Raw genomic sequence first — 100,910 nt, forward strand, 5'->3', positions numbered from 1 at the left:
GTTAAGAATCCATGTCACTTTGAGTGCCCACACAGATTGTCTGATAAATTGTTAAAGAGCAGTGCAACGCGGCTTTCGCTCACCGTTGCGAGGTCCCGTATATTACGTTTTCCTCATTCAGAGTCAAGCGATTATTTTTGCTTTTCTCTGCCGGCGTTCATCTCTGAACCCCGCTAACCCGGCGGCCTGTAAGCCGTTGTTCCGTGTCAGTGGAGGCGCATTATAGGGAGTTCTCAGACGTTGACAACCCCTCTTTTAAAAAAAACTTTCAACCGTCTCTTTTTTGCTCAAAACCGTGCTACAGCGCCAGTTTTTCGAGCGTTTCAAAGCCATAACGGCGTAAAACGGGTAAAAGTTGCTCAGTCTCTTTCGTGATGGCCATACAAAACGCGATATTCGCATCGGTAGATTTCGCATCCGGCGCTTCATGCTCCAGCAGCCAGGCCGTACGACGGGCGATAGCCGCGCCGGAATCCACCAGGCGCGTCCCCTCCGGCAACACCTCTAATAGCTCTTCCTGTAATAGCGGGAAATGGGTGCAGCCCAGCACAACGGTATCCGGAGGTTCGGGCATCCGCAGCCACGGACGAAGAATACGACGCAGCTCGTCGAGTGATACCGCTTTTCCATGCAGCTTCGCTTCAGCCATCTCCACCAGCTCAGCCGAACCCAGCATCGCAATCTGGCATTCGTTGGCAAAACGGTCGATCAGCTCGCGGGTATAAGGACGCTTTACCGTGCCTCGCGTTGCCAGCAAACCCACAATACCGTTCGCCGTCAGGCGCGCGGCAGGCTTTATCGCAGGAACAACGCCCACAACCGGGAACTGGAATTTTTCACGCAGGGCGGGAAGAGAAACGGTGCTCGCCGTATTACAGGCGATGACGGCCAGCGCAAGGGGATAGCGCTTTTGTACCGCGGTGACGATTTCAACCACACGCTCAACAATAAAATCTTCGCTCTTTTCCCCATACGGGAAAGCGACGTTATCGAAGGCGTAGATGTAATGGAGATCCGGCAGGAGATGCCGAATCTCATCATAGACCGAAAGCCCACCGACGCCGGAATCAAACACCAGCACGGTGGGACGCGGATTAGAAGGTGTAGCTGCCAGACAAGGTGTATTCCCGTCCTGCAGTTTGGTAGCCATAAACTGTCTCGTAATCTTTATCGAACAGGTTGGCTATTTTACCACGAACTGTGAGATGTGAGGTGACAGGATACGAAACTGCGACATCCCACAGGCTGACACCGCCCATTTTTACTTTCTCAGACGGATAAGCACCAAAGTCAGTGTCGTAACGCGTACCGAGATAGTGATAAGTCAGGCTCCAGTCGAAATCATAGATCTGCGTGTCGAGCTGATATTTCACCTGCTGCTTAGCACGACGGTCCAGAAGTTCGTTGGTTGCGGCATTGCGGGCATCCACATAGTCGTAGCCTACGGTATGCGTCAACGGACCCGTATCAAACGATGCTGTCGCTTCCACACCTTTAATGCGCGCTTTACCGACGTTGTAATATTGCTGAAGGTTATTATCGAAGTCGATGAGATTATCGACGTCATTACGGTAGCCGGAGACGCGCCAGCTCACGCCGGCCGTCAGGCCTTCAAACGCACCTTCCCACTGCTTGCTCTCTTCGGGATCAAGATGGTCATTGCCATAGAAACCATAGAGTTGACCCAGATTCGGTGCTTTATAGGCCGTACCATAAGAAGCAACGAAGCGGTAACCCTCCACGAACTCCCAGGCTGCACTACTTTGCCAGGTGCCATGGCGACCGAACTGAGAGTTGTCATCGCTGCGAACCGCTCCTTCCAGAGTGAAGTCACCAAACTGCTGCAACCCGGTCAGGTAAACGCCGGTGTTACGCAGGTCGTAGCCGTTGGTCACGTAGTTTGTACCCGGCTCGGTGCTCTGCTTCTGCCAGTCAACGCCCGCGCCAATGTTCCCATGGCCAACGTCAACGGAGTTCAGCCACTGGACGTTGTACTGTTTGATTTCATCCAGGGTGGCTGTCGAATCATAGCGGCCTAAATTTGGGTCGTAGTTATAGTCCTTGCTGTGGCTATAACTGGTGAGCAGCTGTGAATGGAAGATGTCATCGTTGAAGCGCAATCCTGCATCCCAGGTCTGACTATAGAGCTGGCGGGTATCGACCAGTACGTCAGGGGTAAATGAACTGTAGTAACCGTCGTAGGCAGTACGGTTGCTGTAGCCAAAGCCGCGAACAAATCCGCTCCACTGCTCCGAGAATGCGTGATCCACTGCACCATAGAGCGTTTTATTCATAAAGCCGTCGCGATCGGTCTGGGCAAGGCCACCATTGTTGCCATCCGCAACCACATCAAACCCTTTGGTATAGGTGTAATCACCCGCAAGCGTGACGCGCGTGCTGTCGCCCAATGTTTGCTGAGTACTGCCGCCATAATTCTGGTAACCATGCGACCCTACACCTGCATTCAGCGTGGTACCGTCCTTCGCGCGAGTGGTAATAATGTTTACGACTCCGCCGATCGCGTCCGAGCCGTATACCGCCGAACGCGGTCCACGAACATATTCGATACGCTGCACCAGGGAGATCGGGAACTGGCTGAGATCGGACGACCCCGTAACGCCCGCCTGGTTAAGGCGGATCCCATCAACAAGGATCAGGACGTGGCTGGAGTTGGTGCCACGTATAAAGAGAGAAGAGAGTTGCCCCATCCCGCCATTTTGCGCCGTATCCACGCCGGGCAGGCGACGCATAACATCCAGGACTGAGGTTGATTGCCAACGGTCAATATCGGCACGCGTAACAACGGAGGTTGCAGCCAGAATAGTTTTTTCAGGTTGTTCAAAACGATTTGCCGTCACCACCAACGAGTCAGCGCTATCCTGCGCCCAGCCCGAAAATGCCGTGACGGACAACGCCGTCAACAGCGATACTTTTTTAATCATTGTTAAAGCATCCACAATATAAGAAGGATGCCGCAGGCCTCATCGATAGCACGCGATGATGAAACCAAATGCGACGTGATCCCGGCAGGTCTTCGGGCTAGGTGGCTATATAAGGATGAAGACTTCCCATTTTCACAGTGTCTACAACGCTCATCCCGCCAGACTTTACCGCTGCGCGTCAGCTCCAGATTTACACTGGATTCCCTTTTCACTCTCAGGAGACCGGAAACAGAATGCTACAATTAGACACGTATGGATGTCCAGACAGCTATTGCCCATTAAATCTGGACATCCCCTGAACAATGCCTACAATCCCCGCGTAATTCTTTATCACTCAGGACGCATCATGACCCCAGAACACCTCCCGACAGAACAGTACGACGCGCAGCTGGCAGAGAAAGTCGTCCGCCTGCAAAGTATGATGACGCCTTTCAACGCGCCCGTTCCCGAGGTGTTCCGCTCTCCCGTCAGCCATTACCGCATGCGCGCCGAGTTCCGCATCTGGCACGACGGTGACGACCTGTACCACATCATTTTCGATCAGCAGACGAAATCCCGTATTCGCGTGGACAGCTTTCCGGCGGCGAGCGAGCTCATTAACCAGTTGATGACGCTGATAATGGACGGCGTGCGCAACAATCCTGTACTGCGTAACAAGCTGTTCCAGATTGACTACCTGACCACGCAAAGCAATCAGGCGATTGTCTCCCTGCTGTACCACAAAGCGCTCAATGACGAGTGGCGCGAGCAGGCAGAAGCGCTGCGCGATGCGCTGCGCGCGCAGAACATCAACGTTCACCTGATTGGCCGCGCGACAAAAACCAAAATCATGCTGGATCAGGACTACATCGACGAGCGCCTGCCGGTGGCAGGTAAAGAGATGGTGTATCGTCAGGTCGAGAATAGCTTTACACAGCCGAACGCTGCGATGAACGTGCAGATGCTCGAGTGGGCGCTGAAGGCGACGGAAGGGTCAACGGGCGATCTGCTTGAGCTCTACTGCGGTAACGGCAACTTCTCGCTGGCGCTGGCGCGTAACTTCGATCGCGTTCTGGCAACGGAAATCGCCAAGCCGTCGGTGGCTGCCGCCCAGTACAACATTGCCGCTAACCATATCGATAACGTGCAGATCGTTCGTATGGCCGCAGAAGAGTTCACGCAGGCCATGAACGGCGTACGCCAGTTTAACCGCCTGGAAGGGATCGATCTCAAGAGCTACCAGTGTGAGACAATTTTTGTCGACCCGCCGCGCAGTGGCCTGGACAGCGAAACCGAGAAGATGGTGCAGGCGTACCCGCGTATTTTGTACATCTCCTGTAATCCGGAGACGCTGTGCAAGAACCTCGAAACATTAGGCCAGACGCACAAGGTTGAACGTCTGGCGCTGTTCGATCAGTTCCCGTATACGCACCATATGGAGTGTGGCGTTTTACTTACCGCACGGTGATCTGTAGGCCGGATAAGCGTAGCGCCATCCGGCGTTTTTGGCAGGTGGCGCTTCGCTTACCTGCCCTACAAATAATTCATTACTCTGGTAACTGGCTTTTACGGCTACGCATGCGCGAGCCAATCCAGAACACCAGCGCCACAGACAGTACCGCAGGGAAGAAGTTAGAGCCGATATCCGGATACTCCGCGCGAACCACGGTGCTATACAGCAATACGCCCAGAATAAAGCAGGCAGCGGCCAGCCCCGGTAACCCCACCGGCATGGTGCGGTTCAGGTAACGTTGATGCAGGCAGTAAACCGTCAGCACCAGCGCAATAAGCGGGAAAATCGAAAATGGAACGATTGAGCTAAAAATAGCGGCAAACGTACCATTAATGGATAAGCCAGCGATCAATGCCAGCAACAGCGTCCCTTTATCCTGACCTGACTGTTTCATTACTCACCTTCACTCTTCGGTTTGATGTGCCAGTTTCTCTTGTTCACGGCGATACCAGTAGTACGCGCCTTTGGAGATCATCCTGAGCTGCAATACCAGCCGCTCTTCGAGCTGCTTGCGTTGTTCAATGCTGACATCCAGCGCTTCGGCACCCGCGCTGAAAACAATCGTCACCATCGCCTCGGCCTGTGCTTCAGTAAACGCACGCGGCATATGGTTTTCGAGTTCAAGATAGTCGGCAAGTTCCGCGATGAAGTGCTGAATTTCACGCGCGACGGCGGCACGAAACGCCGCCGATGTGCCCGAACGCTCGCGCAGAAGCAGACGAAACGCGTTGGGGTTATTGCCGATAAATTCCATAAAGGTCGATACGGAGGTGCGGATCACGCTGCCCCCTTTGGCGATACGCTGACGCGCCTGGCGCATCAGCTGGCGCAGCATCAGACCGCTCTCGTCGACCATGGTCAGGCCCAGTTCATCCACATCACGGAAGTGACGATAGAAGGACGTTGGCGCAATCCCGGCCTCGCGTGCGACTTCGCGCAGGCTCAAACTGGCAAAACTCCGCTCAGCACTCAGTTGACTGAATGCGGCTTCCACCAGCGAACGCCGGGTTTTCTCTTTTTGTTGTGCTCTTACGCCCATCACGATAGTTGAATCCTTCCAAAGGCCTGATGGCACTATACCAGAGAATAAAATTAATCTGTTTGCCAGGCTTTGTGAATGATTGTTTACGTGCGGTTTGTGCTCCACTGCCCGAAAAAAGCACAACGATAATTGGGTTACTCTGGCAATGATGTTATGATTCTGTTGCTTTTATGTATAAGAACAGGTAAGCCTTACCATGCCACATTCCTACGATTACGACGCAATAGTTATTGGTTCCGGCCCCGGCGGCGAAGGTGCTGCTATGGGTCTGGTGAAACAGGGAGCCAGAGTAGCGGTCATCGAGCGCTACCATAATGTCGGCGGCGGTTGCACCCACTGGGGCACCATCCCTTCGAAAGCCCTCCGCCACGCCGTTAGCCGCATTATCGAATTTAACCAGAACCCTCTTTACAGCGACCACTCCCGACTTCTTCGTTCATCCTTTGCTGACATCCTGAATCACGCGGATACCGTTATTAACCAGCAGACACGCATGCGTCAGGGATTTTATGAGCGTAACCACTGTGAAATTTTGCAGGGCAACGCGCATTTTGTGGATGAACACACCCTGGCACTCGAATGCCACGACGGGTCGGTTGAAACCATCACGGCTGAAAAATTTGTGATTGCCTGCGGTTCACGCCCGTACCATCCGGCCGACGTGGACTTCTCGCATCCGCGCGTCTACGACAGCGACTCGATTCTGAGCCTGCACCATGAACCCCGCCACGTCATTATCTATGGCGCAGGGGTCATTGGTTGCGAATATGCGTCGATCTTCCGCGGAATGGACGTCAAAGTTGACCTGATCAACACCCGTGACCGCCTGCTGGCGTTCCTCGATCAGGAGATGTCGGACTCCCTTTCCTACCACTTCTGGAACAGCGGCGTGGTGATTCGCCACAACGAAGAGTACGAGAAGATTGAGGGCTGTGACGACGGGGTGATCATGCACCTGAAGTCCGGCAAGAAGCTGAAAGCGGACTGCCTGCTGTACGCCAACGGCCGTACCGGCAACACTGATTCTCTGAAGCTGGAAAATATCGGGCTTGAGACCGACAGCCGCGGTCAGCTGAAGGTCAACAGCATGTATCAGACCGCCCTGCCGCACGTTTACGCGGTCGGCGACGTGATTGGCTACCCAAGCCTGGCCTCAGCCGCTTACGACCAGGGACGCATTGCCGCACAGGCGCTGGTAAAAGGCGAAGCGACGGCGCACCTGATCGAAGATATTCCGACGGGTATCTATACCATCCCGGAAATCAGTTCAGTCGGCAAAACCGAGCAGCAGCTGACGTCAATGAAGGTGCCTTACGAGGTGGGTCGCGCGCAGTTTAAACATCTGGCGCGGGCGCAAATCGTGGGGATGAGCGTGGGAACGCTGAAGATCCTGTTCCATCGCGAAACGAAAGAGATCCTCGGCATTCACTGCTTTGGTGAACGCGCGGCGGAAATCATTCATATCGGCCAGGCGATAATGGAGCAGAAAGGCGGTGGTAACACCATTGAGTACTTCGTTAACACCACCTTTAACTACCCGACCATGGCGGAAGCCTATCGGGTAGCCGCGCTGAACGGCTTAAACCGCCTGTTTTAACGCGCTGTCGAAATGGCCATCCATCGAACCACGGATGGCCTCTGCCAGCTGCTCATAGCGGCTGCGCAGCGGTGAACCCGGACGATACACCAGGCCGATAGTGCGACGCGGCTCCGGCTTAATGCACGGCAGATAAACCACGCCATCACGTTTACGCTCGCGCGGCACGGCCAGCGCAGGCAGCAGCGTAATACCGCTTCCCGCCGCGACCATATTACGCAGCGTTTCCAGGCTGGTTGCGCGGAAATGGGTATCTTCATCCGCACCCGCTTCAAAGCAAAAGCCCATCGCCTGATCGCGCAGGCAGTGGCCATCTTCCAGCATCAGCAGCTTTTCACCGGCCAGATCGGCCATCGGCACGCGATCGCGGTTCGCCCACGGGTGATCTTCATAGATCGCCAGCATCATCGGCTCATCGAACAGCGGCACTTCAATAAAGGCTTCACTCTCTTTCACCAGCGCCAGAATGGCGCAGTCGAGCTTGCCGCTGTCTAACTGCGCCAGCACTGATGGGTTTGCGCTTCATGCAGGTACATTTCGAGTTTCGGGAACGTCTGGTGCAGCATCGGAATGATGTGCGGCAACAGGTACGGGCCAACGGTTGGGATCAGGCCAATATGCAGCGGGCCGGACATCGCCTCCCCCTGCTGGCTTGCCATTTCCTTGAGCACTTTGACCTCGCGCAGCACGGTGCGCGCCTGATCCACCAGCAGCAGACCTGCCTGTGTGAACAGAACCTTACGACTGGTGCGCTCCAGCAGCATCACGCCCAGCTCGTCTTCCAGCTTGCGGATCTGACCGCTCAGCGTGGGCTGGCTGACGTGGCAGGAATCTGCCGCGCGGCGAAAGTGACGATGCTCGGCTAACGCTACCAGGTATTCAAGATCACGAATATTCATTATTCATCCTCCGTCGCCACGATAGTTCATGGCGATAGATAGCATAGCAACGAACGATTATCCCTATCAAGCATTCTGTTGAATAATACACCACATAGACGAGGCGGCGCGTGTTTGACCCTTGACGTCCCCGCACCGTCAGCGAGTTTCTCTCAAAACTCGAACAACTAAAGCCAACGTGAACTTTTGCGGACCCCGTGGTCCGCTTTTTTTTTGCGTAAAAAAACCCGCAGATAAAAGCAAAATGGCAACCGAAGCTGCCATTTTTCGTGTTTACCCCTTTTCCCCGTGACATTTTCATAAGCATCTCTTATCTGGCGCAATGCGAATTAAATTTCGTAAATTGCCCGCATTTATTCGTTTGCTGAACCGTTTTCGCAGCAATTGACGACGGGGGTTTTACGTGGCTTTATAAGGGGAGATGACAAAATAATGTCCAGAAAATTTTCGCCTGGGCATAAACAAAAATGATGGGGTGACTGGGTTTTTATGAACGAACAATATTCCGCGTTGCGTAGTAATGTCAGTATGCTCGGCAAAGTGCTTGGAGATACCATCAAAGACGCGTTGGGGGAGAACATCCTTGACCGCGTTGAAACCATCCGCAAGCTGTCTAAATCTTCCCGTGCCGGTAACGAGGCCAGTCGTCAGGAGCTGCTCACCACCTTGCAGAACCTCTCTAACGATGAGCTGCTGCCCGTTGCACGCGCATTCAGCCAGTTTCTGAACCTGGCTAACACCGCTGAGCAATACCACAGCATTTCGCCAAACGGCGAAGCGGCAAGCAACCCGGAAGTCATTGCCCGCACCCTGCGTAAACTGAAAGACCAGCCAGACCTCAGCGAAGCCACCATTAAAAAAGCGGTGGAGTCACTTTCGCTGGAGCTGGTGCTGACCGCACACCCCACTGAAATTACCCGTCGCACCCTGATCCACAAAATGGTGGAAGTGAACAACTGTCTGAAGCAGTTGGATAACAAAGACATTGCCGACTACGAACGTAACCAGCTGATGCGCCGTCTGCGCCAGCTGATTGCCCAGTCCTGGCACACCGATGAAATTCGTAAGCATCGCCCAAGCCCGGTCGACGAAGCCAAATGGGGCTTTGCGGTAGTGGAAAACAGTCTGTGGGAAGGGGTGCCTAACTACCTGCGCGAGCTGAACGAACAGCTGGAAGAGAACCTCGGCTACCGCCTGCCGGTCGACTTCGTTCCGGTCCGCTTCACCTCCTGGATGGGTGGCGACCGCGACGGCAACCCGAACGTGACCGCAGAAATTACCCGTCACGTCCTGCTGCTGAGCCGCTGGAAAGCGACCGACCTGTTCCTGAAAGATATTCAGGTGCTGATCTCCGAGCTTTCGATGGTTGAAGCGACGCCGGAACTGCGCGCGCTGGCCGGAGAAGAAGGTGCCAGCGAGCCGTACCGTTTCCTGATGAAGAAACTGCGTGGTCAGCTGATGGCCACTCAGACCTGGCTGGAAGCGCGTCTGAAAGGTCAGCGCCTGCCAAAACCAGAAGGTCTGCTCAGCCAGAACGAACAGCTCTGGGAGCCGCTGTATGCCTGTTATAAATCACTGCAGGCCTGCGGGATGGGCATCATCGCTAACGGCGAACTGCTCGACACCCTGCGCCGCGTGAAGTGTTTCGGCGTGCCGCTGGTGCGTATCGACGTACGTCAGGAAAGTACCCGTCATACCGAAGCGCTGGGCGAGCTGACCCGCTATCTCGGCATCGGCGACTATGAAAGCTGGTCCGAAGCCGACAAACAGGCCTTCCTGATCCGCGAGCTGAACTCGAAGCGCCCTCTGCTGCCGCGCAACTGGGAGCCAAGCAACGAAACCCGCGAAGTACTCAACACCTGTAAAGCGATCGTGGACGCGCCGAAAGGATCGGTGGCCGCCTATGTGATCTCCATGGCGAAGACCCCGTCAGACGTGCTGGGCGTTCACCTTCTGCTGAAAGAAGCGGGAATCGACTACGCTCTGCCGGTCGCCCCGCTGTTTGAGACCCTCGACGACCTGAACAACGCCAACGACGTCATGACCCAGCTGCTGAATATCGACTGGTACCGCGGCTTTATTCAGGGCAAACAGATGGTGATGATTGGCTATTCTGACTCCGCGAAAGACGCGGGCGTGATGGCGGCATCCTGGGCGCAGTATCAGGCGCAGGACGCACTGATCAAAACCTGCGAGAAAGCCGGTATTGAACTGACCCTGTTCCACGGACGCGGTGGCTCGATTGGCCGTGGCGGCGCGCCTGCACACGCAGCGCTGCTGTCGCAGCCGCCGGGAAGCCTGAAAGGCGGCCTGCGCGTCACAGAGCAGGGCGAGATGATCCGCTTCAAGTACGGTCTGCCGGAAGTGACCATCAGCAGCCTGTCGCTCTACACCAGCGCTATCCTGGAAGCAAACCTGCTGCCGCCGCCGGAGCCGAAAGCATCCTGGTGCCATATCATGGACGAGCTGTCTGATATCTCCTGCGATCTGTACCGCGGCTACGTGCGTGAAAACAAAGATTTCGTCCCTTACTTCCGCTCGGCCACGCCTGAGCAGGAGCTGGGTAAACTGCCGCTGGGCTCACGTCCTGCGAAGCGTCGCCCGACCGGTGGCGTAGAGTCTCTGCGCGCGATCCCGTGGATCTTCGCCTGGACACAGAACCGTTTGATGCTGCCCGCCTGGCTGGGTGCCGGTGCCGCGCTGCAAAAAGTGGTGGAAGACGGTAAACAGAACGAACTGGAAACCATGTGCCGCGACTGGCCGTTCTTCTCTACCCGTCTGGGCATGCTGGAGATGGTCTTCTCGAAAGCCGACCTGTGGCTGGCGGAATACTACGACCAGCGTCTGGTGAAACCAGAGCTGTGGGCGCTGGGTAAAGAGCTACGCGAACTGCTGGAAGGCGACATCAAAGTGGTGCTGGACATCGCCAACGACTCACATCTGATGGCGGACCTGCCGTGGATTGCCGAGTCTATTCAGCTGCGTAACATCTACACCGACCCGCTGAACGTCCTGCAGGCAGAGCTGCTGCACCGTTCGCGTCTGGCGGAAGAAGAAGGTAAAGAGCCGGATCCGCGCGTTGAACAGGCGCTGATGGTGACGATTGCGGGTGTTGCTGCGGGTATGCGTAACACCGGCTAATACGCTATGCCTGGCGGCGCCGCGCTTGCCCGGACCTATGATTGATAGGCCGGGTAAGCGTTAGCGCCACCCGGCACATTTCGGTAGTCTTCTCATGCATTTCGATATCACCCAAATTTTGGCAGACCTGGTGAACCGCACGCTACCGCTGGGTCAGATTCATTTCTCAGCGCTGTCTGAACAATACACCCGAACATCTCCCTGCCTCGTCATTACCCTTGATACCCTCTGTGAGGCGATATTTTCATCCTTTGGACACTTAACGCAGCCATCGCCTGACGCCCTGAGCATACATTTCGGTAAGCAGCTGCTGACTATCGAGTTACAGCATGACAATACGCTTGTGCAGCAGCTCCAGGTTGCCCGCCGCGGTCCGCGAACGGGTGCTTTTCTTCTGCAGACGCTAACCGAATTACAGATGCAGCCGGATGAGCAAGAGACCGCGATACTGGTGGTATTAAGCCTGCTCAGCCACTGCCGGGATCTGCTTGGCAGCGATATCCACACCGCCAGCCGCAGCCGCGCCCTGTTTGAGGCCATTCGCCGCTTCATTGAAGAACATCATGCTTCGGCGTTAACCCGTGAATCCGTCGCGCAGGCGTTCTACGTCTCGCCGAACTACCTTTCCCACCTCTTTCAGAAGATTGGCAACGTGGGGTTCAACGAATACCTGACCCAAACGCGACTCGAACACGCGCGCCAGCTGCTGAAAGGCTACGATCTTAAAATCAAAGATATCGCCGCAAGCTGCGGGTTTACAGACAGCAATTACTTCTGCCGTCTCTTTCGCAAGCACACCGAGCGTTCCCCTTCCGAATATCGTCGCCAGTATCACAGCGAGCTGATCGCCAAAAAATAGCATTGTGATCGCTCTCGCACTTCGCTAAGGACATTACATTTGTCCAGTATTTGGCAAAATTGGCCTGTATCCGCTCTGCCTGCCCGCGTCTTATCCTTTATTCAACCTTTCTGACTTAAGGAAAAATAATGGAACTGTACCTGGATACCGCCAACGTGGCGGAAGTTGAACGCCTGGCGCGTGTTTTCCCCATTGCGGGCGTTACCACCAACCCGAGCATCGTTGCCGCCAGCCGTGAATCCATCTGGAACGTGCTGCCGCGTCTGCAAAAAGCCATCGGACCGGAAGGCACGCTGTTTGCTCAAACCATGAGCCGCGATGCCGAAGGCATGGTGGCGGAGGCCAAACGCCTGAGTAACGCCGTCCCTGACATCGTGGTGAAAATCCCGGTGACGGCTCAGGGGCTCATCGCGATTAAGGCATTGAAAAAAGAGGGGATAACCACGCTGGGAACCGCCGTTTACGGCGCGGCACAGGGCCTGCTCGCCGCGCTGGCAGGCGCGAAATATGTCGCGCCGTATGTAAACCGCGTTGACGCTCAGGGCGGTGACGGCATTCGCATGGTCCAGGAGCTGCAATCCCTGCTGGAAATACACGCGCCGGAAAGCAAAGTGCTGGCCGCCAGCTTCAAAACGCCGCGGCAGGCGCTGGACTGCCTGCTGGCGGGATGCGAAGCAATCACGCTTCCCTTAGACGTAGCGCAACAAATGCTCGGCACGCCAGCGGTAGAGTCAGCCATAGAGAAGTTCGAGCAGGACTGGAAAAACGCGTTTGGTAACCTCAACCTCTAAGGGAGAACTGTTATGGACCGTATCATTCAATCGCCGGGAAAATATATCCAGGGCGCTGATGTGCTTACCCGTCTCGGCGACTATCTGAAACCCCTGGCCAATCGCTGGCTGGTTGTCGGCGATAAATTTGTGCTGGGTTTTGCCGAAGAGACCCTGCGTCAGAGTTTTAAAAAAGCCGAACTGCATGCCGAAATCGCGCCGTTTGGCGGCGAATGTTCACAAAATGAAATCGACCGACTGAAAAAACTGGCCGACAGCGCCGACTGTCTGGCGGTGTTGGGTATCGGCGGCGGTAAAACGCTCGATACCGCCAAAGCGCTGGCCCATTTTATGGATGTGCCGGTCGCTATTGCCCCGACAATTGCCTCCACCGATGCGCCGTGCAGCGCCCTTTCCGTCATTTACACTGACAGCGGTGAGTTCGATCGCTACCTGATGCTGCCGCACAACCCGAACATGGTTATCGTCGATACCAAAGTGGTAGCGGGCGCGCCAGCACGCCTGCTGGCCGCGGGGATTGGCGATGCGCTGGCGACGTGGTTTGAAGCACGCGCCTGCTCGCGCAGCGGCGCGACCACCATGGCGGGCGGCAAATGTACGCAGGCAGCACTCGCGCTGGCCGAGCTGTGCTACAACACGCTGGTTCAAGAGGGTGAAAAAGCGATGCTGGCGGCAGAACAGCATGTGGTTACACCGGCGCTGGAACGCATTATCGAAGCCAATACCTATCTCAGCGGCATAGGCTTTGAAAGCGGCGGGCTGGCGGCAGCACACGCTATTCATAACGGAATGACGGCGGTACCGGACGCGCACCACTTCTATCACGGCGAAAAAGTGGCGTTTGGTACGCTGACGCAGCTGGTACTGGAAAACGCGCCGGTAGAAGAAATAGAGACCGTCGCCGCGCTTTGTCACAGCGTTGGGCTGCCTATCACCCTGGCGCAGCTGAACATCAAAGAGGATATTCCGGCCAAAATGCGTCTGATCGCGGAAGCCTCCTGTGCCGAAGGGGAAACGATCCACAACATGCCCGGCGGCGTAACGCCGGATCAGGTATATGCGGCACTGTTGGTGGCCGACCAGTATGGGCAGCGGTTCCTGCAGGAGTGGGAGTAAATAGCGTGAATAAAAATCCCCGCATCAGCGGGGATTTTTTTGTCCGTAAGCCGGGTAAGCGTCAGCGCCACCCGGCACAACGATTACTGCAGGTCAAACCGGTCCAGATCCATCACCTTCGCCCATGCGGCAACGAAGTCGCGAACAAACTTCTCATGCGCATCATCACTGGCATAAACCTCTGCCAGCGCGCGCAGGACGGCGTTAGAACCGAAGACCAGATCGGCGCGGGTGGCGGTGTATTTCACTTCACCGCTGGCGCGATCGCTTCCGGCAAACAGTTCATTAGATTCGTCGGTCGCCTTCCACTGGGTGTTCATGTCCAGTAGGTTCACGAAGAAATCGTTGCTCAGCACGCCCTCGCGGTCGGTGAACACGCCATTCTTGCTGCCATCAAAGTTTGCGCCCAGCACGCGCAGGCCACCGATCAGCACCGTCAGCTCAGGCGCGGTCAGCGTCAGCTGCTGGGCTTTGTCGATCAGCAGTGACTCAGTGGTGGACACATCCACCTGCGCACGGTAGTTGCGGAAGCCGTCGGCAATCGGTTCGAGCAGGTTAAACATCTCGATATCCGTCTGATCCTGACGCGCATCGACGCGGCCCGGCGTGAACGGAACGTTGACGTAAACGCCTGCCGCTTTCGCCGCCTGCTCAACGCCCACCACACCCGCCAGCACGATGATATCGGCCAGAGAGGCTTTGTTGGTGGTGCGCTGGATAGCTTCCAGAGCCGGCAACGCGCGAACCGCTGCGGCGTTCACATCCCAGTCGCGCTGAGGGGCCAGCGCCAGACGCGCGCCGTTGGCGCCGCCGCGCTTGTCGCCGCCGCGGAAGGTCGACGCTGACGCCCAGGCAACGGAAACCAGTTCGCTCACGGAGAGGCCAGAGGCAGCGATTTCCGCCTTCAGGCTTTCAATGTCTTCTTTCGACGGATTGAACACCGCCTGCGGCAGCGGGTCCTGCCAGATCAGATCTTCTTTCGGCACTTCCGGGCCAAGGTAACGCGATTTTGGCCCCATATCGCGGTGGGTCAGCTTGTACCACGCGCGCGCGAAGGCTTCGTTGAAGGCCTGCGGATCGTTCAGGAAGCGGCGGGAAATTTTCTCGAATTCCGGATCAAAACGCAGCGTCAGGTCGGTGACCAGCATGGTAGGTTTGCGTTTTTTCGACGGGTCGAACGGGTCAGGCATGATTTCCGGCGCATCCACGGCTTCAAACTGAATCGCACCCGCCGGGCTGCGGGTCTGCACCCATTCGTATTTGAACAGGTTCTCGAAGAAGTAGTTGCTCCACTGGGTCGGGGTTTGCGACCAGATAACTTCCAGACCGGAGGTAATGGCATCTGCGCCTATTCCCGTGCCGTGCGTGCTGGCCCAGCCCAGGCCCTGCGCTTCAATCGGCGAAGCTTCCGGGTCGGTGCCGACGTGCGTGGCTTCACCCGCGCCGTGGGTTTTGCCGAGGGTGTGGCCGCCCGCGATCAGCGCAACGGTCTCTTCGTCGTTCATCCCCATGTTGCCGAAGGTGGCACGAATGGCCGCCGCAGCAGACAGAGGTTCACCGCTGGCGTTTGGCCCTTCCGGGTTCACATAAATCAGGCCCATTTCGGTGGCGGCCAGCGGTCGCTTCGCCAGCGCCTCCGGGTCACGGTGGGTTAGCCAGGCTTTTTCATCACCCCAGTTCACGTCCAGGTCTGGTTCCCAGACGTCTTCACGCCCGGCACCGAAACCAAACGTACGGAAGCCGGAGTTCTCCAGCGCCACGTTACCCGCGAGGATAAACAGGTCGGCCCAGGAAATTTTTTGTCCGTATTTTTGCTTGATTGGCCACAGCAGACGGCGCGCCTTATCCAGGCTAACGTTATCCGGCCAGGAGTTCAGCGGCGCAAAGCGCTGTTGACCGCGGCCTGCGCCACCGCGCCCGTCAACGGAGCGATAGGTACCCGCGCCGTGCCAGGCCATACGGATAAACAGGCCCGCATAGCTGCCCCAGTCGGCAGGCCACCACGGTTGAGAGTCGGTTAAAAGGGCTTTGAGGTCGCCTTTAAGGGCGGAGTAATCAAGTTTGCTGAATTCTTTGCGGTAGTCGAAGTCTTCACCCAGCGGGTTAGAACGATTGGAATGTTGGTTAAGAAGATCGATGCGGAGTTGTTTTGGCCACCAGTCGCGGCTGCCTGTACCTGCTCCCGCGCTGTGATCGACGCCGCCCTGGTGGAACGGGCATTTGCCGACCGATGCCGCTTTATTGGTCTCGTCTGACGTGCTCATCGCTATGCTCCCTTTGACAGTGTTACCGTTACGATATACACCACTAGCAATAAGTTATAGTTGAATTAATCCACAGATTCGATAGCTAATACCTTTTAACTATTCGCATAACTAAAAAGCCCTCGTAATACGAGGGCTTTGTGCTTATTACGCCGGACGAACACCCAGCGTATGGCAAATGGCGTAGCTCATCTCCGCGCGGTTCAGCGTATAGAAGTGGAAATCTTTCACCCCTTCACGGCTTAAAATTTTCACCATGTCCATCGCGATATTGGCCCCCACCAGCTTGCGGGTTTCCGGGTCGTCGTCCAGCCCTTCGTACATTTTGGACATCCACAGCGGAATGCGAACATTGGTCATATCAGCGAATTTCTTCGCCTGTTTGAAGTTAGAAACCGGCAGAATACCCGGGATAATTTCAACGTCGATGCCCGCGGAGACGCAGCGGTCACGGAAACGCAGGTAGCTTTCCACATCAAAGAAGAACTGGGTAATGGCGCGGTTCGCGCCGGCGTCCACTTTACGCTTAAGGTTCAGCAGATCGGCCTGGGCACTTTTCGCTTCCGGATGCACCTCAGGATAAGCGGCAACGGAGATATCAAAGTCAGCCACCTCTTTCAGCAGCGCGACCAGATCGGCGGCATACATGTCCGGCTTACCGCTGCCCGGCGGCAGGTCACCGCGCAGAGCGACGATATGACGAATGCCGTTATTCCAGTAATCCTGGGCGATAGCCCGCAGCTCGTCGCGGGTGGCGTCGATACAGGTGAGGTGCGGAGCCGCTTCCAGACCGGTACGATCTTTAATGCCTTTAATGATGCTGTGCGTACGGTCACGCTCGCCGGAGTTCGCACCGTAAGTCACGGAGACAAACTTCGGTTTCAGGCTGCTGAGACGATCGATAGAGCTCCACAGGGTTTGCTCCATTTCACTGGTGCGCGGCGGGAAAAATTCAAAAGAGACGTTAATCTGGCCGTTTACTTCGGCCAGGCTCTGATTCAGTGCTTCCCGCTGGTTGGCGTGAAAAAAGCTCATACCTTACCTCTATCAATCGCATGTCGTTTTTTGTTGAGTTGTGAACTTCTATACGTTTAGACGTCCAGATGTAAAAATGACGGAAAAGCGAAGGGACGTCAACATAAATAATCAACAATAACGGTGAGGTTTGCTCAGGAAAGATGAAGAAAGTTCATGATGAGTGGTAGGGAGTGAGGCATCGCCTCCCCGGGACCGTACACCCCTTTGGGTAAAGGGGAAAAAACCGCATCGCGCAGTCCTCTCCCCTATGGGATGTACGGTGCGGTTTTAATGCCAGCAGAAGTGATGCACAACCTGGGTAATCAGTTCGCGGGTTGGCTTGATGAAGCGGGTTTCCAGATATTCATCCGGCTGGTGCGCCTGGTTGATGGAGCCGGGGCCCAGGACCAGCGTAGGGCAAAGCGTCTGAATAAACGGCGCTTCGGTGCAGTAGTTCACCACGTCGGTTTTCTCACCGAGCAGCTTTTCCACCACCTCAACCAGCTGATGGTCCGGCGGGCATTCGTAACCCGGGATCGGCGGATGCAGTTCGGAGACCGTCAGGCGGCCCGGCCAGCGCTCGCTCACCGGAGCCAGAGCTTCATTCAGCAGGCCGTCGAGATCGCTCAGGGTCATGCCCGGCAGCGGGCGGATGTCCATATGCAGTTCGCAGCAGGCGCAGATGCGGTTCGAGGCATCGCCGCCGTGCAGGCTGCCGAGGTTCAGGGTCGGATACGGCACGGTGAACGCCTCATAGTGGTAGCGCTCTTTCAGATCGTCGCGCAGGGTCATGATTCGGCCGATGGCGTCATGCATCAGTTCGATGGCGTTCACCCCGCGCGCCGGATCGCTGGAGTGGCCGGACTGGCCCAGCACGCGCACGGCGGTAGAAATATGGCCTTTGTGCGCGCGGATCGGCTGCAGAGACGTCGGCTCGCCAATGATCGCGCAGTCCGGGCGAATCGACGTATTTTCAGAGAAGTAGCGCGCGCCCGCCATGCTGGTTTCTTCATCGGCGGTCGCCAGAATGTAGAGCGGTTTTTTCAGCTTCGTCACGTCCACGTCACGCAGCGCGTCGAGGATAAAGGCGAAGAAGCCTTTCATGTCGGCGGTGCCCAGACCATAGAGCTTGTTGTCGTGCTCGGTCAGGGTGAACGGATCGCGCGTCCAGCGGCCATCGTCAAACGGCACCGTATCGGTATGACCGGCCAGCAGCAGGCCGCCCGCACCGGTTCCGGTGCTGGCGAGCAGGTTAAATTTGTGGCGGGTTCCGGGGACGGGCTGAACCTCAACGTTAAACCCAAGATCGCTAAACCAACCCGCCAGCAGATTGATTAAAGACTCATTGCTCTGATCCAGCGCTTCTTCCGTTGCGCTGATGGACGGTGTGGCAATCAGGGCGCGGTAGATCTCGATAAATGGCGGTAAGTTCATTTTCATTGTTGACACACCTTAGGTCGTGATAGTATCAATATTCATGCAATAAATGTGAATAAAAATACACTAACGTTGAGCATAAAGGAACCCGATGTTGAATACGCTGATTGTAGGCGCTAGCGGTTATGCGGGCGCAGAGCTTGTAAGCTACGTGAATCGCCATCCACATATGACCATAACCGCTTTGACCGTGTCAGCGCAAAGCAATGATGCAGGAAAGTTAATTTCCGATTTGCATCCGCAGCTTAAGGGCATTGTCGATCTGCCGCTGCAGCCCATGTCTGACATCAGCGAGTTTACCGACGGCGTCGACGTGGTGTTTTTAGCCACCGCGCACGAGGTCAGCCACGACCTGGCGCCGCAGTTCCTGGCGGCCGGCTGCGTGGTCTTCGACCTTTCCGGCGCGTTCCGCGTGAACGACGGCGCGTTTTATGAAAAATATTACGGTTTCACCCATCAGCATCCGGATCTGCTTGAAAAAGCGGTGTACGGCCTGGCGGAGTGGAGCGCAGATAAACTGAAAGAAGCGGACCTCATTGCCGTTCCGGGCTGCTACCCGACGGCGGCGCAGCTTTCCCTGAAGCCGCTGATCGACGCAGGTCTGCTGGATCTGAGCCAGTGGCCGGTGATCAACGCCACCAGCGGCGTGAGCGGTGCAGGACGCAAGGCCGCTATTTCCAATAGCTTCTGCGAAGTGAGTCTTCAGCCGTATGGCGTGTTTAATCACCGTCATCACCCTGAAATCACGACGCATCTGGGCGCGGACGTTATTTTCACCCCGCACCTGGGCAGCTTCCCGCGCGGGATCCTCGAAACCATTACCTGCCGCCTGAAACCCGGCGTGACCAAAGAGCAGGTGATCGAGGCCTTCACCCAGGCGTATGCGGATAAACCGCTGGTGCGACTTTACGATAAAGGCGTGCCGGCGCTGAAAAACGTGGTTGGTCTGCCGTTCTGCGACATCGGCTTTGCCGTGCAGGGCGAGCATCTCATCGTTGTTGCCGCGGAAGATAACTTACTCAAAGGCGCTGCCGCACAGGCAATGCAGTGTGCAAATATTCGTTTCGGTTTCCCGGAAACGCAGGCTCTTATTTAAGGTGTGATGATGAACCCATTAATTATCAAACTCGGTGGTGTGCTGCTGGACAGCGAAGAAGCGCTGGAGCGTCTGTTTACCGCGCTGGTGAACTATCGCGAATCACACCAGCGTCCGCTGGTGATTGTCCACGGCGGCGGTTGCGTGGTGGATGAACTGATGAAAGGGCTCAACCTGCCGGTGAAAAAGAAGAACGGCCTGCGCGTGACGCCTGCTGACCAGATTGACATCATTACCGGTGCGCTGGCGGGTACGGCGAACAAAACGCTGCTGGCGTGGGCGAAGAAACACCACATCGCATCCGTCGGCCTCTATCTGGGCGATGGCGACAGCGTAAAAGTGACCCAGCTCGACGAAGAGCTCGGCCACGTTGGACTGGCGCAGCCAGGTTCGCCTAAGCTGATTAACACGCTGCTGGAAGGGGGGTTCCTGCCGGTGGTGAGCTCTATCGGCGTGACCGAAGAGGGCGAGCTGATGAACGTCAACGCTGACCAGGCGGCGACGGCACTGGCGGCAACGCTGGGCGCGGATCTGATCCTGCTCTCCGACGTGAGCGGCATTCTGGACGGCAAAGGCCAGCGCATTGCGGAAATGACGGCTGAGAAAGCCGAGCAGCTGATTGCCCAGGGCATTATTACCGACGGCATGATCGTCAAAGTGAACGCCGCGCTGGATGCCGCACGCACGCTGGGCCGTCCGGTGGATATCGCCTCCTGGCGTCACGCGGAACAACTGCCGGCGCTGTTTAACGGCACGCCGATTGGCACGCGTATTTTAGCGTAAGTTTTTATTGAATGACCGTAGGCCGGGTAAGCGAAGCGCCACCCGGCAGAACTAACGAATAAAGGAATCATGTTATGGCACTTTGGGGTGGGCGTTTTACACAGGCAGCGGATCAGCGGTTCAAACAGTTCAACGACTCTTTGCGCTTCGACTACCGCCTGGCCGAACAGGATATTGTCGGCTCTGTGGCCTGGTCCAAAGCGCTGGTGACGGTGGGCGTACTGACCGCAGACGAACAATTACAGCTGGAAGAAGCGCTGAACAATCTGCTGGAAGAGGTGCGTCTTAACCCGCAGCAGATCCTCGAAAGCGATGCTGAAGATATTCACAGCTGGGTGGAAGGCAAACTTATCGACAAAGTCGGCCAGCTGGGTAAAAAGCTGCATACCGGCCGCAGTCGTAACGACCAGGTCGCCACCGATCTGAAGCTGTGGTGCAAAGATACCGTTGGCGATCTGCTGGCGGCTAACCGTCAGCTGCAGAGCGCGCTGGTGGAGACCGCGCAGAACAACCAGGACGCGGTGATGCCGGGTTATACCCACCTGCAGCGCGCCCAGCCGGTGACCTTCGCACACTGGTGTCTGGCCTACGTCGAGATGCTGGCGCGTGACGAAAGCCGTCTGCAGGATACCCTGAAACGTCTGGACGTCAGCCCGCTGGGCAGCGGCGCGCTGGCCGGTACGGCGTATGAAATCGACCGTGAGCAGCTGGCAGGCTGGCTGGGCTTTGCCTCCGCCACCCGTAACAGCCTGGACAGCGTGTCCGACCGCGACCACGTGCTGGAGTTGCTATCCAATGCGTCTATCGGAATGGTGCACCTGTCGCGCTTTGCCGAAGACCTGATCTTCTTTAACTCTGGCGAAGCGGGCTTTGTTGAGCTGTCCGACCGCGTGACCTCAGGCTCCTCCCTGATGCCACAGAAGAAAAACCCGGACGCGCTGGAGCTGATCCGCGGCAAGTGTGGCCGCGTGCAGGGCGCGCTGACCGGCATGATGATGACCCTGAAAGGGCTGCCGCTGGCGTATAACAAAGACATGCAGGAAGACAAAGAAGGGCTGTTCGACGCGCTCGACACCTGGCTGGACTGTCTGCATATGGGCGCGCTGGTGCTGGACGGCATTCAGGTGAAACGTCCGCGCTGCCAGGAAGCGGCTCAGCAGGGCTATGCGAACTCTACCGAACTGGCGGATTATCTGGTGGCGAAAGGCGTACCGTTCCGTGAAGCGCACCACATTGTGGGTGAAGCGGTGGTGGAAGCCATTCGTCAGGGTAAACCACTGGAAAATCTGGCGCTGGCCGACCTGCAGAAGTTCAGCGCGGTTATCGGGGATGATGTGTATCCGATCCTTGCGCTGCAGTCTTGCCTGGATAAACGTGCCGCGAAAGGCGGCGTGTCGCCGAAGCAGGTGGCGCAGGCGATCGCGGATGCGAAAAACCGGTTGGTTTAATCTGACCTGACAGGTACCCTCTCCCACCGTGCGGGGAGAGGGCCAGGGTGAGGAGTTACAGCAGCTTAGCCAGACGGTTGATGTCGGACTGAATGGCTCCAGCGGTGACATCGCGCCCCGCGCCCGGACCGCGGATCACCAGCGGGTTATCGCGATACCAGCGGCTTTCGATGGCGAAGACGTTATCGCACGGCAGCAGCGCCGCCAGCGGATGTTCAGGACGCACCGCCTCGACGCCGACTCGCGCTTTTCCGTTGGCCTCGAAACGCGCCACGTAGCGCAGCACCAGCCCCATCTCGTTCGCCGCCTCCAGACGCTGTACCATCTGCTCGTTAAGCTCTTCACCATTTTCAAAGAAATGATCCACAGAACCTTCTTCACAGCCGGCAGGCACCAGCGATTCGACGCGTACGGCATCCGGTTCGATGTCGTAACCGGCCTCACGCGCCAGGATCACCAGCTTACGCATCACGTCTTTGCCGGAAAGGTCAACGCGCGGATCGGGCTCGGTTAAGCCCTGCTGCCACGCCTGATCCACCAGGTCGGTGAAGGGTACGGTGCCGTCAAACTGCAGAAACAGCCAGGAGAGCGTGCCGGAGAAGATACCGCTCAGCGCCAGAATGCTGTCGCCGCTTTCAATCAGGTCACGCACGGTGTGGTTAACCGGCAGGCCAGCCCCAACGGTGGCGTTATAAAGCCAGTGGCGCCCCGTTTTTTCAAACGCGTCGTGGATCTGGCGGTATTTATCAGTGCTGCTCGCCCCCGCCAGCTTGTTCGCACTGATGACGTGGAAACCGTGGCTGGCGAAATCAAGGTACTGATCCGCAAGCTGTTCGCTGGCGGTAACGTCCAGCACCACCAGATCGTCATACGGGTGTGCGCGCATCCAGAGGAACAGCGACTCTTCATCCTGCTCTACGGCTTCATCATTAAAGAAGGCAAGCGCGCGGCTGGCATCCAGCCCTTCGTAGTTCAGCAGGCTGCGGCGGCTGTCCACCACGCCCGCGAGAATGAATTCGAATCCGGTACGCGCCGAGAGCGTCACCTGTTCGCGGGCAAACAGTTCCAGCCAGCGGGAACCGATGTTGCCTTTCCCGAACAGCACCAGGCCGATGCGCTTTTCCGCGCGGAACAGGGAGGTGTGCAGACCCTGAATCAGGCTCTCGGTTGGCCCTTTGCGCAGGACGGCGACCAGGCTGATGCCCTCCTCCGACTGCCAGGTGAATTCCACCGGCTGGCCTTTCAGCTGCTGCCAGAAGCGGTGGCAGTGCAGCGGGTTACGGGTGACGCCCGCGCCCACCATCGCCACCAGCGCCAGCCCCTGACGCAGGCGAAGCTCGCCAGGCAGGCCCGCTTCATCCAGAATTTTCAGCGCGCTGTCCGCCACTTCAGCGGTATAGCAGAACTGCAGCAGCTGGCGATCGTTATGCACGCCAACGGCCAGCGGACGCACCTGGGCGCGTTTCAGGATCGTGTCGATATCTTTATGCGCCAGCTTGAAGTCCTGGCCCGCAGGCACCTGGAACTCAATCAGGCAGATGTCGTCGTGGCTGGTGACAATACGCGCCCCGGTACCGGACGCCAGCACGCGCTCAATGCGCGTGGAGCCTTGATCCGGGGTGTAACTGCAGCGCAGCTGGAGGTCGATATCGCTGCCGGAAACCGGCTGCAGCGTGCGCGCGTGCAGTACCGGCGCGGCCAGACGCGCCAGCTCGCTGGCTTCGTCGAGACGCAGCAGCGGCAGCAGGCAGGCATCTTTCACTTTACGCGGGTCCGCGCTGTACACACCGGCCACGTCGCTCCAGATGGTGACGCGGGACACGCCCGCCAGGGCACCAATCTGCGTTGCCGAGTAGTCCGAACCGTTACGGCCCAGCAGCACGGTTTCGCCCGCGTTGCTGCGGCTGATAAAGCCGGTGACGACAATACGTTTGCCCGGGTGCTGCACCAGCAGCTGTTGCAGCAGCGGGTAGGACAACCCTTCATCCACCTGCGGCTGCGCGGCGCGTTCGGCGCGCAGGAAATCACGCGCGTCGAGCCAGGCCGCTTCCACGCCCAGGTGTTGCAGCACGGCGGCCATCAGGCGCGCGGACCACACTTCACCGTGGCCCACCACTTCGGCATACACCGCGTCGGTAATTCCGCTGTCCAGCAGGGCAGCCAGACGCTCAAGGTCATGCGTAAAGGCGCTGATCAGCCCGTCCGCCACGTCCGCAGGCAGCAGGCCGGCAATCAGCTCGCTCTGGTAACGGCGTAAGGACTGTTGCACCTGATGCGCAGAAAGGCGATCGGTCTGGCTCAGTTTCAGCCAGCTAATCAACTGGTTGGTGGTGCTGCCCGCCGCCGAGACAACCATCATGTCACCCGGCTGTGAATATTCCGTCATGATGCCTGCAACGCGCAGGTAACATTTCACATCAGCAAGACTACTACCACCAAACTTGTGCAGTTGACGACCCTTCGCCCCTGCCTGCGCTATCACACTCATGATTACCCCTTGGCTGCGATCCGGAAGGCATTTTCCAGATCGGCAATTAAATCTTCAGAATCTTCAATGCCGGTTGAGATACGCAGCAGCGTCTCAGAAATTCCGGCGGCGGCACGAGCTTCCGGTGCCATACCTGCGTGCGTCATGGTCGCGGCGTGGGAGATCAAGCTTTCAACCCCACCTAAGGATTCCGCCAGCGTAAACAATGACAGCCCGCTCAGGAAGCGACGCAGCGTTTGCTCGTCACCGTCCAGTTCAAAACTTAACATCGCGCCAAACCCTTTCTGCTGACGCGCGGCAATCTCGTGCCCCTGATTTTCCGGCAGCGACGGGTGATAAAGCTTTTTCACCAGCGGCTGGGTTTTCAGGAAATCGACAATCGCCTGAGCATTGCGCTGCGCCACGTCCATGCGCGGCGACAGCGTGCGGATGCCGCGCAACAGCAGATAGCTGTCGAAGGCCCCCGCGGTGACGCCAATATTATTGGCCCACCATGCCAGTTCGGTGACAACGTCGGGATCTTTGGCAATCACCACGCCCGCCACCACATCAGAATGGCCGTTCAGATATTTAGTGCATGAATGCAATACCAGATCGGCACCCAGTGCGAGTGGGTTCTGAAGGGCCGGACTGAGGAACGTATTATCCACTACACTTATCGCTCCCGCATCCCTTGCGAGCTGACAAATTTTCGCAATATCGACAACGCGCAACAATGGATTGCTTGGGCTTTCCACCAGAACCAGCTTCGGTTTCTCTGCCAGGGCCTGTTTCAGCGCCTGTTCATCGTTTTGATCGACAAACAGGACGCGATAGCAGCCGCGTTTCGCCAGGCTGTCAAACAGGCGATAGCTGCCGCCGTAGCAGTCGTGCGGTGCAACCAGCAGGTCACCTGGTTTCAGGAACACCGTGGTCACCAGGTGAATGGCGGACATCCCCGTATTGGTTAATACTGCACCTGCGCCACCTTCCAGCTCGGCCAGCGCGCGCTGGGTCACGTCACGCGTAGGGTTGCCACGACGCGAATAATCATGCGCGCGGGGTTCATTAAATCCGGTGAAGTTATAGGTACTGGAAAGATGAATCGGCGGGACAACGCAGCCGTACTGCTCGTCATCATTTAATCCGCTACGCACTGCAATAGTGGCCTGTTTACGCGTCATGGTGAGGGCTTCCTGGCGAATGAGGTGAAAAGTCAGGCACCAGAGTAAACATTGAAAGTATGGACGTCAATACATCTGGACATCTAAACTTCTTTGCGTATAGATTGAGCAATGCGCAAATAGCCGTTAAAATTATATGCTTTAGTGCACGCTGCAGCGGCAATATCCGTGCCACGGTATCGTCTCTACGGTAAACTAGACAAGATTGCGGTTCAAAACGGGTGGTTACAGGTTTTGCACCTTTAAATAAATGACTGAGAGGATTAAAGGTATCTCATGGCTGAATGGAGCGGCGAATATATCAGCCCATACGCTGAGCACGGTAAGAAGAGTGAGCAAGTAAAGAAAATTACGGTTTCCATTCCTCTGAAGGTGTTGAAGATCCTCACCGATGAACGTACGCGTCGTCAGGTGAACAACCTGCGCCACGCGACCAACAGCGAACTGCTGTGCGAAGCGTTTCTGCATGCGTTTACCGGTCAACCGTTGCCGAACGATGAAGATCTGCGCAAAGAGCGTAGTGATGAAATCCCGGAAGAGGCGAAGGTGATCATGCGTGAACTGGGTATTGACCCGGATACGTGGGAATACTGAGAAGCGGATACAAAAAAGGCACCTTGCGGTGCCTTTTTTCGGGAAACTTATTTAGCGCCCGGGATGCTGAAACGCTTGTTGAAGCGGTCAACACGGCCACCGGTTGCAACGTCACGCTGCTTACCAGTGTAGAACGGGTGGCATTTGCCGCACACGTCCAGGTTCAGATCGTGACCCACGGTAGAGCGGATCTGGATAGAGTTACCGCAAGAACAGTTTGCAGTAATCATTTCGTATTTCGGGTGAATATCTTTTTTCATGGGAGAACCTCAGTTAAGGCCGCGTCGCTCTTCCAGCCCTAACGCCAGACACCACGCGATGTTGATTGTAAGTTCTTTGGCGTAAAGTACACCAAAGGCGGCGAATCATACAGAATTTGACCAACGTATGCAAACTGATCCGCACGCCGCTTTTACTAATGTGTATACTAACGCGCCACTTTTCAAGTCAGGAAGATTCGATGCCCGTCGCTCACGTTGCCCTGCCCGTTCCGCTCCCCCGCACCTTTGACTACCTGCTGCCCGACAGCATGAGCGCCAAAGCGGGCTGCCGCGTGACCGTGCCGTTTGGCAAACAGCAGCGCGTGGGGATCGTCGTCTCCGTCAGCGATAAAAGCGAATTACCGCTTAACGAGCTGAAGTCGGTCGTTGAGGTGCTGGACAGCGAGCCGGTTTACTCCACCAGCACCTGGCGACTGCTGCTGTGGGCGGCGGATTATTATCATCACCCGATTGGCGACGTGCTGTTCCACGCCCTGCCAATCATGCTGCGCCAGGGCAAAAGCGCCAGCCATGCGCCGATGTGGTACTGGTTTGCCACCGAGCAGGGCCAGGCGGTGGACATCAACAGCCTGAAGCGATCGCAGAAACAGCAGCAGGCGCTGGCGGCGCTGCGTCAGGGAAAAATCTGGCGACATCAGGTCGACGAGCTTGAGATCAGCGAAACGGCGCTACAGGCCTTAAGAAAGAAAGGGCTGAGCGAACTGGCCAGCGAAGCCCCCGCTCTTTATGACTGGCGGGAGAGTTTCTCCGTTTCAGGGGATCGCCTGCGTCTGAATACCGAGCAGGCCACCGCCGTGGGCGCGATTCATAGCGCCTCCGATCATTTCTCTGCCTGGCTGCTGGCAGGGGTGACGGGTTCCGGCAAAACGGAAGTCTACCTGAGCGTGCTGGAAAACGTGCTCGCGCAGGGCAAACAGGCGCTGGTGATGGTGCCGGAAATTGGCCTGACGCCGCAAACCATCGCCCGATTCCGCGAGCGCTTTAACGCGCCGGTTGAGGTGCTGCACTCCGGCCTGAACGACAGCGAACGCCTCAGCGCCTGGCTGAAAGCCAAAAACGGCGAAGCGGCGATTGTGATCGGCACCCGCTCGTCGCTGTTTACGCCGTTTAAAAATCTTGGCGTTATCGTGATCGACGAAGAACACGACAGCTCCTATAAACAGCAGGAAGGCTGGCGCTATCACGCCCGCGATCTGGCGGTCTATCGCGCGCACAGCGAGCAAATTCCCATTATTCTCGGCTCCGCCACGCCGGCGCTCGAAACGCTGCACAACGTGCGCCAGCGTAAGTACCACATGCTGCGCCTGACGCGTCGGGCGGGGAATGCCCGTCCGGCCATTCAGCACGTGCTGGATCTGAAAGGTCAGCAGGTTCAGGCCGGGCTTGCGCCTGCATTGATTACCCGCATGCGCCAGCACCTGCAGGCGGGGAACCAGGTGATCCTGTTTCTGAACCGCCGCGGATTCGCCCCCGCCCTGCTGTGCCACGACTGCGGCTGGATTGCCGAGTGTCCGCGCTGCGACCACTACTATACCTTCCACCAGGCCCAGCGGCATTTGCGCTGCCACCACTGCGACAGCCAGCGCCCGGTGCCGCGCCAGTGCCCGTCGTGTGGTTCCACGCATATTGTGCCGGTCGGTCTGGGGACGGAACAGCTGGAACAGGCGCTTGGCCCCTTCTTCCCGGACGTGCCTATTTCGCGTATCGACCGGGACACCACCAGCCGCAAGGGCGCGCTGGAACAGCAGCTGGCGGAAGTGCATCGCGGCGGCGCGCGCATCCTGATTGGTACGCAGATGCTGGCCAAAGGCCACCACTTCCCGGACGTGACGCTGGTTGCCCTGCTGGACGTAGACGGCGCGCTGTTTTCGGCTGATTTCCGCTCAGCCGAGCGCTTCGCCCAGCTTTATACCCAGGTGGCAGGGCGTGCCGGTCGCGCCGGTAAACAGGGCGAAGTGGTGCTGCAAACGCACCATCCTGAGCACCCGCTGCTGCAAACCCTGCTGCATAAAGGCTATGACGCCTTTGCCGAGCAGGCGCTTGCCGAACGCCAGACCATGCAGCTGCCGCCGTGGACCAGCCACGTCATCATCCGCGCGAAGATCACAACAACCAGCAGGCGCCGCTTTTCCTGCAGCAGCTGAGAAACCTCCTGCAGGCCAGCCCGCTGGTGGATAATCAGCTGTGGATCCTGGGCCCTGTGCCGGCACTCGCACCAAAGCGCGGCGGACGTTTCCGCTGGCAAATCTTACTTCAGCACCCCTCACGCGTTCGCCTGCAGCATATCGTCAGCGGCACGCTGGCGCTCATCAACACGCTGCCGGAAGCGCGAAAAGTGAAGTGGGTACTGGACGTCGATCCCATCGAAGGCTGAAGACGGATCGAAAAATTTAACGCTCCTCACACTTTTTATGAAAATTCTGTAACCGATTCCATTAACTATCTGTAAAAATGGTGATGTCAGAAGTTCGGTGTTCAGGCGAGGAGAAGACGTTGAAGTCCAGGAAAGAGGTTGCACCGGCGACCATGAAAGACGTTGCCCAGAAAGCACAAGTCTCTACGGCAACGGTATCCCGCGCATTAATGAACCCGGATAAAGTCTCCCAGGCGACCCGTAACCGGGTAGAGCAGGCTGCGCTTGAAGTGGGTTATTTCCCACAGGCGATGGGGCGTAACGTTAAACGCAATGAGTCGCGCACCATTCTGGTGATTGTGCCGGATATCTGCGACCCCTTCTTCAGCGAGATTATCCGCGGTATTGAAGTCACCGCAGCGGAACAGGGTTACCTGGTGCTGATTGGCGACTGCGCTCACCAGAACCAGCAGGAAAAAACCTTCATCGATCTCATTATTACCAAGCAGATCGACGGCATGCTGCTGCTTGGCTCTCGTCTGCCGTTTGATGCCAGCATTGAAGAGCAGCGTAATTTACCGCCGATGGTGATGGCCAACGAGTTTGCGCCGGAGCTGGAGCTGCCGACGGTGCACATTGATAACCTCACCGCCGCGTTCAACGCCGTAAACTATCTCCAGGAACTGGGGCACAAGCGCATTGGCTGTATTGCCGGGCCTGAAGAGATGCCGCTGTGTCACTATCGCTTACAGGGCTACGTTCAGGCGCTGCGCCGTACCGGCGTCACCGTCGATCCGCACTACATTGCGCGCGGTGATTTTACCTTCACCGCAGGTGGACAAGCGCTTGAGAAACTTCTGGACTTGCCTGAACCGCCAACCGCCGTATTTTGTCACAGCGACGTGATGGCGCTGGGCGCATTGTCGTACGCCAAACGCCGCGGCCTTCGCATACCGAAAGATTTATCGATCATCGGATTCGACAATATTTCGCTTTCAGAATTTTGCGATCCGCCGCTCTCAACGGTCGCTCAGCCGCGCTACCAAATCGGCCGCGAAGCGATGCTCCTTCTGCTTGATCAGCTTCACGGTCAAACAGTTAGCAGCGGCTCGCGGTTGCTGGACTGTGAACTGATTGTCCGCGGCACTACCCAGGCATTGACTTAAAGTAAACGTCTTTCGGATACCCTTATCTGGTCAAAGCGCCGCCGCTTAAGTAACATGGCGGACTGACGAACGAATAAATACAGCGAAACGATAGTGGCACAACGAGATTATGTACGTCGCGGCCAGCCGGCACCTTCGCGACGCAAAAAGAGTAGCTCAAGGAAAAAGCAACGTAACCTGCCTGCTGTCTCGCCAGCAATGGTCGCTATTGCTGCGGCTGTAGTCGTCGCCTTTATTGGTGGCCTGTACTTTATCACGCACCATAAAAAAGAAGAGTCTGAGGCGCTTCAGGCCAGTAAAGTTGCCGGAAATGGCCTTCCTCCGAAGCCTGAAGAGCGCTGGCGCTATATCAAAGAGCTGGAAAGCCGTCAGCCTGGGGTGCGTGCGCCAACCGAACCTTCTGCGGGTGGTGAAGTGCAGAATGCGAATCAGCTGACGGATGAACAGCGACAGCTGCTGGCCCAAATGCAGGCCGATATGCGCCAGCAGCCTACGCAGCTGAACGAAGTGCCGTGGAATGAGCAGACGCCGGCACAGCGCCAGCAAACGCTGCAGCGACGTCAGGCGCAACAGCAGATCCAGCAGCAGCAGCAACAACAGCAGCAGTGGGCGCAAACCCAGCCGGTGCAGCAGCCGAAAGCACAGCCGCGGGTAACGGAACAGCCATACCAGCAGCAGACGCGTACGGCGCAGTCTCAGCCTGTCCAGCAGCAGCCGAAAATGCAGCCGCAGAAACAGGCGGCTCAGCCGTATCAGGATCTGCTCCAGACGCCAGCGCATACCACCGCGCAGCAGCCGAAAACGCAGCAGGCCGCGCCGGTGACCAAAGAGACCGAAGCGCCGAAGCAGACGGCTGAGAAAAAAGACGAGCGTCGCTGGATGGTACAGTGCGGTTCGTTCAAAGGCGCAGAGCAGGCGGAAACGGTACGTGCTCAGCTGGCCTTTGAAGGGTTTGATTCGCGTATTACCACCAATAACGGCTGGAATCGCGTGGTGATTGGTCCGGTCAAAGGCAAAGAAAATGCCGATGGCACTATTTCTCGTTTGAAAATCGCCGGCCACACAAACTGCATTCGACTCGCCTCCGGGGGTTGAAACCCCCGAAATCCCCCCCCATCTATCATTTAATTCAGCCCTGAGCACAGGCTCAGGGCTTCTGTTTCCCGATTCTGTAACCAGGGGGTCTGCTCGTGACAACAATAGTAAGTGTACGCCGTAACGGCCATGTGGTAATCGCCGGTGATGGCCAGGCCACGCTGGGTAATACCGTCATGAAAGGCAACGTGAAGAAAGTGCGCCGCCTCTACAACGACAAAGTGATCGCCGGTTTTGCAGGCGGCACGGCGGACGCCTTCACGCTGTTTGAACTGTTTGAACGCAAACTGGAAATGCACCAGGGTCATCTGGTGAAAGCTGCCGTTGAGCTGGCGAAAGACTGGCGTACCGACCGCATGCTGCGCAAGCTCGAAGCGCTGCTGGCCGTGGCCGATGAAACCGCCTCGCTGATCATCACCGGTAACGGTGACGTGATTCAGCCGGAAAATGATCTGATTGCCATCGGCTCTGGCGGCCCTTATGCCCAGGCTGCAGCCCGCGCGCTGTTGGAGAATACCGACATGAACGCGCGTGATATCGCGGTGAAGGCGTTGGATATTGCAGGTGATATCTGCATTTATACCAACCACAACCACACCATCGAAGAATTGACCTCCAAAGCGTAAGGATCTCCCATGTCTGAAATGACCCCACGCGAAATTGTCAGCGAACTGAACAAACACATTATCGGCCAGGATAACGCCAAGCGTTCCGTGGCTATCGCCCTGCGTAACCGCTGGCGTCGTATGCAGCTTGATGAAGAGCTGCGCCACGAAGTGACGCCGAAAAACATTCTGATGATCGGCCCGACCGGCGTCGGTAAAACCGAAATCGCCCGTCGTCTGGCGAAGCTGGCTAACGCGCCGTTCATCAAAGTGGAAGCCACCAAGTTCACCGAAGTGGGCTATGTGGGTAAAGAAGTGGACTCCATCATCCGCGATCTGACCGACTCGGCGATCAAGATGGTGCGCGTCCAGGCGATCGAGAAAAACCGCTATCGCGCGGAAGAGATGGCCGAAGAGCGCATTCTCGACGTGCTGATCCCACCGGCAAAAAACAACTGGGGCCAGGCAGAGCAGCAGGCTGAACCGTCCGCTGCGCGCCAGGCATTCCGCAAGAAGCTGCGCGAAGGCCAGCTGGACGACAAAGAGATTGAGATCGATCTCGCTGCCGCGCCAATGGGTGTGGAAATCATGGCGCCTCCGGGCATGGAAGAGATGACCAGCCAACTGCAGTCCATGTTCCAGAACCTGGGCGGCCAGAAGCAGAAAGCGCGTAAGCTGAAAATCAAAGACGCGATGAAGCTGCTGATTGAAGAAGAAGCGGCGAAGCTGGTGAACCCGGAAGAGCTGAAGCAGGACGCTATCGACGCGGTTGAGCAGCACGGTATCGTGTTTATCGACGAAATCGACAAAATTTGTAAGCGCGGCGGCAACAGCTCCGGCCCGGACGTGTCCCGCGAAGGCGTTCAACGCGACCTGCTGCCGCTGGTTGAAGGCTGCACCGTCTCCACCAAGCACGGCATGGTGAAAACGGACCACATCCTGTTTATCGCTTCCGGGGCGTTCCAGGTTGCCAGCCCGTCGGATCTGATCCCCGAACTGCAGGGGCGTCTGCCTATCCGCGTTGAGCTGCAGGCGCTGACCACCGAAGATTTCGAACGTATCCTGACCGAGCCGAACGCCTCTGCTACCGTACAGTACAAAGCGCTGATGGCGACCGAAGGCGTGAACCTCGAGTTCACCGAAGACGGTATCAAGCGTATTGCTCAGGCCGCATGGCAGGTCAACGAAACCACCGAGAACATCGGTGCGCGTCGTCTGCATACCGTGCTGGAACGCCTGGTGGAAGATATCTCTTACGACGCGAGCGACCTTAACGGTCAAACCGTTACCATTGACGCAGAATATGTGAGTAAACATCTGGATGCGTTAGTGGCAGATGAAGATCTGAGCCGTTTTATCCTATAATCGCGGTTACTGGATTCTCATCACGTTTAATGGGGGCTAATGCCCCCATTTTTATTGGCTAAATACTTATGACTGACATCAGCCGTACTCAGGCGTGGCTCGAAAGTCTGCGCCCTAAAACGCTTCCTCTGGCCTTTGCCGCAATTATCGTCGGCACCGCCCTTGCCTGGTGGCAGGGTTATTTTGATCCGCTGGTCGCCGCGCTGGCACTGATTACCGCGGGCCTGTTGCAAATCCTCTCCAATCTCGCCAACGACTACGGCGACGCGGTAAAAGGCAGCGACAAGCCGGACCGCATAGGGCCACTGCGCGGAATGCAGAAAGGGGTGATTACCCAGGCGCAGATGAAACGCGCGCTGATTATCACCGTGGTGCTGATCTGCGTATCCGGCCTGGCGCTGGTGACGGTGGCGTCTAAGACCACCAGCGATTTCATTGGCTTCCTGGTGCTGGGTTTACTGGCCATTATCGCGGCCATCACCTACACCGTCGGCACGCGTCCTTACGGTTATATTGGACTCGGGGATATCTCCGTACTGGTGTTCTTCGGCTGGCTGAGCGTGATGGGAAGCTGGTACCTGCAGGCGCATACGGTGATCCCTGCCCTGTTCCTGCCCGCGACCGCCTGCGGTCTGCTGGCGACGGCGGTGCTCAACATCAACAACCTGCGCGACATCGACAGCGATCGCGAGAACGGCAAAAATACCCTGGCGGTTCGTCTGGGGCCGGTCAATGCGCGCCGCTATCACGCCTGCCTGCTCATTGGCGCGCTGGTTTGCCTGGCGCTGTTTAACCTGATTTCCTTGCAGAGCCTGTGGGGCTGGCTGTTTGTGCTTGCCGCGCCGCTGCTGATTAAGCAGGCCCGCTTTGTGATTCGTGAACTCAGCCCGTCCGCCATGCCGCCGATGCTGGAACGTACGGTAAAAGGCGCGTTGCTGACTAACCTGTTGTTCGTCATCGGGATTGTTTTAAGCCAGACGCTGCGTTAGCTGACAAATATCAATTAACAATTGATGATTTTGCCAACAACGCATTTCGCACGATATACTGAACACATTCGCAGCAACTGAGCGTTAAACCTATGAAATACGATACCTCCGAGCTTTGTGACATCTACCAGGAAGATGTCAACGTCGTTGAACCGCTGTTCTCCAACTTTGGTGGGAGGTCGTCGTTTGGCGGTCAAATCGTCACGGTGAAATGTTTCGAGGACAACGGGTTGCTGTACGATCTGCTCGAACAGAATGGCCGCGGCGCGTTCTTGTGGTCGACGGCGGCGGTTCCGTGCGCCGTGCATTAATAGATGCTGAACTGGCCGGCATTGCCGTTCAGAATGAGTGGGAAGGCCTTGTGGTGTACGGTTCCGTACGTCAGGTGGACGATCTGGAAGACCTGGATATCGGGATTCAGGCCATCGCGGCCATACCGGTAGGGGCAGCGGGTGACGGCATCGGCGAAAGCGACGTGCGCGTCAATTTCGGCGGCGTGACCTTCTTCTCCGGGGACCATCTCTACGCCGATAATACCGGCATTATCCTTTCCGAAGATCCGCTGGATATCGAGTAGTAAAACCGTAAGCGTGAACCATAAAAAAAACCGCCAACAGCAATATGGCGGTTTTTTTGTCCCTCGGGATTCGCGGTCCGTTGGGAGGATTTACAGCTCCACACCAGGGACTTTTATCATACCCCTCAATAAAAGACAGGCAATCCCTTAGACCCTTTATAAAATCCTAATTTTATTTGCACGTCTTAACGGCGAGTCTGATGTTAACTATGATGCTGCGTCCCTTTCCGCCATCTCGCACATGGGCATCGGTCCAGGGAAAGGTGTATTCACAACCGTAAAACAGCCCACACCAGGGCTTGTGTCCACCGACTTATCACCGGTGGTGAACGGTGGAGCGGTTAGCTGCAGGGACCGCATAATGAAACGCTATTTATGTATCGCGTTCATTGTCGCCAGCGTACTCATTGTAAAGAGTGATGAACCGAATGTGTTGATTACTCTTACTATGACAGCGCAGGACAAGTAGCGTTAAGGCCGCCTCTGGCGGCCTTTTTTATGCCGGTAAAAAAAAAGCCGGGTGGCGGCGACGCCTTACCCGGCATATTTCATCTGTATTTCCCGAGAGAAATTAGACCTCTTCCATACGTCCCAGCAGCGCCTGCAGGCGATCCTGCCAGCCGTTCTGCTGTTCGCGCAGCTGGTTGTTTTCGCGCTCCAGTTCTTCGCGGCCGTGCTGAGCGTTCTGAACTTCCTGCGCCAGGCTGTTGTTCTTTTCTTTCAGCTCTTCAATTTCCATCTGCAGCAGGGTGATGGTGTCAATCGCCTGCTGTACTTTCGATTCCAGTTTCTCAAACACTTCTAAAGACATGATGCTACCTCTCCTGAATTGCAAGGCGACGCTTTAACATAAACGCGCACGACATATACCGTCGATTGTATGGAGCGCGGCGCTCTGTGTCCAGCGAGACACCGCGCAGATCGCGGTTTGCAACACTTTTAGGTCTGGTCCTGGTGTGTTCGCGTCATATACCCCTAAATTGTTAACTGATTCGTTAATGAAATGATTCAGCTCACATTCCTCTACTGATGCAAAAATGTGCTTTATGGCGCGAAAACGCTCATTTTATTGACGCAGACCACACATTTTGATTTCGATATTTCTCGTTTTTGCTCGTTAACGATAAATTAACACTATGTCTACAGGGCATCGTGGCTGTCACGGGCGGCCATGCTAACAATAAACATCAATTTCTTCAGGATTCCGATTATGAGTCAGACATCAACCTTAAAAGGCCAGTGCATTGCCGAGTTCCTTGGTACCGGGTTGTTGATATTCTTCGGAGTGGGCTGTGTCGCTGCACTGAAAGTGGCGGGTGCCAGTTTTGGTCAGTGGGAAATCAGTATCATCTGGGGTCTGGGCGTGGCGATGGCCATCTACCTGACTGCAGGGGTTTCTGGTGCACATCTTAACCCGGCGGTGACAATCGCACTGTGGCTGTTCGCGTGCTTCGACGGACGCAAAGTTGTTCCTTTCATTCTTTCTCAGTTTGCCGGCGCGTTTTGCGCAGCGGCGTTAGTTTACGGGCTTTATTACAATCTTTTCATCGACTTCGAACAGACGCATCATATGGTACGCGGCAGCGTCGAAAGTCTGGATCTGGCAGGCATCTTCTCAACCTACCCTAACCCGCATATTAATTTTGTGCAGGCGTTCGCAGTTGAAATGGTGATTACCGCTATTCTGATGGGCGTTATCCTGGCGCTGACCGACGACGGAAACGGCATTCCGCGCGGCCCGCTGGCACCCCTGCTGATTGGTTTGCTGATTGCGGTGATTGGCGCATCCATGGGCCCGCTGACCGGATTCGCGATGAACCCGGCACGTGATATCGGACCAAAAGCCTTCGCCTTTATCGCTGGCTGGGGCGACGTCGCCTTCACCGGTGGCAAAGACATTCCTTACTTCCTGGTACCGCTGTTTGCGCCGGTTGTCGGGGCTGCGCTGGGTGCGTTTAGCTACCGCAAATTAATTGGTCGCCACTTACCGTGCGACACCTGTGTGGAAGAGGAGAAGGAAACGACTTCTACCGCACAACAAAAAGCTTCGCTGTAATCTGACTACGGGACACATACCATGACCGAAAAAAAATATATCGTTGCGCTCGACCAGGGCACTACCAGCTCCCGCGCTGTCGTAATGGATCATGACGCGAACATCGTCAGCGTGTCACAGCGCGAATTTGAGCAAATTTATCCTCGTCCAGGCTGGGTAGAACACGACCCAATGGAGATTTGGGCGTCACAAAGCTCCACGCTGGTCGAAGTGCTGGCGAAAGCCGATATCAGTTCCGACGAGATTGCCGCGATTGGGATTACCAACCAGCGTGAAACGACGATTGTCTGGGAACGCGAAACCGGTAAGCCCATTTACAACGCTATCGTCTGGCAGTGCCGCCGTACATCCGAGATCTGCGAACAGCTGAAGCGCGACGGTATGGAAGAGTACGTGCGCAGCGCCACCGGTCTGGTGGTTGACCCGTATTTCTCCGGCACCAAAGTGAAATGGATCCTCGATCACGTGGAAGGTTCACGCGAGCGTGCTAAACGCGGCGAGCTGCTGTTCGGTACCGTCGATACCTGGCTTATCTGGAAGATGACCCAGGGACGCGTTCATGTCACCGATTACACCAACGCCTCGCGTACCATGCTGTTCAACATCAACACCCTGGAGTGGGATGACAAGATGCTGGACGCACTGGACATTCCGCGCGCGATGCTGCCTGAAGTGCGTAAGTCTTCAGAAGTGTACGGTCAGACCAACATCGGCGGTAAAGGCGGCACCCGTATTCCTATCGCCGGTATCGCCGGTGACCAGCAGGCGGCGCTGTTCGGCCAGCTGTGCGTCAAGGAAGGGATGGCGAAGAACACCTACGGCACCGGCTGCTTTATGCTGATGAACACCGGCGAGAAGGCGGTGAAATCAGAAAACGGCCTGCTGACCACCATCGCCTGCGGCCCGCGCGGCGAAGTGAACTATGCGCTGGAAGGTGCGGTGTTCATGGCGGGTGCATCCATTCAGTGGCTGCGCGACGAGATGAAGCTGATCAGCGATGCGTTCGACTCCGAGTACTTCGCGACCAAAGTGAAAGACACCAACGGCGTGTACGTGGTGCCTGCGTTCACCGGTCTGGGCGCGCCGTACTGGGACCCGTATGCACGCGGCGCAATTTTCGGTCTGACGCGCGGTGTGAACTCTAACCACATTATTCGCGCCACCCTGGAATCCATCGCCTACCAGACGCGCGACGTGCTGGAAGCGATGCAGGCGGACTCCGGCATTCGTCTGCACGCCCTGCGCGTGGACGGCGGTGCGGTAGCGAATAACTTCCTGATGCAGTTCCAGTCCGACATTCTGGGCACCCGCGTTGAGCGCCCTGAAGTGCGTGAAGTGACGGCGCTGGGCGCGGCGTACCTTGCCGGTCTGGCGGTAGGCTTCTGGCAGAACCTGGACGAGCTGCAGGAAAAAGCGGTTATCGAACGCGAATTCCGCCCGGGCATCGAAACCACCGAGCGTAACTTCCGCTACAGCGGCTGGAAAAAAGCGGTGAAACGCGCCCTGGCGTGGGAAGAGCACGAAGAGTAAGACAGACTCACCCCTCACCCTAACCCTCTCCCCAAAGGGGAGAGGGGAGTTAAAACACCCTCTCCCCTTTGGGGAGAGGGCCGGGGTGAGGGGCTCCAACCGCACCGGTCCCCTCCCCCCTCCCCACTCTGTGATAAACTTCGTGCAATTCCTTTTGATTGCACGAGTACCTCATGAAACGTGAACTTGCTATCGAGTTTTCCCGCGTCACCGAAGCGGCCGCCCTTGCAGGCTATAAATGGCTGGGCCGTGGCGACAAAAATACCGCCGACGGCGCTGCCGTCCATGCCATGCGCATAGTGCTTAACCAGGTCAACATCGACGGGACCATCGTGATCGGCGAAGGCGAGATCGACGAAGCGCCGATGCTCTATATCGGTGAAAAAGTCGGTACCGGCAAAGGCGATGCCGTGGATATCGCCGTCGACCCGATCGAAGGCACCCGCATGACGGCAATGGGTCAGGCCAACGCGCTCGCTGTGCTGGCCGTGGGCGATAAGGGTTGCTTCCTCAACGCGCCGGACATGTACATGGAAAAGCTGATTGTCGGTCCTGGCGCGAAAGGCGCAATCGACCTTAGCCTGCCGCTGGAAGAGAACCTGCATAACATCGCCAAAGCCCTGGGCAAACCCCTTAGCGAACTGACCGTGACGATTCTGGCGAAACCGCGCCATGACGCCACCATCGCGCAGATGCAAAAGCTCGGCGTGCGCGTGTTTGCGATTCCTGACGGTGACGTTGCCGCCTCGATCCTGACCTGCATGCCGGACAGCGAAGTCGACGTGCTGTACGGCATCGGTGGCGCGCCGGAAGGTGTGGTCTCCGCGGCAGTGATCCGCGCGCTGGATGGCGATATGCAGGCCCGTCTGCTGCCCCGCCATGAGGTGAAAGGCGACAGCGAAGAGAACCGCCGTATCGGGGAAAACGAGCTGGCGCGCTGCGAAGCGATGGGCATCGAGGCCAATAAAGTGCTGGCTCTGGACGAGATGGCGCGTAGCGATAACGTTGTCTTCTCGGCGACCGGCATCACCAAAGGCGATCTGCTGGACGGCATCACCCGCAAGGGCAATATGGCCACCACTGAAACCCTGCTGATCCGCGGTAAATCACGCACCATTCGCCGCATTCAGTCTATCCACTATCTCGACCGCAAAGACCCGGACGTGCAGACGCACATTCTGTAAAACCGTTTGATCGATAGAGCTTTCCGGCCCTGACGGGCTGGAAATTATCACCACAAGTACGGAAGATAGAACAGAGAAACAGCACAGGAGAAGATCATGGCGGACTGGGTAACAGGTAAAGTCACAAAGGTACAGTTCTGGACCGATGCGCTATTTAGTCTCACCGTACATGCTCCCGTTCACCCGTTTAAAGCCGGGCAATTTGCGAAGCTGGGGCTGGACGTCGACGGCGAGCGCGTGCAGCGCGCCTACTCTTACGTTAACGCACCTGATAACCCGGATCTCGAGTTCTATCTGGTCACCGTTCCTGACGGTAAGCTCAGCCCGCGCCTTGCCGCCCTTAAGCCCGGCGACGAGGTGCAAATTGTGAGTGAAGCGGCAGGCTTCTTTGTGCTCGAAGAGATCCCTGACTGCGACACTCTCTGGATGCTGGCAACCGGTACGGCCATCGGCCCTTATCTCTCTATTTTGCAGTACGGCAAAGACCTGGAGCGCTTTAAAAACATCGTGCTGGTGCACGCTGCGCGCTACGCCGCGGACCTGAGCTATTTGCCGCAGATGCAGGCGCTTGAACAGCAGTACGGCGGGAAGTTAAAGATTCAGACGGTGGTCAGCCGTGAAACCGTAGCAGGAGCGCTTACCGGCCGCGTGCCGGCGTTAATTGAGAGTGGAGCCCTGGAAGACGAGGTGGGTTTGCCGCTGAACGCTGAAACCAGCCACGTCATGCTGTGCGGCAACCCCCAAATGGTGCGGGACACGCAGCAGCTTCTGAAGGATACCCGGCAGATGACGAAACATCTTCGCCGCCGACCGGGCCATATGACCGCCGAACACTACTGGTGATCAGCGGTATTTCACCTCGACGGTGTCTTTACCGTATTTGTTTTCGCTCTGGGTGCCAATAAACGCGCCCAGATCGACAATCATCATCACGAAGATGACCGACGGCAGCAGCCTGCCCACAACCCACGGCAGGATGGACGGCAGCATCGCCCAGTTTCCCGCCACCAGCATCCACGCCAGAATAATCAGAAATGCCCACGCGCCGGAACGTCCGCGATCGTGCAGGCGTTTCACCACGACAGCCGCCGTTGGCCATAGCAGGCAGACCAGCGCGAAGGCCGCCGTTTGCGTGCTCAGCCAGGCGTTGTAAGCCACGAAAAACAAAAGCAGCATGGCGACAACCCACGTCACCATCCAGATCCAGAAATCACGGCGTCCAATACGCCCTTTGAATGAAAACAGCCACTGCTGTATGGTCATGTAAGGTTCCTTATTATCGTATAGCGCGCATTTTACCCTGGAGTTGTGACCTTTTGACAAGCCGACCAGATATCGTTTTAATCATGAGCACTTACGGCCAGGGGCAATGTTGATGAAAAGTTCGGCACGTTCTCTTTTCCTGTGTTTAGCGCTGCTCAGCGCGGGTTATTCCCTGCGCGCCGCCGAAACCACAGCCCCGACCACAGCACCCTATCTGCTGGCGGGCGCGCCGTCGTTCGATCAGTCCATCAGCCAGTTTCGTGAAACCTTCAATCAGACCAACCCCACGCTGCCGCTGGATGAGTTTCGCGCCATTGATGGCTCACGCGATACCCCCACACTGACCCGTGCGGCAAGCAAAATTAACGAGAATTTGTATGCTTCCACGGCGCTGGAGCGCGGTACGTTAAAAATCAAAAGCATGCAAATCACCTGGCTGCCGATACAGGGGCCAGAGCAGAAAGCCGCTAAGGCGAAAGCGCTGGAGTACATGAGCGCGGTACTGCAGGCCTTTACCCCTGCGCTGACGAAAAAGCAAAGTCAGCAAAAGCTGCAAAAACTCCTTACCGCCGGGAAAAACAAGCGTTACTACGCTGATACCGAAGGCGCGATCCGCTATGTTGTGGCAGACAACGGCGAAAAAGGACTGACCTTCGCTGTTGAACCGATTAAGCTGGCACTATCTGACACCCTCGGCGGGGCGAATTAATGACAAAAAGCAAAGCCTTTCGAGGGAAAATCTCTATACTGATTCACAGACCATGCTGCCCGACAGGGTGGCCATATTCCTTAATTCGCTTATTTAGCGTGGAGAATTGAAATGCGACATCCTTTAGTGATGGGTAACTGGAAACTGAACGGCAGCCGCCACATGGTAAACGAACTGGTTGCGAACCTGCGTAAAGAGCTGGCTGGCGTGACCGGCTGCGCGGTTGCTATCGCTCCGCCGGATATGTACCTGGATCTGGCTAAACACGCCGCTGACGGCAGCCACATCATTCTGGGCGCGCAGAACGTTGACGTTAACCTGTCTGGCGCGTTCACCGGTGAAACCTCTGCTGAAATGCTGAAAGATATCGGCGCGAAATACATCATCATCGGCCACTCCGAGCGTCGCACCTATCACAAAGAATCCGACGAGTTCATCGCGAAGAAATTTGCCGTGCTGAAAGAGCAGGGTCTGATCCCGGTTCTGTGCATCGGTGAAACCGAAGCGGAAAACGAAGCGGGCAAAACCGAAGAAGTGTGCGCACGTCAGATCGACGCAGTGCTGAAAACCCAGGGCGCGGCAGCGTTCGAAGGCGCGGTAATCGCATACGAGCCAGTCTGGGCGATCGGTACCGGCAAATCTGCAACCCCTGCGCAGGCTCAGGCGGTTCACAAATTCATTCGTGACCACATTGCTAAAGCCGACGCGAAGGTCGCTGAGCAAGTGATTATCCAGTACGGCGGTTCCGTAAACGCTTCCAACGCTGCTGAGCTGTTCACCCAGCCAGACATCGATGGCGCGCTGGTTGGCGGTGCATCCCTGAAAGCGGACGCTTTCGCGGTGATTGTTAAGGCAGCAGAAGCGGCTAAACAGGCGTAATTGCCTTCGTGTCGCTTGCGCTTGCCCGCCGCTCTTCTCCTCCCTCTCCCTTTGGGAGAGGGTTGGGGTGAGGGGAAACCGCTCGCACCGGACTACACTTTCCCCAGCAAACTAAACCACAGATAATCCAGCGGCAGCAGCACCAGATAAGTCGCTATCGCCAGCGCCAGACAGAGCACCATCCCCGCCCTTGCAGGCACCTTCCCGAGCCCCATTGCCACCACAATCGGCGACGCCTGATACGGCAGCAGCGGCGTGGAATAGCCCAATACCTGAATCATGATCACCGACAGCAGCGGGAAACCGGTCGCGTCCGAAAAACTCTGTGCCAGGGTGGTGTACAGCGCCGGAACGCCGTTGGCGGTCATAATGAAGTTGAGCGCCGTGGTAATACCGGTCAGCGCCAGGAAACTGGTGAACGGTCTGTCTGCATCCAGCGGCATAATGCGAAGCAATGCCTCGCCCACGGCCGTTCCGATACCGGTTTGCGTCACCACGATCGCCAGCCCAAGAATACCCGCGACGTAAATACAGGTGCGCATATTCACCCCCGCAGAAAACTCTTCCCCGGTGATAAAGCCAACGCGCGGCAGCATGACGATGATCGACGCCGCCAGCCCCGTCCACGCGGGCCCTACACCGTGCCAGCTCTCCGTGACCCACATTCCCAGCACCAGCGCCAGCAGCCAGGCGAGACGCTTTTCATCCCGCCCCATAGGCTCAGACGGCGCCTGTTCCTTCGGCGGTTTTGGGCTGCCGGGAAATAGCCAGCAGATGAGGCCAATCAGGATCAGGCCTTTGAGGATACCGAGCACCGGCGTGTGCAGCAGCAGATATGGGACATAGTTCAGATGGATGCCGTACGAGCCTTCCGCCGCACCGCTCATTACCAGATTGGGAACGTTTGCAGGCAGGATAGTCGCCGAAAGCTGGAAAGTCCCGAACCCCACCGCCAGCGCCAGCCCGAACCAGGCTCGGGAGCCGTCGGCGATACCGGCGCGTTTTGCCATCGCAGCGACAATCGGCATCAGCAGCGCAATACGTCCCATGTTCGACGGCATCACAAACGCCAGCGCGTAGCTCAGCAGCACCACGCTCGCCACCATCAACACCCAGGAGTCGGTGAGCTTTGCCGACAGCGCCCGGGCGGCCCTGTCCGCCAGTCCGGTTTTACGGATCGCCACGCCGAGCACAAAGCCGCTGAATACCAGCCAGAAAGCAGACGAGGCAAAACCGCCGAAGATGACCTCCGGCGGGGCGATTCTGGCGGTCATCGCCGCCGTGAAGAACAGCAGCGCGGTGATAAATTCCGGCAATAGCGACGTCGCCCACAGCACGATGGTGACGCCAACGATCAGTGAGGGCAGCAGCAGAGGATACGTTAACCAGAGCGACATACCTGTCTCCTGTGGAATTTTTCAGCAAGTCTACGGTGACAGGCAGCCCGAGTAAACGCGATTTATGGTGGGGTTACTTCAGGATAGTGCATTGATGATCCTGCAGTTCCTCCGCAGACGCGCGGTTAAGCGTGAGCAGGTTACGCTCGGTCGCCAGCAAAACAAACGAGCCGTCCGACTGCTGCGCCATTGCCAGCGCGAAACGCCCCATATGGTCGCGCGCTTCCGGCAGCTCTTCCGCCAGCATCATAAACGGGCTGCGCTGGACCAGTTCATTCTCCGTTACGCGGCGAGCAAGATACTCATGTCCTTCCAGCCCCCCGGGAAGAGGCAGCCACTGGGTGCTGATTTCTCCCTGTGCCGCGTTGAGCTTCTCGCGCACGTCCGGGCGCAGGCAGGAGATATGAATATGAAAATGGTTCTGCGTGCGGCCAGTGGGTGAGTTAATCGTCAGCGAAATGGCGCTGTCAGGCACCTCGGATCCACGCTTCAGGGTCATAAAGCTGCGCGACTGCCACGCCAGCCAGAAAAAGTTCGGCGTATGAGCGTCGGTCAGCAGCGGGCTCTCGGTGCCGTTGATGCGATATGTTGGCATCAAAAGGTATTGCAGCGGCCCGTTGCGATCTTTAAATACCACATAGCCTGCATCCGTTTTCACCTGCGCACAGGGTGCCGGGTTACGGTTCTGGATCTGATTCGGCACACACTGATCGAGAACGATATGTCGCAACGCGTTCGGATTACCCGCCTTCATCCAGTACGCGCCGCCAGCGGCCAGGGCGATGACAATGAGGATCAATAAGATAATTTTTTTCACAACGCGTTCCCTGTTTTTAGTAGAGGCAAAAGAGTAACGCAAAATGATGACCAAATAAAAAACCCGGCGGATTTCTCACGCCGGGTCACCGAGTCACAGGCTACTGGTTAGCGCTGGCTAATTTGGTCGAAAGTGCCACCGTTGGAGAAGTGCTCTTTCTGCGCTTTGGTCCAGCCGCCGAACTCGTCATCAATGGTGAAGAGTTTCAGTTTAGGGAATACGCTTTCGTATTTCTTCGCAACGGCCGGATCGCGTGGACGATAGAAGTTTTTCGCCGCAATTTCCTGGCCTTCTGGCGAGTACAGATACTTCAGGTAGGCTTCCGCCACCGCTTTGGTATCTTTCTTCTCAACCACTTTATCGACCACGGAAACGGTCGGCTCAGCCAGAATCGATTCGCTCGGGGTCACGATCTCGAATTTGTCTTTACCCAGCTCGTGGGTCGCCAGCAGGGCTTCGTTTTCCCAGGCAATCAGCACGTCGCCAATCCCGCGCTCAACGAAGGTGTTGGTGGCGCCACGCGCGCCGGAGTCCAGCACCTCAACGTTTTTATACAGCGCCTTCACGAATTCCTGCGCTTTGGCCTGGTCGCCATTGTTGTGATGCAGTGCATAGCCCCATGCGCCCAGGTAGTTCCAGCGAGCGCCGCCGGAGCTTTTCGGGTTCGGGGTAATCACAGAAACGCCCGGCTTAATCAGGTCGTTCCAGTCTTTAATTTGTTTCGGGTTTCCTTTACGCACCAGGAAGACGATGGTCGAGGTGTAGGGTGCGGAGTTATCCGGCAGGCGTTTGATCCAGTTTTTGTCGATGCGGCCACGCTCGGCGATCGCGTCGACATCGTAGGCAAGCGCCAGGGTCACCACGTCGGCTTCAATCCCGTTGATAACGGAGGTCGCCTGCTTGCCGGAGCCGCCATGCGACTGACGAACCACCACGTTGTCGCCGGTTTCCTGTTTCCAGTGTGCCGCAAACGCTTTGTTGTATTGCTCGTACAGTTCACGCGTCGGGTCGTATGACACGTTCAGTAACTGGATATCCTTAGCCAGAACGCTGGTCGATGCCAGCAATAATGTTAAACCCACGCCCCATTTATTCATCGCCCAGCTCTCTTGTGTAGTGTTTTGATGAATGCAGCGTGCCAGAAAGCGATTCGAGGATTAAAGAATAAAAAAAGATTGGCTATAACGTAGTGGAATAAAAGAAGTGAATGAGCGGCCTGATGCCCTCACCCCAACCCTCTCCCACGGGAGAGGGAGCAACCATAAAAAACGGTAACCCAGGGGTTACCGTTTTGCATTTACCTTGCCGCCACCGGGCAACAGAACCGATCAGTACAGTTTTTTCGCGCAGTCCAGCCAGTCACCTTTGAACGGACGCTTCATGTTTTCAATCGCGTCGATGATGTCGTGGTGAACCAGTTTTTCGTTCTGAATACCGACGCAGCGGCCGCCGTGACCCTGCAGCAGCAGATCGATAGCGTACGCGCCCATACGGGACGCCAGAATACGGTCGTAAGGGCCTGGGGAACCGCCGCGCTGGATGTGACCCAGTACGGTCGCGCGGGTTTCGCGTTTGGTTTCGGCTTCGATGTACTTCGCCAGCTCGTCAACGTCACAGATGTGCTCGGTGATAGCCACGATCGCGTGTTTTTTACCTTTCGCGATGCCCGCTTTGATTTCAGCCACCAGATCTTCACGGCTAAATTCGACTTCCGGCACGACGATAAATTCGCAACCGCCCGCAATGGCTGCCGCCAGCGTCAGGTCGCCACAGTAACGGCCCATCACTTCAACGATAGAGATACGCTGGTGAGAAGAAGAGGTGTCACGCAGACGGTCAATCGCTTCAACAACGGTACCCAGTGCAGTAAAGAAGCCGATAGTATAGTCAGTACCTTTGATGTCGTTGTCGATGGTGCCCGGCAGACCGATGCACGGGAAGCCCATTTCGGTCAGACGTTTTGCACCCATGTAGGAGCCGTCACCACCGATAACCACCAGGGCGTCCAGACCGCGTTTCTTCATGTTTTCGATAGCCACTTCACGAACGTGTTCATCACGGAATTCCGGGAAGCGCGCGGAACCGAGGAAAGTACCGCCACGGTTGATCATGTCAGACACGCTGTAACGGTCGAGCTGAACCATACGATCTTCATACAGGCCCAGATAACCGTCATAAACGCCAAAAACTTCCAGGCCTTCCGTCAGCGCTGCACGGACAACACCACGAATTGCCGCGTTCATGCCCGGCGCATCACCGCCGCTTGTCAACACACCGATTTTCTTAATCATGACTACCTCTGAACTTAGGAATGCAAAATTGAAATCTGTTGCCGGAAGAAACTTATCGACCAACGAATACTGCAAATAGTATATCAATCCCTTCCAGCTGAATTGATTCAGGTCAGACCAAACGGCGGTAATTTATACACAAAATGCTGGCCTGGCTCACTTTTTTACAACGAATTACGAAAGCCCAACATGACCGGGTACCACCGAGCAGGGATCCTGGTGAATGATGACGTCTGAACCAGGAAAACGCTGCAAAATCGCCTGCTCGACCTGCTCAGCAATAATGTGAGCCTGAACCAGTGGCAGGTTGTCTTCCATTTCAATATGAATCTGAATAAAGCGGGTCGGCCCTGACTGCCGCGTTCGAAGATCGTGTGCACCGCTGACGCCGGGCCAGGAGGTCACGATAGAAAAAATTTCATTACGTTCTGAGTCCGGGAGGGCGCGGTCAAGCAGTGATTGCACCGCTTCATACCCCATCCGCAGGGCGCTATATAAAATATAGATACCAATCCCTAACGCAAATAACGCATCGGCGCGATGCCAGCCATACCAGGCCAGACCGAGCGCAATAAGAATAGCCCCATTCATCATAACATCAGATTGATAATGAAGCATATCCGCCCGTACAGCCTGACTTTGCGTTTTGCGAACAACCCAGCGCTGGAACGTTACCAGAACAAGTGTGCATATAAGCGCAACGATCGTCACAACTACGCCTACGCCGGGATCGTTCATCGGTGTCGGCGAAACGAGATGCTGAATGCCGGTTAAAAACAGGAACAGCGCAGAGCCGGAAATGAACATACTTTGCGCCAGCGCGGCCAGCGACTCCGCTTTGCCATGCCCAAATGTGTGCTCTTCATCCGCTGGCTGCAGCGAGTAACGCACCACCAGCAGGTTGGTCAACGAGGCGGCAATGTCCATTAGCGAGTCCACCAGCGCCGCCAGAATACTGACCGAGCCGGTATACCACCAGGCAAAGATTTTAATCAGTAACAGGCTGGAGGCCATGACGGTTGCCGCAATGGCGGCCCGGCTTACCAGTCTTCCATAGGATTGATTCATAAACGCTCCTGTCATGTCATGCCGCTATTATAACGGAAGCATGGGGAGTCGAAGGATGAATAAAGGGTTTACAAAAGAGAATGACGAGCAAAAGACCTGTCGCAGATGAAGAGAAGTAGATGATGCAGGATTACAATCATACTATTGATATAAATGGTTTTTATAACGTGATATTCGCCCGTGGCGTTCATCAATAAGAAAGCCCCGTTTAAAAGGGGCTTTCCTGGTTAGAAACCTGAAAATGCTAAGTCAGCACTTAACCATATTTTCTGGCAAAGTCGTCTTCAGAGGTGCACAGATAGATAATAAACTCAATGAAGGCAATGACTGACGGTATGAAGGTCCAGCAAAAGATGAGGTAAAGGAATCCCTGGCCAATCTTACCTAAGTAAAATTTATGTGCACCCAGGCCTCCTAAGAAGAAAGCGAGCAATGCTGCGGTAAGCTTATTTTTACTTCCTGCTGCAACCTGGCTTGCGCCACAATGCGGACAGGCCTTAGCGGTACTGTGCAACTCCTTGCCACATCCTCGGCAAAAAACCATTCCTGACATGATATCCCCTTTTGTTTCTTATCAGTAGCTTGCATATTTTACAAACAATTAAGAAAAATACTATTTTAAAAAAGAATATATCGTCGCAATGAAAATAATGAGCCCTTGATTTAGGTGGGGTGGCAGAAGAAGGAATAAAAAAAACCCCCACATCATGTGGGGGAAGACAGGGATGGTGTCTATGGCAAGGAAAACAGGGTTTACTGGTTACTACGGGTACTGCTATTGCTACTGAAAAACGTCGTTTCTGAGCTTCGCTGCATCCGTGCAACCTCACGCAGCTGGTCCATTCGCTGCTGATGTCTGGCATTCAAAACCGCTTGCTGCTCGGGCGTTAGCAGGTGGAACATCTGGTTGCGGACCTTCGCCAACTCTACCTGGCGGGCAACCTGGACCTGTGCCATTTTTTCGGCCTGAGCGCGGACAGCGCTTTCGTCAAAATTTTCTGCGGTGACAAGGCGATGCATTGTCTCCATTTCGCTAACATTAACAGGGGGCTGGTCGTGTCGTGCCCTCTGCATCAGATCTCGCATCTGTTGACGCTGATGTTCGGTTAAACTTATGCCGTCAAACATATGGCTTTGGCTGCTGTTCTGCGTTGCGCCCTCTTGTAAGGGACTGTTATCGCTGATGATAGCTTCAGCAGCCTGGCTAAACGCACTGAACGCCAGCGTTGAGGCCATGACGGCAGCGGTAACTTTGCGCATCACTTGCTCCCAAAATCTTTCGTGTCGCGATTCAACGAGAGACAGTCTACGATTCAGGCTGCAAACATGCGTCAGGGGGTGTAAAACAACGTAAAGTCATGGATTAGACAGCCTTGATGTCGTAATTTCTGCCTCGGAGGTATTTAAACAATGAATAAAATCCTGTTAGTTGATGATGACCGAGAGCTCACATCCCTTTTAAAGGAGTTGCTCGACATGGAAGGTTTCAACGTCCTGGTTGCCCATGATGGCGAGCAGGCGCTGAGTCTCCTTGACGACAGCATCGATTTACTTTTGCTCGACGTGATGATGCCGAAGAAAAACGGTATTGATACGTTGAAAGAGCTTCGCCAGACACACCAGACTCCCGTAATCATGCTGACCGCACGCGGCAGCGAACTTGACCGCGTACTCGGCCTTGAGCTGGGCGCGGATGACTATTTACCCAAGCCGTTTAACGACCGTGAACTGGTTGCCCGTATTCGCGCTATCCTGCGTCGTTCCCACTGGAGCGAGCAGCAGCAAAATACCGACAACAGCTCACCTACCCTTGAAGTCGACTCCCTGAGCCTGAACCCGGGCCGTCAGGAAGCAAGCTTTGATGGCCAGACGCTGGAACTGACCGGCACGGAGTTCACCCTGCTGTATCTGCTGGCGCAGCACCTCGGCCAGGTGGTTTCGCGTGAACATCTAAGCCAGGAAGTGCTGGGCAAACGCCTCACCCCGTTTGACCGCGCCATCGACATGCACATCTCTAACCTGCGCCGTAAGCTGCCGGAGCGTAAAGACGGTCACCCATGGTTTAAAACCCTGCGTGGTCGCGGTTATCTGATGGTTTCCGCTTCATGATAGGAAGCTTAACCGCCCGCATCTTCGCCATCTTCTGGCTGACGCTGGCACTGGTTTTAATGCTCGTTTTGATGTTGCCAAAACTCGACTCACGCCAGATGACGGAGCTTCTCGACAGCGAGCAACGTCAGGGCGTGATGATCGAGCAGCACGTGGAAGCCGAGCTGGCAAACGATCCGCCGAACGATTTAATGTGGTGGCGCAGGCTGTTTCGCGCTATCGACAAGTGGGCGCCGCCCGGACAACGCCTGCTGCTGGTGACCAGCGAAGGCCGCGTCATTGGGGCCGATCGCAATGAAATGCAGATTATCCGCAACTTCATTGGACAGGCGGATAATGCCGATCATCCCCAGAAGAAGAAATATGGCCGCGTAGAGATGGTGGGGCCTTTCTCCGTCAGGGACGGAGAGGATAATTATCAGCTCTACCTGATCCGTCCGGCGAGCAACTCTCAGTCTGATTTTATCAACCTGCTGTTTGACCGCCCTCTCCTGCTGCTGATTGTCACCATGCTGGTCAGCTCGCCGCTGCTGTTATGGCTGGCGTGGAGCCTGGCAAAACCGGCGCGCAAGCTGAAAAATGCCGCCGATGAAGTGGCGCAGGGTAACCTGCGACAGCACCCTGAACTGGAAGCAGGTCCGCAGGAGTTCCTTGCTGCCGGAACCAGTTTTAACCAGATGGTTAGCGCGCTCGACCGCATGATGACCGCTCAGCAACGTCTGCTGTCGGATATCTCGCATGAGCTGCGTACCCCGCTTACGCGCTTGCAGCTTGGCACCGCGCTGCTGCGCCGCCGCAGTGGTGAGAGCAAAGAGCTGGAGCGTATTGAAACAGAAGCGCACCGCCTGGACAGCATGATCAACGACCTGCTGGTCATGTCGCGCAATCAGCAGAAAAACGCGCTGGTCAGCGAAACGGTGAAAGCGAATCACCTCTGGCACGAGGTGCTGGACAACGCGGCGTTCGAAGCGGAACAGATGGGTAAATCCTTCACCGTCAACTTCCCGCCGGGCCCGTGGCCGCTGTACGGTAACCCCAACACGCTGGAAAGCGCGCTGGAAAACATCGTGCGCAACGCTCTTCGCTACTCGCATACGAAGATTGAGGTGGCGTTCTCGGTGGATAAAGACGGGATCACCGTCATTGTCGATGACGACGGCCCTGGCGTGAGCCCGGAAGACCGCGAGCAGATTTTCCGTCCGTTCTATCGTACCGATGAGGCGCGCGACCGGGAATCGGGCGGCACGGGGCTGGGTCTGGCGATTGTTGAAACCGCCATGCAGCAGCACCGCGGCTGGGTGAAAGCCGACGACAGCCCGCTGGGTGGACTACGGTTAACGCTGTGGCTACCGTTGTATAAGCGTTCGTAGCTTTTAGTGCCGGGTGGCGGCTTCGCCTTACCCGGCCTACTTTCTGCGGAGGACTACTTCCCCCACAATCTCCGCGAATTATCCTCGATCCTGCTGCTTAAACGCCGCTTCTGCATCGTTCTTGTCCAGCTGATGGATAACCCCGCCGCCGACAGCAGGCGGTGATACTGTTCGTCGTCAAACGGCATATGCCAGGCAATGGCGCAGGCGTCATAAACAGACACATCGCTCAGGCGCGACGCCAGCTCAAGCGGCGCGTCCGCTGAAACCTGCCCAGCCAGCACCACGCGATACAGCCAGCCGGTTTTACCCGCTTTTTGCAGCTGGGCCGACATATCCTGAATACCGAAGTGGTAGTTGAGCTTGAAGCACGGCGAGCGTGGCTGCGTCACCTGAATCAGAGCATCGCCCCAGCGGTAGATATCACCGATAAACACGTTCTTTTCGGTGAGCCCTTCGGTGGAAAGATTCTCGCCAAACGCGGGGGCAACAAAGAGGTCCGTCTGCTCGGGAAACTCGGTTTTCCAGTGCTGATAGTGTTCACGCGGGTAGTGGCACAGCGCGCGATCGGGCCCGCCGTGGATTTTCTTTTCGGCCTGCTCGTCACCCGCAAGCCCGAGGTCGGTTAACGTCAGCTCACCGTCGACCTGAATTTTGGCGATGGCACTCGGGCGGCTGCCGTCGTACTCCCTTACCTTGCCTGTAAACACGTTCACCGGGTAATGCATTGCTGCCTCCATTACGCAGATACAAAAAAAGCGAGTCATAAGACTCGCTTCTCACAGGCGTCAATGCAACCTTATTTTTTAGAGGCGAAACGCGCTGCTGCTTCGTCCCAGTTCACCACGTCCCAGAAGGCTTTGATGTAGTCCGGACGACGGTTCTGGAATTTCAGGTAGTAAGCGTGTTCCCACACGTCCAGACCCAGGATTGGGAAGCCGGATGCGCCAGAAATCGCTTCACCCATCAGCGGGGAGTCCTGGTTAGCAGTAGAAACCACCGCCAGCTTGTCGCCTTTCAGAACCAGCCACGCCCAGCCAGAGCCGAAACGGGTTGCAGCGGCTTTTTCGAATTCCGCTTTGAAGTTGTCAACGGAGCCGAAGTCGCGCTCGATAGCCGCTTTCAGGTCGCCCTGCAGAGTGGTACCGGTTTTCAGGCCTTTCCAGAACAGGCTGTGGTTAGCGTGGCCGCCAGCGTTGTTACGCAGAACGGTTTTCTTGTCCGCAGGCAGCTGGTCCAGTTTGGTGATCAGCTCTTCAGCAGACAGGTTAGCGAACTCTGGCAGGCTTTCCAGCGCGGCGTTCGCGTTGTTCACATAGGTCTGGTGGTGTTTAGTGTGATGGATTTCCATCGTCTGCTTGTCGAAATGCGGTTCCAGTGCGTCGTAGGCATACGGCAGGGATGGCAGTGTATAACTCATAATCCTCTCCATTATTGTCGGGCGGCACAGCTGTTAATGCCGCGTAAGCAGTTGGTTCATTATAGTTAATTAAATGATATTGAAAATGATTATCAATGCCGTAGTTTTTATAAGGTTATTCGTTTTTCGATTAATCGTGAAATTGTGAGTCTGCTCACGCGGTTAACGTGCTGATTGCCATCCAGAACACATCTGCGGCAACCTTCTGAAGGTCCCCAAACCGCCTAATTTTTACACTCCTCAAGTCGGTGGGAAGCCACTGACGATAAAAACGATGAGGGTGTAAAAATGAATCATGCGATTACGATGGGTATCTTCTGGCATTTGATAGGCGCTGCCAGTGCAGCCTGTTTCTATGCTCCGTTTAAAAAAGTGAGAGGCTGGTCATGGGAAACCATGTGGTCCGTTGGCGGTATCGTGTCCTGGCTGATTTTGCCCTGGACCATTAGCGCCATGCTGCTGCCCGATTTCTGGGACTACTTCTCCTCATTCAGCGCCGCCACCCTGCTGCCGGTGTTCCTTTTTGGCGCGATGTGGGGCGTCGGCAACATCAACTATGGCCTCACCATGCGTTATCTCGGCATGTCGATGGGGATTGGTATCGCGATTGGCATCACGCTGATCGTCGGTACCCTGATGACGCCAATTCTCAACGGTAACTTCGACGTGCTTATTAATACTCAGGGTGGGCGGATGACGCTCCTGGGCGTGCTGGTGGCGGTCATTGGCGTAGGAATTGTGACGCGCGCGGGGCAGTTGAAAGAACGCAAGATGGGCATTAAAGCTGAAGATTTTAACCTGAAGAAAGGTCTGCTGCTGGCGGTGATGTGCGGCATTTTCTCGGCCGGCATGTCGTTCGCCATGAACGCCGCCAAACCGATGCACGAAGCGGCTGCCGCGCTGGGCGTCGATCCGCTGTACGTTGCGCTACCAAGCTATGTCGTGATTATGGGTGGCGGCGCGATGGTTAACCTGGGCTTCTGCTTCATTCGTCTGGCAAAAGTAAAAAACCTGTCGGTAAAAACCGATTTCTCGCTGGCAACATTGCTCATCATCACCAACGTGCTGCTCTCCGCTCTGGGCGGCCTGATGTGGTATTTGCAGTTCTTCTTCTACGCCTGGGGCCACGCCAGCATTCCGGCGCAATACGACTATATAAGCTGGATGCTGCACATGAGTTTCTACGTACTTTGCGGCGGGCTGGTTGGGCTGGTGCTGAAAGAGTGGACGAACGCCGGACGTCGTCCGGTTGGCGTACTGAGCCTCGGCTGCGTGGTGATTATTATCGCTGCCAATATCGTCGGCCTCGGCATGGCAAACTGATTACGCACCCTTTCGACTGCGATGACGCCACTGTACCGGCGTCATTCCCACCTCGCGGTTAAACACCACTGAAAAGTAGTTACTGTCCTCAAAGCCGCAGCGCATCGCCACATCACTGACCATCCACTCCGTATGCTGGAGAAGATATTGTGCATGGCAGATGCGCAGCTGGCGCAGGTAGTGGTTCACCGTCATCCCGGTCAGGGTGCGGAAATGCTGGCGCAACGCGCGCTCGCTGCACTGTTCCTGCTCGCAGAATTTCTCCAGTACAAAGTTTTTATTCAGGCTACCCGCAAGCCGGGTGATGAGCTTATCCAGCAGCGCTTCCTGCGTTGTGGCGGAGGGGTTATCAGTTGCGTAACGATGGCGCTTCAACGTCATCACCAGCTGGGCGAAAAGCAACTCCGCCAGCTGGTTAGCAACGGGGTCGTTCTTCTGGCTCTCCTGCTCCAGTTGAGAAATAACCTGCCGCACCTGAGCCATGCCGCTACTGCTTAAGCGCCAGTGCGCAGAACCCTTAGCATCAAGAAAGCCCGGAATGCTCGCGGCCCAGTCCACGTTAAGCTTGAGCCTGTCCGGACAGTAAATAACGTTTTGCAGCACGAGGTCGTTAACCGAGGCGTAGGAGTGTTTATCATCCGCGCGAATGTAGAACAGGTCTCCGCGCGTGATGCGGTAGGGGCGGTCGTTGAGGATGTGCAGGCCGTTACCGCGCCAAACCAGCACCAGCTCGCAAAACTCGTGGGTATGTTCGGCAAAAACGTCCTGCGGGTAGCGATCGGCCACAGTGACGGCCTGACTCGCGGAGGCAAAAAAATCATCTTTGCGAAGAATTAACTGAGCAGCCACACCACGACCTCTACGCCGAATAACCTGACACTATTAGCTTTTTTGCGGAAATAAAACGGTGACTGCCCTCGCGTTACTGAAGCATCGCGTCTTTTCCCTGGCGAATATCGCGCGGAGACCAGTTAAATTCCCGGCGAAATAGCGTTGAAAAGTGATTGCTGTCGCCAAAACCGCAGCAATAGGCAATATCCGTGACGCTATCGTCGGTATGACGTAAAAGATGACGCGCTTTGATCAGGCGCAGACGGTTAAGGTAGCGTTGCGGCGTCAGTCCGGTGTGCTGTTTAAGCTGGCGATGCAGGGTACGCAACGACAGGGAAAAATCATCCGCAAGCGTTTCCCAGCAGACATCCTCGGCAAAATGATCTTCCAGCCAGGCCATCAGATGGTTCAGGCGCGCGTTGTTATCTTCCAGCCCTTCCACCAGGCTGCTGCGGCGCAGCAGCACCAGAAGCTGCATAAACAGCAGTTCGCGCGTGGCAATGGCGTGCGTCTCCTGCCCGTCCTCGCTCTTCTCCATCTGGCTCACCAGCTGACGCACCTGCTGCAGGATGGACTGATTCACCCGCCAGTGCGACGGATAGTGTCCGTCTTGCTCCTGGGGCAACAGCTGGCTCAGCCCCGAAAGAAACTGGAACGCGTCCGGGGAACGGTAAAGCACATTCGTCAGATACAGGTTGTCGGTATGTTCATACAGGTGCCGGTCGTGGTCGCGCACGAAGCACACCGTACCGCCGCTGATGGTATAAGGCTGGCCATTGAAAACATGAATACCCGTCCCGCGCTCAACAATCACAATTTCGTGAAAATCATGATGATGCTCCGGGAACGCAGCCTGAGGAAGCCGTGGCTCAATCGCGACAGGCGAACCTCCTGAAGGAAAAAAATCCACGCAGTGCAGTACGGTCATAACGGCCTCCACCAATGAAAAATGTTCTCAAAATAGTAATTAAGGCCTCCCACACTCACCTTCAATTTTTGGCAGTAAACCTCGCAAAAGCTGTCCATTTTTCAAGAAACAGGGGGAAAGATCGGGAAATGCGCTCAGCGTCACACTGCCTGAGCATCCCGTCACTGCTGGAAACTGTGAACGTCCTCACATTCACCTTTGCTTTCTTGCCAGCGCGAGATTTGGCCTGTCAGTGGCGAGAAGGTGACTTTTTCTTCCCTTTTTTACACTCACCGCTAATGACTTAAGAAAGGACCCGACCATGACTTTTCGCCATTGTGTGGCTGTCGATTTAGGCGCATCCAGCGGCCGCGTAATGCTCGCGAGCTGGGACCGTGAGCAGCACGCGCTTTCGCTTCGCGAAATGCACCGTTTCGCCAACTGCCTGCAAAAGCAGGACGGTTTTGATACCTGGGATATCGATGCCCTGGAGGCGGAGATCCGTACCGGACTGAACAACGTCTGCAACGACGGCATTCGCATCGACAGCATCGGCATTGATACCTGGGGCGTGGACTACGTTCTGCTTGATAGCCATGGCGAGCGCATCGGCTTGCCGGTTTCTTATCGCGACAGCCGCACCGACGGCCTGATGGCGAACGCTATCGCCCAGCTTGGCAAGGACAACATCTACGGGCGCAGCGGCATTCAGTTTCTGCCGTTTAACACGCTTTATCAGCTGCGTGCTTTGGTCGAGCAACAGCCGGAGCTGGTCGCGGACGTGGCCCATGCGCTGCTGATCCCGGACTACCTGAGCTATCGCCTGACCGGCAACATGAACTGGGAATATACCAACGCCACCACCACGCAGCTGGTCAACATCAACTCGGATAGCTGGGATGAACATCTGCTGGCCTGGACGGGGGCGTCGCCTTCCTGGTTCGGCACACCCACCCACCCGGGTAACGTGATCGGTCACTGGATTTGCCCCCAGGGGAACGCAATCCCTGTCGTTGCCGTCGCCAGCCACGATACCGCCAGCGCGGTAATAGCGTCCCCACTTGCAAGCAAAGACGCGGCTTACCTCTCGTCCGGCACCTGGTCGCTGATGGGCTTTGAGAGCAAAACCCCGTACGCCAGCGACGCCGCGATGGCGGCAAACATTACCAACGAAGGCGGTGCCGAAGGCCGCTACCGCGTACTGAAAAACATCATGGGGCTGTGGCTGCTCCAGCGGGTGCTGAAAGAGCAAAACATTACCGACCTGCCCGCGCTTATCGCCGAAACCGAGAAGCTGAAGGCCTGTACGTTCCTGATCAACCCGAACGATGACCGCTTTATCAACCCGGCGCACATGAGCGCCGAAATTCAGGTCGCCTGCGTCGAGGGCGGGCAGCCGGTGCCGTCGAGGCCTTCAGAACTGGCGCGCTGCATTTTTGACAGCCTCGCCCTGCTGTATGCCGACATCCTCAGCGAGCTGGCGAGCCTTCGCGGAAGACCGTTCAGCCAGCTGCATATCGTGGGCGGCGGCTGCCAGAACCAGCTGCTGAACCAGCTCTGCGCCGATGCCTGCGGCATCACCGTGGTGGCGGGTCCCGTGGAGGCCTCCACGCTCGGGAATATCGGCATTCAGCTGATGACCCTGGACGAACTTTCCAGCGTTGATGACTTCCGTTCTGTGGTGGCGGCTAACGCCAGCCTGACCACCTTCACCCCCAATCCCTGCCGTGAAATTGCTCGCTTTCGGGCGCAGTTTCAGCAAAACCGACTGACTAAGGAGCTTTGCGCATGACAACTCAATTAGAACAAGCCTGGGGCCTGGCTAAACAGCGTTTCGCCGCCGTCGGCGTGGATGTCGAAGAGGCGCTGCGCCAGCTCGACCGTCTGCCCGTATCCATGCACTGCTGGCAGGGCGATGACGTCGCCGGTTTCGAGAATCCAGGCGGTTCCCTGACGGGTGGTATTCAGGCCACCGGTAACTACCCCGGCAAAGCGCGTAACGCGACCGAACTGCGCGCCGACCTGGAGCTGGCGCTGAGCCTGATCCCGGGGCCAAAACGACTGAACCTGCATGCGATTTACCTCGAATCCGACGAGCCGGTGGCGCGCAACGAAATCAAACCGGAACACTTTAAGAACTGGGTAGAGTGGGCGAAAGCCAACCGGCTGGGCCTGGACTTTAATCCGTCCTGTTTCTCACATCCGCTGAGCGCGGACGGTTTTACCCTCGCCCACGCGGACGACGACATCCGCCAGTTCTGGATCGACCACGTGAAGGCCAGCCGCCGCGTTTCGGCCTATTTCGGCGAACAGCTCGGCACGCCGTCGGTGATGAACATCTGGATCCCGGACGGCATGAAGGACATCACCGTCGACCGTCTGGCCCCGCGCCAGCGCCTGCTGGCCGCGCTGGATGAGGCCATCAGCGAGAAGCTGGACCCGGCGCACCACATCGACGCCGTAGAGAGCAAGCTGTTCGGCATTGGCGCCGAGAGCTACACCGTAGGCTCAAACGAGTTCTATATGGGTTACGCCACCAGCCGCCAGACCGCGCTGTGTCTGGATGCCGGCCACTTCCACCCGACCGAGGTGATCTCAGACAAAATCTCCGCCGCCATGCTCTACGTGCCGCGCCTGCTGCTGCACGTCAGCCGTCCGGTGCGCTGGGACAGCGACCACGTGGTGCTGCTGGATGACGAAACCCAGGCGATTGCCAGCGAAATCATCCGTCACGACCTCTTTGACCGCGTACACATCGGCCTCGACTTCTTCGATGCCTCCATCAACCGCATCGCGGCATGGGTTATCGGCACCCGCAACATGAAGAAAGCCCTGCTGCGCGCGCTGCTGGAGCCTGTCGCCGCGCTGAAACAGCTGGAGGCTAACGGCGACTACACCGCGCGTCTGGCGCTGCTGGAAGAGCAGAAATCCCTGCCGTGGCAGGCGGTGTGGGAGATGTACTGCCAGCGTAACGACGCCCCGGCGGGCAGCCAGTGGCTGGACAACGTGCGGACATACGAGAAAGACGTGTTGAGTCAGCGCGGGTAATTTTGCCCTCACCCTAACCCTCTCCCACAGGGAGAGGGTTCAACCTCACCGCGATAACTGGAAAATGAAGACTATGCAGACCATCACCACTTCCTGGTTCGTCCAGGGCATGATCAAAGCCACCTCCGACGCCTGGCTGAAAGGCTGGGACGAGCGCAACGGCGGCAACCTGACGCTGCGCCTGGACGACGCGGATATTGAACCGTTCGCGGCCGATTTCCACCAGAAGCCGCGCTATATCGCGCTGAGCCAGCCGATGCCGCTGCTCGCCAACACGCCGTTTATCGTCACCGGTTCCGGCAAGTTCTTCCGTAACGTCCAGCTCGACCCGGAGGCCAACCTCGGCGTGGTGAAAGTGGACAGCGACGGCGCGGGCTACCACATTCTGTGGGGCCTGACCGACGAGGCGGTGCCCACCTCCGAACTGCCGGCGCACTTCCTCTCCCACTGCGAGCGCATCAGGGCGACGAACGGCAAAGACCGCGTGATCATGCACTGCCACGCCACCAACCTGATCGCCCTGACCTACGTGCTGGAAAACAGCGCCGACTTCATCACCCGCAAGCTGTGGGAAGGCAGTACCGAGTGCCTGGTGGTGTTCCCGGACGGCGTGGGCATTCTGCCGTGGATGGTGCCGGGTACCGACGAAATCGGCCAGGCAACCGCCGTTGATATGCAAAAACATGCTCTGGTGCTGTGGCCGTTCCACGGCGTGTTCGGCAGCGGCCCTACGCTTGATGAAACCTTTGGCCTGATCGACACCGCCGAGAAATCAGCGGAAGTGCTGGTGAAGGTGTACTCCATGGGCGGCATGAAGCAGACCATTTCCCGGGAAGAACTCATCGCCCTCGGCAAGCGCTTTGGCGTGAGCCCGTTGCAGTCCGCGCTGAATTTATATGCATAACGCCTTCGCAGGAAAATCTTTGATCGTTAAGGAGAATTATCATGAGCTTTATGTTGGCGCTTCCAAAAATCAGCCTTCACGGCACTGGCGCAATCGGCGATATGGTCAACCTGGTAGCGAACAAGCAGTGGGGAAAAGCGCTGATTGTCACCGACGGCCAGCTGGTAAAGCTGGGCCTGCTCGACAGCCTGTTTACCGCGCTGGACGCCCATCAGATGTCGTATCACCTGTTCGATGAGGTGTTCCCGAACCCGACGGAAGCGCTTGTGCAAAAAGGAATTTCGGCTTACCGGGACGCGGAGTGTGATTACGTGATTGCCTTCGGCGGCGGCAGCCCGATTGATACCGCCAAGGCGATCAAAATCCTCACCGCCAACCCCGGTCCGTCAACCAATTATTCCGGCGTCGGCAAGGTGAAAAATGCGGGCGTGCCGCTGGTGGCAATTAACACCACCGCAGGCACGGCGGCGGAGATGACCAGCAATGCGGTGATCATCGACTCCGCGCGACAGGTGAAAGAGGTGATCATTGACCCGAACATCATCCCGGACATCGCCGTGGACGATGCCAGCGTGATGCTCGATATTCCCGCCTCCGTGACCGCCGCAACCGGCATGGATGCGCTAACCCACGCCATTGAAGCCTACGTGTCCGTTGGCGCGCACCCGCTGACCGACGCCAACGCGCTGGAAGCGATTCGCCTGATCAACCAGTGGCTGCCGGAAGTGGTCGAAGATGGTCATAACCTTGAGGCGCGCGAGCAGATGGCGTTTGGTCAGTATCTGGCGGGCATGGCGTTTAACAGTGCGGGTCTGGGTCTGGTACACGCCCTGGCGCACCAGCCGGGCGCGACGCACAACCTGCCGCACGGCGTATGCAACGCCATCCTGCTGCCGATCGTCGAAAGCTTTAACCGCCCGAACGCGGTCGCGCGTTTTGCCCGCGTGGCGCAGGCGATGGGCGTCGATACCCGCGGCATGAGCGATGAAGCCGCCAGCATGTCCGCCATTCAGGCGATCCGCAACCTGAGCGCTCGCGTCGGCATCCCGGCGGGCTTTAGCCAGCTCGGCGTGACCAAAGCCGATATTGAAGGCTGGCTGGATAAAGCGCTCGCCGATCCGTGTGCGCCGTGCAACCCGCGCGCCGCCAGCCGCGATGAGGTCCGCGAGCTGTACCTGGAGGCACTATGATCCGCAAAGCCTTTGTGATGCAGGTCAACCCGGACGCGCACGAGGAATACGCGCGTCGCCACAATCCGATTTGGCCGGAGCTGGAAAAGGTGTTGAAAGACCACGGCGCACACCATTACGCCATTTATCTCGACAAAGCCCGCAACCTGCTGTTTGCGACCGTAGAGATTGAATCGGAGGAGCGCTGGAGCGCGGTAGCCAATACCGACGTCTGCCAGCGCTGGTGGAAACATATGGGCGACGTCATGCCGTCGAACCCGGATAACAGCCCGGTGAGTACCGAGCTTAAAGAGGTCTTTTACCTGGACTGATGTGTTAACGCTGCTGCCCCCGCGGCGGCAGCGATCTCCTGCCTGCTGCTCAGCGTAAACGCCGACACCACCGTAATCGCCAGCACGAAACAGCCCAGCATCAGATACGTCTCCTGGAAGCCGATCCGGTCATACATATTCCCGGCAAAAGCGGAGAGGAAAATGGCCGCCGACTGCTTGGCGAACTGGAAGCCGATCAGATAGATAGTCGCTGACAGTCGGGTATCAAACACCCCGGTGATGTACTTGAATGCGCCCACCAGCAGGAACGGGACTTCCAGCGCGTGCAGCATCTTGAGGGCAATCACCTCCACGGCGGTGGTGGCGAACGATGAACCGATAATGCGCGTCGCCATAATCACCCCGGCGATCAGCAGCGTGTTCTTCGCGCCGATGCGGTTAATGATCCACGGCGAGCAGAACATAATGACGGCATTACAAATCTCCCCCGCAGTCGTTGCGAAACCAAAGGCGCGGGTCCCTTCCTGCGGCGTGGCGAAGAAGGTTTTAAAGAAGGTGGCAAACTGCTGGTCGAAAACGTCATACACGCAGGCCACGCCAATCACATACAGAATGAACATCCACATTCTGCGCTGGCGGAACAGGTTGAACACGGTTTTGGCGGTGATTTGCGGCTGGTTCGCGCCCAGGGCATCCATGACCTGCGCCGTCTGGTTGGGCTTTGGCTTCGCCACCACCAGCAGCAGCATCAGCAGCAATGCCGCTCCCGATCCCATCCAGAAAACGTACGACGGATCGATGCCGAACAGGATGCCGCCCGTTGAGGCGCACAAGCCCCAGCCGAGGCAGCCAAACATCCGCGCCTTGCCGTACTCAAAGAAGCTGTTGCGGCTCACGCGCTCAATGTAGGCCTCAATCGCCCCCGATCCGGCCGAAAATACAAAACCGATATACAGCCCGCCGCTCAGCGCGCCCAGCCAGATATTGGCTTTCAGCAGCGGCGCGAAGACGTACAGGAAGAACGGCGCGAACAGAAACAGCAGCACCGCGATGATCCACAGAAGGTGTTTTTTCAGCCCCAGCTTGTCCGAAATGACGCCCAGTAGCGGCTGGAAGGCGATGGCCGACAGCGAGATGCAGGAGAAGACAATCCCGGTATGGGTTTTATTCAGGCCGATGATGTCCGACAGCCAAATCGGCAGGAACGGAAAGCAGGTGGCCATGATGAAGAAGTAGAGAAAGAAGAACAGCCCAAAGATCCAGAAGTTAGGGTTGTCTTTGTGGGTACAGGTTGTTGTGTTCATTATTTTTATCCTCAGCGGAGGGCCGACTTCCCGGCCCGTCACCCTTACACGCGTTCAACGCCAATCAGAATGGCGGTTTCCGGATCCAGAATCGGCAGCGCAATGCCCGCCTGCATCAGCCACTCGCCGCTCACCGTTTGCGGCGTTTCCATCCACGCCGGCAGCTTGCGCATGGTGTGCCCTCCCTCACCCGTAATCTGAATATTCGGGTGATCGAGCAGCGTGACGCGGTACCGCGCGCTGGCCTCCAGCCCCGCCATGCGCAGCGGCATCATCAGGCTGTAGTCCGGCATCGCGAGCTGGCTGACCATAAACAGCCCCTGCGCCTTGTCTTCGCTCACAATCCCCTGCGCCAGCGTGGTGGCATCCGGCATATCAATACGCCACTGGGTACCATGGTGGATCACCTCTCGCCACTGCTTGTGCAGCGCGGCGTAATGGCGATAGCCTTCGCGCTCCTGTGCGTCCACGGCGAGCGGATCCAGCTCCAGCCCCATATGGCCAAACAGGGCCGTCAGCCCGCGAAACTGGATGCTATGCTGGCGGAAGGTGGCGTGGCATTGATGATGACCGATATGAGCGCCCATTACCTCCGGCGGGAAGAAGTAGCTCATGCCGCGCTGGATGGTGCTGCGCTCCAGCGCGTCGTTGTTGTCGGACGCCCAGAAGCGGTGGCTGCGGGTCAGTACCTCATAATCAATGCGACCGCCGCCGGAGGAGCAGGATTCAAACTCAATATGCGGGAAGCGCTCGCCCAGCACGTCCAGCAGGCGGTAAAACTGGCGGGTCTGGGCGTCGGCGGCGGCTTTACCGTTATGTCCAGGCTGCACCAGCTCGCGGTTCATGTCCCACTTCACGTAGTCGACCGCATGCTCGCCCAGCAGCCAGCTCATGCGCTCCACCAGGTAATCAAAGGCCTTCGGAATGCTGAGATTAAGCACCAGCTGGTGTCGTCCGGTCGCCTGGGGATAGCCCGGCAGCGCCAGTACCCAGTCAGGATGCGCGCGGTACAAATCTGAATCCGGGTTGATCATCTCCGGCTCAACCCAGATGCCAAACTCCATGCCGAGCCGTTTGACGTGGTCGATCACCGGCGTCAGGCCGTTCGGGTATTTTTTCTCGTCCAGATACCAGTCGCCCAGCGCGGCATGGTCGTCGTTACGGCCTTTGAACCAGCCGTCATCAATGATGAAACGCTCCACGCCCAGCGCGGCAGCCTCGTCGGCCATGCGCTTGATGTAGTCCGGATCGTGGTTGAAGTAGATCCCTTCCCAGGTATTGAGGTGCACCGGGCGCGGTTTGTTTTCCGGGAAGCGGATGACGTTGTTGCGCAGGTAGCGATGAAACGGCTGGCTCATGCCGTTCAGGCCCTGTGCGGAGTAGCTGGCATACAGGCGTGGCGTCCAGAGCGTATCGCCCTCTTCAACCGCCATTTCACCCGGCAGGTAGAGCGCTTCGGCCTGAAGATAGCGACGACCGTCGGTTTTCGCTTCCGCGCGCAGGCGGTGATTACCGCTCCAGCCCAGATGCACGCCCCAGACGTCGCCCTGCATTTCGCTGAACGACGGCGTACCGGCAATCAGCGCCGGGAAGTGCTCGTGGGAGGTTTTACCCCGACGGTTTTCAATCACGAAGCTGTCATGTTCAAGCTTTACGCGGTGCGGCTGAAACTCCCTGATCCAGCGTCCGTGGAAGGCCATTACCTCCTGCGCGCGCTCGGCCACCGGCAGCGTGACGGCGAAACGGTCCACCTGCCAGGGGATCGCTTTCAGGTTGGTTAAACCGTGACGAACCACCAGCACGCCGCTGGCATCCAGCGCCAGCTCGCTGGTCAGGCGCAGGCCCGCATGCTCATCTTCGGCGGTTATCGTCAGGGTGTTTACGTCCTGCTGTACCTGCGTGGTTTTGAAAACTGGGGAACCGTCCAGCCCCTGGCGATGCCCCTCAATGCCAGGCGAACCAAACAGACCATGCCCCAGCTCGGCCATCAGCGTGACCGGGGAGTCGACGTCAAGCCTGCCGTTGGCAACGGGACGCGCGAGCATAGCAACATCCTGCGGCGAAAAGTGCGGAAGGTGAGGCCCCCAGTAGAGAATTTCGGCGAACGGATGAGTTTTGATCACCACGTCTACCGTCGTGGTTTCAAGTCGTAAAACGGAATCTTGCATCAGACATCTCCTGTCATCGGGATGATCTGAGTGTTGATCCGAAACGTTTCGGATACAAACCAAAACGTTTCGGATCTGTGATCGGGTTTAAAATTTTGCGGTATTTAGGCCGTCTGGCCCGGAGAGAATTCTGGCTGCCAGAGCACCTGAAGCCGTTCAATATCGTCGCCGTTAATCAGCTGGCGCACCATATCGGCAATCTGTTTCCCGACGCCCTGGCGGGTGGACTGGATCACCGACGCCACCTCAATATCAACGATGCTGTCCTGCGGCAGGCCATCATAGACCACCAGCGAGACGGCGTTGTCGCCGGATAAACGCCCCAGCTGCGCCAGCGCCATCGCCGCGCCGTCGCCGTGGGTGTTGCAGTCGGTAATGATGGCCGTGGGCGGCTGCGGCAGGGCAAGCAGTTCTTTCGTGGTGGCATACCCGACGCGGCGCGAAGGCGGCATGGCACGCAGCCATTCGCTGGAAAGCCCGGCTTCCCGCAGGGCGTCGAGATAACCCTGACGGCGCTGGGTGATAAACGCCTGATTGTTGCTTTCGCCAAGTAGCGCGATACGCTTATGGCCTTTCTCGATCAGCCAGCGGGTCGCCTGCCAGGTACCGGCATAGTTGTCGAAGTCAAACCACGCATACGGCTGCGGGAGGTGGCTGCGCCCAAGCGCCAGGAAAGGAAAACCGGCGGCCTGAAGCTGAACAAGACGCGGATCGTGGTCCAGCGTGTGCGCCACAATCAGCGCGTCGACGCGTCGGCTTTGCACCATGCGCATATAGCTGTGCTTATCCGCCAGATCGTCGTCGGCGATGAGCAATAAGTCGATCTCATGTCGCGCCAGTTCATGGCTAATTTCGCCAACCATGTCCATAAATACGCTGTTATTGAGCGGAACAGGATGTACGGGAAACACCAGCCCGACGGCGTCAATTTTGCCCATCTTCAGGCGGCGGGCAAAGGTGTTTGGTCGGTAACCACGGCGCTGAGCCTCAGCTTCCACGCGTGCGCGCGTCTCGGCGGAGACGTCGTCATATCCGTTGAGGGCGCGGCTGACGGTGGTGACAGACAGCCCCAGTTCTTTAGCAATGGCTTTAAGCGACATGAGTTTCCGTATCTCTGTTAGTTTTGTTCCGCCACCAGCAGCGCGTGCGTATCCGGCTCCAGCGCCTTAAAGATATGCGGCAAATCGGCGGGATAACAGATGTAATCTCCCGGTCCGAGTTCTTCGGCCGCGTCGATCAGGCCCACTAACGCGCGCCCCTGCGTCACAATAATGTGTTCAACGGACCCCGGCGGATGCGGCTGGGAAATGCGGTCTGCGCCCGGCTGGGTAAGCAGGAGGTATACGTCGCGTCGCGCGCCAGGCGGACATGCCGCCAGCAGTATCGCCTCGTAGTTGGCCTGTCCGGCAACGACCTTTGTACCTTCACCACGACGGATCACCTGAGTGGTAGGCTGCTGTGGTTCAAGCAGGCGGGCGAAAGGAATATCCAGCGCCACGCAAAGCGACCACAGCGTTTCGAGGCTCGGGTTACCGTTGCCTGATTCAAGCTGAGAAAGCGTGGATTTTGCGATCCCGGCACGGCGAGCGATTTCCGCCAGTGAAAGCCCGGTTCGCAGGCGCTCTCGCACCAGGCTTTTGGCGATTACGCTGATTGGCTGCGTCATAAAACGGCCTCTTTGTTCTTTAAATCGAACGAATCGTTCATCTTGAAAAACACTTCTGTTGCGTTCATTATAATGGATACCCGTTCGATATGGCTAAAAATGTATGAAGCATCATCTCTCTTGCCTGAAAGGCGACACCATAAAAGCAATCATCCTGGTCTGCCTCGCGGTCGGCGTGGTCGGGATGTCATACGGCTCCCTGGCGATGGCCTACGGTTTCCCGGTCTGGGTACCGTTTGTACTCTCCATCACCGTACTCGCGGGCGCGTCAGAGTTTATGTTTATTGGCATCGTGGCAAGCGGCGGTAACCCGCTGGCGGCCGCAGCCGCGGGGTTGCTGGTCAACGCGCGGCACGTGCCGTTTGGCGTGACGGTGCGTGAGCTGGTCGGCAAACGCGGCCTGAGCCTGTTGGGCTGCCACATCATGAACGACGAAAGCGTGGTGTTTGGCCTGTCGCAAAAAACGCCCGAACAGCGCAAAGCGGCGTACTGGCTATGTGGTTTAGGCGTGGCGATTGTCTGGCCGCTGGGGGCCCTGCTGGGCGCTATGGTCGGCAAGCTGCTACCGGACCCGGAAACCATTGGCCTGGATGCGGTATTCCCTGCCATATTGCTGGCGCTAGTGGTTCCCGCGTTTAAAAACCGTACCACGCTGATCCGCGCCTGCAGCGGCGCCGCGCTGTCACTGGCCGCCGTGCCGTTTGCCCCGGTGGGATTACCGGTGCTGCTCTCCTTACTGGGTCTCGCTGCGAGGAAAAAATAATGGGAAATATGACGTTTTTTATTCTCGGTATCGCCATTTTGTCTGCGGGAACGTATCTGATGCGTCTTGGCGGGGCGAAACTGGGCAGCAGGCTGGCATTGTCAGAGCGTTCACAGGCGCTGCTGTCAGATGCGGCAACGGTATTGCTGTTTTCCGTGGCGCTGGCGACCACGTTTTATGAAGGTGACCACTTTGCCGGCATGGCGCGCGTGCTGGGCGTGGCGTTTGCGGTATTTCTGGCCTGGCGAAAGATGCCGTTAATTGTGGTGATCGTGGCGGCGGCAGTGGTAACCGCGCTGCTGCGCGTGGCGGGCATAAACTAAAAAAGCGCCCCGGGGGCGCTCTTTCGACGGTGTGATAGCTTATTTAGTCAGTTCAGCAGTCATGTGTACGCGGTTACCTGAGAACGCCTGGGTAATTTTGTAAGATGATGCGCCAGCATCCTGAGCCTGAGCCGCGATTTTAGCTTCTGCGCCATCAATGGTAGAGGCGGTTGCGGTCACGGTCTGTGCAGCGAAAGAACCGAAAGAAGTAGCCAGAGCGATTACAGCGACAAAAGTTTTGATGCTTTTCATAATATAAACCCTTTCATTAAGTTGTTTAGGTAAGGCACCGTGCCTTGATGAGATAAATACTAGACCTCATCATGAACAACTAAAAGCGGAAGGATTTGCTATTATCATTCAAAATTATTGATTAACTATTAACCGCTGCGGATGGGTATAAATCGTCGCCCTTCCCGGCTTGCAGAAGCCCACCAGCGTCAGGTTGCAGCGCTCCGCCACCTCCACCGCCAGCGTGGTCGCCGCCGACACCGCGAACAGAATTTCCACACCGCACATCGCCGATTTTTGCACCATCTCATAGCTGGCGCGGCTGGAAACGAGTGCCGCCCCCTGCTTCCAGACATTACTTTCACGCGCCCGGCGACCGAGCAGCTTGTCCAGCGCCACGTGGCGGCCCACGTCCTCGTGTCCCCCGGCAATATCGCCCGACGGCAAAACCCATGCCGCCGCGTGCGTGCAGCCGCTCAGCTGGCCGATGGGCTGTACATCGTTCAGGTGCTCGAGCGCATGGTCGAGGCGAGCCAGATCAAAGGTCTGAGTAAACGGCAGTGGCGCAACGGGTTTGCCAATATCATTGAGCTGCTCAACGCCACAGACGCCGCAGCCGGTGCGCCCGGCCAGCGCGCGGCGGCGCTCTTTCAGCCCCATAAAGCGGCGGCTGGAGAGTTCGATTTGCACTTCAAGGCCGTTGCAAGCCTGCACCACGTCCATGCCGTAGATCTCCTGCGGATGGTCAATGATGCCTTCCGAGAGGGAAAAACCGATGGCGAACAGCTCGAGATCTTTCGGCGAAGCCATCATCACCACATGCGAGATGCCGTTGTAAACGAGCGCAACGGGCACCTCTTCCGCCAGAAAATCCGGCGTGGCATGGATAATGTGGGGCGGTCTGTGTACCGACAGTTCCACTATGCCCGCAGGCAGTGGTGACGAGTGGGGAGCACGGTTTTGTTTAGACACAGCGGTATTCCTGAACAACCACGGAGGTGAGCCTGCTATTGCATCACAAACAACAGGGCTTACGCATAGTATGGATCAACTTTTGAGCATCAAGTTTACCTACTCACTTGTGAGAGGTGCAACAAAACGCATGCTACACCCCTTTAACATGCGGGGTTAATAATGTGATTAATGTCACACTTTATAGTCAACAGGGTGATAATACGTTCACTTTGTATTAACGCCATTAGAACAGCTGTACCGACATTGTGGTATTCTGATGATATCCCTCGTGGAATTGAGGGATTAACGCAAATTTTTCTCCTTTGCGGTCAATTCTCAACCGCGAAGTTAAAACTACATATGTAAGCAATGTCGAAACAAGGAGTGACCCATGCAGGTCAGCAGAAGGCAGTTCTTTAAGATCTGCGCTGGCGGTATGGCAGGCACCACGGCAGCGGCACTGGGCTTTGCGCCCGGCGTAGCGCTGGCGGAAACGCGGCAGTATAAACTGCTGCGCACCCGTGAAACCCGTAATACCTGTACGTACTGCTCTGTCGGTTGCGGGCTGTTGATGTATAGCCTCGGCGACGGTGCTAAAAACGCCAAAGCGTCTATTTTCCATATCGAAGGCGACCCGGATCATCCGGTCAACCGCGGCGCATTGTGCCCGAAAGGGGCCGGTCTGGTGGACTTTATCCACTCCGAAAGCCGCCTCAAATTCCCTGAATATCGCGCGCCTGGCTCCGACAAATGGCAGCAAATCAGCTGGGAAGAGGCGTTTGACCGCATCGCAAAACACATTAAAGAAGACCGCGATGCCAACTTTGTTGAGAAGAACGCCGACGGCGTCACGGTCAACCGCTGGCTCTCCACCGGGATGCTGTGTGCCTCTGCTTCCAGCAACGAAACCGGATATTTAACCCAGAAATTTACGCGCGCACTCGGTATGCTCGCGGTCGACAACCAGGCGCGTGTCTGACACGGACCAACGGTAGCAAGTCTTGCTCCAACATTTGGTCGCGGTGCGATGACCAACCACTGGGTCGACATCAAGAACGCCAACCTCATTGTGGTGATGGGCGGTAACGCCGCTGAAGCGCACCCTGTCGGGTTCCGCTGGGCGATGGAAGCCAAAATCCACAACGGTGCGAAACTGATTGTGATCGATCCCCGCTTTACGCGTACTGCGTCAGTGGCGGATTTCTACACCCCTATTCGTTCAGGTACTGACATCACTTTCCTGTCAGGCGTATTGCTGTACCTGATGACCAACGAAAAATATAACCGCGAATACACCGAAGCCTATACCAACGCCAGCCTGATCGTACGTGAGGATTACCACTTCGAAGATGGCCTGTTCAGCGGTTACGACGCCGAAAAACGCAAATACGACAAAACCAGCTGGAACTACGAACTGGATGAGAAAGGCTTTGCGAAGCGCGACACCACCCTGCAACACCCGCGCTGCGTGTGGAACCTGCTGAAAGAGCACGTTTCCCGCTATACGCCGGAAGTTGTTGAAAACATCTGCGGTACGCCGAAGGCGGACTTCCTGAAGGTGTGTGAGCTTATCGCCGAAACCAGCGCGAAAGATAAAACCGCGTCGTTCCTGTACGCCCTCGGCTGGACGCAGCACTCCATCGGCGCGCAGAACATCCGTACCATGGCGATGGTGCAGCTGCTGCTCGGCAACATGGGGATGGCAGGCGGCGGCGTGAACGCCCTGCGCGGTCACTCCAACATTCAGGGTCTGACCGACCTCGGCCTGCTGTCTCAAAGCCTGCCGGGTTACATGAACCTGCCAAGCGAGAAACAGACCGACCTGCAGACCTACCTGACGGCCAGCACGCCAAAACCGCTCCTCGAAGGCCAGGTGAACTACTGGGGCAATTATCCGAAGTTCTTCGTTTCGATGATGAAAGCCTTCTTCGGCGACAAAGCGACGGCTGAAAACAGCTGGGGCTTTGACTGGCTGCCGAAGTGGGACAAAGGCTACGACGTTCTGCAGTATTTCGAGATGATGCACCAGGGCAAAGTGAACGGCTATCTGTGCCAGGGCTTTAACCCGGTTGCCTCGTTCCCGAACAAGAACAAGGTTGTTGAGTCTCTGTCGAAGCTGAAGTTCCTGGTGACGATTGACCCGCTCAATACCGAGACTTCAACCTTCTGGCAGAACCACGGTGAATCGAACGACGTCGATCCGTCAAAGATTCAGACCGAAGTGTTCCGTCTGCCGTCAACCTGCTTCGCAGAAGAGAACGGTTCTATCGTCAACTCCGGACGCTGGCTGCAGTGGCACTGGAAAGGCGCGGACGCCCCGGGCATCGCCATGAACGACGGCGAGATCCTGGCCGGCATCTTCTTACGCCTGCGTAAGATGTATGCGGAAGAAGGCGGCGCGAACCCGGAACCGGTGCTGAACATGACCTGGAACTACTCGACGCCGGAAAATCCTGCGCCGGAAGAAGTGGCGATGGAGAGCAACGGTAAGGCGCTGGCGGACGTTATTGACCCGGCCACCGGCACCGTACTGGCGAAGAAAGGCGATCAGCTCAGCACCTTCGCGCACCTGCGCGATGACGGTACCACCTCCAGCGGCTGCTGGATCTTTGCCGGTAGCTGGACGCCGAAAGGCAACCAGATGGCAAACCGCGATAACGCCGACCCGTCGGGCCTTGGCAATACGCTGGGCTGGGCATGGGCGTGGCCGCTCAACCGCCGCATCCTCTATAACCGCGCATCCGCTGACCCGCAGGGCAACCCGTGGGATCCGAAGCGTCAGCTTCTGAAGTGGGACGGCGCGAAATGGGGCGGCGTGGATATTCCGGACTACAGCACTGCCGCACCGGGCAGCGACGTTGGGCCGTTTATCATGCAGCCTGAAGGGATGGGACGCCTGTTTGCTATCGATAAGATGGCGGAAGGTCCGTTCCCGGAACACTACGAGCCGTTTGAGACGCCGCTGGGTACCAACCCGCTGCACCCGAACGTGGTCTCTAACCCGGCAGCCCGTATCTTCAAGGGCGATTTCGAAGCGCTGGGTAAAAAGGACAAGTTCCCGTACGTGGGTACCACCTACCGTCTGACCGAGCACTTCCACTACTGGACCAAGCACGCGCTGCTTAACGCCATCGCGCAGCCGGAACAGTTTGTGGAGATCGGCGAGAAGCTGGCGGGCAAGCTCGGCATCGCCCATGGCGATACCGTGAAGGTCTCCTCTAACCGCGGCTATATTAAAGCCAAGGCGGTGGTGACCAAGCGTATCCGCACGCTGAACGTTCACGGTCAGGAGGTGGACACCATCGGTATCCCGATCCACTGGGGCTATGAGGGTGTGGCGAAGAAAGGGTTCATTGCGAACACCCTGACGCCGTTCGTCGGCGATGCGAACACGCAGACGCCGGAGTTTAAGGCCTTCCTCGTGAACGTGGAAAAGGTGTAACGGAGACGACTTATGGCTTATCAATCTCAAGACATTATCCGTCGTTCCGCGACAAACAGTTTCACGCCCGCGCCTCAGGCGCGGGACCACCAGCAGGAAGTGGCGAAGCTTATCGACGTGACCACCTGTATCGGCTGTAAAGCCTGTCAGGTGGCGTGTTCAGAGTGGAACGATCTGCGTGACGAAGTGGGTCACAACGTCGGGGTGTACGACAACCCGGCGGACCTGACCGCCAAGTCCTGGACGGTGATGCGTTTCTCGGAAGTGGAGCAGAACGACAAACTGGAATGGCTTATCCGCAAAGACGGCTGTATGCACTGTGCGGATCCGGGCTGCCTGAAGGCATGTCCGTCAGAAGGGGCTATCATTCAGTATGCCAACGGCATCGTCGACTTCCAGTCCGAACAGTGCATCGGCTGCGGCTACTGCATCGCGGGCTGCCCGTTCGACGTTCCGCGCCTGAACCCGGAAGACAACCGCGTCTACAAATGCACGCTGTGCGTTGACCGCGTCACCGTCGGCCAGGAGCCAGCGTGTGTGAAGACCTGCCCAACCGGCGCTATCCACTTTGGCTCCAAAGAGGATATGAAAACGCTGGCGGCAGAGCGTGTGGGCGAGCTGAAAACCCGTGGTTACGACAACGCGGGCCTGTACGATCCGGCCGGAGTTGGCGGTACGCACGTGATGTACGTGCTCCACCACGCTGACAAGCCGAACCTGTATCACGGCCTGCCGGAGAACCCGGAAATTAGCGCCACCGTGAAGTTCTGGAAAGGCATCTGGAAACCGCTGGCAGCGGTCGGTTTTGCTGCCACCTTCGCAGCGAGCATCTTCCACTACGTCGGCGTTGGTCCGAACCGCGCGGAAGAGGAAGACGACAACCTGCATGAAGAGAAAGACGAGGTGCGCAAATGAGAAAACGTGACACCATCGTGCGCTACACCGCGCCGGAACGCATCAACCACTGGGTCACCGCCTTCTGCTTCATGCTGGCGGCGATAAGCGGGCTGGGGTTCTTCTTCCCGTCCTTCAACTGGCTGATGCAGGTACTGGGTACGCCACAGCTGGCGCGCATCCTTCACCCGTTCGTGGGTGTGGTGATGTTTGCCTCGTTTATCATCATGTTTTTCCGCTACTGGCACCATAACCTAATCAATCGGGATGATATCTTTTGGGCGAAGAATATTCGTAAGATCGTCGTCAACGAGGAAGTGGGTGATACCGGGCGTTATAACTTCGGCCAGAAGTGCGTATTCTGGGCGGCGATTATCTTCCTGGTCCTGTTGCTGGTGAGCGGCGTGATCATCTGGCGTCCGTACTTTGCGCCTGCTTTCTCAATCCCGGTGATCCGATTTGCGCTGATGCTGCATTCATTTGCCGCAGTGGCGTTAATTGTGGTTATCATGGTGCATATCTACGCCGCCCTTTGGGTGAAAGGCACCATTACCGCGATGGTGGAAGGATGGGTAACCAGCACGTGGGCGAAGAAACATCACCCGCGCTGGTACCGTGAAGTCCGCCAGAAACAGGAAAAGTCATCTGAATGAGTATTCGCATAATCCCGCAAGATGAGCTGGGGTCGAGCGAGAAACGCACGGCGGATTATATTCCGCCGTTGTTATTCCCCAGACTCAAGAACCTCTACAACCGCCGCGCAGAGCGTCTGCGCGAGCTGGCAGAGAACAACCCGCTGGGTGATTTTCTGCGCTTTGCCGCGCTGGTTGCCCACGCGCAGGAAGTGGTGCTGTACGACCACCCGCTGCAAATGGATCTGACCGCGCGCATCAAAGAAGCCAACGCACAGGGCAAGCCGCCGCTGGACATTCACGTCCTGCCGCGCGACAAGCACTGGCAAAAGCTGCTGCATTCGCTGATTGCCGAGCTGAAGCCGGAGATGAGCGGCACCGCGCTGGCGGTCATTGAGAATCTGGAAAAAGCGTCCGAACTTGAGCTGGAAGAGATGGCGAGCGCGCTGTTTGCCTCCGACTTCGCTCTGGTGAGCAGCGATAAAGCGCCGTTTATCTGGGCTGCGCTGTCGCTCTACTGGGCGCAAATGGCAAGCCTGATCCCCGGTAAAGCCCGAGCCGAATACGGCGAGGCGCGCCAGTTCTGTCCGGTCTGCGGTTCCATGCCGGTATCGAGCATGGTGCAAATCGGCACCACTCAGGGGCTGCGCTACCTGCACTGCAACCTTTGCGAAACCGAGTGGCACGTGGTGCGCATCAAGTGCAGCAACTGCGAGCAGACCCGCGATCTGAACTACTGGTCGCTGGAAAATGAAGAAGCGGCGGTGAAAGCCGAAAGCTGCGGCGACTGCGGCACTTACCTGAAGATTCTTTATCAGGAAAAAGACCCGAAAGTCGAAGCGGTGGCCGACGATCTCGCCTCGCTGATTCTGGATGCGAAGATGGAGCAGGAGGGCTTTGCCCGCAGCTCGATCAACCCGTTTCTGTTCCCGGGTGAAGGGGAGTAATTCCCATTTAGCCCGGTCAGCCTCTTTGCTGCCGGGCTAATTACTGCGAAAGTGCAGGGATAACATGTTGAGGATCGTTGGCAATAGCCCGCAGCAGCGCCTTAGCCGGACCTGTAGGTGAGCGCCTGCCTTGTTCCCAGTTACGCAGTGTATCGACACTAACAGAAATTAAATTCGCGAATTTACTCTGCGATAGCCCGGACGCCTGACGAATTTCTTTAATTTTTATCGCGTCGATTTGAAAGGTGCGCGATGGCTCACGTTTGCCCTCGGCAATTTCGTTCATTTGCGCCATGCTTTGGGTTAATCGCTCAAACAGCGCCTTATCCATTTACCACCTCTCAATCATCTTTTTCAGAATGGCTTTCTCACTTGCAGAAAGGTCATCTTTGATTCCTTTGCGATAGATGAGCAGCAGTCTAATTTCATACTCACGCGTACGATGAAAATAGATGACTCTGACTCCACCACGCTTCCCCTTGCCGCCAGCAAGCCAGCGAATCTTTCGCAGGCCTCCCGTATTCTGGATAAGATCGCCGAACTCCGGTTGAGTAGCCAGGAATACCTGGAACCTATGATATTCGTCGTCATCCAGTAACGTTTTGACGTCTTCTGTGAAAATATCCGTTTCAATGAATAGCATTAATCATACGCCATTGGCTTATGGTAACAAATGCCCAATGTACGTCAATGACGTACCCCTGGCTGATTACGTTAAAGGGATACGCTGAATAAGGCGAATGGTACTTCCTGCTACGTTGTGTATTTGCGAGCCACTTTCCAGATGACCGTTACTCCTCCTCGTTCCCACCCTCTTCATACGCGCCGAAGGGCTTCGCTGGAAGAACAATGTAGGTGCCTTCAAACACCGCACCCGGTGTTTTATCGCCAAACAGTTCAACCTGCATTTGTACGCGGGCTTTGCGGCCGCGCGCCAGGCGGTCGAGATCGCCACCCAGTGACCCTAGATCGGCCACGGCGCTCGGCTTGCCGCTTATCGGTGCGCTATAGCGAATGTGGGCATCGGCGAGAATGATCGTACCGCCCAGATGGCGCTCGCGAAGCATTAGCCAGATGAGACCCCACCCGGTGAGCGTCGCGAGGGAAAACAGACTTCCGGCAAACAGAGTGTGGTGCGGGTTTTGATTGCCGGTTTCCGGCATGGTGGTAATAAATTTTTGTCCGGTGTACTGCTGAATGCGCACACCCATTTTTTCGCTGAGCGGAATGTGCTGATACCAGGCCTGCTGCAGCTGTCCGCACCAGTCGGCGCGATGAAGAATATCATCCAGCGTGGCGATGGGTTTAATCATCAAAAAATGACGAATCGGCGTGGTTTGCGGGGTTGTGATTTCCCCCTGATTCACAAAACCGAGCTTGGCAAAAAATTCTACGGCATCTTCGCGGGCGCTACAGGTGACGCGCTTAACACCTTCCTGACGGGCGACGGACTCAAGGGTCATCGCCATTAGCGTTCCTAGACCTTTGTCCTGAACGGAGGGATGAACTGCCATAAAGCGAATCGACGCTTCGTTATCGGCGTTGATATACAAGCGCCCGACGGCGACGAGGTTACCCTCTTCGTCCATCACCATCTGATGGTGGGCCATCGCATCCCAGGCGTCGCGTTCAGATCCTTTTGGCTGATGCAGTGGCTTGCGCAGCATTTCCCAGCGGAACTGGTAATAAGCGTCTAACTCTTCTTCCGTTTGCGGTACTCGAAGGTGATACATAGCTGTACTCTCTCTTGTTACCCGCGGCCACGCCGCCAGTTGGCTCATACCTGGAGCCAGAATGTGACGGGGCCATCGTTCACCAGCGAAACCTGCATATCTGCAGCGAATCGTCCGGTTTGCGTATTCATTTCCTGCTGGCGACAACGCTCAACAAAGTACTCGTAAAGTGCTTCTGCACGATCCGGCGCGGCGCCTTTTGAGAAGCTCGGGCGCATGCCGCGCTCGGTATCCGCTGCCAGCGTAAACTGGGAAACCACCAGCACGCTGCCGCCCGCCTGCTGGACGTTCAGGTTCATCTTGCCTTCCGCATCGCTGAAAATACGGTAGCCCAGCACGCGCTCACACAAGCGGCTGGCTTTTTGTTCGTCGTCATCCTTTTCGACACCCAACAACACCAAAAGTCCTGAGCCAATTTCACCCGTCACCTCTCCCTCCACGGTGACGCTGGCACGGGTTACGCGCTGTATCAATGCAATCATGGTTGGTCTGCTTCTAATTGTTTTTCAGCTTCTGCTGCTTTTTTCAGTTCGCGGTACACACCGAGAGTGACAGTTATTTCGGCACCAAGCAAGACGATACACCAGGTCCAGTAGACCCATACAAACAAAATGGGGATCACCGCCAGCACGCCGTAAATCAGCTGATAGGACGGAAACATGGTGATGTAGAGGGCAAACCCTTTTTTACCGAGCTCAAAAAGCAACGCCGCCACCAGCGCCCCCACAACCGCATCGCGGTTAGGCACGCGCGTGGTCGGCACGACGCTATAGAGCAGCCAGAACGAGAGCCACGACAGGATCAGCGGGAAGATGCGAAGCGCATTATCAATTACGCCGTTTAACTCACTCGCCCAGCGCAAGGAGAGAAGATACGAACTGATCGCCAGGCTCGCTCCGGCCAGCAGCGGCCCCAGCGTGAGAATCATCCAGTACACGGCAAAGGAATAGACCTTTGGCCGCGCTTTTTTACTTCGCCAGATCGTGTTCAGCGCGTTATCGATGGCGTACATCAACAGCAGCGCGGTGACGATAAGACCGCACGCCCCCACTGCCGTCATCTTGCTGGAATTGGCAACAAACTGCTCAATGTAGTTCTGGATGACATCCCCGGTTGCAGGAATGAAATTCGCGAAGACAAAATGACGAAGCTGCAGGCTGACGTCCGCAAACATCGGAAAGGCGGAAAACAGGGCAAAGATAACCGCCACCAGCGGCACTAATGAGAGCAACGACACGTAGGCGAGGTTACCCGCCAGCGTGGTCATGTTGTCCTCATCAATACGGTGCCAGAGCAGTTTCAGCCAGGCCCTCAGAGGGCGAGTATGATGCGTGGCTTTTTGATGAACGGTTTTTAGCATAGCTGCTTCGCAAAGTAGTTTGGTATCGTCTCTTTTCCGGTCACCAGAATTGACGTTATACCCAACTGGTTAGCTCCCTCTATATTATCGGCGTTGTCGTCAAAAAAGACCGCATCGGCCGCGGTGAATCCCTCTGACTGCAGAACAGCCTGATAAATTCGCGCTTCAGGCTTACGCATTCCCATCTCTTGCGAAAGATAGATCTTGTCGGCCGCCGCCTTAACTTCAGGGTATTCCTCAGGCCAGAACGTGGTATGTAGGCGGTTGGTATTTGACAACACAACGACCCGTTGGCCCTGCTCGCGGAGCTTGTGCATGATGTCGATCACTTCAGGCCGGATGGCGACGAATACTGCCTGCCAGCCGTGCGAAAACTGCTCGTAGCTCAACGGTAGATCCATCTCCTGGCAGAAACGTTCAGCGAATTCTTCATCGCCGATCTCGCCGCGTTCATGCTGATGGAAGGTCTCGCCCATCGCGAAATTCTGCTTCAGTGTCGCCAGCGGAACGCGGCTAAAGTCGCTCCATGCACCCAGCACGCGATTAAAATCGATATCGACGATTACGTTTCCTAAATCAAAGATATAAAGCATGTTTATCTCCTTCTCGCCGTGGAGAGATAACTGTAGCGGGAAAGATAAAGTTTGGCTATGCACGAGATTCAGCTGAGAGGGAGCAGTATGAAGAACAAAAATTTAGCCCAGGAAGATGATATTGGCTTTCGGGCGATAGGCTGGGATGAGTTTTATTTAAGTGCGTTTTTACGAAGATATACTTTTTAGTTCATTTTGCAAAAAATTATAGAAAAACGCTTCCATAAACTTTTTCTCATCACCATATTCCCCCAGTTTTTGCCATGGCAACCCCATTTCTCGCGGCTTTGCGAGAAATTGCAACAAGTCCACTTTACTTAAATTTACATTTAGATACAAATACTCTATTTATCTTCTTTTTTATAATGCTAACTTTACATTACTTTACACATGGAGCTGCACTTTCGTGAAGATTAAAAAGGGATACGTCCTCAGTGCCGTTTTAATAGCAATACACTGCGCATTCGCTATTTATTCATACAATGCCTACCAATTTAAAAAAGCCAGCAGAGATATTTTATATCAACTCTCTAGCCAATTAATTGTGAAGCAAGGGCTTGAACCAAAATCTTCAACCCACCTCGTTTTTGATACGTTATATATCGACGGAAACATATCCAAAGATGATGACAAAATCATTGTGGGACTTATCAAAAAAAACCTTATCCCTGTCAGAACAATATCGATAAACAGTGGTGGCGGCGATGTCGAAACTGCAATCAATATAGCACGAATTATTCATGATAAAGAAATTAACATTGAGGTCAGGCGATTATGCCTTTCTTCATGTGCTAACTATCTTTTCCCAGCGGCAAAAAACAAAATCATCAACTATGGTTCGATTATTGGTTTCCATGGGTCACCTAATTCTGATGACAATAAGTTAACAACTACAGTTAATGGAGAAATCAATACAGACACAACGATAACAGATCGCATTTTCTCAGAAATAAGAAAAACGGATAAAGCATTCTACAGAGAAATAAATGTGTCATGGATGATGCCACTTTGCGGGCAAAAAGAAAATATTGGTGATCCAGACACAGGTCTGTCGACGTACAGCGAAAAGGATTTTACGCGTTTTGGCGTAAAAAACATTTCATTCACGGATGGTGAAATGGTATGGAAAAAGTCTATGGATATTATGGGTATACCTTTTGCTCACTATTGCAAGGAACATTAATAATGCGTGAACTCAATGAAAGTGAATTAAGTAACGTCAGCGGCGCAGGAATGTGGGGTTCTATCGGTAGTGCGATTGGTGGGATGTTCGGTGGTGGTAGTGCTGGTTGTAATGGCAGCTATTCTCACACCAGCACCACTAATAAAGATGGTTCTCACTCTGAAAGCACATCCTTTAGCGGTGGTTGCTCGGTTAACGTTGGTGGTAAAAGCGGTGGTTCATCAAAAGGTAATGGTGGTTCGAAAGGTGGTGCGGCCGCCAGGGTAATGATCACGGTAGACATTAATTCCTGAATCATTATAACTCATAGCCGCTGATATTTAGCGGCTATTTCCACCCTGCAAGAGACCAGATATGTTTCGCAAGGAAGCTATTGAATATCAGAGTACCCGGTGGGAAGGGAAAGCCGTTCTTCTGCCGGGCATCCCTTTTGCTTTTATCATATTGCTCAGCATTGTTTTTATTGCTTCCATTTCTATTTTTATTACCAAAGGTTCCTATACCCGTCGCGTCATCGTTCACGGTGAGGTAACCACTTTCCCTGGCTCAGTGAATATCTCTGCATCAATGCAGGGTACAGTCGTGAAGAGTTTTGTTAATGAAGGCGATCGCGTAAAAAAAGGTGACGCCCTCTTTCTCATTCATTCGGGTGTATCGACGCAATCAGGCCTGGTTGATGAAAATAAAAAAAAGGAGATCGCGCTACAGATAAACAGTATCAGCGTAATGATGGCAAATTTGAACGCTTCAAAAAAACGTACTCTCGCTGCGCTAACAACTCAAAAAGATCATTATCAGTCCAGTTTTAATACCTCATCTGGGTTACTCGTGCAGGCTGAACGGGAACTGAATCAGATTGAGAAGAACGTTAACGATTACCGTAGTTATCAGGAAAAAGGTCTGGTCACCAAAGACCAGATGAGCAGTCAAAACGCACTACTCTATCAACAGCAGAGCAATGTTTCTGACCTGGTCGCCAGAAAATCACAAGACCAGGTTCAGGTCGATACGCTCAATCAGCAGATCCAGTCCCAGGGCGCCGATTATGACCATCAGATTTACCAGCTTGAGCAACAAAAATACGAGCTGGAAAAAGAAAAGTTAAATACAGAAGCGGAAGGTAATTATGTCATCGAGGCAACAGCAGATGGCTTAATCGACTCCATCAATACGGCGCAAGGTAAGATGATCGGCGCAGGCGATGTACTGGCGCGAGTTCAGCAGAATATCCATTCACCATGCTATCTCGAAACCTGGGTTCCCGATGAAGTTCTTCCTTATCTGGCGATTGGCCAGCGCGTTAATGTCAGTTACGACGCCTTTCCTTATGAAAAATTTGGTCAGTTCAGGGCATCAATATCAGCAATATCCAGGCTTCCGGCATCGAAGCCAGAACTCCTGTCAAAACAGACCATCGCACACGAATTCTATGACGATAAAAAGTCCTGGTACAAAATCATGATCAAACCTGACCTACAGTCTGTGCAAGTTCATGGAAAACAACTCTCACTGAGCCAGGGAGCCAAAGCGCAGATTTCTCTTTTCCTTGAAAAGAGACATATCTATGAGTGGTTATTATCGCCCTTTTACGAAATGAAAATGAGCGTAACGGACGCGGGTAATGAATAAACTTTATACACTTGAGACGCTGCTGCGCAAGTTGGATTTGAGGATATTTAAACGCATCCCAGTTGTCTTTCAAACTGAAGCGTCCGAATGTGGCCTGGCCTGTCTTTCAATGATATGCAGTTTTTATGGCAAGCAGGTCGATCTACTGCAACTCCGGCAACAATTCAATTTGTCATCACGTGGGGTCAACCTCCATGCGATAAAAGCAATTGCCAGTGAACTGGAGATGTCGTCACGCGCATTGTCCGTGGACCTTCAGGAATTACATGCCGTGCGTAAGCCCTGCATATTGCATTGGGATTTTAACCATTTTGTCGTACTAATTAAGGTCGATAAGAACAGCGCGGTGATCCACGACCCTGCGTTTGGACGACGGGTGATTAGCATGCCTGAATTGTCCCAACATTTTACTGGTGTTGTGCTTGAGGTATGGCCGGGAACCACTTTCTCAGTTCAAAAGAAGCAAAACAGGTTAAAAGCCACCACATTATTAAAGAATGTCAATGGACTGATGACATCACTGGCGAAGATATTTTTCTTATCGCTGGTGATTGAGTTAATCAGCCTGCTGTTGCCTGTGGGAACACAATTAGTCACGGATAATGTCATTGCATCCGGAGATTACGGTTTACTTAATATCATCTGTCTTGGGCTGTTTATTCTGATTCTGTTACGTTTGACGGTCAGTGTCATACGCTCCTGGAGCACGCTGATACTGGGAACACTCATCGACGTCCAATGGAGTTTTAGCCTCTTTTCTCACCTTATTAAGCTACCAACCACCTATTTTGAAAGACGCAAACTGGGAGACATTCAGTCTCGTTTCCACTCGCTTGATGCTATACGGGCCACTTTTACCACAGGTTTAACTGGTAGCATTATTGATACGCTAATGCTCATGGGTTTGCTGGTAATGATGTTTTTATACAACCTTCAGCTCAGCATGATAGTGGTCTCTTTTACCGCAATATACACCTTCATTCGGTTTGCTACCTATCGATACTATCGCCAGTTATCCGAAGAAGAGTTAATCAAGGAAGCACGTCTTAATTCTTATTTTATGGAAACCCTGTACGGTATCGCGACGATTAAGATTCAGGGGATGACTGACCTGAGAATTAATAACTGGTTTAATCTTTTTTCAGATAAGGTCAATACCGGCATTCGTTTGACGCGAATGGATCTCTTCTTTGGTGGTGTCGTCTCTTTTATCGCTGCCTGCGACCAAATTGTTATCCTGTGGGTTAGCGGCAGGCTGATGATGGATAGTCATTTAACCATCGGTATGTTTATCGCGTTTAATACCTTCAGGAGTCAGTTCTATGACCGAATAAATGCCCTGATCAACTTTATCATTCAGCTGAAGCTCATCAACTTACATAATGAACGCGTTGCCGATATTGCGCTGCAGGAAGCATCTTCTTCAACGGCCACCAGCCCGCTGCGTTTACCACACGGAGCCTTAACGCTCGAAACTCAGGATCTGACCTACCGTTATGATAACCATGCGGACCCTATATTCAGCAAACTGAATCTGACCATTCATGCCGGGGAGAGTATTGCTATTACGGGCGTATCGGGTGCAGGTAAAAGCACCTTGATGAAAGTGTTGTGCGGTTTATTCGAACCGTCGAACGGCTGCGTCCGAATTAATGGCATTGATATTAAGCAACTTGGTTTTGAGCATTATGCTGAACGCATTGCCTGTATCATGCAGGAAGATAAGTTGTTTTCAGGCTCTATCAAAGAGAATATCGCCGGTTTTCGACCTGACATTGACGAGCAGTGGATGGTGCAATGCGCCATCGCAAGCCATATTCATAATGACATTTTAAAGCTACCAATGGGTTACGAGACACTGATTGGTGAACTTGGGGAAGGGTTGTCCGGGGGTCAAAAACAGCGGATTTATATTGCCCGGGCATTATACCGCAAACCGGGTATTTTATTCATGGACGAGGCGACCAGCCACCTTGATAAAACCAGTGAAAGTCAGGTCAATCAGTCTATACAGGAGATGAACATCACCAGGATTATTATCGCGCATCGCGAAACCACGATTGCATCGGCAGATCGGGTGTTCGTGATAAATGGAGCAGAGTTACCCTAATCCGTGAATTTCGCAGGAAAGAGATAGCTTCGGGACATAACGCCCCAGGTAATGAAGAATTCTGGCGATCATCGAATAAAAAAGCCGCTGAGAGATCAGCGGCTTTTTAGTTGCCGGGTGGCGCTCACGCTTACCCGGCCTACGGATTGACCGTATTACTCTTCTTTCGCACCGCGCATAGCACGTTTACGATCGTTCTCGGTCAGGTGACGTTTACGGATACGAATTGACTGTGGAGTCACTTCTACCAGTTCGTCATCATCAATGAATTCCAGAGCCTGCTCCAGCGTCATCTTGATCGGTGGAACCAGAACCGTTGCTTCGTCAGTACCGGACGCACGCATGTTGGTCAGTTTCTTACCGGTCAGGCAGTTTACGGTCAGGTCGTTAGAACGACTGTGAATACCGATGATCTGGCCTTCGTAAACTTCAGCACCGTGACCCAGGAACAGCTTACCGCGATCCTGCAGACCGAACAGCGCAAACGCAACCGCTTTACCCTGACCGTTGGAGATCAGCACGCCGTTGTTACGCTGGCCCACTTCGCCCGGACGAACGTCGTCGTAGTGGCTGAAGGTGGAGTACAGCAGACCGGTACCGGAGGTCATGGTCATGAACTCTGAACGGAAGCCGATCAGACCACGGCTTGGGATCACGTAGTCGAGACGTACGCGGCCTTTGCCATCTGGATTCATGTTTTTCAGGTCGCCTTTACGCTCACCCAGAGCCTGCATCACAGAACCCTGGTGCTGCTCTTCAACGTCCAGCGTTACGTTTTCGAACGGCTCTTGTTTACGGCCGTCGATCTCGCGGAAGATTACTTTCGGACGGGAAACCGCCATTTCGAAACCTTCACGACGCATGTTCTCAATCAGAACAGACAGGTGCAGCTCACCACGACCAGAAACGCGGAATGCATCAGCATCTTCGGTTTCTTCAACGCGCAGCGCAACATTGTGCACCAGCTCTTTGTTCAGGCGGTCAAGGATCTGACGAGAGGTAACGAATTTACCTTCTTTACCACAGAACGGAGAGGTGTTGACGTTGAAGAACATGGATACGGTTGGTTCATCAACGGACAGGGCTGGCAGCGCTTCGACGTTCTGCGGATCGCAGATGGTGTCGGAGATGTTCAGTTCACCCAGACCGGTGATAGCGATGATGTCGCCCGCTTCCGCAACGTCACTCTCGATACGCTCAAGACCCAGGTGAGTCAGTACTTTACCGACTTTACCGTTACGGGTTTTGCCTTCGCTATCGATGATAGTAACCTGCTGGTTAGGCTTCACTTTACCGCGCTTGATACGACCAATGCCGATTACGCCAACGTAGTTGTTGTAGTCGAGCTGAGAGATCTGCATCTGCAGGGTGCCGTCGAGATCGACGTTTGGCGCAGGAACACGGTCAACAATCGCCTGATACAGCGGGGTCATGTCTTCAGCCATGTCTTCGTGGTCCAGACCTGCGATACCGTTCAGCGCAGATGCGTAAACGATAGGGAAGTCCAGCTGCTCGTCGGTCGCGTCGAGGTTAACGAACAGGTCGAAGACCTGGTCAACAACCCAGTCAGGACGCGCGCCAGGGCGGTCAACTTTGTTGATAACAACGATTGGCTTCAGACCATGGGCAAAAGCTTTTTTGGTCACGAAGCGCGTCTGTGGCATTGGGCCATCCATTGCGTCAACGACCAGCAGAACGGAGTCTACCATGGACATTACACGTTCAACTTCACCACCGAAGTCGGCGTGCCCTGGGGTATCAACGATGTTGATACGGTAGTCATTCCATTTAATCGCGGTGTTTTTCGCGAGGATGGTAATCCCACGCTCTTTCTCCAAATCGTTGGAGTCCATCACGCGTTCTTGGGTTTCGGCACGCGCATCAAACGTACCGGATTGCTGCAGCAGCTTGTCAACCAGGGTAGTTTTACCATGGTCTACGTGCGCGATGATGGCGATGTTACGCAAATTTTCGATCACAACTTTGCCTCAGGCATTTAGAAATAGCGCGTTATTGTACACGGATTAATCGCACTACAAAACAGGATCACAAACATCCCCCGCAAACAAGTATTGCAGAGATGCTTTGTGATCGCTTTCACGGAGCGGTAAAAGGGCACTTTAACGTAAATTGCACCAATATGGTGCTCAATGTTCACATTGAAGCACTATACTGGTGCAACAAATCCATTGTGGTGCAGCCCTTTTGCACTATGGTGCGCATGATAACGCCTTTTTGGGGTGATTTAAAAGTTGGCACAGATTTCGCTTTATAAAAAATACATGGCACCAGCCAGTACAAACAGAAATTGAAGACCTCGTTACCACGACGACAATGACCAATCTGGAGAGTTAAGTATGTCCGCTGAACACGTTTTGACGATGCTGAACGAACATGAAGTGAAGTTTGTTGATCTGCGCTTCACCGATACCAAAGGTAAAGAACAGCACGTCACAATCCCTGCTCATCAGGTGAACGCCGAATTCTTTGAAGAAGGCAAAATGTTTGACGGCTCCTCCATTGGTGGCTGGAAAGGCATTAACGAATCCGACATGGTTCTGATGCCAGATGCGACCACTGCGGTCATTGATCCATTCTTCGAAGAACCAACCCTGATCATCCGTTGCGACATCCTCGAGCCAGGCACGCTGCAGGGCTACGACCGCGACCCACGTTCTATCGCGAAACGCGCTGAAGAGTACCTGCGTTCTACCGGCATCGCAGACACCGTTCTGTTCGGGCCAGAGCCAGAATTCTTCCTGTTCGATGACATCCGCTTCGGTGCCTCTATTTCCGGCTCCCACGTGGCTATCGACGACATCGAAGGTGCATGGAACTCTTCCACAAAATACGAAGGCGGTAACAAAGGTCACCGTCCTGGCGTGAAAGGCGGTTACTTCCCGGTTCCTCCGGTCGACTCTGCACAGGACATCCGTTCCACCATGTGTCTGGTGATGGAAGAGATGGGCCTGGTTGTTGAAGCTCACCACCACGAAGTGGCGACTGCTGGTCAGAACGAAGTGGCAACCCGCTTCAACACCATGACCAAAAAAGCGGACGAAATTCAGATCTACAAATACGTTGTGCACAACGTTGCGCACCGTTTCGGTAAAACCGCGACCTTCATGCCAAAACCAATGTTTGGCGATAACGGTTCCGGTATGCACTGCCATATGTCTCTGTCCAAGAACGGTACCAACCTGTTCTCTGGCGACAAATATGCCGGTCTGTCCGAGCAGGCGCTGTATTACATCGGTGGTGTTATCAAACACGCTAAAGCGATCAATGCCCTGGCGAACCCAACCACGAACTCCTACAAGCGTCTGGTCCCGGGCTACGAAGCGCCAGTGATGCTGGCCTACTCTGCACGTAACCGTTCTGCTTCTATCCGTATTCCGGTGGTGGCTTCTCCTAAAGCACGTCGTATCGAAGTTCGCTTCCCGGACCCAGCGGCTAACCCATACCTGTGCTTCGCAGCACTGCTGATGGCCGGTCTGGACGGTATCAAGAACAAGATCCACCCGGGCGAAGCGATGGACAAAAACCTGTACGACCTGCCGCCAGAAGAAGCGAAAGAGATCCCACAGGTTGCTGGCTCTCTGGAAGAAGCCCTGCAGGCGCTGGACGCAGACCGCGAGTTCCTGACTGCAGGTGGCGTATTCACTGACGACGCTATCGATGCTTACATCGCCCTGCGTATGGAAGAGAACGACCGCGTGCGTATGACGCCACACCCGGTAGAGTTCGAGCTGTACTACAGCGTTTAATTAAAGTTGTTTTACCCGGCGTGATAAGCGCCGGGGGTAGTTGCCGTGGAAACTTTTAGCCCATCTCCGGATGGGCTTTTTTCTCCACCAACAACCTGATCTCACGCGCTTTTTACGCCGAAAACGCTATACTGCACTAAATTAGTGCAAACGACTCCAGGAGACTGCTGAATGGCAACTGGCACGCTGCCCGATGCTGGGCAGATCCTCAATTCTTTGATTAACAGCATATTGCTGGTCGATGACGAGCTGGCCGTTCATTACGCCAACCCGGCGGCGCAGCAGCTGCTCGCCCAAAGCGCACGTAAACTGTTCGGCACCCCGCTTCCTGAACTCCTGAGCTATTTTTCACTGAATATTGGCCTGATGCAGGAAAGTTTGCAGGCCGGCCAGGGGTTTACCGATAACGAAGTGACGCTGGTGATCGACGGGCGCTCGCACATTCTGTCGCTAACCGCGCAACGTCTTCCCGAAGGTCTGATCCTGCTGGAAATGGCGCCGATGGATAATCAGCGTCGACTGAGCCAGGAGCAGCTTCAGCATGCGCAGCAGATTGCCGCCCGTGACCTGGTGCGCGGTCTGGCGCATGAAATCAAAAACCCGCTGGGTGGATTACGCGGCGCGGCACAGCTTCTGACCAAGGCGCTGCCCGATCCCGCGCTGGCGGAGTATACCAACGTCATCATTGAGCAGGCGGACCGTCTGCGGAATCTGGTAGACCGTCTTCTTGGGCCACAGCAGCCGGGAATGCACGTCACTGAAAGTATCCATAAAGTGGCTGAGCGTGTGGTGAAGCTCGTCTCAATGGAGCTGCCGGAGAACGTCACGCTGGTACGTGATTACGACCCAAGCCTGCCGGAACTGGCCCATGACCCGGACCAGATTGAGCAGGTCCTGTTGAATATTGTGCGTAATGCCCTGCAGGCGCTGGGACCTGAAGGGGGGGAGATTATTTTACGCACCCGCACCGCCTTCCAGCTCACGTTACACGGCGTGCGCTACCGGCTGGCCGCCCGAATTGACGTTGAGGATAACGGGCCCGGCATTCCATCGCATTTACAGGACACCCTGTTCTACCCGATGGTAAGCGGTCGCGAAGGCGGGACCGGCCTGGGCTTATCCATTGCCCGCAGTTTGATCGATCAACACTCCGGGAAAATTGAATTTACCAGTTGGCCGGGACATACCGAGTTTTCGGTTTTCCTGCCGATTAAAAAATAAAGGTGACGTTTATGCAACGAGGGATAGTCTGGGTAGTCGATGACGATAGCTCCATCCGTTGGGTGCTTGAACGCGCGCTCACAGGGGCGGGATTAAGCTGCACGACGTTTGAGAGCGGCAGCGAAGTGCTCGACGCACTCACCACCAAAACGCCAGATGTTCTGCTTTCGGATATCCGTATGCCGGGCATGGACGGGCTGGCGCTGTTAAAGCAGATCAAACAACGCCACCCGATGCTTCCGGTCATCATAATGACCGCGCACTCCGATCTGGATGCCGCGGTGAGCGCCTATCAGCAAGGGGCGTTTGATTACCTGCCCAAACCGTTTGATATCGACGAAGCGGTGGCACTGGTTGAGCGCGCGATTAGCCATTATCAGGAGCAGCAACAGCCGCGCCACGCGCCCGATTTTGGGCCAACCACAGACATCATCGGCGAAGCGCCGGCGATGCAGGACGTGTTTCGCATTATTGGTCGTTTGTCCCGCTCGTCCATCAGCGTATTGATTAACGGTGAGTCGGGAACCGGTAAAGAGCTTGTGGCACATGCATTGCACCGCCACAGCCCGCGGGCAAAAGCGCCGTTCATCGCCCTGAATATGGCGGCGATCCCGAAGGATTTGATTGAGTCCGAACTGTTCGGCCATGAAAAAGGGGCATTTACCGGCGCCAATACCATTCGCCAGGGGCGGTTTGAACAGGCGGACGGCGGCACGCTGTTCCTGGATGAGATCGGCGATATGCCGCTGGATGTCCAGACCCGCCTGCTGCGCGTGCTGGCCGACGGGCAGTTTTATCGCGTGGGCGGCTATGCGCCGGTGAAGGTGGACGTACGTATTATCGCCGCGACCCATCAGAACCTGGAACAACGCGTGCAGGAAGGAAAATTCCGTGAGGATTTATTCCACCGTCTAAACGTCATCCGCGTTCATCTGCCGCCGCTGCGTGAGCGTCGGGAAGATATTCCCCGCCTGGCACGCCATTTCCTGCAGGTAGCCGCTCGTGAGCTGGGCGTGGAAGCCAAGCAGCTTCATCCGGAAACCGATGCCGCTCTGACGCGTCTGGCGTGGCCGGGCAACGTGCGTCAGCTGGAAAACACCTGCCGCTGGTTAACCGTGATGGCCGCCGGGCAGGAAGTGCTGATTCAGGATTTACCGGCCGAGCTGTTTGAAGCGACCGCGCCTGAAAGCAGTACCGGGCACGCGCTGCCGGACAGCTGGGCGACGCTGCTGGCGCAGTGGGCCGACCGCGCGCTGCGTTCCGGTCATCAAAACCTGCTGTCTGAAGCTCAGCCGGAGATGGAGCGTACGCTGTTAACTACCGCGCTTCGTCATACGCAGGGTCATAAGCAGGAAGCCGCTCGCCTGCTGGGATGGGGACGTAATACCCTGACGCGCAAGCTTAAAGAGCTGGGAATGGAGTGATCGCACGCCGCTGTGTAAAGGTTATTAATTGAGCGCAAATTGCCGTTATTTTGCGCTTTACTGTTACGATGAGTTTTGTATGATCGTGCCCGGAAATTGGGGGTGAACATCATGCTGGAAACAATCGTGAATATGCTCTCTAGCGGAGCCGCTGAAAGCCACACGCCACAAACAGCCGTTGCGGCTATGTTGTGTGCGGCGCTGGTTGGGCTGTTTAGCTAGCGAGTTGAACGTAAAAGCCGGGTGGCAGCTTCGCCTTACCCGGCCTACGTTTAGTGCTTTTGGCAATGCGCCTTAAATCACCCGCGAGAACTGCTGCAGTCGCGCTTTCTGACGCAGATACGCGTCAAAGCACATGCAGATGTTACGGATCAACAGACGCCCTTTCGGCGTGACCTCAATTGAACTCTCCGACACATCCACCAGCCCGTCTTTCGCCAGCGGTGCAATCAGCTTCAGGTCTTCCGCAAAATAATCGCTGAAGCGCAGATCCCACTGCGACTCAACGTCGCTGAAATCGAGACGGAAGTTGCAGATTAGCGCCTTAATCACATCGCGCCGGATGCAGTCGTCACGCGTTAACGCAATGCCGCGCCACAGCGCGTTGCCCGTTTCATCAACCTGCTGATAGTAAAGCTTCAGCTCTTTCTGGTTCTGCGCGTAGCAGTCACCAATCATGCTGATGGCAGAGACGCCCATGCCGAGCAGATCGGTATCGCCCTGGGTGGTATAACCCTGGAAGTTGCGGTGCAGTACCCCTTCGCGCTGGGCAATGGCCAGCTCGTCGTCCGGACGGGCAAAGTGATCCATGCCGATAAACTGATAGCCGGTTTCGGTCAGCGAGGTGATGGTTTCCTGCAGGATATCCAGCTTCTGCTGGGCAGAAGGAAGATCTGCATCTTTGATCTTGCGCTGAGCGGCAAAGAGCGTCGGCAGATGCGCATAGTTAAAGACGCTCAGGCGGTCCGGGTTGAGTTCGGCCACGCGCTTCAGGGTGAAGGCGAAGCTTTCCGGCGTTTGCTTTGGCAGGCCGTATATCAGGTCAATATTGGTCGAGGTGAAACCAATCTCACGTGCGTGATTGAGTAAGGCAAAGATAAATTCTTCGTCCTGCTCGCGGTTCACCAGACGCTGAACCTCTTTATTGAAATCCTGCACGCCCATGCTCAGACGATTGAAGCCTTCGGCGCGTAAGTGATCCAGTACATCCAGCTCAATTTCACGCGGATCGACTTCGATCGAGATTTCAGCGTCGGCGTTAAAACTGAAATTGCCGCGCAGCAGGGTCATCAGGCGGCTTATTTGCGCTTTATTCAGATAGGTTGGCGTCCCGCCGCCCCAGTGCAGCTGGCTGACGTGACGGCCAGCAAACAGCGGCGCGCGATGGACAATTTCTTGTCCGAGCGCATCAAGATATTGGTCGGCTTTGTGCTGCTGACGGGTAACGATTTTATTGCAGCCGCAGAAGTAACACAGCTTGTGGCAGAACGGAATATGGACGTAGAGCGACAGCGGACGCTCAGGATAGCGCGCGACAGCCTGCTGGAAATCAGCCTCGCCGAAAGCATCGGAAAACTCCAGCGCGGTGGGGTATGACGTATAACGCGGCCCGGAATAGTTATATTTCTGGATTAGGGCCAAATCCCAGTCGATAGTTGGTGCTGACATGCTCACTCCTTCCGTTGGTGTCGCGTTCGTATACGGCGGCCCGTTCTGGCCCCATCGCGGGCCATCATTCGGGTGCGCAGCCACTTCTGTCGCCGCGACAACCGCCGTAGTTTAACGAATAACCACACCAGATAACATATAACCGGAAGGGTTATAAGCAGGACTATCGTGCCTGCCGGGTGCAAATGTTAGTTTCCACCCTTCAGAAGACGCATCATATCTTCCTGCTTCTCGTCTTCTTCTTCATCTTCGTCATCGTCGTATGACAGGCCCAGCTTCTGCATCAGTTCATCGATACGATCCAGTTTGGCATCCACCCATGACTGCTCTTCAGCGGTCAGGGTTTCACCCTCTTCAAGACGTTCCAGCAGCGCGTCCAGGCGCTCATCGTTCTCCAGCAAATCCAGCTCAGCCTGCGGTGAAAGCATAGGTTTCTCGCTCTTTGGTTTGTGCTGCTTAGTGACCGGGGTGTCTGTCACGCCCAGTGGAATGGGAGTTTTACTGCCGATACGAGGGTCTTTCTGCTGTTTGCCTTTTGCAGAAGCACCCGCTGCACCACCACCGTTGGCACGGCTACCCGCAGCGTGACCGCGATGTTTTTTGTCGCGTTTGCGATCGCGCGCTTCCTGGTTCAGTTCTTCGCGCGTTTTGCGGCGTGCTTTTGCGGGGCGTTTCGCGCCCGCAGCGGAGGTTGGTTTTTTCATGATGTTTTATCTTTAAGTCGTTTTCTTCAGTATAGAATTGCGGCGAAATCTAGCAGAAAGCAAGCAAAGAAAAAAGGCGACAGAGCAATCTGTCGCCTTTTTTCCTGACTCACAACCCTTAGCGGGTCAGACATTCCGTGTTTGCCAACAACAAACCCTGTTTATCCCTTGGCTAATACCGTCCGTGATACGGTTCCATTTCCTTTTAAAACGCCTCCAGGCGCTGGTCATCCTGACAATCCTGCGTCTTCGCCTCCTGGCGCTCCTGACCCTAATCCTTAAGTCGATTTCCTGTTGGCTTCCTCGCCCTGACGCACACTTTACCTTGTTCCGGTAAACTAACAAGCAACGAAACGGTACAAAAGGGGATTTTCAGACAATTACCCGGAAATAAGCTTATGATTTAAAACAGTTTGGCTTTTTTGATGCCTGCGAATTCTCTGAAATCTCCCATAGCATCACTGGCCGATCTCTCACACCGGTTGTGGCATTCGCCTACAGCTCATAGCAATCAGAAAAGCCTTTTGCCTGCATTCGGGTATAATCCCCTTCAGATTACGATTTTGGAGACGACCACGTGACTACCTGGAACTACCAACAGACGCATTTTGTCACCAGTGCGCCCGATATTCGCCACCTTCCGTCTGATACCGGTATTGAAGTGGCATTTGCTGGCCGCTCCAATGCGGGGAAATCCAGCGCCCTGAATACGCTGACCAATCAGAAGAGCCTGGCGCGTACCTCAAAAACACCTGGCCGTACCCAGCTGATCAACCTGTTTGAAGTCGCAGAGGGCAAACGCCTGGTCGACTTACCGGGCTACGGTTACGCGCAGGTACCGGAAGAGATGAAAATCAAGTGGCAGCGTGCGCTGGGTGAATACCTGGAAAAACGCCTGTGCCTGAAAGGTCTGGTGGTGCTGATGGATATTCGCCATCCCCTGAAAGATCTGGATCAGCAGATGATCGACTGGGCTGTAGCAAGCGATATCGCCGTGCTGGTGCTGCTGACGAAAGCCGATAAGCTGGCGAGCGGCGCGCGTAAAGCGCAGGTGAATATGGTTCGCGAAGCGGTGTTGGCATTCAACGGTGATGTGCAGGTTGAGCCGTTCTCCTCGCTGAAAAAGCTGGGCGTGGACAAGCTGCGTCAGAAACTCGACACCTGGTTTAGCGAGCTGGAACCCGCGACGGAAGCGGAAGAAGAGTAATACCGAGCGCGGCGATAGCCGCGTTTTTTTGCCTGAATTTTTCTTTGACGCAATAAAAAACGCCCCAGTCATTACTGACTGGGGCGGCTAAAATATTCAGCCAAATCCGATTACGTGAAGTAAAAGGTCTGAAAGATAGAACATCTTACCTCTGTACCCTACGCCGACAACTCTACCCCTTTTTGTGCTGCAGAAAAAGCACTTTTTGTAGTTTTTTTTCATTCTTTACATAGGGAATTCTAATGATTGTCACAAAACGCGCGTTGTTATGTTGCAAACTTACATAAAAAGCGCGTTATGCGAAGAGCCGTTAGTGAGCCTGATCCCAGTTTTCGCCACTTCCCACTTCCACCAGCAACGGCACGTCGAGCGTCATACTGCTTTCCATCAATTCGTGGATCTTCTTCGACACGGCGTCGAGGTCGTCTTTATGCACTTCAAATACCAGTTCATCGTGTACCTGCATGATCATTTTCACGCGAGGTTTCTCTTCTTCCAGCCAGGTATCAACGGCGATCATTGCACGCTTAATAATGTCCGCCGCGGTACCCTGCATCGGGGCGTTGATCGCCGCACGCTCTGCGCCAGCGCGACGCGCCGCGTTGCTGGATTTGATGTCCGGTAAGTAGAGACGGCGGCCATCCAGGGTTTCGACGTAACCTTTTTCCTTCGCCTGCGCGCGGGTGCGTTCCATATATTCCAGCACGCCCGGATAACGCTCGAAGTAGAGATCCATATACTTCTGCGACTCTTTGCGCGGAATGTTGAGCTGGCGCGAAAGACCAAATGCGCTCATGCCGTAAATCAGACCGAAGTTGATCGCCTTAGCACTGCGGCGCTGTTCGTTGGTCACGCTGTCCAGCGGCAAGCCGAAGACTTCCGCCGCGGTTGCCCGGTGGATGTCCTTCCCTTCGGCAAACGCGGTCAGCAGACCTTTGTCGCGGGACAGATGCGCCATAATACGCAGCTCAATTTGCGAGTAGTCAGCAGAGACAATCAGATAATCCTCTGGTGCGATGAAAGCCTGGCGAATACGGCGGCCTTCTTCGTTACGTACTGGGATGTTCTGCAGGTTGGGATCGGTTGATGAGAGACGACCGGTCGCCGCGACAGCCTGATGGTACGACGTGTGCACACGACCCGTTTTCGGGTTGATCATCAGCGGGAGCTTGTCGGTGTAGGTAGACTTCAGCTTCGCGAGGCCACGGTACTGCAGAATCACTTTTGGCAGCGGGTAATCCAGCGCCAGCTCTTCCAGCACCTCTTCAGAGGTTGACGGCGCGCGCCAGGAGTTTTCTTCAGCGGCTTGATGCCCTGCTTTTCAAACAGAATGGTTTGCAGCTGCTTCGGCGAAGAGAGGTTAAACGGCTCGCCTGCAAGCTCATGCGCTTTTTGCTCGAGCTCGGTCAGACGCTGCGCCAGCTCCCCGGAGTGGTTATGCAGCACCGTTGGGTCGATTTTCACGCCGTTGCGTTCAATGCGGGACAGCACGGGCACCAGCGGCATCTCGATATGCTGGAACACGTTCAGCGGACCTTCATGTTTCTGCAGTTTTGGCCACATCTTCAGGTGCAGCTGTAGCGTGACATCTGCGTCTTCCGCCGCGTAGCGCCCCGCTTCTTCCAGAGCAATCTGGTTAAACGTGAGCTGATTTTTCCCTTTACCGGCAATCTCTTCAAAGGTGATCGTTTTGTGCTTGAGCCAGCGGTCAGATAAGGAATCCATATCATGGCGGCCCGCGACGCTGTCCAGAATGTAGGATTCAAGCATGGTGTCGAAGGCAATCCCGCGCAGTTCAATGCCGTAGTTTTGCAGAATGCCGCGGTCGTACTTGAGGTTTTGCCCAACCTTGAGCGCCTTTTCGTCTTCCAGTATCGGCTTCAGCAGCTCAAGCACGCGTTCACGGGAGATCTGCTCCGGCGCATCCAGGTAATCGTGCGCCACGGGAACGTAGGCGGCAATACCCGGCTCTGTCGCAAATGACAGGCCAACCATATTGGCAGAGATGTTATCGAGGCTGTCTGTTTCGGTATCAAAGGCAAAGACGGGCGCCTTTTTCAGTTTCTCGATCCAGGCGATCAGCTGTGACTCTTCAAGAATGGTTTCGTAGTTGTCGAAGGAAAGCGCCACGGCTTCTTCTTCCGCCTGCTCTTCTGCGTCAACGACGATCGTCTCCTTCGGCTTTGCAGCAGGTTTAGCCCCTTTTGCCTGTAGCCATTTACCGGCTTCCACGTCAGCGGTCCAGCGCTTGAATTCGAATTTCTTAAACAGGCTCAGCAGATCGTCAGCGGAAGGCTGTTGCACTTCAAGCTGCTCACAACCCAGCTCCAGTTCGACATCGGTTTTGATTGTGGCCAGCTTATAGGAGAGATAAGCCACCTCTTTATTCTCTTCCAGTTTTCCGGCCATGGTTTTTGCACCACGGAAGGAGAGCCCGGCGATTTTGTCTGACTCCGCGTAGAGCGTATCCAGACCACCCAGCCCCTGGAGCAGCGCCTGCGCGGTTTTTTCACCGACGCCAGGGACACCCGGGATGTTATCCGAGGAGTCGCCCATCAACGCGAGGAAGTCGATAATCAGCTCAGGCGGCACGCCGTACTTTGTGACCACTTCTTCTGGCCCCAGAATGGTGTTGGTCATGGTGTTAATCAGGGTGATGCCTGGCGTCACCAGCTGCGCCATATCTTTATCACCGGTGCTGATCAGCACAGGACGACCCATCTTTTCTGCTTCACGCGCCAGCGTACCGATGACGTCATCGGCTTCAACGCCAGAGACGGCCAGCAGCGGCAGCCCCATCGCTTTTACCATGGTGTGCAGCGGCTCAATCTGCGCGCGCAGATCGTCAGGCATTGGCGGACGGTGAGATTTGTAATGCTCAAAAAGCTCGTCGCGGAAAGTTTTACCTTTCGCATCAAAGACCACAGCCGCATGGGTTGGCTGATACTGAAGGATCAGGCTGCGCAGCATGTTCAGCACGCCGTACATTGCGCCGGTGGGTTCCCCTGCGCTATTGGTCAGAGGAGGAAACGCATGATATGCCCGATACAGGTAAGAAGAGCCATCGACGAGAATAAGAGGGTTTTCTGGGATCTGAACCATAATGTCCGTGCCTTTAATCAATTTATGGGTAAAGGATGCCACAGAAGGATGAAAACATCAGGTATTAGCGCCAGATACAGGAAAAGATTTTGCGATCGTGAGGATCGCTCGCAAAAATCAAACTGTGGATAAGTTTGTGTATATTTTCACTTCATATGAATAACAGACGTAAAAAATACATATGCGTTAAATTTTAGATCTTAATTATCATGCTGTTATAGCATTAGATCTTATCTATATGGTCAACTGATGGCAATTTAGTCTATGTGGATATAAGCCTTGTTAAGCGCGCAATCACAGAGAAATCGTGTGCGACAGGGTAAAAGCGGCCAAATCATCACGTCAAAGCGCCATTAATTTGTCAGTTTTCTGGTAAAATCAGCGTCCGGCGTCGCATAGCCGACCGCTCACTTACAGCTAACTACCTGAAAAAGCTCATCATGCCGAGATTGCTCGCAGCAATAACATTACTGTTAAGCATCATTTTAACTATCCTGGTGACTGTCGCCTGCTCTGTGCCGATCATTATCGCCGGGATCGTTAAACTGCTGCTGCCTGTTCCCATGGTGTGGCGAGCCGTGTCCGCATTTTGTAACTTCATGATGTACTGCTGGTGCGAAGGACTGGCGATCCTCCTGTGCCTGAACCCGCATCTGAAGTGGGATATCAAAGGGCTGGAGAGCCTTAACAAGAAGAACTGGTATCTGCTGATCTGCAATCACCACAGCTGGGCGGACATCGTGGTGTTATGCGTACTTTTTCGCAAACACATCCCGATGAACAAATATTTTCTGAAACAGCAGCTCGCCTGGGTGCCTTTTATCGGGCTGGCCTGCTGGGCACTTGATATGCCGTTTATGAAACGCTATTCGCGCAGCTATTTGATTCGTCATCCCGAGCGTCGCGGCAAAGATGTGGAGACCACGCGCCGTTCCTGCGAAAAGTTTCGCGCGCATCCTACGACCATCGTGAACTTTGTTGAAGGCTCCCGGTTTACGGAAGAGAAGCATCAACAAACTCGCTCCCCTTACCAGCACTTGCTGCCGCCAAAGGCTGCGGGTATTGCGATGGCGCTTAACGTGCTGGGATCACAGTTCGATAAACTCCTGAACGTCACGCTCTGCTATCCGGAAAACGATAAGACGCCGTTCTTCGATATGCTCAGCGGCAAACTGACGCGCATTGTTGTGCGTGTCGATCTGGTTCCGATAGATGCCGGGCTGCACGGTGATTACGTTAACGATAAGAATTTCAAGCGTCGTTTCCAGCAGTGGCTTAATACGCTCTGGAAAGAGAAAGACGAACAGATAGACAATATTAAATCTTCATACAAAAACGCCGGTCAGTGACCGGCGTTTTTACATCAGCGAAATTACTTCTTCTCAACCAGGTATTTCACGGTATCAGCATACTGCTGTACGAAGATATCCATGCTGCTGGTGTCCATGCCCTGCATGTTCAGCTGGTATTTGCCGTTAACAAACATCGCCGGAACGCCCTGAAGCTGGAGGTCAGCAGCCGCTTTTTCCTGCTGAGCAACCAGAGATTTCACCACAAAGCTGTTCCATGCTGCGTCATACTCTTCCCCTTTCACGCCGGCATCAACGAACACTTTACGGATATCCGCAGTGGTCTGAACGGTCTGGGTTTTCTGTACGGCTTCAAACATTGGCGCAGTGATCTTATCTTCCACGCCCAGTGCCATCGCGACCGCCCACGCCTGGGTCAGGTCTTTACCCAATGGGCCCAGGAACTCGACGTGGTACTTGGTCATTTTGGTGCCTTCTGGCAGCTTTTTCTTCACGTTGTCAGAAACATGTAGAACCTGCTCGAACTGATAGCAGTGCGGGCAATAGAACGAGAAGAACTCCAGAACCTGTGGCTCGCCAGCGACCGGTTTGTCCAGCGTGGTGTACTGTTTGCCGTCGGTAAACTGCGCAGCAGAAGCGCTAAATGCCAGAATCATACCTGCCAGCGCCAGCCAAATTTTTTTCATGATTAACTCTCTCCTGGGTGTGTCCAATTAATACATCGGCGTTAATTGCAGAGGGGGTTCCTGAAGAACCTTGACCTGCTCAGTAAATGTAGATATCTGGCTACGCCAGTAATCCTCTCCGGTAAGCCACGGGAAATTCCGGGGAAATGCGGGATCGTCCCAACGCCTGATTAACCATGCGAGATAATAAACAAAACGCATCGCACGTAAAGGCTCAATCAGGCCAATTTCGTCTGAATTAAACGGGCTAAATTCTTCATAAGCTTCAATAATCGTTTCAAGCTGCATGCGTTGCTCGGCTTTATCACCATTGAGCAGCATCCACAGGTCCTGAACCGCTGGCCCCATACGCGCATCATCGAGATCGACAAACAGCGGGCCATCACGCCAGAGGATATTTCCTGCATGACAATCGCCATGCAGGCGCAGGACGGAAATATCGTCACGCCAGCAGGTTTTAACAGCAGCAATGAGCTTATCGGTGGCGTTGAGGAAATCATCCTTTAACGCAGTGGGGATCATGGCAGACGTTTCGAATATTCCCCGCGGCTCAAGAAGGTATTCCTGAATCCCGATAGTCGGGCGGGCAATAAAGGCTTTTTTGCGTCCCGTCTGGTGTATGCGCCCAAGATAGCGGGCAACCCACTCCATCTGATCGATATTATCCGCTTCAAACTGGCGGCCACCCAGGCTCGGGAATACAGCGTAGTAAAACCCTTCGTGCGTGAGGAGCGTTTGGTTATTGAATTTTAGCGGTGCGGCAACGGGAACATCGTCATTCAGCAGATCGTGAGCAAACTGATGCTCTTCCTGAATTTGTTCTGCGGACCAGCGTTCTGGACGATAGAATTTTACGACGAAGCGCTGACGATCCTCGTCCTGAAATTGATAGACGCGGTTTTCGTAGCTGTTTAACGGTGTTAGCCCGGAATCCACCCGAATACCCTGTTCAAACAGGGCATCCATAATGGTGTCCGGGTGTAATGTCTGGAAAGTAAAAGCCTGGTCGTTCATCCGATCATCCGGAAATTATACGAATGATTCAGGATATCATCTTGTGGCGATTTCGGTGCCGCCGCTTACAAGCTTTTACTCTTTAATTACGCCTCGGGCGCGCAGTAATGCGGTCTTAAAATCTTCCTCATAATCTTTCTGAATACCAGGAATAACAGCATCTTTGGCAGAGTCACGCATTTTAAGGTGATAGATCAGGATGTCGTCAGAAAGGTCTGCCAGATCGCCGTCAAAACCTGACTCTTTCGCCAGTTTCTGTAAAAATTGCATCAGATTTAGCTCTGGCTCTTTTTGCCAGGCGGGCTGGAGGAGTTCAATAACTTCATTCAGACGTTTACATTTCATGGTGGTGCTCCTTTCATTTAGAGTGACACGTTAGCAGGGTCAATCCCACAATAAAAGAGGCGATATTCGTGAATCTTAGCCAGGAAATCATTGGGGTCGTTCTGGCAGGTGGCAGAGCGACGCGAATGGGGGGAAAAGATAAGGGGCTTCAACGCCTGAACGGTAAACCCTTATGGCAATGTGTCGCTGATACGCTCGCAGGCCAGGTGTCGACAATGGTCATCAGTGCTAACCGGCATATCGACACTTACCAGCTCAGCGGGTATGCCGTTTACCAGGATATCCTTGAGGATTACCCGGGACCGCTGGCCGGGATGCTTTCGGTCATGCAACAGTCTCAAGGAGAGTGGTTTATCTTCTGTCCCTGCGATACCCCGTTTATTCCGTCCTGTCTTGTCGAACGTTTGTTGCTGCTTCGGGGTACGGCTCCTGTGGTTTGGGTACATGACGGCGAGCGTGATCATCCTGCTATCGCACTGATGCACCGATCCCTGGCGCCAGCCCTGCAGTCCTATCTGGCTGCGGGAGAGCGCAGGGTGATGGCTTTTATGCGCGAGTCTGGTGGTCATCCCGTTGATTTTAGCGATTTAAAATCAGCTTTTGTGAATGTGAATACGCCTGAAGATTTGCAGATGATGCAGGAGAAAAAATGATACCTGTTGTCGCCATTTCCGCCTGGAGTGGGACCGGAAAAACCACGCTGCTGAAAAAGCTCATTCCTGCGCTTTGTGCCAGAGGTATCCGTCCAGGATTGATTAAGCACACCCATCATAATATGGATGTCGATAGACCGGGCAAAGATAGCTATGAGTTGCGTAAAGCGGGTGCAGCGCAAACGATGGTGGCAAGTACTCAACGCTGGGCGCTGATGACAGAAACGCCGGATGAGGCACCGCTGGATCTCGCTTATCTGGTCAGCCGGATGGATCACGCCACGCTGGATCTGGTGCTGGTCGAGGGATTTAAGCATGAGGCCGTGCCTAAGATACTACTGTTCAGAAGCGATGTCGGGCATGATTTCAGCGAATTAACGCTGGATGAGCATGTGATTGCGGTGGCCAGTGATGTTGTATTGCCGCTTGAAGTTCCAATGCTGGATTTAAATGATGTGGATGGGATTGCGGAGTTTATTGTGGAGTGGAGTGCGATCTGACTTGCCGGGGAGCGGTTTCGCCCTACCCGGCCTACAAATTTCTGAAGTGCTTAAACGCAAAAAGGCCATCCTTGCGGATGGCCTCTTCACTTATTTGATGCCTGGCAGTTCCCTACTCTCACATGGGGAGACCCCACACTACCATCGGCGCTACGGCGTTTCACTTCTGAGTTCGGCATGGGGTCAGGTGGGACCACCGCGCTAAAGCC

Annotated in this window: 89 protein-coding genes, 1 rRNA gene, 4 pseudogenes and 1 riboswitch; of the genes and pseudogenes, 49 read left to right on the top strand and 45 right to left on the bottom strand. The window is 55.4% G+C overall.

Annotated elements, in window-relative coordinates:
* Positions 1-298: 298 nt before the first annotated feature.
* Together murI and btuB are read right to left on the bottom strand one after the other, a co-directional pair.
* A complete protein-coding gene (gene murI / locus ACZ6J2_RS19740; protein ID WP_023309660.1) occupies positions 299-1,150 on the bottom strand; it encodes a glutamate racemase in 852 nt (283 codons plus the stop codon).
* On the bottom strand, positions 1,095-2,942 hold the full coding sequence (btuB, locus tag ACZ6J2_RS19745) for a TonB-dependent vitamin B12 receptor BtuB (RefSeq protein WP_047059189.1): 1,848 nt from the start codon (positions 2,940-2,942) through the stop codon (positions 1,095-1,097). The genes murI and btuB overlap by 56 nt, the downstream gene beginning before the upstream one ends.
* Before the next feature lie 66 nt (positions 2,943-3,008).
* Positions 3,009-3,184: riboswitch (cobalamin riboswitch) on the bottom strand.
* A gap of 104 nt (positions 3,185-3,288) precedes the next feature.
* Here btuB and trmA point away from each other — a divergent pair.
* The gene (trmA, locus tag ACZ6J2_RS19750; protein WP_047059188.1) at positions 3,289-4,389 is read left to right on the top strand and encodes a tRNA (uridine(54)-C5)-methyltransferase TrmA; all 1,101 of its coding nucleotides are present in this window, start codon (positions 3,289-3,291) and stop codon (positions 4,387-4,389) included.
* 79 nt (positions 4,390-4,468) lie between these two features.
* Here the strand turns inward: trmA and ACZ6J2_RS19755 are convergent, their stop codons facing one another.
* The gene (locus tag ACZ6J2_RS19755) at positions 4,469-4,828 is read right to left on the bottom strand and encodes a YijD family membrane protein (protein ID WP_008501783.1); all 360 of its coding nucleotides are present in this window, start codon (positions 4,826-4,828) and stop codon (positions 4,469-4,471) included.
* Between the two features lie 9 nt (positions 4,829-4,837).
* Positions 4,838-5,476 carry an HTH-type transcriptional repressor FabR gene (fabR, locus tag ACZ6J2_RS19760; RefSeq protein ID WP_008501784.1) on the bottom strand — a complete coding sequence of 213 codons (639 nt, stop codon included), beginning with the start codon at positions 5,474-5,476 and terminating at the stop codon, positions 4,838-4,840.
* Between the two features lie 196 nt (positions 5,477-5,672).
* Between fabR and sthA the strand changes: the two genes are divergently transcribed.
* Positions 5,673-7,073 (top strand): Si-specific NAD(P)(+) transhydrogenase, encoded by a 1,401-nt coding sequence (gene sthA / locus ACZ6J2_RS19765; protein ID WP_039265649.1) that lies wholly within the window; start codon positions 5,673-5,675, stop codon positions 7,071-7,073.
* Here sthA and oxyR read toward each other — a convergent pair.
* Positions 7,056-7,972, bottom strand: a pseudogene (gene oxyR, locus ACZ6J2_RS19770) (DNA-binding transcriptional regulator OxyR). The gene sthA and the pseudogene oxyR sit on opposite strands and share 18 nt — an antisense overlap.
* A gap of 489 nt (positions 7,973-8,461) precedes the next feature.
* Between oxyR and ppc the strand changes: the two are divergent.
* The 4 genes from ppc to gldA all read left to right on the top strand — a co-directional run bounded on the left by ppc (position 8,462) and on the right by gldA (position 13,879).
* The gene (gene ppc / locus ACZ6J2_RS19775; protein WP_471726494.1) at positions 8,462-11,113 is read left to right on the top strand and encodes a phosphoenolpyruvate carboxylase; all 2,652 of its coding nucleotides are present in this window, start codon (positions 8,462-8,464) and stop codon (positions 11,111-11,113) included.
* Positions 11,114-11,207: 94 nt separating this feature from the next.
* Positions 11,208-11,972, top strand: coding sequence for a helix-turn-helix transcriptional regulator (locus ACZ6J2_RS19780; protein ID WP_471726495.1), 765 nt, complete (start codon positions 11,208-11,210; stop codon positions 11,970-11,972).
* 128 nt (positions 11,973-12,100) lie between these two features.
* The gene (gene fsa, locus ACZ6J2_RS19785) at positions 12,101-12,763 is read left to right on the top strand and encodes a fructose-6-phosphate aldolase (RefSeq protein WP_196367618.1); all 663 of its coding nucleotides are present in this window, start codon (positions 12,101-12,103) and stop codon (positions 12,761-12,763) included.
* Between the two features lie 12 nt (positions 12,764-12,775).
* Positions 12,776-13,879: a bifunctional L-1,2-propanediol dehydrogenase/glycerol dehydrogenase gene (gene gldA, locus ACZ6J2_RS19790; protein WP_196367619.1), complete on the top strand. Its 1,104-nt coding sequence runs from the start codon at positions 12,776-12,778 to the stop codon at positions 13,877-13,879.
* A gap of 83 nt (positions 13,880-13,962) precedes the next feature.
* Here the strand turns inward: gldA and katG are convergent, their stop codons facing one another.
* The 3 genes from katG to argE all read right to left on the bottom strand — a co-directional run bounded on the left by katG (position 13,963) and on the right by argE (position 18,600).
* Positions 13,963-16,143: a catalase/peroxidase HPI gene (gene katG, locus ACZ6J2_RS19795; RefSeq protein WP_029739190.1), complete on the bottom strand. Its 2,181-nt coding sequence runs from the start codon at positions 16,141-16,143 to the stop codon at positions 13,963-13,965.
* 147 nt (positions 16,144-16,290) lie between these two features.
* The gene (gene metF, locus ACZ6J2_RS19800; protein WP_064673068.1) at positions 16,291-17,178 is read right to left on the bottom strand and encodes a methylenetetrahydrofolate reductase; all 888 of its coding nucleotides are present in this window, start codon (positions 17,176-17,178) and stop codon (positions 16,291-16,293) included.
* A 270-nt stretch (positions 17,179-17,448) separates the two neighbouring features.
* Positions 17,449-18,600: an acetylornithine deacetylase gene (argE, locus tag ACZ6J2_RS19805; RefSeq protein WP_008501790.1), complete on the bottom strand. Its 1,152-nt coding sequence runs from the start codon at positions 18,598-18,600 to the stop codon at positions 17,449-17,451.
* An 88-nt stretch (positions 18,601-18,688) separates the two neighbouring features.
* On the opposite strand from argE, the gene argC reads away from it, so the two are divergent.
* The 3 genes from argC to argH all read left to right on the top strand — a co-directional run bounded on the left by argC (position 18,689) and on the right by argH (position 21,924).
* A complete protein-coding gene (gene argC, locus ACZ6J2_RS19810; RefSeq protein WP_471726496.1) occupies positions 18,689-19,693 on the top strand; it encodes an N-acetyl-gamma-glutamyl-phosphate reductase in 1,005 nt (334 codons plus the stop codon).
* A gap of 6 nt (positions 19,694-19,699) precedes the next feature.
* The gene (argB, locus tag ACZ6J2_RS19815) at positions 19,700-20,476 is read left to right on the top strand and encodes an acetylglutamate kinase (protein WP_090420882.1); all 777 of its coding nucleotides are present in this window, start codon (positions 19,700-19,702) and stop codon (positions 20,474-20,476) included.
* Between the two features lie 74 nt (positions 20,477-20,550).
* Positions 20,551-21,924, top strand: coding sequence for an argininosuccinate lyase (gene argH / locus ACZ6J2_RS19820; protein ID WP_471726497.1), 1,374 nt, complete (start codon positions 20,551-20,553; stop codon positions 21,922-21,924).
* A gap of 55 nt (positions 21,925-21,979) precedes the next feature.
* On the opposite strand, the gene ACZ6J2_RS19825 is transcribed toward argH, so the two are convergent.
* Positions 21,980-24,412 carry a bifunctional aspartate kinase/homoserine dehydrogenase II gene (locus ACZ6J2_RS19825; protein ID WP_032662744.1) on the bottom strand — a complete coding sequence of 811 codons (2,433 nt, stop codon included), beginning with the start codon at positions 24,410-24,412 and terminating at the stop codon, positions 21,980-21,982.
* A gap of 2 nt (positions 24,413-24,414) precedes the next feature.
* Positions 24,415-25,575: a cystathionine gamma-synthase gene (gene metB / locus ACZ6J2_RS19830; RefSeq protein WP_033146933.1), complete on the bottom strand. Its 1,161-nt coding sequence runs from the start codon at positions 25,573-25,575 to the stop codon at positions 24,415-24,417.
* Positions 25,576-25,851: 276 nt separating this feature from the next.
* On the opposite strand from metB, the gene metJ reads away from it, so the two are divergent.
* The gene (gene metJ, locus ACZ6J2_RS19835) at positions 25,852-26,169 is read left to right on the top strand and encodes a met regulon transcriptional regulator MetJ (protein WP_007369220.1); all 318 of its coding nucleotides are present in this window, start codon (positions 25,852-25,854) and stop codon (positions 26,167-26,169) included.
* A gap of 47 nt (positions 26,170-26,216) precedes the next feature.
* Here the strand turns inward: metJ and rpmE are convergent, their stop codons facing one another.
* Positions 26,217-26,429 (bottom strand): 50S ribosomal protein L31, encoded by a 213-nt coding sequence (rpmE, locus tag ACZ6J2_RS19840; RefSeq protein ID WP_003862040.1) that lies wholly within the window; start codon positions 26,427-26,429, stop codon positions 26,217-26,219.
* A gap of 200 nt (positions 26,430-26,629) precedes the next feature.
* On the opposite strand from rpmE, the pseudogene priA reads away from it, so the two are divergent.
* The 7 genes and pseudogenes from priA (at position 26,630) to rraA (ending at position 34,600) form a co-directional block, all read left to right on the top strand.
* Positions 26,630-28,824: pseudogene (gene priA, locus ACZ6J2_RS19845) on the top strand (primosomal protein N').
* A gap of 119 nt (positions 28,825-28,943) precedes the next feature.
* Positions 28,944-29,969 (top strand): DNA-binding transcriptional regulator CytR, encoded by a 1,026-nt coding sequence (gene cytR / locus ACZ6J2_RS19850; RefSeq protein WP_471726498.1) that lies wholly within the window; start codon positions 28,944-28,946, stop codon positions 29,967-29,969.
* A gap of 93 nt (positions 29,970-30,062) precedes the next feature.
* Entirely contained in the window at positions 30,063-31,064 is a 1,002-nt protein-coding gene (ftsN, locus tag ACZ6J2_RS19855) for a cell division protein FtsN (RefSeq protein ID WP_471726499.1), read from the top strand.
* Between the two features lie 95 nt (positions 31,065-31,159).
* Entirely contained in the window at positions 31,160-31,690 is a 531-nt protein-coding gene (gene hslV, locus ACZ6J2_RS19860; RefSeq protein ID WP_008501802.1) for an ATP-dependent protease subunit HslV, read from the top strand.
* A 9-nt stretch (positions 31,691-31,699) separates the two neighbouring features.
* Entirely contained in the window at positions 31,700-33,034 is a 1,335-nt protein-coding gene (gene hslU, locus ACZ6J2_RS19865; protein ID WP_023309685.1) for an HslU--HslV peptidase ATPase subunit, read from the top strand.
* A gap of 68 nt (positions 33,035-33,102) precedes the next feature.
* Positions 33,103-34,023 (top strand): 1,4-dihydroxy-2-naphthoate polyprenyltransferase, encoded by a 921-nt coding sequence (gene menA / locus ACZ6J2_RS19870; RefSeq protein WP_471726500.1) that lies wholly within the window; start codon positions 33,103-33,105, stop codon positions 34,021-34,023.
* Between the two features lie 92 nt (positions 34,024-34,115).
* Positions 34,116-34,600: pseudogene (gene rraA, locus ACZ6J2_RS19875) on the top strand (ribonuclease E activity regulator RraA).
* Positions 34,601-35,171: 571 nt separating this feature from the next.
* Here the strand turns inward: rraA and zapB are convergent.
* Complete coding sequence (gene zapB, locus ACZ6J2_RS19880; protein WP_010436935.1) at positions 35,172-35,411, bottom strand: septal ring assembly protein ZapB; 240 nt, start codon at positions 35,409-35,411, stop codon at positions 35,172-35,174.
* A gap of 399 nt (positions 35,412-35,810) precedes the next feature.
* Here zapB and ACZ6J2_RS19885 point away from each other — a divergent pair, with 399 nt between their 5' ends.
* The 4 genes from ACZ6J2_RS19885 to fpr all read left to right on the top strand — a co-directional run bounded on the left by ACZ6J2_RS19885 (position 35,811) and on the right by fpr (position 40,213).
* Positions 35,811-36,656 carry an MIP/aquaporin family protein gene (locus tag ACZ6J2_RS19885; protein ID WP_014885705.1) on the top strand — a complete coding sequence of 282 codons (846 nt, stop codon included), beginning with the start codon at positions 35,811-35,813 and terminating at the stop codon, positions 36,654-36,656.
* A gap of 21 nt (positions 36,657-36,677) precedes the next feature.
* Complete coding sequence (glpK, locus tag ACZ6J2_RS19890) at positions 36,678-38,186, top strand: glycerol kinase GlpK (RefSeq protein WP_023309688.1); 1,509 nt, start codon at positions 36,678-36,680, stop codon at positions 38,184-38,186.
* Between the two features lie 173 nt (positions 38,187-38,359).
* Positions 38,360-39,370 carry a class II fructose-bisphosphatase gene (gene glpX / locus ACZ6J2_RS19895; protein WP_032662725.1) on the top strand — a complete coding sequence of 337 codons (1,011 nt, stop codon included), beginning with the start codon at positions 38,360-38,362 and terminating at the stop codon, positions 39,368-39,370.
* Positions 39,371-39,466: 96 nt separating this feature from the next.
* Positions 39,467-40,213 (top strand): ferredoxin--NADP(+) reductase, encoded by a 747-nt coding sequence (fpr, locus tag ACZ6J2_RS19900; RefSeq protein WP_471726501.1) that lies wholly within the window; start codon positions 39,467-39,469, stop codon positions 40,211-40,213.
* Here the strand turns inward: fpr and ACZ6J2_RS19905 are convergent, their stop codons facing one another.
* Positions 40,214-40,633 carry a DUF805 domain-containing protein gene (locus ACZ6J2_RS19905; RefSeq protein ID WP_023293600.1) on the bottom strand — a complete coding sequence of 140 codons (420 nt, stop codon included), beginning with the start codon at positions 40,631-40,633 and terminating at the stop codon, positions 40,214-40,216. It lies immediately after the preceding gene.
* A 112-nt stretch (positions 40,634-40,745) separates the two neighbouring features.
* Between ACZ6J2_RS19905 and ACZ6J2_RS19910 the strand changes: the two genes are divergently transcribed.
* Together ACZ6J2_RS19910 and tpiA are read left to right on the top strand one after the other, a co-directional pair.
* On the top strand, positions 40,746-41,342 hold the full coding sequence (locus ACZ6J2_RS19910; RefSeq protein ID WP_471726502.1) for a DUF1454 family protein: 597 nt from the start codon (positions 40,746-40,748) through the stop codon (positions 41,340-41,342).
* A 111-nt stretch (positions 41,343-41,453) separates the two neighbouring features.
* On the top strand, positions 41,454-42,221 hold the full coding sequence (gene tpiA / locus ACZ6J2_RS19915) for a triose-phosphate isomerase (RefSeq protein WP_014172206.1): 768 nt from the start codon (positions 41,454-41,456) through the stop codon (positions 42,219-42,221).
* Between the two features lie 92 nt (positions 42,222-42,313).
* On the opposite strand, the gene ACZ6J2_RS19920 is transcribed toward tpiA, so the two are convergent.
* The 7 genes from ACZ6J2_RS19920 to cpxP all read right to left on the bottom strand — a co-directional run bounded on the left by ACZ6J2_RS19920 (position 42,314) and on the right by cpxP (position 49,054).
* On the bottom strand, positions 42,314-43,618 hold the full coding sequence (locus tag ACZ6J2_RS19920) for an SLC13 family permease (protein WP_471726503.1): 1,305 nt from the start codon (positions 43,616-43,618) through the stop codon (positions 42,314-42,316).
* A 73-nt stretch (positions 43,619-43,691) separates the two neighbouring features.
* Complete coding sequence (locus ACZ6J2_RS19925) at positions 43,692-44,435, bottom strand: CDP-diacylglycerol diphosphatase (protein ID WP_471726504.1); 744 nt, start codon at positions 44,433-44,435, stop codon at positions 43,692-43,694.
* A gap of 107 nt (positions 44,436-44,542) precedes the next feature.
* A complete protein-coding gene (locus tag ACZ6J2_RS19930; RefSeq protein ID WP_202774821.1) occupies positions 44,543-45,532 on the bottom strand; it encodes a sulfate ABC transporter substrate-binding protein in 990 nt (329 codons plus the stop codon).
* A 231-nt stretch (positions 45,533-45,763) separates the two neighbouring features.
* A complete protein-coding gene (pfkA, locus tag ACZ6J2_RS19935; protein WP_023309696.1) occupies positions 45,764-46,726 on the bottom strand; it encodes a 6-phosphofructokinase in 963 nt (320 codons plus the stop codon).
* A 174-nt stretch (positions 46,727-46,900) separates the two neighbouring features.
* Positions 46,901-47,794 carry a CDF family cation-efflux transporter FieF gene (gene fieF, locus ACZ6J2_RS19940; protein WP_471726505.1) on the bottom strand — a complete coding sequence of 298 codons (894 nt, stop codon included), beginning with the start codon at positions 47,792-47,794 and terminating at the stop codon, positions 46,901-46,903.
* A gap of 256 nt (positions 47,795-48,050) precedes the next feature.
* Complete coding sequence (locus ACZ6J2_RS19945; protein WP_115876978.1) at positions 48,051-48,347, bottom strand: TM2 domain-containing protein; 297 nt, start codon at positions 48,345-48,347, stop codon at positions 48,051-48,053.
* A 200-nt stretch (positions 48,348-48,547) separates the two neighbouring features.
* A complete protein-coding gene (gene cpxP, locus ACZ6J2_RS19950; RefSeq protein ID WP_471726506.1) occupies positions 48,548-49,054 on the bottom strand; it encodes a cell-envelope stress modulator CpxP in 507 nt (168 codons plus the stop codon).
* 150 nt (positions 49,055-49,204) lie between these two features.
* Between cpxP and cpxR the strand changes: the two genes are divergently transcribed.
* Positions 49,205-49,903: an envelope stress response regulator transcription factor CpxR gene (cpxR, locus tag ACZ6J2_RS19955; protein WP_006179159.1), complete on the top strand. Its 699-nt coding sequence runs from the start codon at positions 49,205-49,207 to the stop codon at positions 49,901-49,903.
* The gene (cpxA, locus tag ACZ6J2_RS19960; RefSeq protein ID WP_023309731.1) at positions 49,900-51,273 is read left to right on the top strand and encodes an envelope stress sensor histidine kinase CpxA; all 1,374 of its coding nucleotides are present in this window, start codon (positions 49,900-49,902) and stop codon (positions 51,271-51,273) included. Before cpxR ends, cpxA begins: the two co-directional genes overlap by 4 nt.
* Before the next feature lie 53 nt (positions 51,274-51,326).
* On the opposite strand, the gene yiiM is transcribed toward cpxA, so the two are convergent.
* Positions 51,327-52,001 carry a 6-hydroxyaminopurine reductase gene (yiiM, locus tag ACZ6J2_RS19965; RefSeq protein WP_471726507.1) on the bottom strand — a complete coding sequence of 225 codons (675 nt, stop codon included), beginning with the start codon at positions 51,999-52,001 and terminating at the stop codon, positions 51,327-51,329.
* Positions 52,002-52,072: 71 nt separating this feature from the next.
* Positions 52,073-52,693 (bottom strand): superoxide dismutase [Mn], encoded by a 621-nt coding sequence (gene sodA / locus ACZ6J2_RS19970; RefSeq protein ID WP_471726508.1) that lies wholly within the window; start codon positions 52,691-52,693, stop codon positions 52,073-52,075.
* Between the two features lie 288 nt (positions 52,694-52,981).
* Between sodA and rhaT the strand changes: the two genes are divergently transcribed.
* On the top strand, positions 52,982-54,016 hold the full coding sequence (gene rhaT / locus ACZ6J2_RS19975) for an L-rhamnose/proton symporter RhaT (protein WP_471726509.1): 1,035 nt from the start codon (positions 52,982-52,984) through the stop codon (positions 54,014-54,016).
* Here rhaT and rhaR read toward each other — a convergent pair whose 3' ends face one another.
* Entirely contained in the window at positions 54,017-54,865 is an 849-nt protein-coding gene (rhaR, locus tag ACZ6J2_RS19980) for an HTH-type transcriptional activator RhaR (protein WP_471726510.1), read from the bottom strand. It abuts the gene before it with no gap.
* Between the two features lie 73 nt (positions 54,866-54,938).
* Entirely contained in the window at positions 54,939-55,775 is an 837-nt protein-coding gene (gene rhaS, locus ACZ6J2_RS19985; protein WP_211438793.1) for an HTH-type transcriptional activator RhaS, read from the bottom strand.
* Between the two features lie 301 nt (positions 55,776-56,076).
* Here rhaS and rhaB point away from each other — a divergent pair, with 301 nt between their 5' ends.
* From rhaB to rhaM, 5 genes are all read left to right on the top strand, one after another.
* Positions 56,077-57,546, top strand: a complete 1,470-nt coding sequence (gene rhaB / locus ACZ6J2_RS19990) for a rhamnulokinase (protein ID WP_471726511.1) — start codon at positions 56,077-56,079, stop codon at positions 57,544-57,546.
* Positions 57,543-58,802 carry an L-rhamnose isomerase gene (gene rhaA / locus ACZ6J2_RS19995; protein ID WP_471726512.1) on the top strand — a complete coding sequence of 420 codons (1,260 nt, stop codon included), beginning with the start codon at positions 57,543-57,545 and terminating at the stop codon, positions 58,800-58,802. The genes rhaB and rhaA overlap by 4 nt, the downstream gene beginning before the upstream one ends.
* Before the next feature lie 73 nt (positions 58,803-58,875).
* Entirely contained in the window at positions 58,876-59,706 is an 831-nt protein-coding gene (rhaD, locus tag ACZ6J2_RS20000) for a rhamnulose-1-phosphate aldolase (RefSeq protein WP_262771532.1), read from the top strand.
* Between the two features lie 41 nt (positions 59,707-59,747).
* The gene (fucO, locus tag ACZ6J2_RS20005) at positions 59,748-60,896 is read left to right on the top strand and encodes a lactaldehyde reductase (protein ID WP_471726513.1); all 1,149 of its coding nucleotides are present in this window, start codon (positions 59,748-59,750) and stop codon (positions 60,894-60,896) included.
* A complete protein-coding gene (rhaM, locus tag ACZ6J2_RS20010) occupies positions 60,893-61,207 on the top strand; it encodes an L-rhamnose mutarotase (RefSeq protein ID WP_471726514.1) in 315 nt (104 codons plus the stop codon). Before fucO ends, rhaM begins: the two co-directional genes overlap by 4 nt.
* Here the strand turns inward: rhaM and ACZ6J2_RS20015 are convergent.
* From ACZ6J2_RS20015 to ACZ6J2_RS20030, 4 genes are all read right to left on the bottom strand, one after another.
* Positions 61,195-62,472 (bottom strand): oligosaccharide MFS transporter, encoded by a 1,278-nt coding sequence (locus ACZ6J2_RS20015; protein WP_471726515.1) that lies wholly within the window; start codon positions 62,470-62,472, stop codon positions 61,195-61,197. The genes rhaM and ACZ6J2_RS20015 overlap by 13 nt on opposite strands.
* A gap of 44 nt (positions 62,473-62,516) precedes the next feature.
* On the bottom strand, positions 62,517-64,640 hold the full coding sequence (locus ACZ6J2_RS20020) for an alpha-galactosidase (protein WP_471726516.1): 2,124 nt from the start codon (positions 64,638-64,640) through the stop codon (positions 62,517-62,519).
* A 104-nt stretch (positions 64,641-64,744) separates the two neighbouring features.
* The gene (locus tag ACZ6J2_RS20025) at positions 64,745-65,740 is read right to left on the bottom strand and encodes a LacI family DNA-binding transcriptional regulator (RefSeq protein ID WP_471726517.1); all 996 of its coding nucleotides are present in this window, start codon (positions 65,738-65,740) and stop codon (positions 64,745-64,747) included.
* A gap of 17 nt (positions 65,741-65,757) precedes the next feature.
* A complete protein-coding gene (locus ACZ6J2_RS20030) occupies positions 65,758-66,306 on the bottom strand; it encodes a helix-turn-helix domain-containing protein (protein ID WP_033146956.1) in 549 nt (182 codons plus the stop codon).
* 103 nt (positions 66,307-66,409) lie between these two features.
* Here ACZ6J2_RS20030 and ACZ6J2_RS20035 point away from each other — a divergent pair, with 103 nt between their 5' ends.
* Positions 66,410-67,069, top strand: coding sequence for an AzlC family ABC transporter permease (locus ACZ6J2_RS20035; protein WP_023309745.1), 660 nt, complete (start codon positions 66,410-66,412; stop codon positions 67,067-67,069).
* Positions 67,069-67,392, top strand: coding sequence for an AzlD domain-containing protein (locus ACZ6J2_RS20040; protein WP_033146957.1), 324 nt, complete (start codon positions 67,069-67,071; stop codon positions 67,390-67,392). The genes ACZ6J2_RS20035 and ACZ6J2_RS20040 overlap by 1 nt, the downstream gene beginning before the upstream one ends.
* 39 nt (positions 67,393-67,431) lie before the next feature.
* Here the strand turns inward: ACZ6J2_RS20040 and ACZ6J2_RS20045 are convergent, their stop codons facing one another.
* Together ACZ6J2_RS20045 and fdhD are read right to left on the bottom strand one after the other, a co-directional pair.
* Positions 67,432-67,644: a YdgH/BhsA/McbA family protein gene (locus ACZ6J2_RS20045; protein WP_033146958.1), complete on the bottom strand. Its 213-nt coding sequence runs from the start codon at positions 67,642-67,644 to the stop codon at positions 67,432-67,434.
* A 114-nt stretch (positions 67,645-67,758) separates the two neighbouring features.
* Positions 67,759-68,595 (bottom strand): formate dehydrogenase accessory sulfurtransferase FdhD, encoded by an 837-nt coding sequence (gene fdhD, locus ACZ6J2_RS20050; RefSeq protein ID WP_471726518.1) that lies wholly within the window; start codon positions 68,593-68,595, stop codon positions 67,759-67,761.
* Between the two features lie 373 nt (positions 68,596-68,968).
* On the opposite strand from fdhD, the gene fdnG reads away from it, so the two are divergent.
* From fdnG to fdhE, 4 genes are read left to right on the top strand one after another with little or no spacing between them, the layout of a single operon-like run.
* Positions 68,969-72,019 (top strand): formate dehydrogenase-N subunit alpha, encoded by a 3,051-nt coding sequence (gene fdnG / locus ACZ6J2_RS20055; protein WP_155279732.1) that lies wholly within the window; start codon positions 68,969-68,971, stop codon positions 72,017-72,019.
* 12 nt (positions 72,020-72,031) lie between these two features.
* The gene (gene fdxH, locus ACZ6J2_RS20060; protein ID WP_010436855.1) at positions 72,032-72,934 is read left to right on the top strand and encodes a formate dehydrogenase subunit beta; all 903 of its coding nucleotides are present in this window, start codon (positions 72,032-72,034) and stop codon (positions 72,932-72,934) included.
* Positions 72,931-73,566, top strand: coding sequence for a formate dehydrogenase cytochrome b556 subunit (gene fdoI / locus ACZ6J2_RS20065; protein ID WP_010436852.1), 636 nt, complete (start codon positions 72,931-72,933; stop codon positions 73,564-73,566). The genes fdxH and fdoI overlap by 4 nt, the downstream gene beginning before the upstream one ends.
* Complete coding sequence (fdhE, locus tag ACZ6J2_RS20070; RefSeq protein WP_029741588.1) at positions 73,563-74,492, top strand: formate dehydrogenase accessory protein FdhE; 930 nt, start codon at positions 73,563-73,565, stop codon at positions 74,490-74,492. The genes fdoI and fdhE overlap by 4 nt, the downstream gene beginning before the upstream one ends.
* 40 nt (positions 74,493-74,532) lie before the next feature.
* Here the strand turns inward: fdhE and nadS are convergent, their stop codons facing one another.
* The 6 genes from nadS to yihX form a co-directional block, all read right to left on the bottom strand.
* Positions 74,533-74,823: a NadS family protein gene (nadS, locus tag ACZ6J2_RS20075; protein ID WP_032662702.1), complete on the bottom strand. Its 291-nt coding sequence runs from the start codon at positions 74,821-74,823 to the stop codon at positions 74,533-74,535.
* Positions 74,824-75,135, bottom strand: coding sequence for a hypothetical protein (locus ACZ6J2_RS20080; RefSeq protein ID WP_045888501.1), 312 nt, complete (start codon positions 75,133-75,135; stop codon positions 74,824-74,826). It lies immediately after the preceding gene.
* A gap of 148 nt (positions 75,136-75,283) precedes the next feature.
* On the bottom strand, positions 75,284-76,225 hold the full coding sequence (gene fabY, locus ACZ6J2_RS20085; protein ID WP_023309755.1) for a fatty acid biosynthesis protein FabY: 942 nt from the start codon (positions 76,223-76,225) through the stop codon (positions 75,284-75,286).
* A 44-nt stretch (positions 76,226-76,269) separates the two neighbouring features.
* On the bottom strand, positions 76,270-76,707 hold the full coding sequence (dtd, locus tag ACZ6J2_RS20090; RefSeq protein WP_471726519.1) for a D-aminoacyl-tRNA deacylase: 438 nt from the start codon (positions 76,705-76,707) through the stop codon (positions 76,270-76,272).
* Complete coding sequence (locus ACZ6J2_RS20095) at positions 76,704-77,585, bottom strand: virulence factor BrkB family protein (protein ID WP_045888499.1); 882 nt, start codon at positions 77,583-77,585, stop codon at positions 76,704-76,706. Before ACZ6J2_RS20095 ends, dtd begins: the two co-directional genes overlap by 4 nt.
* Positions 77,579-78,178, bottom strand: a complete 600-nt coding sequence (gene yihX / locus ACZ6J2_RS20100; protein WP_471726520.1) for a glucose-1-phosphatase — start codon at positions 78,176-78,178, stop codon at positions 77,579-77,581. The genes ACZ6J2_RS20095 and yihX overlap by 7 nt, the downstream gene beginning before the upstream one ends.
* Before the next feature lie 406 nt (positions 78,179-78,584).
* Between yihX and ACZ6J2_RS20105 the strand changes: the two genes are divergently transcribed.
* The 4 genes from ACZ6J2_RS20105 (at position 78,585) to ACZ6J2_RS20120 (ending at position 83,100) form a co-directional block, all read left to right on the top strand.
* Complete coding sequence (locus ACZ6J2_RS20105; RefSeq protein ID WP_471726521.1) at positions 78,585-79,361, top strand: hypothetical protein; 777 nt, start codon at positions 78,585-78,587, stop codon at positions 79,359-79,361.
* 2 nt (positions 79,362-79,363) lie between these two features.
* Positions 79,364-79,654, top strand: coding sequence for a hypothetical protein (locus tag ACZ6J2_RS20110; protein ID WP_471726522.1), 291 nt, complete (start codon positions 79,364-79,366; stop codon positions 79,652-79,654).
* 61 nt (positions 79,655-79,715) lie between these two features.
* A complete protein-coding gene (locus ACZ6J2_RS20115; RefSeq protein WP_045888496.1) occupies positions 79,716-80,990 on the top strand; it encodes an HlyD family secretion protein in 1,275 nt (424 codons plus the stop codon).
* Positions 80,983-83,100 (top strand): peptidase domain-containing ABC transporter, encoded by a 2,118-nt coding sequence (locus tag ACZ6J2_RS20120; protein WP_471726523.1) that lies wholly within the window; start codon positions 80,983-80,985, stop codon positions 83,098-83,100. The genes ACZ6J2_RS20115 and ACZ6J2_RS20120 overlap by 8 nt, the downstream gene beginning before the upstream one ends.
* A gap of 155 nt (positions 83,101-83,255) precedes the next feature.
* On the opposite strand, the gene typA is transcribed toward ACZ6J2_RS20120, so the two are convergent.
* Positions 83,256-85,079 (bottom strand): ribosome-dependent GTPase TypA, encoded by a 1,824-nt coding sequence (gene typA / locus ACZ6J2_RS20125; RefSeq protein WP_023309762.1) that lies wholly within the window; start codon positions 85,077-85,079, stop codon positions 83,256-83,258.
* A gap of 378 nt (positions 85,080-85,457) precedes the next feature.
* On the opposite strand from typA, the gene glnA reads away from it, so the two are divergent.
* From glnA to ACZ6J2_RS20145, 4 genes are all read left to right on the top strand, one after another.
* Entirely contained in the window at positions 85,458-86,867 is a 1,410-nt protein-coding gene (gene glnA, locus ACZ6J2_RS20130) for a glutamate--ammonia ligase (RefSeq protein WP_023309763.1), read from the top strand.
* 171 nt (positions 86,868-87,038) lie between these two features.
* Positions 87,039-88,088 carry a nitrogen regulation protein NR(II) gene (gene glnL, locus ACZ6J2_RS20135; RefSeq protein WP_008501857.1) on the top strand — a complete coding sequence of 350 codons (1,050 nt, stop codon included), beginning with the start codon at positions 87,039-87,041 and terminating at the stop codon, positions 88,086-88,088.
* A gap of 11 nt (positions 88,089-88,099) precedes the next feature.
* A complete protein-coding gene (glnG, locus tag ACZ6J2_RS20140; RefSeq protein WP_023309765.1) occupies positions 88,100-89,512 on the top strand; it encodes a nitrogen regulation protein NR(I) in 1,413 nt (470 codons plus the stop codon).
* Between the two features lie 111 nt (positions 89,513-89,623).
* Entirely contained in the window at positions 89,624-89,734 is a 111-nt protein-coding gene (locus tag ACZ6J2_RS20145) for a YshB family small membrane protein (protein ID WP_023333898.1), read from the top strand.
* Between the two features lie 72 nt (positions 89,735-89,806).
* Here the strand turns inward: ACZ6J2_RS20145 and hemN are convergent, their stop codons facing one another.
* Positions 89,807-91,180, bottom strand: a complete 1,374-nt coding sequence (gene hemN, locus ACZ6J2_RS20150) for an oxygen-independent coproporphyrinogen III oxidase (protein WP_471726524.1) — start codon at positions 91,178-91,180, stop codon at positions 89,807-89,809.
* A gap of 188 nt (positions 91,181-91,368) precedes the next feature.
* Positions 91,369-91,884 carry a Der GTPase-activating protein YihI gene (gene yihI, locus ACZ6J2_RS20155; RefSeq protein ID WP_032644299.1) on the bottom strand — a complete coding sequence of 172 codons (516 nt, stop codon included), beginning with the start codon at positions 91,882-91,884 and terminating at the stop codon, positions 91,369-91,371.
* A gap of 577 nt (positions 91,885-92,461) precedes the next feature.
* Between yihI and yihA the strand changes: the two genes are divergently transcribed.
* On the top strand, positions 92,462-93,091 hold the full coding sequence (gene yihA, locus ACZ6J2_RS20160; protein WP_029741470.1) for a ribosome biogenesis GTP-binding protein YihA/YsxC: 630 nt from the start codon (positions 92,462-92,464) through the stop codon (positions 93,089-93,091).
* 96 nt (positions 93,092-93,187) lie between these two features.
* On the opposite strand, the gene spfP is transcribed toward yihA, so the two are convergent.
* Together spfP and polA are read right to left on the bottom strand one after the other, a co-directional pair.
* Positions 93,188-93,235 (bottom strand): small protein SpfP, encoded by a 48-nt coding sequence (gene spfP, locus ACZ6J2_RS20165; protein WP_071892919.1) that lies wholly within the window; start codon positions 93,233-93,235, stop codon positions 93,188-93,190.
* Between the two features lie 166 nt (positions 93,236-93,401).
* Positions 93,402-96,193 (bottom strand): annotated as a pseudogene (gene polA, locus ACZ6J2_RS20170) (DNA polymerase I).
* Positions 96,194-96,633: 440 nt separating this feature from the next.
* Here polA and ACZ6J2_RS20175 point away from each other — a divergent pair.
* Positions 96,634-97,542, top strand: coding sequence for an acyltransferase (locus tag ACZ6J2_RS20175; protein ID WP_471726525.1), 909 nt, complete (start codon positions 96,634-96,636; stop codon positions 97,540-97,542).
* A 23-nt stretch (positions 97,543-97,565) separates the two neighbouring features.
* Here ACZ6J2_RS20175 and dsbA read toward each other — a convergent pair whose 3' ends face one another.
* From dsbA to ACZ6J2_RS20190, 3 genes are all read right to left on the bottom strand, one after another.
* Positions 97,566-98,189: a thiol:disulfide interchange protein DsbA gene (dsbA, locus tag ACZ6J2_RS20180; protein WP_109846461.1), complete on the bottom strand. Its 624-nt coding sequence runs from the start codon at positions 98,187-98,189 to the stop codon at positions 97,566-97,568.
* A 27-nt stretch (positions 98,190-98,216) separates the two neighbouring features.
* Complete coding sequence (locus tag ACZ6J2_RS20185) at positions 98,217-99,203, bottom strand: serine/threonine protein kinase (protein ID WP_471726526.1); 987 nt, start codon at positions 99,201-99,203, stop codon at positions 98,217-98,219.
* Positions 99,204-99,278: 75 nt separating this feature from the next.
* Positions 99,279-99,548, bottom strand: a complete 270-nt coding sequence (locus tag ACZ6J2_RS20190; RefSeq protein WP_008501866.1) for a YihD family protein — start codon at positions 99,546-99,548, stop codon at positions 99,279-99,281.
* 68 nt (positions 99,549-99,616) lie between these two features.
* Between ACZ6J2_RS20190 and mobA the strand changes: the two genes are divergently transcribed.
* Complete coding sequence (gene mobA, locus ACZ6J2_RS20195; protein WP_471726527.1) at positions 99,617-100,201, top strand: molybdenum cofactor guanylyltransferase MobA; 585 nt, start codon at positions 99,617-99,619, stop codon at positions 100,199-100,201.
* Positions 100,198-100,701, top strand: coding sequence for a molybdopterin-guanine dinucleotide biosynthesis protein MobB (mobB, locus tag ACZ6J2_RS20200; RefSeq protein WP_471726528.1), 504 nt, complete (start codon positions 100,198-100,200; stop codon positions 100,699-100,701). Before mobA ends, mobB begins: the two co-directional genes overlap by 4 nt.
* Before the next feature lie 99 nt (positions 100,702-100,800).
* Here mobB and rrf read toward each other — a convergent pair.
* Positions 100,801-100,910 (bottom strand): 5S ribosomal RNA (gene rrf / locus ACZ6J2_RS20205); the annotation flags it as partial.

The sequence above is a fragment of the Enterobacter sp. E14S genome (assembly GCF_055666685.1).

Coding starts and splice junctions, on each gene's coding strand:
- murI (WP_023309660.1), bottom strand. CDS start 1,150: ATGGCTACCAAACTGCAGGACGGGAATACACCTTGTCTGGCAGCTACA.
- btuB (WP_047059189.1), bottom strand. CDS start 2,942: ATGATTAAAAAAGTATCGCTGTTGACGGCGTTGTCCGTCACGGCATTT.
- trmA (WP_047059188.1), top strand. CDS start 3,289: ATGACCCCAGAACACCTCCCGACAGAACAGTACGACGCGCAGCTGGCA.
- ACZ6J2_RS19755 (WP_008501783.1), bottom strand. CDS start 4,828: ATGAAACAGTCAGGTCAGGATAAAGGGACGCTGTTGCTGGCATTGATC.
- sthA (WP_039265649.1), top strand. CDS start 5,673: ATGCCACATTCCTACGATTACGACGCAATAGTTATTGGTTCCGGCCCC.
- ppc (WP_471726494.1), top strand. CDS start 8,462: ATGAACGAACAATATTCCGCGTTGCGTAGTAATGTCAGTATGCTCGGC.
- ACZ6J2_RS19780 (WP_471726495.1), top strand. CDS start 11,208: ATGCATTTCGATATCACCCAAATTTTGGCAGACCTGGTGAACCGCACG.
- fsa (WP_196367618.1), top strand. CDS start 12,101: ATGGAACTGTACCTGGATACCGCCAACGTGGCGGAAGTTGAACGCCTG.
- gldA (WP_196367619.1), top strand. CDS start 12,776: ATGGACCGTATCATTCAATCGCCGGGAAAATATATCCAGGGCGCTGAT.
- katG (WP_029739190.1), bottom strand. CDS start 16,143: ATGAGCACGTCAGACGAGACCAATAAAGCGGCATCGGTCGGCAAATGC.
- metF (WP_064673068.1), bottom strand. CDS start 17,178: ATGAGCTTTTTTCACGCCAACCAGCGGGAAGCACTGAATCAGAGCCTG.
- argE (WP_008501790.1), bottom strand. CDS start 18,600: ATGAAAATGAACTTACCGCCATTTATCGAGATCTACCGCGCCCTGATT.
- argC (WP_471726496.1), top strand. CDS start 18,689: ATGTTGAATACGCTGATTGTAGGCGCTAGCGGTTATGCGGGCGCAGAG.
- argB (WP_090420882.1), top strand. CDS start 19,700: ATGATGAACCCATTAATTATCAAACTCGGTGGTGTGCTGCTGGACAGC.
- argH (WP_471726497.1), top strand. CDS start 20,551: ATGGCACTTTGGGGTGGGCGTTTTACACAGGCAGCGGATCAGCGGTTC.
- ACZ6J2_RS19825 (WP_032662744.1), bottom strand. CDS start 24,412: ATGAGTGTGATAGCGCAGGCAGGGGCGAAGGGTCGTCAACTGCACAAG.
- metB (WP_033146933.1), bottom strand. CDS start 25,575: ATGACGCGTAAACAGGCCACTATTGCAGTGCGTAGCGGATTAAATGAT.
- metJ (WP_007369220.1), top strand. CDS start 25,852: ATGGCTGAATGGAGCGGCGAATATATCAGCCCATACGCTGAGCACGGT.
- rpmE (WP_003862040.1), bottom strand. CDS start 26,429: ATGAAAAAAGATATTCACCCGAAATACGAAATGATTACTGCAAACTGT.
- hslU (WP_023309685.1), top strand. CDS start 31,700: ATGTCTGAAATGACCCCACGCGAAATTGTCAGCGAACTGAACAAACAC.
- menA (WP_471726500.1), top strand. CDS start 33,103: ATGACTGACATCAGCCGTACTCAGGCGTGGCTCGAAAGTCTGCGCCCT.
- zapB (WP_010436935.1), bottom strand. CDS start 35,411: ATGTCTTTAGAAGTGTTTGAGAAACTGGAATCGAAAGTACAGCAGGCG.
- ACZ6J2_RS19885 (WP_014885705.1), top strand. CDS start 35,811: ATGAGTCAGACATCAACCTTAAAAGGCCAGTGCATTGCCGAGTTCCTT.
- glpK (WP_023309688.1), top strand. CDS start 36,678: ATGACCGAAAAAAAATATATCGTTGCGCTCGACCAGGGCACTACCAGC.
- glpX (WP_032662725.1), top strand. CDS start 38,360: ATGAAACGTGAACTTGCTATCGAGTTTTCCCGCGTCACCGAAGCGGCC.
- fpr (WP_471726501.1), top strand. CDS start 39,467: ATGGCGGACTGGGTAACAGGTAAAGTCACAAAGGTACAGTTCTGGACC.
- ACZ6J2_RS19905 (WP_023293600.1), bottom strand. CDS start 40,633: ATGACCATACAGCAGTGGCTGTTTTCATTCAAAGGGCGTATTGGACGC.
- ACZ6J2_RS19910 (WP_471726502.1), top strand. CDS start 40,746: ATGAAAAGTTCGGCACGTTCTCTTTTCCTGTGTTTAGCGCTGCTCAGC.
- tpiA (WP_014172206.1), top strand. CDS start 41,454: ATGCGACATCCTTTAGTGATGGGTAACTGGAAACTGAACGGCAGCCGC.
- ACZ6J2_RS19920 (WP_471726503.1), bottom strand. CDS start 43,618: ATGTCGCTCTGGTTAACGTATCCTCTGCTGCTGCCCTCACTGATCGTT.
- ACZ6J2_RS19930 (WP_202774821.1), bottom strand. CDS start 45,532: ATGAATAAATGGGGCGTGGGTTTAACATTATTGCTGGCATCGACCAGC.
- pfkA (WP_023309696.1), bottom strand. CDS start 46,726: ATGATTAAGAAAATCGGTGTGTTGACAAGCGGCGGTGATGCGCCGGGC.
- fieF (WP_471726505.1), bottom strand. CDS start 47,794: ATGAATCAATCCTATGGAAGACTGGTAAGCCGGGCCGCCATTGCGGCA.
- ACZ6J2_RS19945 (WP_115876978.1), bottom strand. CDS start 48,347: ATGTCAGGAATGGTTTTTTGCCGAGGATGTGGCAAGGAGTTGCACAGT.
- cpxP (WP_471726506.1), bottom strand. CDS start 49,054: ATGCGCAAAGTTACCGCTGCCGTCATGGCCTCAACGCTGGCGTTCAGT.
- cpxR (WP_006179159.1), top strand. CDS start 49,205: ATGAATAAAATCCTGTTAGTTGATGATGACCGAGAGCTCACATCCCTT.
- cpxA (WP_023309731.1), top strand. CDS start 49,900: ATGATAGGAAGCTTAACCGCCCGCATCTTCGCCATCTTCTGGCTGACG.
- yiiM (WP_471726507.1), bottom strand. CDS start 52,001: ATGCATTACCCGGTGAACGTGTTTACAGGCAAGGTAAGGGAGTACGAC.
- sodA (WP_471726508.1), bottom strand. CDS start 52,693: ATGAGTTATACACTGCCATCCCTGCCGTATGCCTACGACGCACTGGAA.
- rhaT (WP_471726509.1), top strand. CDS start 52,982: ATGAATCATGCGATTACGATGGGTATCTTCTGGCATTTGATAGGCGCT.
- rhaS (WP_211438793.1), bottom strand. CDS start 55,775: ATGACCGTACTGCACTGCGTGGATTTTTTTCCTTCAGGAGGTTCGCCT.
- rhaB (WP_471726511.1), top strand. CDS start 56,077: ATGACTTTTCGCCATTGTGTGGCTGTCGATTTAGGCGCATCCAGCGGC.
- rhaA (WP_471726512.1), top strand. CDS start 57,543: ATGACAACTCAATTAGAACAAGCCTGGGGCCTGGCTAAACAGCGTTTC.
- rhaD (WP_262771532.1), top strand. CDS start 58,876: ATGCAGACCATCACCACTTCCTGGTTCGTCCAGGGCATGATCAAAGCC.
- fucO (WP_471726513.1), top strand. CDS start 59,748: ATGAGCTTTATGTTGGCGCTTCCAAAAATCAGCCTTCACGGCACTGGC.
- rhaM (WP_471726514.1), top strand. CDS start 60,893: ATGATCCGCAAAGCCTTTGTGATGCAGGTCAACCCGGACGCGCACGAG.
- ACZ6J2_RS20015 (WP_471726515.1), bottom strand. CDS start 62,472: ATGAACACAACAACCTGTACCCACAAAGACAACCCTAACTTCTGGATC.
- ACZ6J2_RS20020 (WP_471726516.1), bottom strand. CDS start 64,640: ATGCAAGATTCCGTTTTACGACTTGAAACCACGACGGTAGACGTGGTG.
- ACZ6J2_RS20025 (WP_471726517.1), bottom strand. CDS start 65,740: ATGTCGCTTAAAGCCATTGCTAAAGAACTGGGGCTGTCTGTCACCACC.
- ACZ6J2_RS20030 (WP_033146956.1), bottom strand. CDS start 66,306: ATGACGCAGCCAATCAGCGTAATCGCCAAAAGCCTGGTGCGAGAGCGC.
- ACZ6J2_RS20035 (WP_023309745.1), top strand. CDS start 66,410: ATGAAGCATCATCTCTCTTGCCTGAAAGGCGACACCATAAAAGCAATC.
- ACZ6J2_RS20040 (WP_033146957.1), top strand. CDS start 67,069: ATGGGAAATATGACGTTTTTTATTCTCGGTATCGCCATTTTGTCTGCG.
- ACZ6J2_RS20045 (WP_033146958.1), bottom strand. CDS start 67,644: ATGAAAAGCATCAAAACTTTTGTCGCTGTAATCGCTCTGGCTACTTCT.
- fdxH (WP_010436855.1), top strand. CDS start 72,032: ATGGCTTATCAATCTCAAGACATTATCCGTCGTTCCGCGACAAACAGT.
- fdoI (WP_010436852.1), top strand. CDS start 72,931: ATGAGAAAACGTGACACCATCGTGCGCTACACCGCGCCGGAACGCATC.
- fdhE (WP_029741588.1), top strand. CDS start 73,563: ATGAGTATTCGCATAATCCCGCAAGATGAGCTGGGGTCGAGCGAGAAA.
- nadS (WP_032662702.1), bottom strand. CDS start 74,823: ATGGATAAGGCGCTGTTTGAGCGATTAACCCAAAGCATGGCGCAAATG.
- ACZ6J2_RS20080 (WP_045888501.1), bottom strand. CDS start 75,135: ATGCTATTCATTGAAACGGATATTTTCACAGAAGACGTCAAAACGTTA.
- fabY (WP_023309755.1), bottom strand. CDS start 76,225: ATGTATCACCTTCGAGTACCGCAAACGGAAGAAGAGTTAGACGCTTAT.
- dtd (WP_471726519.1), bottom strand. CDS start 76,707: ATGATTGCATTGATACAGCGCGTAACCCGTGCCAGCGTCACCGTGGAG.
- ACZ6J2_RS20095 (WP_045888499.1), bottom strand. CDS start 77,585: ATGCTAAAAACCGTTCATCAAAAAGCCACGCATCATACTCGCCCTCTG.
- yihX (WP_471726520.1), bottom strand. CDS start 78,178: ATGCTTTATATCTTTGATTTAGGAAACGTAATCGTCGATATCGATTTT.
- ACZ6J2_RS20110 (WP_471726522.1), top strand. CDS start 79,364: ATGCGTGAACTCAATGAAAGTGAATTAAGTAACGTCAGCGGCGCAGGA.
- ACZ6J2_RS20115 (WP_045888496.1), top strand. CDS start 79,716: ATGTTTCGCAAGGAAGCTATTGAATATCAGAGTACCCGGTGGGAAGGG.
- ACZ6J2_RS20120 (WP_471726523.1), top strand. CDS start 80,983: ATGAATAAACTTTATACACTTGAGACGCTGCTGCGCAAGTTGGATTTG.
- glnA (WP_023309763.1), top strand. CDS start 85,458: ATGTCCGCTGAACACGTTTTGACGATGCTGAACGAACATGAAGTGAAG.
- glnL (WP_008501857.1), top strand. CDS start 87,039: ATGGCAACTGGCACGCTGCCCGATGCTGGGCAGATCCTCAATTCTTTG.
- glnG (WP_023309765.1), top strand. CDS start 88,100: ATGCAACGAGGGATAGTCTGGGTAGTCGATGACGATAGCTCCATCCGT.
- ACZ6J2_RS20145 (WP_023333898.1), top strand. CDS start 89,624: ATGCTGGAAACAATCGTGAATATGCTCTCTAGCGGAGCCGCTGAAAGC.
- hemN (WP_471726524.1), bottom strand. CDS start 91,180: ATGTCAGCACCAACTATCGACTGGGATTTGGCCCTAATCCAGAAATAT.
- yihI (WP_032644299.1), bottom strand. CDS start 91,884: ATGAAAAAACCAACCTCCGCTGCGGGCGCGAAACGCCCCGCAAAAGCA.
- ACZ6J2_RS20175 (WP_471726525.1), top strand. CDS start 96,634: ATGCCGAGATTGCTCGCAGCAATAACATTACTGTTAAGCATCATTTTA.
- dsbA (WP_109846461.1), bottom strand. CDS start 98,189: ATGAAAAAAATTTGGCTGGCGCTGGCAGGTATGATTCTGGCATTTAGC.
- ACZ6J2_RS20185 (WP_471726526.1), bottom strand. CDS start 99,203: ATGAACGACCAGGCTTTTACTTTCCAGACATTACACCCGGACACCATT.
- ACZ6J2_RS20190 (WP_008501866.1), bottom strand. CDS start 99,548: ATGAAATGTAAACGTCTGAATGAAGTTATTGAACTCCTCCAGCCCGCC.
- mobB (WP_471726528.1), top strand. CDS start 100,198: ATGATACCTGTTGTCGCCATTTCCGCCTGGAGTGGGACCGGAAAAACC.